General features: G+C 72.5%; 102 protein-coding genes and 2 pseudogenes (1 of these 104 cut by a window edge). 65 read left to right on the top strand and 39 right to left on the bottom strand.

Annotated features, from left to right (window positions below; all coding sequences use genetic code 11):
• From HAV39_RS27340 to HAV39_RS27305, 8 genes are all read right to left on the bottom strand, one after another.
• On the bottom strand, window positions 1-667 hold the 5' portion of the coding sequence (locus HAV39_RS27340; protein ID WP_191842060.1) for a copper resistance CopC family protein. The gene continues 2 nt to the left of window position 1, outside the view; the window shows 667 of its 669 coding nt (coding positions 1-667); its start codon is at window positions 665-667; only part of the stop codon is in view: it crosses the left edge, with 1 base visible at window position 1.
• 55 nt (window positions 668-722) lie between these two features.
• Entirely contained in the window at window positions 723-1955 is a 1233-nt protein-coding gene (locus HAV39_RS27335; protein WP_191842059.1) for a DUF1501 domain-containing protein, read from the bottom strand.
• A gap of 20 nt (window positions 1956-1975) precedes the next feature.
• Window positions 1976-3289 (bottom strand): DUF1800 domain-containing protein, encoded by a 1314-nt coding sequence (locus HAV39_RS27330; protein WP_191842058.1) that lies wholly within the window; start codon window positions 3287-3289, stop codon window positions 1976-1978.
• 90 nt (window positions 3290-3379) lie between these two features.
• Window positions 3380-4666, bottom strand: coding sequence for a hypothetical protein (locus tag HAV39_RS27325; RefSeq protein ID WP_239120756.1), 1287 nt, complete (start codon window positions 4664-4666; stop codon window positions 3380-3382).
• Between the two features lie 196 nt (window positions 4667-4862).
• Entirely contained in the window at window positions 4863-5648 is a 786-nt protein-coding gene (locus HAV39_RS27320) for an ABC transporter permease (protein ID WP_191842057.1), read from the bottom strand.
• Window positions 5645-6610 (bottom strand): ATP-binding cassette domain-containing protein, encoded by a 966-nt coding sequence (locus HAV39_RS27315; protein WP_191842056.1) that lies wholly within the window; start codon window positions 6608-6610, stop codon window positions 5645-5647. Before HAV39_RS27315 ends, HAV39_RS27320 begins: the two co-directional genes overlap by 4 nt.
• 12 nt (window positions 6611-6622) lie before the next feature.
• Window positions 6623-7513, bottom strand: coding sequence for a DUF4097 family beta strand repeat-containing protein (locus tag HAV39_RS27310; RefSeq protein ID WP_191842055.1), 891 nt, complete (start codon window positions 7511-7513; stop codon window positions 6623-6625).
• Window positions 7514-7585: 72 nt separating this feature from the next.
• Window positions 7586-8101 (bottom strand): ribbon-helix-helix protein, CopG family, encoded by a 516-nt coding sequence (locus HAV39_RS27305; protein ID WP_191842054.1) that lies wholly within the window; start codon window positions 8099-8101, stop codon window positions 7586-7588.
• A gap of 252 nt (window positions 8102-8353) precedes the next feature.
• Here HAV39_RS27305 and HAV39_RS27300 point away from each other — a divergent pair, with 252 nt between their 5' ends.
• The 3 genes and pseudogenes from HAV39_RS27300 to HAV39_RS43530 all read left to right on the top strand — a co-directional run.
• Complete coding sequence (locus HAV39_RS27300) at window positions 8354-9766, top strand: coiled-coil domain-containing protein (protein ID WP_191842053.1); 1413 nt, start codon at window positions 8354-8356, stop codon at window positions 9764-9766.
• A gap of 166 nt (window positions 9767-9932) precedes the next feature.
• Window positions 9933-10871: pseudogene (locus HAV39_RS43535) on the top strand (fibronectin type III domain-containing protein); the annotation flags it as partial.
• Window positions 10780-11861: pseudogene (locus tag HAV39_RS43530) on the top strand (chitinase); the annotation flags it as partial. The pseudogenes HAV39_RS43535 and HAV39_RS43530, both read left to right, overlap by 92 nt.
• 131 nt (window positions 11862-11992) lie before the next feature.
• Here the strand turns inward: HAV39_RS43530 and HAV39_RS27290 are convergent.
• The 3 genes from HAV39_RS27290 to HAV39_RS27280 form a co-directional block, all read right to left on the bottom strand.
• Window positions 11993-12976, bottom strand: coding sequence for an NAD(P)-dependent alcohol dehydrogenase (locus HAV39_RS27290; protein WP_191842051.1), 984 nt, complete (start codon window positions 12974-12976; stop codon window positions 11993-11995).
• A 150-nt stretch (window positions 12977-13126) separates the two neighbouring features.
• On the bottom strand, window positions 13127-14068 hold the full coding sequence (locus HAV39_RS27285; protein WP_191842050.1) for a permease prefix domain 1-containing protein: 942 nt from the start codon (window positions 14066-14068) through the stop codon (window positions 13127-13129).
• Window positions 14065-14400: a PadR family transcriptional regulator gene (locus HAV39_RS27280; protein ID WP_120319830.1), complete on the bottom strand. Its 336-nt coding sequence runs from the start codon at window positions 14398-14400 to the stop codon at window positions 14065-14067. The genes HAV39_RS27285 and HAV39_RS27280 overlap by 4 nt, the downstream gene beginning before the upstream one ends.
• Window positions 14401-14515: 115 nt before the next feature.
• Here HAV39_RS27280 and HAV39_RS27275 point away from each other — a divergent pair, with 115 nt between their 5' ends.
• Window positions 14516-15127, top strand: coding sequence for a hypothetical protein (locus HAV39_RS27275; RefSeq protein ID WP_191842049.1), 612 nt, complete (start codon window positions 14516-14518; stop codon window positions 15125-15127).
• A gap of 55 nt (window positions 15128-15182) precedes the next feature.
• On the opposite strand, the gene HAV39_RS27270 is transcribed toward HAV39_RS27275, so the two are convergent.
• The gene (locus HAV39_RS27270; protein ID WP_191842048.1) at window positions 15183-16226 is read right to left on the bottom strand and encodes a suppressor of fused domain protein; all 1044 of its coding nucleotides are present in this window, start codon (window positions 16224-16226) and stop codon (window positions 15183-15185) included.
• A 116-nt stretch (window positions 16227-16342) separates the two neighbouring features.
• Here HAV39_RS27270 and HAV39_RS27265 point away from each other — a divergent pair, with 116 nt between their 5' ends.
• A complete protein-coding gene (locus HAV39_RS27265) occupies window positions 16343-16681 on the top strand; it encodes an ArsR/SmtB family transcription factor (RefSeq protein WP_191842047.1) in 339 nt (112 codons plus the stop codon).
• A 1-nt stretch (window position 16682) separates the two neighbouring features.
• Entirely contained in the window at window positions 16683-17159 is a 477-nt protein-coding gene (locus HAV39_RS27260) for an SRPBCC family protein (protein WP_191842046.1), read from the top strand.
• A gap of 54 nt (window positions 17160-17213) precedes the next feature.
• Here HAV39_RS27260 and HAV39_RS27255 read toward each other — a convergent pair whose 3' ends face one another.
• Together HAV39_RS27255 and HAV39_RS27250 are read right to left on the bottom strand one after the other, a co-directional pair.
• Window positions 17214-18680: a hypothetical protein gene (locus HAV39_RS27255; protein WP_191842045.1), complete on the bottom strand. Its 1467-nt coding sequence runs from the start codon at window positions 18678-18680 to the stop codon at window positions 17214-17216.
• Between the two features lie 173 nt (window positions 18681-18853).
• Window positions 18854-19390, bottom strand: coding sequence for a P-loop nucleotide/nucleoside kinase family protein (locus HAV39_RS27250; protein WP_203736404.1), 537 nt, complete (start codon window positions 19388-19390; stop codon window positions 18854-18856).
• 67 nt (window positions 19391-19457) lie between these two features.
• On the opposite strand from HAV39_RS27250, the gene HAV39_RS27245 reads away from it, so the two are divergent.
• Together HAV39_RS27245 and HAV39_RS27240 are read left to right on the top strand one after the other, a co-directional pair.
• Window positions 19458-20111, top strand: coding sequence for a hypothetical protein (locus HAV39_RS27245; protein ID WP_191842044.1), 654 nt, complete (start codon window positions 19458-19460; stop codon window positions 20109-20111).
• A 65-nt stretch (window positions 20112-20176) separates the two neighbouring features.
• The gene (locus HAV39_RS27240) at window positions 20177-20647 is read left to right on the top strand and encodes a hypothetical protein (RefSeq protein ID WP_191842043.1); all 471 of its coding nucleotides are present in this window, start codon (window positions 20177-20179) and stop codon (window positions 20645-20647) included.
• A gap of 13 nt (window positions 20648-20660) precedes the next feature.
• On the opposite strand, the gene HAV39_RS27235 is transcribed toward HAV39_RS27240, so the two are convergent.
• Entirely contained in the window at window positions 20661-21941 is a 1281-nt protein-coding gene (locus HAV39_RS27235) for a sensor domain-containing phosphodiesterase (RefSeq protein WP_191842042.1), read from the bottom strand.
• 207 nt (window positions 21942-22148) lie between these two features.
• Between HAV39_RS27235 and HAV39_RS27230 the strand changes: the two genes are divergently transcribed.
• A complete protein-coding gene (locus tag HAV39_RS27230; protein ID WP_191842041.1) occupies window positions 22149-22841 on the top strand; it encodes a GNAT family N-acetyltransferase in 693 nt (230 codons plus the stop codon).
• Here the strand turns inward: HAV39_RS27230 and HAV39_RS27225 are convergent.
• Window positions 22816-23379 (bottom strand): P-loop NTPase family protein, encoded by a 564-nt coding sequence (locus HAV39_RS27225; RefSeq protein ID WP_191842040.1) that lies wholly within the window; start codon window positions 23377-23379, stop codon window positions 22816-22818. The genes HAV39_RS27230 and HAV39_RS27225 overlap by 26 nt on opposite strands.
• Before the next feature lie 94 nt (window positions 23380-23473).
• Between HAV39_RS27225 and HAV39_RS27220 the strand changes: the two genes are divergently transcribed.
• The 5 genes from HAV39_RS27220 to HAV39_RS27205 all read left to right on the top strand — a co-directional run bounded on the left by HAV39_RS27220 (window position 23474) and on the right by HAV39_RS27205 (window position 25817).
• Window positions 23474-23920: a helix-turn-helix domain-containing protein gene (locus HAV39_RS27220; RefSeq protein WP_191842039.1), complete on the top strand. Its 447-nt coding sequence runs from the start codon at window positions 23474-23476 to the stop codon at window positions 23918-23920.
• Window positions 23921-23945: 25 nt separating this feature from the next.
• On the top strand, window positions 23946-24347 hold the full coding sequence (locus HAV39_RS27215; protein ID WP_203736403.1) for a PIN domain-containing protein: 402 nt from the start codon (window positions 23946-23948) through the stop codon (window positions 24345-24347).
• Window positions 24347-24490: a VapC50 family PIN domain-containing toxin gene (locus tag HAV39_RS43775; RefSeq protein ID WP_203736402.1), complete on the top strand. Its 144-nt coding sequence runs from the start codon at window positions 24347-24349 to the stop codon at window positions 24488-24490. Before HAV39_RS27215 ends, HAV39_RS43775 begins: the two co-directional genes overlap by 1 nt.
• Before the next feature lie 108 nt (window positions 24491-24598).
• Window positions 24599-25186, top strand: coding sequence for a TetR/AcrR family transcriptional regulator (locus HAV39_RS27210; protein ID WP_191842038.1), 588 nt, complete (start codon window positions 24599-24601; stop codon window positions 25184-25186).
• The gene (locus HAV39_RS27205; protein ID WP_191842037.1) at window positions 25176-25817 is read left to right on the top strand and encodes a maleylpyruvate isomerase family mycothiol-dependent enzyme; all 642 of its coding nucleotides are present in this window, start codon (window positions 25176-25178) and stop codon (window positions 25815-25817) included. Before HAV39_RS27210 ends, HAV39_RS27205 begins: the two co-directional genes overlap by 11 nt.
• Window positions 25818-25842: 25 nt before the next feature.
• On the opposite strand, the gene HAV39_RS27200 is transcribed toward HAV39_RS27205, so the two are convergent.
• The gene (locus HAV39_RS27200) at window positions 25843-26514 is read right to left on the bottom strand and encodes a hypothetical protein (RefSeq protein ID WP_191842036.1); all 672 of its coding nucleotides are present in this window, start codon (window positions 26512-26514) and stop codon (window positions 25843-25845) included.
• 157 nt (window positions 26515-26671) lie between these two features.
• On the opposite strand from HAV39_RS27200, the gene HAV39_RS27195 reads away from it, so the two are divergent.
• The gene (locus tag HAV39_RS27195) at window positions 26672-26980 is read left to right on the top strand and encodes a hypothetical protein (RefSeq protein ID WP_191842035.1); all 309 of its coding nucleotides are present in this window, start codon (window positions 26672-26674) and stop codon (window positions 26978-26980) included.
• 66 nt (window positions 26981-27046) lie between these two features.
• Here the strand turns inward: HAV39_RS27195 and HAV39_RS27190 are convergent, their stop codons facing one another.
• The gene (locus HAV39_RS27190; RefSeq protein WP_191842034.1) at window positions 27047-28300 is read right to left on the bottom strand and encodes a glycoside hydrolase family 16 protein; all 1254 of its coding nucleotides are present in this window, start codon (window positions 28298-28300) and stop codon (window positions 27047-27049) included.
• A gap of 394 nt (window positions 28301-28694) precedes the next feature.
• Between HAV39_RS27190 and HAV39_RS27185 the strand changes: the two genes are divergently transcribed.
• Together HAV39_RS27185 and HAV39_RS27180 are read left to right on the top strand one after the other, a co-directional pair.
• Window positions 28695-29624 carry an NADP-dependent oxidoreductase gene (locus HAV39_RS27185; RefSeq protein WP_191842033.1) on the top strand — a complete coding sequence of 310 codons (930 nt, stop codon included), beginning with the start codon at window positions 28695-28697 and terminating at the stop codon, window positions 29622-29624.
• A gap of 18 nt (window positions 29625-29642) precedes the next feature.
• On the top strand, window positions 29643-29909 hold the full coding sequence (locus HAV39_RS27180; RefSeq protein ID WP_191842032.1) for a DUF4235 domain-containing protein: 267 nt from the start codon (window positions 29643-29645) through the stop codon (window positions 29907-29909).
• A gap of 202 nt (window positions 29910-30111) precedes the next feature.
• On the opposite strand, the gene HAV39_RS27175 is transcribed toward HAV39_RS27180, so the two are convergent.
• Complete coding sequence (locus HAV39_RS27175; RefSeq protein ID WP_191842031.1) at window positions 30112-30600, bottom strand: hypothetical protein; 489 nt, start codon at window positions 30598-30600, stop codon at window positions 30112-30114.
• A 14-nt stretch (window positions 30601-30614) separates the two neighbouring features.
• Complete coding sequence (locus HAV39_RS27170; RefSeq protein WP_191842030.1) at window positions 30615-31061, bottom strand: hypothetical protein; 447 nt, start codon at window positions 31059-31061, stop codon at window positions 30615-30617.
• A 592-nt stretch (window positions 31062-31653) separates the two neighbouring features.
• On the opposite strand from HAV39_RS27170, the gene HAV39_RS27165 reads away from it, so the two are divergent.
• The 4 genes from HAV39_RS27165 to HAV39_RS27150 all read left to right on the top strand — a co-directional run bounded on the left by HAV39_RS27165 (window position 31654) and on the right by HAV39_RS27150 (window position 35093).
• Window positions 31654-32712, top strand: coding sequence for a helix-turn-helix domain-containing protein (locus tag HAV39_RS27165; RefSeq protein ID WP_191842028.1), 1059 nt, complete (start codon window positions 31654-31656; stop codon window positions 32710-32712).
• Between the two features lie 13 nt (window positions 32713-32725).
• On the top strand, window positions 32726-33058 hold the full coding sequence (locus HAV39_RS27160) for a PCC domain-containing protein (protein WP_191842026.1): 333 nt from the start codon (window positions 32726-32728) through the stop codon (window positions 33056-33058).
• Between the two features lie 409 nt (window positions 33059-33467).
• The gene (locus HAV39_RS27155; protein ID WP_191842024.1) at window positions 33468-33863 is read left to right on the top strand and encodes a YciI family protein; all 396 of its coding nucleotides are present in this window, start codon (window positions 33468-33470) and stop codon (window positions 33861-33863) included.
• Between the two features lie 6 nt (window positions 33864-33869).
• The gene (locus HAV39_RS27150; protein WP_191842022.1) at window positions 33870-35093 is read left to right on the top strand and encodes an RNA polymerase sigma factor; all 1224 of its coding nucleotides are present in this window, start codon (window positions 33870-33872) and stop codon (window positions 35091-35093) included.
• Window positions 35094-35099: 6 nt separating this feature from the next.
• Here HAV39_RS27150 and HAV39_RS27145 read toward each other — a convergent pair whose 3' ends face one another.
• Window positions 35100-36125: a hypothetical protein gene (locus HAV39_RS27145; RefSeq protein ID WP_191842020.1), complete on the bottom strand. Its 1026-nt coding sequence runs from the start codon at window positions 36123-36125 to the stop codon at window positions 35100-35102.
• Between the two features lie 164 nt (window positions 36126-36289).
• Here HAV39_RS27145 and HAV39_RS27140 point away from each other — a divergent pair, with 164 nt between their 5' ends.
• Window positions 36290-36793 carry an RNA polymerase sigma factor gene (locus HAV39_RS27140; protein ID WP_191842018.1) on the top strand — a complete coding sequence of 168 codons (504 nt, stop codon included), beginning with the start codon at window positions 36290-36292 and terminating at the stop codon, window positions 36791-36793.
• The gene (locus HAV39_RS27135) at window positions 36790-37959 is read left to right on the top strand and encodes a hypothetical protein (RefSeq protein WP_191842016.1); all 1170 of its coding nucleotides are present in this window, start codon (window positions 36790-36792) and stop codon (window positions 37957-37959) included. The genes HAV39_RS27140 and HAV39_RS27135 overlap by 4 nt, the downstream gene beginning before the upstream one ends.
• Window positions 37960-38088: 129 nt before the next feature.
• On the opposite strand, the gene HAV39_RS27130 is transcribed toward HAV39_RS27135, so the two are convergent.
• Window positions 38089-38964: a sigma-70 family RNA polymerase sigma factor gene (locus HAV39_RS27130; RefSeq protein ID WP_191842123.1), complete on the bottom strand. Its 876-nt coding sequence runs from the start codon at window positions 38962-38964 to the stop codon at window positions 38089-38091.
• A 146-nt stretch (window positions 38965-39110) separates the two neighbouring features.
• Here HAV39_RS27130 and HAV39_RS27125 point away from each other — a divergent pair, with 146 nt between their 5' ends.
• Window positions 39111-39569, top strand: coding sequence for a carboxymuconolactone decarboxylase family protein (locus HAV39_RS27125; RefSeq protein ID WP_191842014.1), 459 nt, complete (start codon window positions 39111-39113; stop codon window positions 39567-39569).
• Here HAV39_RS27125 and HAV39_RS27120 read toward each other — a convergent pair.
• The 4 genes from HAV39_RS27120 to HAV39_RS27105 form a co-directional block, all read right to left on the bottom strand.
• A complete protein-coding gene (locus tag HAV39_RS27120) occupies window positions 39535-40569 on the bottom strand; it encodes an ADP-ribosylglycohydrolase family protein (RefSeq protein WP_239120814.1) in 1035 nt (344 codons plus the stop codon). The genes HAV39_RS27125 and HAV39_RS27120 overlap by 35 nt on opposite strands.
• A 72-nt stretch (window positions 40570-40641) precedes the next feature.
• Window positions 40642-42105 (bottom strand): trehalose-6-phosphate synthase, encoded by a 1464-nt coding sequence (locus HAV39_RS27115; RefSeq protein ID WP_191842010.1) that lies wholly within the window; start codon window positions 42103-42105, stop codon window positions 40642-40644.
• Window positions 42102-42452 carry an STAS domain-containing protein gene (locus HAV39_RS27110; RefSeq protein WP_239120815.1) on the bottom strand — a complete coding sequence of 117 codons (351 nt, stop codon included), beginning with the start codon at window positions 42450-42452 and terminating at the stop codon, window positions 42102-42104. The genes HAV39_RS27115 and HAV39_RS27110 overlap by 4 nt, the downstream gene beginning before the upstream one ends.
• 146 nt (window positions 42453-42598) lie before the next feature.
• Window positions 42599-43768, bottom strand: a complete 1170-nt coding sequence (locus HAV39_RS27105) for a ThuA domain-containing protein (protein WP_191842007.1) — start codon at window positions 43766-43768, stop codon at window positions 42599-42601.
• Window positions 43769-44189: 421 nt separating this feature from the next.
• Here HAV39_RS27105 and HAV39_RS27100 point away from each other — a divergent pair, with 421 nt between their 5' ends.
• The 16 genes from HAV39_RS27100 to HAV39_RS27025 all read left to right on the top strand — a co-directional run bounded on the left by HAV39_RS27100 (window position 44190) and on the right by HAV39_RS27025 (window position 70787).
• Window positions 44190-45458: an inositol-3-phosphate synthase gene (locus tag HAV39_RS27100; protein WP_191842005.1), complete on the top strand. Its 1269-nt coding sequence runs from the start codon at window positions 44190-44192 to the stop codon at window positions 45456-45458.
• Complete coding sequence (locus HAV39_RS27095; protein ID WP_191842003.1) at window positions 45445-46287, top strand: SCO3242 family prenyltransferase; 843 nt, start codon at window positions 45445-45447, stop codon at window positions 46285-46287. Before HAV39_RS27100 ends, HAV39_RS27095 begins: the two co-directional genes overlap by 14 nt.
• Window positions 46284-47588 (top strand): TIM barrel protein, encoded by a 1305-nt coding sequence (locus HAV39_RS27090; protein WP_191842001.1) that lies wholly within the window; start codon window positions 46284-46286, stop codon window positions 47586-47588. Before HAV39_RS27095 ends, HAV39_RS27090 begins: the two co-directional genes overlap by 4 nt.
• Complete coding sequence (locus tag HAV39_RS27085) at window positions 47588-48436, top strand: TatD family hydrolase (RefSeq protein WP_191842000.1); 849 nt, start codon at window positions 47588-47590, stop codon at window positions 48434-48436. Before HAV39_RS27090 ends, HAV39_RS27085 begins: the two co-directional genes overlap by 1 nt.
• Entirely contained in the window at window positions 48436-49554 is a 1119-nt protein-coding gene (gene eboE / locus HAV39_RS27080; RefSeq protein ID WP_191841998.1) for a metabolite traffic protein EboE, read from the top strand. The genes HAV39_RS27085 and eboE overlap by 1 nt, the downstream gene beginning before the upstream one ends.
• Window positions 49554-50927 (top strand): alkaline phosphatase family protein, encoded by a 1374-nt coding sequence (locus HAV39_RS27075; protein ID WP_191841996.1) that lies wholly within the window; start codon window positions 49554-49556, stop codon window positions 50925-50927. Before eboE ends, HAV39_RS27075 begins: the two co-directional genes overlap by 1 nt.
• A gap of 241 nt (window positions 50928-51168) precedes the next feature.
• Entirely contained in the window at window positions 51169-52251 is a 1083-nt protein-coding gene (locus HAV39_RS27070; protein ID WP_191841994.1) for a polyprenyl synthetase family protein, read from the top strand.
• A 230-nt stretch (window positions 52252-52481) separates the two neighbouring features.
• On the top strand, window positions 52482-55625 hold the full coding sequence (locus tag HAV39_RS27065) for a fascin domain-containing protein (protein ID WP_239120810.1): 3144 nt from the start codon (window positions 52482-52484) through the stop codon (window positions 55623-55625).
• 321 nt (window positions 55626-55946) lie between these two features.
• Window positions 55947-59222, top strand: coding sequence for a discoidin domain-containing protein (locus HAV39_RS27060; RefSeq protein ID WP_191841992.1), 3276 nt, complete (start codon window positions 55947-55949; stop codon window positions 59220-59222).
• Between the two features lie 58 nt (window positions 59223-59280).
• Window positions 59281-61395, top strand: coding sequence for a ThuA domain-containing protein (locus HAV39_RS27055; RefSeq protein ID WP_191841991.1), 2115 nt, complete (start codon window positions 59281-59283; stop codon window positions 61393-61395).
• Between the two features lie 77 nt (window positions 61396-61472).
• On the top strand, window positions 61473-64307 hold the full coding sequence (locus HAV39_RS27050; RefSeq protein ID WP_191841989.1) for a PQQ-dependent sugar dehydrogenase: 2835 nt from the start codon (window positions 61473-61475) through the stop codon (window positions 64305-64307).
• A gap of 28 nt (window positions 64308-64335) precedes the next feature.
• Window positions 64336-65835, top strand: a complete 1500-nt coding sequence (locus HAV39_RS27045) for a glycoside hydrolase family 99 protein (RefSeq protein ID WP_203736496.1) — start codon at window positions 64336-64338, stop codon at window positions 65833-65835.
• A 213-nt stretch (window positions 65836-66048) separates the two neighbouring features.
• Window positions 66049-67098, top strand: coding sequence for a sugar ABC transporter substrate-binding protein (locus tag HAV39_RS27040; protein WP_120319869.1), 1050 nt, complete (start codon window positions 66049-66051; stop codon window positions 67096-67098).
• Between the two features lie 121 nt (window positions 67099-67219).
• Window positions 67220-68269 (top strand): ABC transporter permease, encoded by a 1050-nt coding sequence (locus HAV39_RS27035; RefSeq protein WP_191841988.1) that lies wholly within the window; start codon window positions 67220-67222, stop codon window positions 68267-68269.
• On the top strand, window positions 68266-69282 hold the full coding sequence (locus HAV39_RS27030) for an ABC transporter permease (RefSeq protein ID WP_191841986.1): 1017 nt from the start codon (window positions 68266-68268) through the stop codon (window positions 69280-69282). The genes HAV39_RS27035 and HAV39_RS27030 overlap by 4 nt, the downstream gene beginning before the upstream one ends.
• Window positions 69279-70787 (top strand): sugar ABC transporter ATP-binding protein, encoded by a 1509-nt coding sequence (locus tag HAV39_RS27025; protein WP_191841985.1) that lies wholly within the window; start codon window positions 69279-69281, stop codon window positions 70785-70787. Before HAV39_RS27030 ends, HAV39_RS27025 begins: the two co-directional genes overlap by 4 nt.
• A 54-nt stretch (window positions 70788-70841) precedes the next feature.
• Here HAV39_RS27025 and HAV39_RS27020 read toward each other — a convergent pair whose 3' ends face one another.
• The gene (locus HAV39_RS27020) at window positions 70842-71216 is read right to left on the bottom strand and encodes a TraR/DksA family transcriptional regulator (protein WP_191841983.1); all 375 of its coding nucleotides are present in this window, start codon (window positions 71214-71216) and stop codon (window positions 70842-70844) included.
• Between the two features lie 692 nt (window positions 71217-71908).
• On the opposite strand from HAV39_RS27020, the gene HAV39_RS27015 reads away from it, so the two are divergent.
• Window positions 71909-72607 carry a M23 family metallopeptidase gene (locus HAV39_RS27015; protein WP_239120811.1) on the top strand — a complete coding sequence of 233 codons (699 nt, stop codon included), beginning with the start codon at window positions 71909-71911 and terminating at the stop codon, window positions 72605-72607.
• A 41-nt stretch (window positions 72608-72648) separates the two neighbouring features.
• A complete protein-coding gene (locus HAV39_RS27010; protein ID WP_191841981.1) occupies window positions 72649-76302 on the top strand; it encodes a serine/threonine-protein kinase in 3654 nt (1217 codons plus the stop codon).
• A 43-nt stretch (window positions 76303-76345) separates the two neighbouring features.
• On the opposite strand, the gene HAV39_RS27005 is transcribed toward HAV39_RS27010, so the two are convergent.
• A complete protein-coding gene (locus HAV39_RS27005) occupies window positions 76346-77200 on the bottom strand; it encodes an EAL domain-containing protein (RefSeq protein ID WP_191841979.1) in 855 nt (284 codons plus the stop codon).
• A 217-nt stretch (window positions 77201-77417) separates the two neighbouring features.
• Window positions 77418-80225 carry an ATP-binding protein gene (locus HAV39_RS27000; RefSeq protein WP_191841977.1) on the bottom strand — a complete coding sequence of 936 codons (2808 nt, stop codon included), beginning with the start codon at window positions 80223-80225 and terminating at the stop codon, window positions 77418-77420.
• A gap of 110 nt (window positions 80226-80335) precedes the next feature.
• Between HAV39_RS27000 and HAV39_RS42885 the strand changes: the two genes are divergently transcribed.
• The 7 genes from HAV39_RS42885 (at window position 80336) to HAV39_RS26965 (ending at window position 89269) form a co-directional block, all read left to right on the top strand.
• Entirely contained in the window at window positions 80336-81217 is an 882-nt protein-coding gene (locus HAV39_RS42885) for a hypothetical protein (RefSeq protein WP_239120812.1), read from the top strand.
• 181 nt (window positions 81218-81398) lie between these two features.
• The gene (locus HAV39_RS26990) at window positions 81399-82415 is read left to right on the top strand and encodes an endonuclease domain-containing protein (protein ID WP_191841976.1); all 1017 of its coding nucleotides are present in this window, start codon (window positions 81399-81401) and stop codon (window positions 82413-82415) included.
• Window positions 82412-83074, top strand: coding sequence for a hypothetical protein (locus HAV39_RS26985; protein ID WP_191841974.1), 663 nt, complete (start codon window positions 82412-82414; stop codon window positions 83072-83074). The genes HAV39_RS26990 and HAV39_RS26985 overlap by 4 nt, the downstream gene beginning before the upstream one ends.
• Complete coding sequence (locus HAV39_RS26980; RefSeq protein WP_191841972.1) at window positions 83071-86244, top strand: ATP-binding protein; 3174 nt, start codon at window positions 83071-83073, stop codon at window positions 86242-86244. The genes HAV39_RS26985 and HAV39_RS26980 overlap by 4 nt, the downstream gene beginning before the upstream one ends.
• Before the next feature lie 149 nt (window positions 86245-86393).
• Window positions 86394-87551 (top strand): tryptophan synthase subunit beta, encoded by a 1158-nt coding sequence (gene trpB, locus HAV39_RS26975; protein WP_191842119.1) that lies wholly within the window; start codon window positions 86394-86396, stop codon window positions 87549-87551.
• Window positions 87548-88351, top strand: coding sequence for a tryptophan synthase subunit alpha (gene trpA, locus HAV39_RS26970; RefSeq protein WP_308440905.1), 804 nt, complete (start codon window positions 87548-87550; stop codon window positions 88349-88351). Before trpB ends, trpA begins: the two co-directional genes overlap by 4 nt.
• 171 nt (window positions 88352-88522) lie before the next feature.
• A complete protein-coding gene (locus tag HAV39_RS26965) occupies window positions 88523-89269 on the top strand; it encodes a GntR family transcriptional regulator (protein ID WP_191841970.1) in 747 nt (248 codons plus the stop codon).
• A gap of 82 nt (window positions 89270-89351) precedes the next feature.
• On the opposite strand, the gene HAV39_RS26960 is transcribed toward HAV39_RS26965, so the two are convergent.
• Window positions 89352-89723 carry a MerR family transcriptional regulator gene (locus HAV39_RS26960; RefSeq protein ID WP_120319881.1) on the bottom strand — a complete coding sequence of 124 codons (372 nt, stop codon included), beginning with the start codon at window positions 89721-89723 and terminating at the stop codon, window positions 89352-89354.
• Window positions 89724-89775: 52 nt separating this feature from the next.
• On the opposite strand from HAV39_RS26960, the gene HAV39_RS26955 reads away from it, so the two are divergent.
• Both HAV39_RS26955 and HAV39_RS26950 read left to right on the top strand, forming a co-directional pair.
• On the top strand, window positions 89776-90774 hold the full coding sequence (locus HAV39_RS26955; RefSeq protein ID WP_191841969.1) for an aldo/keto reductase: 999 nt from the start codon (window positions 89776-89778) through the stop codon (window positions 90772-90774).
• 160 nt (window positions 90775-90934) lie between these two features.
• Window positions 90935-91735 carry a TIGR02452 family protein gene (locus HAV39_RS26950; protein ID WP_191841967.1) on the top strand — a complete coding sequence of 267 codons (801 nt, stop codon included), beginning with the start codon at window positions 90935-90937 and terminating at the stop codon, window positions 91733-91735.
• Between the two features lie 7 nt (window positions 91736-91742).
• On the opposite strand, the gene HAV39_RS26945 is transcribed toward HAV39_RS26950, so the two are convergent.
• The 3 genes from HAV39_RS26945 to HAV39_RS26935 form a co-directional block, all read right to left on the bottom strand.
• Window positions 91743-91979: a hypothetical protein gene (locus HAV39_RS26945; protein ID WP_191841966.1), complete on the bottom strand. Its 237-nt coding sequence runs from the start codon at window positions 91977-91979 to the stop codon at window positions 91743-91745.
• Window positions 91980-92167: 188 nt separating this feature from the next.
• A complete protein-coding gene (locus HAV39_RS26940) occupies window positions 92168-92794 on the bottom strand; it encodes an aspartate/glutamate racemase family protein (protein WP_191841965.1) in 627 nt (208 codons plus the stop codon).
• A 186-nt stretch (window positions 92795-92980) separates the two neighbouring features.
• Window positions 92981-94246 carry an alpha-L-fucosidase gene (locus HAV39_RS26935; protein WP_203736507.1) on the bottom strand — a complete coding sequence of 422 codons (1266 nt, stop codon included), beginning with the start codon at window positions 94244-94246 and terminating at the stop codon, window positions 92981-92983.
• A gap of 111 nt (window positions 94247-94357) precedes the next feature.
• Between HAV39_RS26935 and HAV39_RS26930 the strand changes: the two genes are divergently transcribed.
• The 5 genes from HAV39_RS26930 to HAV39_RS26910 all read left to right on the top strand — a co-directional run bounded on the left by HAV39_RS26930 (window position 94358) and on the right by HAV39_RS26910 (window position 97086).
• The gene (locus HAV39_RS26930) at window positions 94358-95158 is read left to right on the top strand and encodes a helix-turn-helix domain-containing protein (protein WP_191841962.1); all 801 of its coding nucleotides are present in this window, start codon (window positions 94358-94360) and stop codon (window positions 95156-95158) included.
• A gap of 93 nt (window positions 95159-95251) precedes the next feature.
• Complete coding sequence (locus tag HAV39_RS26925) at window positions 95252-95575, top strand: ArsR/SmtB family transcription factor (protein ID WP_275413954.1); 324 nt, start codon at window positions 95252-95254, stop codon at window positions 95573-95575.
• Window positions 95575-95796 (top strand): hypothetical protein, encoded by a 222-nt coding sequence (locus HAV39_RS26920; RefSeq protein ID WP_191841959.1) that lies wholly within the window; start codon window positions 95575-95577, stop codon window positions 95794-95796. Before HAV39_RS26925 ends, HAV39_RS26920 begins: the two co-directional genes overlap by 1 nt.
• An 83-nt stretch (window positions 95797-95879) precedes the next feature.
• On the top strand, window positions 95880-96548 hold the full coding sequence (locus HAV39_RS42325) for a LysM peptidoglycan-binding domain-containing protein (protein ID WP_203736499.1): 669 nt from the start codon (window positions 95880-95882) through the stop codon (window positions 96546-96548).
• A 22-nt stretch (window positions 96549-96570) separates the two neighbouring features.
• The gene (locus HAV39_RS26910; protein ID WP_191841958.1) at window positions 96571-97086 is read left to right on the top strand and encodes a DinB family protein; all 516 of its coding nucleotides are present in this window, start codon (window positions 96571-96573) and stop codon (window positions 97084-97086) included.
• Here HAV39_RS26910 and HAV39_RS26905 read toward each other — a convergent pair.
• The 3 genes from HAV39_RS26905 to HAV39_RS26895 all read right to left on the bottom strand — a co-directional run bounded on the left by HAV39_RS26905 (window position 97071) and on the right by HAV39_RS26895 (window position 99674).
• A complete protein-coding gene (locus tag HAV39_RS26905) occupies window positions 97071-97757 on the bottom strand; it encodes a nucleoside/nucleotide kinase family protein (protein WP_191841957.1) in 687 nt (228 codons plus the stop codon). The two genes, HAV39_RS26910 and HAV39_RS26905, sit on opposite strands and share 16 nt — an antisense overlap.
• 187 nt (window positions 97758-97944) lie before the next feature.
• Window positions 97945-99186, bottom strand: a complete 1242-nt coding sequence (locus HAV39_RS26900; protein ID WP_191841955.1) for a cation:proton antiporter — start codon at window positions 99184-99186, stop codon at window positions 97945-97947.
• A gap of 5 nt (window positions 99187-99191) precedes the next feature.
• Window positions 99192-99674 (bottom strand): cation:proton antiporter regulatory subunit, encoded by a 483-nt coding sequence (locus HAV39_RS26895; protein WP_120319891.1) that lies wholly within the window; start codon window positions 99672-99674, stop codon window positions 99192-99194.
• A 195-nt stretch (window positions 99675-99869) separates the two neighbouring features.
• On the opposite strand from HAV39_RS26895, the gene HAV39_RS26890 reads away from it, so the two are divergent.
• From HAV39_RS26890 to HAV39_RS26870, 5 genes are all read left to right on the top strand, one after another.
• Complete coding sequence (locus tag HAV39_RS26890) at window positions 99870-101108, top strand: M20 metallopeptidase family protein (RefSeq protein WP_191841954.1); 1239 nt, start codon at window positions 99870-99872, stop codon at window positions 101106-101108.
• A gap of 173 nt (window positions 101109-101281) precedes the next feature.
• Entirely contained in the window at window positions 101282-104176 is a 2895-nt protein-coding gene (locus HAV39_RS26885) for a sensor histidine kinase (protein WP_191841952.1), read from the top strand.
• Window positions 104177-104178: 2 nt separating this feature from the next.
• Complete coding sequence (locus tag HAV39_RS26880) at window positions 104179-104586, top strand: roadblock/LC7 domain-containing protein (protein WP_191842117.1); 408 nt, start codon at window positions 104179-104181, stop codon at window positions 104584-104586.
• Window positions 104583-104990 carry a DUF742 domain-containing protein gene (locus tag HAV39_RS26875; RefSeq protein WP_239120813.1) on the top strand — a complete coding sequence of 136 codons (408 nt, stop codon included), beginning with the start codon at window positions 104583-104585 and terminating at the stop codon, window positions 104988-104990. Before HAV39_RS26880 ends, HAV39_RS26875 begins: the two co-directional genes overlap by 4 nt.
• Window positions 104971-105555, top strand: a complete 585-nt coding sequence (locus HAV39_RS26870) for a GTP-binding protein (RefSeq protein WP_120319894.1) — start codon at window positions 104971-104973, stop codon at window positions 105553-105555. The genes HAV39_RS26875 and HAV39_RS26870 overlap by 20 nt, the downstream gene beginning before the upstream one ends.
• Before the next feature lie 177 nt (window positions 105556-105732).
• Here the strand turns inward: HAV39_RS26870 and HAV39_RS26865 are convergent, their stop codons facing one another.
• Entirely contained in the window at window positions 105733-107649 is a 1917-nt protein-coding gene (locus HAV39_RS26865) for a proprotein convertase P-domain-containing protein (RefSeq protein ID WP_191842115.1), read from the bottom strand.
• 175 nt (window positions 107650-107824) lie between these two features.
• On the opposite strand from HAV39_RS26865, the gene HAV39_RS26860 reads away from it, so the two are divergent.
• Together HAV39_RS26860 and HAV39_RS26855 are read left to right on the top strand one after the other, a co-directional pair.
• The gene (locus HAV39_RS26860) at window positions 107825-108424 is read left to right on the top strand and encodes a cadmium resistance transporter (RefSeq protein WP_203736501.1); all 600 of its coding nucleotides are present in this window, start codon (window positions 107825-107827) and stop codon (window positions 108422-108424) included.
• A 217-nt stretch (window positions 108425-108641) separates the two neighbouring features.
• On the top strand, window positions 108642-109178 hold the full coding sequence (locus HAV39_RS26855; RefSeq protein ID WP_191841951.1) for a pyridoxamine 5'-phosphate oxidase family protein: 537 nt from the start codon (window positions 108642-108644) through the stop codon (window positions 109176-109178).
• Here HAV39_RS26855 and HAV39_RS26850 read toward each other — a convergent pair.
• Window positions 109163-109726 (bottom strand): DUF4352 domain-containing protein, encoded by a 564-nt coding sequence (locus tag HAV39_RS26850; RefSeq protein ID WP_191841949.1) that lies wholly within the window; start codon window positions 109724-109726, stop codon window positions 109163-109165. The genes HAV39_RS26855 and HAV39_RS26850 overlap by 16 nt on opposite strands.
• Before the next feature lie 175 nt (window positions 109727-109901).
• Here HAV39_RS26850 and HAV39_RS26845 point away from each other — a divergent pair, with 175 nt between their 5' ends.
• Complete coding sequence (locus tag HAV39_RS26845; RefSeq protein WP_191841948.1) at window positions 109902-111167, top strand: MFS transporter; 1266 nt, start codon at window positions 109902-109904, stop codon at window positions 111165-111167.
• A gap of 67 nt (window positions 111168-111234) precedes the next feature.
• Entirely contained in the window at window positions 111235-111828 is a 594-nt protein-coding gene (locus tag HAV39_RS26840; protein ID WP_191841947.1) for a pentapeptide repeat-containing protein, read from the top strand.
• Between the two features lie 80 nt (window positions 111829-111908).
• On the opposite strand, the gene HAV39_RS26835 is transcribed toward HAV39_RS26840, so the two are convergent.
• Window positions 111909-112459, bottom strand: a 551-nt coding sequence (locus HAV39_RS26835; RefSeq protein WP_483398703.1) for a beta-xylosidase family glycoside hydrolase, incomplete at its 5' end; no start/stop codon positions are given.

The following is a 112459-nucleotide window of genomic DNA, read 5'->3' as shown; positions in this document are numbered from 1 at the left end:
AGCGCGCCGTACGCCGCCGGTGCGCCAGCACGCCGCCGACGGCCAGCGCCGCCACCAGCCCGGCGAGCGCCCAGTAGGGCCAGGTCGGCGAGCCGGGCTCGGCCGGTGCGGTCCCGGACACGGTGATCGAGTTTCCGGACGCGGCGGGCTGCTGCGGCGGTGCGGTCTGGCCGAGCAGCAGCGGGTCGGGCTGGTTGGTCGGCGGCTGCCACCCGGCGGGCGCGGCAGTGATCTTGCCCTGGTAGTCGAAGCGGATCTCGCCGCTGACCTTGTCGCTGTCGGAGGCCACCGACAGGTAGGTGATGGTGTAGACGCCGGTCTGCGGCCAGTGCGACACGGGGATCACCGCCGGGAAGCCGGTCTTGTAGAGCTGCGGCTCCCAGTTGCCGTCGCGCAGCGTCAGCTCCTGCACCGGGCTGGGCAGCGGCTTGGGCTCGCCACCGGACCAGCCGTGGTCGACGCGGGTGCCGTCGGGGGCCTTCACCGTGAAGTACGCGGCCGGGTTCGGCTTCTCGGTGAACACCAGCCGCACGCTCTCGCGGGGCTCGGTCAGCGTGCTGCGGTCCACCGGGTCGGAGAAGGCCAGCTGGCCGTGCGCCTGCGCGGGGGAGGGCAGCAGCACGGCCACGGCCACCGCGGCGAGGACGGCGACGATCTTTCGAGACATGCGCATGAAGCTAAGCCATCGGCGTCGCCCGCACCATCCCCCGCCGCCTCGCCGATCACCACCAGTCCAGGCGGCCCTTCCAGCCGTCGAGCGCGGCGGCCGGGTCGGCCTGCAGGACCCGGTCCAGCGCACTGGCGTACACGTCGCGGAAGTCGGTGGTGAACTTCAGATCCCCGTCGTCGAGATCGGTCAGGCTGGGCTGCTCGCCGTACAGTCCACCCGCGATCGACTCGCCGAGCACGAACACGTTGGACGCGGTGCCGTGGTCGGTGCCGTCGGAGGCGTTGGCCCGCACCCGCCGCCCGAACTCGGAGTAGACCAGCACCACCACGTCCTTGCCCGCCGGGTGGGCCGTGATCCGCCGGTAGAACGCGGTCAGTCCCCGGTCCAGGTAGGACAGCAGCGTCTCCTGCAGGTCGCGCTCGTCGGCGTGGGTGTCGAAGCCGCCCAGCGACACCGAGAACATCCGGGTCGACACCCCGGCCTCGATGCACTGCGCGACGAGGTCGAGCTGCGCCTGCAGCCCGGCCAGGCCGCCGGTGCCGGTCGCCGGGACCTTCTCCTCGTCACCGTCGTCGCTGTCGCTGTCGGCGTCCTTGACCTGCTGGGCCATCTCCCGCACCCGGGCCAGGTCGCCGAAGCAGGCCGCGGCCCGCGCCTGCAGCGGCGGCTCCCCGGCCGACGGCTTGGCGAACTCGGCCAGGGCCTGCGCGGTGACCGCCCTGGGCAGCTTCACGTCGGCCGCGCCGATCACCGCACCGGCGCTCTTCTCCCCGGCCAGCAGCGGCGGCAGCACCTTCTCGAACGACACGGCCAGCCGCGGGTCGCCGCCCGCGCCGTCGAGCCAGCGGCCGATCCAGCCGGTGTTGCCGGGCCGTTCCGGGTTGGCGGTCTGCCAGATGTCCATCGAGCGGAAGTGGCTGCGATCGGGCTTGGGGTAGCCGACGCCGCGTACGACGGCCAGCTTCTTGCTCCCGAACAGCTCGTGCAGGCCCTTCAGCGCCGGGTTCAGGCCGGTGCTGTCGTCCAGACGCAGCACTTCGCCGCCGTCGTAGGCCAGCTCGGGCCGGGCGTCCTGGTAGGCGCGGTCGGCGTACGGGATCACCGTGTTGAGGCCGTCGTTGCCGCCGTACAGCGTGATGACGACCAGCGTCCGCGCGCCCTCGGGGCGGTCGCCGGCGGTGTCGAGGAGGTCGGACAGGGCCAGCGTGGTCGCGCCCGCGGCCAGCGCCGCGCCGCCGACGACGCCGCTGGCGATCAGGAACCTGCGCCGGGTCGTGGTGTCCATCGGGCGTCCTCCTCGAAGTGTCAGTGCACCGCGTACTCGGGGCTGATCAGCCCCAGCACGGTCAGCTTCCGGGCGTCCTTGCCCGCGTCGGCGAGCACCGCCCGGGTCCGGTCGGTCCAGGCGTCCACGACCAGCAACCGGGCCAGCGCCTCGGGCCGTCCCGCCACCGGGGCGGCCGACAGCCGCTCCAGGAACGCCGGGCTCGCCGCGGCGGACAGGGCCTGGGCCAGCTGCACCCGGGTCTGGGTGGCGAACGTGTTGAGCCAGGCCGTGCCCGACGGCCAGCCGCCGACGCTCGGCGGCTTGAACGGCACCTGGTCGAGCCGGGTCAGGCCCTGGTAGAGCTGCTTGCGCTGCTTGTCCCCGGCGGCGTCGGCGCCGAGCTGGCGCACCGCGCCGACCAGCCACTCCACCGGCTGTTTGACCAGCTGCCCGCCGGTGGCGGTGAACTGCTCGTCCAGCAGCAGCGCCCGGACCAGCGCGGTGACATCGTGCCCGGCGAACGCGGCCGACAGCCGGTCGCGTACGGGGCCGGGCATGGGCTCGCCGGAGGCGAACCGGAACCACAGCCGCGCGGGCAGGAACGTCTTCGCGGCGGGCTGCGCCAGGATGACCTCGGCCAGCGAGTCCGCGTCCAGCGGGCCGGTGCGCCCGAGCACGGTCTTGGCTCCGCCGTCGTGGCGGGCCTGCTGGAAGGTGGCCGTGCCGTCGACCCGGTCCACAGTCCAACCGGTCAGCGCGCGGGCCGCGGCCTTCACGTCTGCCTCGGTGTACGCGCCGATGCCGAGCGTGAACAGCTCCATCAGCTCGCGGGCCAGGTTCTCGTTCGGAGCCTTGCGGGTGTTGCGCTGCCCGTCCAGCCAGTGGATCAGCGCGCCGTCGCGCAGCATCGCCCGCACCAGCACCCCGAAGTCGCCCCGGCCGTCGCGCCGGAAGGTCTGCTGCTGGGCGAGCATCAGCGCGGCCGACTTGACCTTCTGCACGCTGGTGGCCCAGTGGCCGTGCCAGAAGAAGACCAGCTTCTCGGCGAGCTGGTGGTCCGCGGCGACCATCCGGTCCACCCACCAGTGGGTGAGCTGCTGCACCTGCTCCTTGCGGGCCTGCTGGGCACGCTGGCGCTGCTCGCGGGTCGGCTTCTTGGGCAGGTCCTGGTACGGGTCCGCGCCGAGTTTCGGGGCGGGTGTGCGGGCCGCGCCCTGGTCGGCGCCGGCCGGCGCGAGCAGCTGCTCGACGGTCGCCTGGTACCCGGCCCGCTCGGCCCGGTCCACCTCGTCGGCGGTGGGCCCGAACGTTGCCCTCCGCAGCAGGTGCGCGACCTTCTCCCGTTCCGCCATGCGCCGATCCTAGGCAGGTATCGATCCGGGTCGCGCCCGCAGCATGTTCGGGAAACGTAAGGCCACGGCGGGTGAACGCGCGGTCACCGCTCAGCGGGAGGGCTTGCGGTGCATGCGGTAGTGCAGCACGAGGAACGGCAGGCCGAAGACCCGGAACGCGTGCTCGGCCCGCAACTGCCCGTCCTGCGTGTACACGTCGAGGTCCTCGGCGAAGCCGTGCACCGCGGCGGTGGTCAGCCGCCCGTCCCGCGGGTCGACGAGGCTCAGGTAGTGCCCGGGCTGGTCCAGCTTGCTGCGGCTGGTCAGGATCAGGCCACCGCCCGGCCGGGCCTGCGGCTCCAGGGTCGCCGTGAAGCTCGCCTGCGGCAACGGGAAGCCGACGCTGACGTAACCGCGCCCGTCGTGCCGGTAGGTCGTGTAGACGCCGACGTAGATGGGCTCGTCGGTGTCGGCGAACGAGCGGATCCAGCCCCGGACCGTGATCGTGCCGTCCCGGCTGACGGTGTCGATGCGGCTGCGTACGCCCCGCTGCGTCTCGCGCTGGTTCATCGGCACGTTGGCCTGCCCCAGGGGCCGGGCCACCAGGTTGCGGTAGAGCAGGTAACCGGGCCGGACCCAGGTGCGCCAGCGCGGCTCGATGTCCAGGGTGAACCGGGTGGTGTGCTCGTAGAACTCGCGCACCAGCGGGTCCACGCCGGCCGGGTCGAAGCCCGGTCCGGTCAGCTCGTCGAGCGAGGCGACGATGCCGACGTCGGGGGTGTCGGGTCGGTAGTCGCCGCGGAGTTCCGTCGCGAGATCGGCGACGTAGCCGGTGCCGACATAGCGGGTGCGGGCCGCCAGCGGCACCACGAACGGCAGCCGCGCCGGGTCGACCCGCTCGGCCAGCAGACTCACCTGGGGGTCGCGGAACAGCAGCGCGGACAGCACCCGGAACGCGGCCACGGCCACCGCCGCCACGATCGCCGCGGGCACGCCCGCCATGGCCCAGCCGAGCGCCGCCCCGACCAGCGGGCCGAGCACGACCTTGTGCGGGCGGATGCCCAGCAGCCCCGCGACGCCGCCGGTGATGACGCCGACGAGCAGGGAGTTCGCGCCCAGCGCGCCCAGCGCCCAGCCGCAGGGTGCGGCCACGGCGGCGCTCATGGCGATGCGGGACCACAGCGCCGGGATCTCATCCGGCCGCTGCTGCGCGCGGGCCAGCACGTCGACTGCCCCGAGCAGCAGCGCACCCGCGAGCGCGCCGACCGCCGTCGCGCAGGCGCCCCACGACGCGGCCACGGCCACGCCCGCGCCGGCACCGATCAGGGCCGCGAAGACGGCCGATCCCCGGCGCCGGGGCACGTCGGCGGTTTCGCTCGCCGCGGCAGCTTCGGTCACCCGGGCAGGGTAGCGCGGCCCCGGCCCGCCTCGCCCCGCCGATCCGCCCTGGCTTGCCGCACCGGGCTCGAGCGGCCGACACGGCGGTGGCCACCGGGACTGCCGCCGGTGGCCGCCGAGCATAGGGTGCCGGTGACTTTGCTCTGCACCCATTCGCTTGCTCTGCACCCACCGGCGCAACGGTGGGCGGTCGGGCTCAGCGCGCGCCGTCGCGGTTGTAGCGGGCGCGGGCCCAGTAGAAGCAGCCCACGGCGATGGCCACCGACCAGGCGACGGCCAGCCAGGCGCTGTTGCCGATGCCGGTGCCCAGCAGCAGGCCGCGCACGGTCTCCATGACGGGGGTGAACGGCTGGTACTCGGCGACCCAGCTGACGGCGCCGGGCATGGAGTCGGTGGGCACGAAGCCGCTGCCCAGGAACGGCAGCAGGATCAGCGGCATGGGCAGGTTGCTGGCCGACTCGACGGTGCGCGCGGTCAGCCCGCAGGCCACGCCGAACCACACGCAGGCGAACGAGACCAGGGTCAGCAGCCCGGCGGCGGCGGCCCACTCGACCGGCGTCGCGTCGGGCCGGAAGCCGACGGCGACCGCCACGCCGACCACTACGGCGAGGGCGACGACCAGCTGGATCAGGTTGCCCAGCACGTGCCCGGTCAGCACCGAGGGCCGGAAGATGGCCATGGTGCGGAACCGGGCGATGATGCCCTCGGTCATGTCCTGCGCGACCCCGATCGCGGTGAGCTGCGGCGCGCTGGCGATGGCCAGCAAGAGGATGCCCGGGGTGACGTAGTTGGCGTAGGCGGCCCGGCCGCCGCCCGCGGCGATGCCGTCGCCCAGGGTGCCGCCGAACACGTACACGAACAGCAGCAGCATGACGACCGGGATGCCGATGAGAAACATGATCATCGGGTAGCGGCGGGCGCGCAGCAGGTAGCGGCGCAGCATGGTGGTCGAGTCCCGCAGCGCGTAGGCGGTGGTGCTCATCGGTGGGTCGCTCCTTCGAGGGTGGCGGCGGTGTCCGGCCGGCCGGTCAGGGTGAGGAAGACGTCGTCGAGGTCGGGGGTGTGCACGGTCAGCTCGGCGATCTCCACGGCGGCGCCGTCGAGCCGGTCCAGCACCTCGCGCAGCGAGCGGACGCCGCCGTCGCTGGGCACCTGCAGGGTCAGCGCGTCGTCGTCGCGAGTGGACGCGCCGAACACGCGGGCGGCCGACTCCAGCTCGGCCGATCCGGCGAAGCGCAGCCGGATGTGGCCGCCGGGGATGAGCCGCTTCAGCTCGGCCGGGGTGCCCTCGGCGATGATCCGGCCGTGGTCGAGCAGCGCCACCCGGTCGGCGAGCTGGTCGGCCTCTTCCAGGTACTGCGTGGTCAGGAAGATGGTGACGCCGCTCGCGACCAGGCCGCGGATGCTGTCCCACATGGTGCGGCGGCTGCGCGGGTCCAGCCCGGTGGTCGGCTCGTCGAGGAAGACCACCCGCGGGTTGCCGACCAGGGTCATCGCCAGGTCGAGGCGGCGCTTCATGCCGCCGGAGTAGGTGGTCGCCGGCTTGGCGGCCGCCTCGGTCAGCTCGAAGCGCTCCAGCAGGTCGGCGATGCGGCGGCGGCCCTCGCGGCGGTCCAGGTGGTTGAGGTCGGCCATCAGGGCCAGGTTCTCCGCGCCGGTGAGGTAGTTGTCGACGGCGGAGAACTGGCCGGTGAGGCCGATCGCGGCGCGGACCGCGTCGGGGTCGGTCGCCGGATCGTGGCCCGCGATGCGGATGTCGCCGGCGTCCGGGCGCAGCAGGGTGGACATGATGTTGACGGCGGTGGTCTTGCCGGCGCCGTTGGGGCCGAGCAGGGAGAAGATCGTGCCGGCGGGCACGCGCAGGTCGATGCCGTCCAGGACGGTCTTGTCGCCGTACGCCTTGCGCAGGCCGGTGACCTCGATGGCGTTCGCGGGGGTGGGCATGGGCGCGTCCTTTCAGGAACGGTGGATGAGGATGTCGCCCCAGGAAGTCCGGGCGCGCACCTCGACGCGCTCGTCGGACTCCTCCGGGCCGGGAACGTGGTCGAGGGAGTTGCGCACCGTGCCGGTGGACCTCAGGTCCAGCCAGGCGGCGGTGCCGGTCGGGATGCCGACGTCGATGCGGCCGGCGGAGGTCTCCAGCACGTGCGTGCCGCGCACCGCGGCGCCGACCCGGATGTCGCCGTACGCGGTCTTCGCGGTGAGCCCGGCCTCGGCCCGCTCGACCGTGACGTCGCCGTTGGCGGTCTTCGCGCTGAGGTCGGCCACGGCCCGCCCGACGGTGATGGGGCCGTCCGCGCCGTTGATCCGGCCGGTGCCGGTTATCGTGCCGACCTCGCAGCCGCCGGTCGAGCTCTTGATGACGGCGTTGCCGGCGACGAGCCCGACGCGGGTGCGCCCTGCGCCGGTGGTGAGTTCGGCGTCGCCGAGCACCCGGTCGGCGCTGACCTCGCCCGCGCCGGTGTTCGCCCGCAGGTGCCCGGTCTGCCCGAAGTGAAGACGGCCGTAGCCGGTGGTGAACCGGCAGTCGCCCAGCGGCCCGTCGACGTGCAGGTCGCCCATGCCGGTGTCGCCGTCCAGCGCGGACCCGGCGGGCAGGTGGATCTCCACGTCGAGGGAGCCGGGCCGGCCCAGCAGCGTGTTGAGGTGCTTCGGTGTCTTCACCAGCAGGCGGCCGTCGGCGTACTCCACCCGGGTCTGCTCGGCGACCCGGACGGACTTGGGGCTGTTGTTGGCGGGGCGCACCTCGACCAGGGTGTCGGTGCGCTCGCTCGCCACGATCCGGATGTCGGCGGCGATGACGCTCAAGGACACGGTGATCGGCTCAGGTGTGTCGAATGTGGGCATGGTGGTTCCCTCGCATCGGTCTGGTCGGTGAATCCGCGGGAAGGCGTGGTGGGCGGCGGGTGGCCGCGGCGGTCAGCGGGCCCAGCCGGTGTAGCGCCGACCCAGGTCGGTGCCGCCGGGCCGGGCGGCCGGCCGCGGCGCGGCACCCGCGTCCAGTGCCGCCGCGGCGGCACGGACCAGCCAGGAGTTGGCGGACAGCCGCTCGCGGGCGGCCGCCTCGTCGATGCGCGCCTTCAGCTCGTCGGGCAGTCGCAGGTTGATCCGCGAGGTCGCGCCCTTCTCCCCGGCGGTGTCGTCCCAGGCCGGTGCGGTGGCGGGGGCGGCCAAGGGCTCGTCCGGCGGGCTCTGCCGGGTGTTCACCACGAAGGCGGGGTTGAGCCCGCGCAGGCGCACCTCGACCGAGCCGGGGGCGAGTTCCCGGGTGATCTCGTCGGCCGCTGCCGAGAGCGCCTCGAGCAGCGTGAGCCGGATCGCCGACTCGAGCGGCACGGCGAGGCGCTCGGCGAGGGCACGGGCCTCCTCGCCGGCGGTCTCGGCGGCGACGGCCAGCTCGGCTTGGAGCTTCTCCACGTACGGCGTCAGTTCCATGGCATCACTATGGCACCATCGTGGTGCCATAGGCAACCGGATTTGGCTCAATAGTGGTGCCAACGTGTCCCCTGAGGCCTGATCCGGCACAAACGTGAACGGTCGGTGGACTGGTGGCGGGGCGGGGTGACGGCGAACATAGGGACGCCGGTACCGTCTGCGGATGCGCAGGCGGGTATGCCGGCCGCACCGCATCCCCCGCGGCGCGGCTCCCGCCGGCCGACGCGTTCGTGATTTGTGGAAGGAAGACGTATGTCTCAGGGCGAGGACGTACTCGCACTACGCGACGACCTGGCGGCACGGCCCGACTTCGAGGTCACGCTGCGCGGCTACGACAAGCGGCAGGTCGAGCAGTACATCGCGCGCATCAACGCCGAGGTGTCGTCGCTGTCGGCCGAGCGCGAGCGTGCGCTCGGGCAGGTCCGCGACCTCACCGAGCGGCTGAAGCGCCAGCACACCGACCTGTCCGAGCTGGCCGAGCTGCGCCAGCGTCCGGCGCAGGTCGAGCGGGCCTCGTTCCGCCACCTGGGCCCGATGGTGGACCAGATCCTGGAGCTCGCCGAGAAGCAGGCCGAGGCGATCACCACCACCACCGCCCAGCAGATGGCGCACCACAAGGACGAGGCGGAGAAGATCCTCGCCGAGGCCCGGGACCAGGCCGACCGGCTGCGCGCCGAGAGCGAGGGCGCCCTGGAGCGCGCCGAGCAGGAGCTCAAGCGGGTGCACGACCAGAACGCCCAGCAGGCCGAGCACGCCCGCGCCGAGGCCGACGCCCTGGTCGAGGCCGCCCGGGTGCGGGTGCAGCAGGAGGTCGAGGCCGCCCGTGCGCAGACCCAGCAGGAGGTCTCGCAGTGGAAGGCCAACGTGGAGCGCGAGCTCGCCGAGATGCGCGCGGCCGCCGAGCGTGAACTGGCCGGCCAGCGCACCGCGGTGAACCAGAAGAACGCCGCGCTGCACGCCGAGGCCCAGCAGCACGCGGTCGACCTGCGTCGCCGCGCCGACGACCAGAACGCCGCGCACCAGCAGCAGCTCACCGTCGTGCAGCAGGAGATCCGGGCCCGCCGCCAGGCGCTGGCCCAGCTGCAGGCCGAGCTGGACATCGCCCAGCAGCGCCTGGTGCAGTCGCGCCAGGACGGCGCCACCGCCGAGCGTGACGTGGCCCAGCTGCAGCAGCGCCTGAGCGAGACCACCCAGGAGCTCAACCACGAGCTGCACCGGCTGGAGGAGGCGCGCCGCTCGGCCGAGTCCGCCGAGCGCCACGCGGTGGCGGTGCGGGCCCGGGTGCAGCGCGAGGCGGAGCGGGTGGCCAACCTGGCCGCCGCGGCCGTCATGGCCGCCGCCGTGGGCGGGGTCGAGACCGGCGAGTACCCGCGGGTGCAGATGCGCCCGAACCCCCGCCACTCGGCTGCCGAGCCGGAGCAGCCCGAGGTGGTCGCCGACCACGAGGGCATGTCCGAGGAGCCGCCGCACGCCGAGGTGCTGGAGCCGGAGCAGCCGCAGGGTGAGCAGGCCGCGGGTGAGCAGCCCGAGGACGAGCGGGAGCAGCAGCACCACGAGGGCGACCCGGAGCTCGCCGAGTACGCCAACGGCCGCCGCGACGGCGAGATCGCGGTTCCGGCGCAGCGGATGCCGCTGCCGGAGCGCGTCGGCGCGGACGCCGAGTAGTCGCGTTCACGCAGCACAGGCCCGCTCACCCGTGGTGAGCGGGCCTGTGTCGTCTGTGTACCGTCTCAATTGGTGGGAATTAATAGTAAGGCTTATTGACTGTTAATTATCGACCCGCGACGATCCCAGGAGAACGGCTCCCCCGTGTCCTGAGATCGGAGCTTGCATGAACAGACTGCGAACAGCCGCGGCGGCCCTGGCCACCGCACTGGTCACCACCTTCGCGGTGGCGGCGCTGCCCGCCCCCGCCACCGCCGCCGAAGTGCTCGTCAACGGCGGCTTCGAGTCCGGCGCGCTGTCGCCGTGGACCTGCACCGGTGGCCTGGGCAGCGTCGTGTCCACCCCCGTACGCACCGGCACGAAGGCCCTGCAGGGCGCGGCCAGCACCTCCGACAACGCCAAGTGCAGCCAGACCGTCTCCGTCGTCTCCGGCACCCAGTACACGCTGTCGGCCTGGGTCCGCGGCAGCTACGTCTACCTCGGCGTCAACGGCGGGGCGTCCACCTGGACCCCGAGCGCCACCAACTGGACGCAGCTCACCCTGACCTTCACCGCCGCCGGCAGCTCCGTCCAGGTCTACCTGCACGGCTGGTACGGCACCGGCACCTACTTCGCCGACGACGTGTCCCTGCAGGGCCAGGGCGGCACCGGGCCGACCGTGCCCGGCACGCCCGGCAACCCGTCCGCGGGCTCGATCACCAACACCTCGGTCGCGCTGTCCTGGGGCGCGTCGTCGGGCACCGTGACCGGCTACCGGGTGTACGAGGGCAGCACCGTCGTCGCCTCGCCGACCGGCACCTCGGCCACCGTCAGCGGGCTGGGCGCGTGCACCACGCACACCTACTCCGTCGCGGCGTACAACAGCGCCGGCGAGTCACCGCGCTCGGGCAACGTCACCGTCACCACGACCGGCTGCGGCACCGGCGTGCCCGGCACCCCCGGCAACGTCTCCGTCGGCGGCGCGACGAACACCTCGCTGAACGTCAGCTGGAGCGCCTCGTCGGGCACCGTGACCGGCTACCGGGTGTACGAGGGCAGCACCGTGCGCGCCACCGTCACCGGCACCAGCGCCACCATCTCCGGCCTGGCCACCTGCTCCAGCCACACGTACACGGTGCGCGCCTACAACGGCACCGGCGAGTCCCCGGCGTCGGCGTCCGCGTCCGGCACCACCACCGGCTGCACCACCGGCACCCTGCCCAAGCACCTGCTCACCGGGTACTGGCAGAACTTCGTCAACGGAGCCACGCCGCTGCGGCTGTCGTCGGTGCCGACGACGTACGACATCGTCGCGGTCGCCTTCGCCGACGCCGTGTCCGGCACCCCGGGCGCGGTCACCTTCAACGTGGACTCGGGCCTGTCGTCGGCGCTCGGCGGCTACACCAACGCCCAGTTCCGCACCGACGTGGCCACCCTGAAGGGCCGCAACCAGAAGGTCATCCTGTCCGTCGGCGGCGAGCTCGGCTCGGTGTCGGTCAACAGCTCGGCCGCGGCGACCAACTTCGCCAACAGCCTCTACACGCTGATCACCGACTTCGGCTTCAACGGCGTCGACATCGACCTGGAGAACGGCCTCAACGCGACCTACATGGAGCAGGCGCTGCGCAACCTGCGTTCCCGCGTGGGGTCGGGCCTGATCATCACGATGGCGCCGCAGACCATCGACATGCAGTCCACGGGGGCGGGCTACTTCTCGCTCGCGCTCAACATCCGCGACATCCTGACCATCGTGCACACCCAGTTCTACAACTCGGGCAGCATGCTCGGCTGTGACCAGCAGTTCGCCTACTCGCAGGCCACGGTCAACTTCCTCACCGCGCTGGCCTGCATCCAGCTGCAGTCGGCGCTGCGGCCCGACCAGATCGCGCTCGGCCTGCCCGCCACCACCCAGGCCGCGGGCGGCGGCTACGTCGCTCCGTCCGTGGTCAACAACGCGCTGAACTGCCTGGCCGCGGGCACCAACTGCGGCAGTTTCGTCCCGCCGGCGCGCTGGCCCACGATCCGCGGCGCGATGACGTGGTCGATCAACTGGGACGCGTCCAACGGCTACAACTTCGCCAACACCGTCCACAACCACCTGGTGTCCATGCCGTAACCCTCACCGTCGCACGCTGACGTGGGCGAGGTCGCCCCGCGATCACCGGTCGTCGGGCGGCCTCGCAGTTTCGGGGAAAGTGCACCTTCGGGGGCGCGAGTTCGTGCACTTTCCCCGAAACTGCAAGCGCGTCAGGGCTGGACGGGCTCGGGGACGATGAGGACGATCTTGCCGCGGGCGTGGTCGGTCTCCAGGGCGCGCAGCGCGTCGGCGGTCTCCGACAGGGGGCGGACGCGTTCGATGACCGGGGACAGGCGGCCGGCGGCGATCAGGCCGGCGAGGTGGTCGAGGTCGGCGGTGTCGCGGCGGGTGGCCACCACGCGCAGCCGCTGCCGGGTCACCGCGCCCAGCGCGGTCACCTTGAGCAGGTGCGGCAGCGGGCCGAGCACCCGGCCGCCCGCGCCGCTGGAGGACAGGTACACCCCGCCCGGCGCGAGCACCCGGCGCAGCGCCGCGAGCCCGTGGCCGCCGGCCAGGTCGAAGATGACGTCGTAGCTGCGATCGCCCCGGGTGAAGTCCTCCCGGGTGTAGTCGACGACGACGTCCGCGCCCAGTGAGCGCACCAGGTCGGCGTTGCGGGTGCTGCACACCCCGGTGACCTGCGCGCCGAGATCGGCGGCCAGCTGCACGGCGAACGTGCCGACGCCGCCCGAGGCCCCGTTGACCAGCACCCGGCTGCCCGCCGTGACACCGCCCAGGCGCAGCGCCTGCAGGGCCGTCGACCCGGCCACGGGCAGCGTCGCCGCCTGCTCGAAGCTCACCCCGGCGGGCACACGGGCCAGGTGGTCGGCGGGCGCGGCGACGTACTCGGCGAAGCCGCGCTGGTCCACCTCGCCGAACACCTCGTCGCCGGGCTGCCAGCGGCTCACCTTCGCGCCGGCCTCGACGACGGTGCCGGCGATGTCGCGGCCCAGCACCGTCACCCGCGGCCGGCGCAGGCCCCAGGCCAGGCGGATCACGGTGGGCTCGCCGCGCAGCGCGACCCGGTCGCCGAAGTTGAGCGAGCAGGCGCGCACCCGCACCAGCACCTGCTCCGGCCCGACGGCGGGCCGGGGCACGTCGGCGTAGCGCAGCAGGTCGGCGGAGCCGTACCTGTCACGAACGATCGCTTTCACGGTGTTCTCCTTCTCTGGGCACGCCACCGGCACCCGGCGGCCGCGCTCTTGGGGGCTACGCAAGGTCTCAGGGCAGGCGGCGAACGGTCTTCAGCGGCGGCCGGGCGCGGGGCGAGCGACGTGGCGGCGGACGGCGGGACGGGCGGGTGGTCAGCGGTGGCGGGCCTGGCCGAGCCCGTCGGTGACGGTGTGCAGCAGGCTGAACGAGGACGCGGCGATCAGGCCGATCCCGATCCACCGGGTCGTGTCCGGTCCCCAACCGGCCGCGGCGACGAAGGCCGGGTTGAGCACCCGATCGGTCGCGACGAGCCAGATCAGCGTCAGCGGGGCAGCGACCTCGACCAGCGCGGCGGCCAGCGCCAGCGGCACGCTCCAGCGGGCGTAGTGCCGGGCGAAGGCGAACCCGAGCCCGGCCAGGCCCGCGGCGAGGTAGGCGTACACCACGCCGGTCTCCCACAGCCACGGTGACAGCAGGCCGATCGGCTCACCCGCCGCGTCGGCGCGCGTGCTCACCACCGGCGTCAGCAGCACGAACGTGCAGAAGAGCGCGGTCACCACGGTCAGCGTGGCCAGCTCCGCGTATCTGGCCCGCCGGCTCGGCCGCGCCGGCAGCGCGTCGACGCTCCACGGCCGGGCGGCCCCGGGGCGCAGGCGGGGCAGGCGGTCGAGGGCCGCGAAGGCCAGGGTGGTCCAGCAGACGATGTGGACGGCCGCGGTGAACGCGGCCGACAGCGCGTCACCGGCCAGAGTCAGCGCCTGCTCGCCGCGCAGTGCGCGGACCAGGCCGACTCCGGCGGCTGCCGCGGGGACCACGGTGGCGAGCAGCACGGCGAGCAGGCGCGTGTAGTCGTGGTAGAGCGCGGGGCCGATCAGGTGCAGCGGCCGGTCGGCATACCCGGCGGCGAGCCGGGACGGGTCGCCCAGGCCGGTCAGCACCTCGATCTCGGCGGCGGCCGGGTCGCCGCCGGCCTCGACGCGGTCGTCGACGGCGTCGGCGATCGCGGTGCGCAGCTCCTTCTCGATGTCGGCGCGCTGGCGGCCCGGCAGGCGGCGCAGCGTGGCGTCCACGTAGCGGTCGGTGAGGGTGGTCATGGCCGGCCTTTCAGTGCGCGGAATGCGGCGTCGAGGGCGTCCCAGTCGCGGCCCAGCGTCTCGGCGAGCTGCTCGCCCTCGGCGCTGGTGCGGTAGAACTTGCGCGGCCGGGCTTCGTCGGTGTTCCAGTCGCTGGTCAGCAGCCCCTGCTTCTCCAGTCGGCGCAGCAGGGGGTAGAGGGTGTTCGCGTCGACCGCGAAGCCGCGCTGCTCCAGGAGGTCGAGCAGCGCGTATCCGTAGTTGGCCTGCCTCAGCACGAGCAGGCAGGCCAGCACGACGGTGCCTCGGCGCAGTTCCTGCAGATGCGTCGAGAGCTGCTCGTCATTGACCATGCGTCACACGATAGTGTGTGCGACACAGTATGGCAACGGACGCCGCGGCCCCTCCGCTGACGGTTTCCCGTCAGTGGCAGGAACGGAGTGGATCGAGTCGGCCATCATGTGCGCCATGAAGTCATCAGGCCCGCTCGCCGCACTCTTCCTCGCCACCGTCCTTGCCACCGCCGCCTGCACCGCCGACACCCCGGGAACCACACCCACGTCCAGTGGCGCGCCGGGCGCCGCCGCGTCCGCCAGTGCCGCCGCCCCCTCGGCGGCCACCGCCGCAGGCGGTCAGGACAGCTGCCTGACCGGCAAGTGGAAGGCCGACGTGGACGCCATGGCCAAGGCGGCCGCCAGGCTGGGCGGCGGTGAGGGTGCGGGCTCCGGCAGCATCACCATGGAGTTCGCCGACCAGATGACCATCGCGTACGACAACGCGATCATCACGATCAAGTCGACCGTGTCCGGCTCGAACGTCGAGGCCAAGATGACCATCAGCGGCACGGCGACCAGCACCACCTACACGGCCAAGGACGGGAAGATCGGCGGCGTGATGCCGGGCGGCAAGATCACCACCAAGTCGGTCATGACCATGAACGGCGTCGAGACGCCCATGCCCGCCGGCGCCTTCGACGGCAACATCGACCTGTCCAAGAACACGTTGTCCTACACCTGTTCCGGCAACCGGGCCGAGCTGAACAACGGCTACGTCAGCTGGCCGCTGACCAAGGTCTCCTGACCTGACGGCGTGCGGGCGGTCGGCAGCCGCCGGTCGCCCGCACGCGTTCCGGGGGTCAGCCGACCTCGGCCACGACCGCCCCGCTCTGGTCACGGATCTGCGACCGGACGATCCGGACGGTCAGCTCCGGCGCGGCGGCCAGCCGGTGCACCCCGGCCACGGGCCGCAGCAGGCCGGCCAGTTCCGCCAGCACCTCGGGCGTGATCTGCAGGTCCAGCAGGCCGTCGGCCTCCTGGGCCAGCGCGAGCCGGGTGCCTGGCCGGATGCGCACCCCGCTCTCCGGGCCGGCGAGGTACAGCTCGCGGTCGAACGGGAGCCGGGCCGCCAGCACCCGCCCGATCCGGGTGGCGGCGTTCGCCCCGACGGTCAACGTGGTGACGCCGTCCTCCCGCTGCCAGCTCGCCTCCGCCACGAACAGGGCGCCGGTCGACGACCCGTCCTGGCGCACGCCGCGGGAGATCGCCGCGGCGACCTCGGCGTCGCTGGTGAGGTCGCCGCGGTCGAGGTCGGTGACCAGCAGCGGCAGCCGCGGTCGCAACGCGTCCAGCAGGCGCTGTGCGTCCCACTGCTCGACGACCGCGTACTCCTCCAGGGTCAGGCCGACGACCTGGAGGAACCGCACCCGTCCGTGCGGGGTGTCGATGACGCCTAGTTCGGGGTCGTCGGTGAAGGCGGCGGCGCGGATGGCGGTGTCCGCCCTCTCGGCGCACACGGGCCCGTTGAGGTCGAGGTGGTGTCCGGGCCCGAAGCCGTTGCCCGAGCCGAACACGTACCGGGCCAGGGCCTGCAGGAAGTTCGCCGCCCACAGCGGCGGCTCCTCCTCGCCCGCCGGGCGGGCCACCCGGAAGGTGAACTCGAAGCCCCAGCCTGACTGCTCCGGGTCGTCCCATTCCTTGCGGTACAGCTCGGACATGCCGTAGCCGACCAGGTGCCAGTGGTCGTCGCGGCGGTAGAAGCTGACGCCGTCGAGCGGGTCGGGGCCGCCCAGCATGAACTTGATCAGCGTGCCGTAGTGCTGCGGCTCGACCCCCGGGTAGAGCCGTTCCAGCGCGGCGTCAACGGCTTCCCAGCCCGGGTACTCGTCGGTGTCCTCGGTCATGGCCGGGACTCTACAAACGGGGTCCGCCTTTCGGGGTATGGGTTGCGGAGGGGTGCCATGAGATGCATACTCAACTTGTCAGTTGATTAACCGGATGGTTTAATAGAGAGGCGGACATGGACCGACTGAGCCGGGTCTTCGCGGCGCTGGCCGACCCGACCCGACGGGCGATCCTCGCCCGCCTGGCCGACGGCGAAGCCACCGTGAACCAGCTCGCCGAGCCGTTTCCGATCAGCCTCCAGGCGGTCTCCAAGCACCTGAAGGTGCTGGAGCAGGCGGGCCTGATCACCCGCGGCAGGGACGCCCAGTGGCGGCCCTGCCGGCTGGAGGCGGCCCCGCTGCGCGACATCTCCGCCTGGGCGGACCAGTACCGCCGCTTCTGGGACGAGCGCTACGACCGGCTGGACGACTACCTGCGGACCCTGCAGACGGGTCCCACAGCAGAGGAGAAGTGAGATGGGCGAGACCAAGACCCTGGACGTCAAGCTGCAGGGCGACCTCGAGATCGTGATGACGCGCAGCTTCGACGCGCCCCTGGCGCTGGTCTGGGAGGTGCACACCAAGGCCGAGCACCTGAAGAAGTGGTGGGCCCGCGGCCACGAGGCCGACGTCACCGCGTTCGACTTCCGGCCCGGCGGCAAGTGGCGCATCGTCGAGCACGGCGACAACGGCGAGGAATGGGCCTTCCGCGGCGAGGTCCGCGAGATCGTGCCGATGGAGCTGATCGTGCAGACGTTCGAGTGGGAGGGCCTGCCCGGCCACATCTCCGTCGAGCGCCTCGTCTTCGAGCACAAGGACGGCAAGACCACGCTCACCGGCACGTCGACGTTCGCCAGCAAGGAGGACCGCGACGGCATGGTCGCCTCCGGCATGGAGGGCGGCGCCAACGAGTCCTACCAGGCCCTCGACGCGTACCTCAAGACGCTGGCCTGACCGGCGCGGCGGCCCCGCGCCGACGGACGTCCGCCGGTGCGGGGCCGCGCCGGGTCAGTTGCGCGCGCCGCCCAGGCCGAGCAGCGCCGCCAGCCCGAGCGCGCTGCGCGGGGCGTACGGCATCCGCCACAGCCCGCCGTGCGCCGCCCCGTGCGCCTCCTCCTGCCACACGTGCTCGCGCACCGGCGGGGGATTGCGCAGGTCGTGCACCAGCAGCGCCGCCATCAGCGTGTTGGACGCCGCCGGCTCGAACACCTCCACGCCGAACGCCGGCGCGCCCGCGTACGCCGCGGCCAGCACCCGGTTCTTCACCACCGAACGAGTCCGCGTCGGCGGCGCCACCTTGAAGCTGACCGTCGCGCCCTCGTGCCGGGCCACCGCCGCCCGCCACCGCTGCAGCCGCTTGGCCAGCGCGTAGTTCGGACCCTGCTGTGCCACCAGGCTGTCGCAGATGCCCGGGTCCGCCTCGGGCGGATAGTTGCGCCGCAGCAGCCGCCCCGCCGACAGCATCCGCAGCGGCCCGCGCAGCGTACGCAGCGTCGACGGCTGCCGGTACTTCTCCTCGGCCTGGGCGACCGCCTCCCCGGGCGCGGCGAACACGTCCGTCGGGGTGGCCAGGAACGCCAGCGCCGTGTCCGGGCGCTGCCCGCGCAGGTGCTCGGTCAGCGCGTCCACCGCCGCGCATACCCGCAGATTGGTCGCCCCGTCCGCATAGACGTAGTTGCCGACCACCAGCCGGCCCTCCACGCCGAGCAGCCAGTCCGCGACCGTGGGCAGCTGGTGCAGCAGGTCCGCGCCGGCGACCTCGGCCAGGTCCGCGTGGTCGCGGCGCGCGGCGGCGACCGGGATCCGCAGCCGGCCGCCGTACCGCCGGGCGGTCTCCAGCAGACCCCGCCACAGCTGCGGCCGCGGCAGGTCGACCGCGACGACCTCGCCGCCCCAGCGCAGCAGCGAATGCGTCGGACCCATCTCGGCGCCCGCGCCCAGCGCCACCACCCGCACGTCGGACAGGTCCAGCCAGTCCGGGTTCGCCATCACCGCCCGCACCGCGTCGGCGCAGCTCGGCTCCACGACCCCGGCGGCCACCCATGCGTCCAGCTGCCGGGCCAGCGCGTCGCCGCGCAGCCGCTCGCCCCGGTACGGCAGGGACAGCTCGCGGTCGGTGTCACCATCGCCGCCGACCGTCACCGTGCTCAGCTCCGCGGACGGGTCGGGCTTTCGTGCGAACGCCTCCCGCAGGCCGGTCTCGCCGTCCGCGGTCACCACCCGCATCCGCCCGTGCAGCGAGGCCAGGCCCGCCGCCGCGCTGCCGCGCGCGGCAGCGCCGGAGGTCAGCCCCGCCTCCACCAGCCGCCTGAAGTGCACCAGGTAGTCGGCGCGCCAGTTGGTCTCGTGCTCGGCGGCCCGCGCCCCGACCGGGTCGACCGGACGCAGCGCGTCGGCGACCACGGCCCGTCCCAGCGCGGACGTGCTGCGCTCGGTGCCACTGCTGACGGGGAAGACCACCCCGGACGATGCCATCGTGCCGCTCCTTCGCCTGGCCGCGGCGGGTGCGGGCCGCGTCGAGCGCGGACACTATCGCCTGAGCCGGGCAGGGGGCAACGACTCCCCTCGTAAGACCGCCGTGGCGCGCCGGCCCGGCAGGCTGTCGCCGGTCAGCCCGCCGACGCCAGGCGCCAGGTCGCCCTGCGGACTCAGCCTGCCCGGGCACCGGTGATCCGGCCGGCGAGCGCCGCCACGTCGACCGGGCCGGTGGTGTCGACCCGGTGCAGGGTGCCCACGCCGAGCGGGACCGCGGCGGCCGCCCAGGCCGCGAATCGCGCCCCGCTGTCGACGACCGTGTCGCGGTGCACCGGGTGCCGGCCAGGCGCGCGGAACTCGTAGCGCCGCAGGGCGATCTCGACGGGCACGTCGCACCAGACCTCGTGGACGGTCGCCGGATCGATCGCGGCGCGGGCCAGGCCCGCGAGCACGACTTCGCGCAGATGCGCCAGCCACGGCGACTCGAGCACCGCGCCGCCCGGCGCATACGCGAGCAGTGTCCAGAGCGTCTCACCAGCGGCGACGCCCAGCGAGCGGCTCCATTCGGGGCCCTGCCCCGGCAGGTGATCGGCGAGGGTCTCCTTCACCGCGTCCTTGGCGAAGACCGGCAGCCGCAGCGCGTGGCCCAGCTCCCGCGCCAGGGTTGTCTTCCCCGCACCGGGAAGGCCGTTGACCAGCACCACGAGCACGGGCGGATGCTACCGGCCGGATGCGGCCCCGGCTGCCCGCCACGCGTGTGCGTCTCCGGCCGACCGGATGCCCGCCTTGCCCGGCACGCCGGACGGCGGGAGACTTGCTGTCGGCAGTGGACAGACCGCAGGGGAGGGGATCGCGCTGGTACGGCGGGAGCGCAAAGCCGTGGCGGGTGTGCCGGTCTGGCTGCTGGACATCGACGGGGTGATCAACGCGGTCACCGATCTGCCGGACCGCCGCGTCTGGCCGGATCAGGAGTGGGTCCGGACCAGCGCGCCCAGCAAGCACGACCTCGAATGGCCCATCCTCGCCGCGACGCCCGTCCTGGACTTCCTGCGCCGGGTCCACGAGCAGGGCCGTGCCGAGATCTGGTGGCACAGCACCTGGCAGCACCACTCCGTCAACGTCGGCACCGCCTTGGGCCTGCCGGTCTGGCCGGTGCGCGAGTGTCCCGAGTTCGGATCGCAGGACACCGCCCTGGCGACGCCGCTGGCCAGGACGAAGCAGACCTGGTGGAAGCTGCCCGCGGCGCTGCGGGTGCTCGACGAGGGCCGCCCGCTGCTGTGGACCGACGACGACGTGCGCCACCAGCTGCGCGCCGCCGACACCAGGCCGTGGGGTGACCGGGCACTGGTGTTGGCCCCGCCGGTCGAGGTCGGGCTGACGCCGCGCCAGTTGCGCCGCATCGACCGCTGGCTCACCAGGTGGGCGGCCTGACCCACCCTTACCTACCGTGTATCCCTACGGTACCCTCCGTATGTCTCATGTGGAGGGTGGTCGATGTGAGCGTTCCGGACAGGGCAGCGTTCGCCGGGCTCGGCGCCCCCGTGCAGCGCTACGGCACCAGACCGGTGGCACAGCTGCTCATCGCCCCGATCGTGGCCGCGACCACGCTGGTGCTCGGCTTCGGCGCGGACATCGTGCCCTACCAGATCGCCGGGATCGCGATCACCGTCGGACTGCTCGTCCAGGCCCTGCTGATCCACCGCAACCGGGCGATCCACGTGTACGAGCGAGGAATGATCACGGTCGGCGCGCTCGGCCGGGTGCAGCACGTGGTGACCTGGCACGAGGTGGCCTACGTCGAAGGCGTCACCGTCAACACCAGCAACGGCGCGTTCACCACCACCCGCCGCGACTTCACCGTGCACGTGCCGGGCGGCCGGGTCCGCTTCAACGACCTCCTGGTGGCCGACGGCGACCGGCTCGCCGCCCACATCGCCCTGCGGGCCGGGCAGCGCCGCCTCTTCTGACCGCCGGCGCGGGTCAGACGCGGGGGTGGCCGAAGCCGTGCGGCAGCGGCGGGATCCGGTCGATGAGGGTGCGGGCCGCTTCGATCACCAGCAGCCGGTCGTAGGTCAGCGCGATGTCGTAGGTGGGCTCGGCCGCGGCGACGGCCTCGGTCGCGCGGTGCGACCGGGCGACGAGCGCGGCGGCGAAGTAGCTTCCGATGACGATCACCACCCGCTCGGCGGTGAGCGGATCGCCGGCGGGAACCGACACCGCCTGGATGCCGGTCCCGGGTTCGACCAGCTCCGGGCCGTACGCGGTGACCGTGACGCCGCGGCGGGCGATGTGGTTGAAGGTCAGCCGGGTCTCCCCGTCGATCTGCCGTTCCGGCACGGTGGCGAAGAACATCGTGGCGTCGTCGGTGCGCAGCGCCATCTGCTCCAGCAGACGGCCGATGGGGACGAGCATCTGGTCGGTCACCTCGGCGATCGGCACTCTGTCCTCCACCACGCCGAACGGAGTGACCGAACCCGACGGCAGCTCGGCCACGCGGGGCAGCGCGAAAGCCGAGCGGACGACGGTCGCCGGCAGCGGGCCGGGCCTGCCGAACAACCAGCCCTGCCCCAACCGTGCGCCCATGCCGCGGGCGGTGCCGAGGTGCTCGCTGGTCTCGATCCCCTCGGCGAGCACGGCCGCCCCGGTGCGGCCGGCCTCGGTGAGCACGGCGTTGACCACGAACGCCTGCGCCCACTCCGCGCTGCGGCCCTGGACCAGGGAGCGGTCGAGCTTGATGACATCGGGGCGGACCAGCGCCATCATGCCCAGGCTCGCCGGGTCGACGCCGACGTCGTCGAGGGCAATGCGGCTGCGCCCGCGACGTGCGCCGACCACGGAGCGGATCAACGAGGCCGGATCCCTGACCACCCGCTCGGTCACCTCGATCACCAGATCGAGCCGGTCAGCCGCCTGCGCGAACGCGTCGGCGAGCTCGGGTGGTGGCGAGGACCCGAACGTCTCCGGCTCCACATTGAGGAACAGCGGGACGTCGAGACCGGCGTCCAGGGCCGCGGCGCAGGCCGCGCTGCCGCAGATCCAGTCGAGTTCGACGACCGCTCCGCGCCGCTCCGCCTCGGCGAAGAGCGCGTCCGGAGTCGCGAACCGGCTGCCCTCAGGCCCTCGGATCAGTGCCTCGAAACCGACCGTCAACCCGTCGTCGAGCGAGACGATCGGTTGGAAGACCGGCGTGACCGCGCGCTCGGCCAGTATTCGGGAGAATTCGTCGTCCTGGACGGCAGGCACCGCAGCGGGAACTGGCATCCGCGCCCCTTGGAAGCCGGTCGGACATCAGATGATCTTCATCGTATCCATCGTAGCCGCCACCTGCGCACCCGGCGGCGATGTCGGCCGACTACGGCCCTGCGGGAGCGTACGACGAGCCCGGGGTTGGCCGAGGTCGCGCCCGGGCACGGCGACTACCATGGGCGCTGCTAGCTGAGGGTCTCGTTCGCGGGGGAGTGGTATGTGATGGGCGCGCACGCGATCGACACCGGCGTGCTCGACGACCCGGCCGGAGCGGCCCTGTCCGGCCCGCATGCCGGGTTCGCCCGGCGGCACGGGCGGGCGGCCTGCTACGACCCGGCCGTCACGCCGTTCGCGGCGCTGCCGGCGGGCGCCGGCGCCCAGGCTTGGGATGACTTGGCGGCGCTGGTGGGTCCCGGCGGCACCGCCGCCGTCATCGGCGACCATCCGGTGCCGGCGGGTTGGCGGATCACCTGGCAGGACGAGGTCGTCCAGCTGGGCGACGCCGCGATCGCGGTCGCGGACGAGCCCGCGGCGGTGCCGCTGGGCGTGGCCGACGTGCCCGAGATGCTCGACCTGGTCCAGCGCACCAAGCCGGGGCCGTTCCTCGCCCGCACCGTCGAGATGGGTTCCTACCTCGGCATCAGGCAGGACGGCAAGCTCGTGGCGATGGCCGGGGAGCGGATGCACCCGCCCGGCTTCACCGAGATCAGCGCCGTGTGCACCGACCCCGCATACCGCGGGCAGGGGCTGGCCACCCGCCTGATCAGCGCGGTCGCCGCGGGCGTACGCCGGCGTGGCGAGACGCCGTTCCTGCACGCCGCCAGCGACAACACCGCCGCGATCCGGCTCTACGAGGCGATGGGCTTCGCCGTGCGCCGCAGCCTCACCTTCACGGTCGTGGTCGCGCCGGACTGACCGGGCTCAGCTCCTCCAGCCAGCGGTCCAGCTCGGCCGGGGTGCGGAACAGCCGCACCTGAGGACCGGGGGAGTCCGCCGCCCAGCGGCGCATCCGGCGGCGCTTGCGCCCGAACGACGCGAAGTGCCACAGCATGATCGACTCGGCGGACAGCACGCTGCCCAGCGTCTCGCGGTTGCCGTTGCAGATGACCTCGCCGGTGGAGATCAGCCGCGCGGTGCGCCGCAGCAGCCGCCGCAGCGTCAGCCCGCGCGAGAAGTCCAGCCCGATGATCAGGTCGGCGGCGGCGAGCGGAACGTCCAGCCAGTCCTTGTACGCGCCGTCGAGGATCCAGGACGTCCGCCGGCAGACGGCCGCGATCCGGTCCCGCTGCACCGGCATGGGGACCTCTTTCCAGCCGGGCTCCCACGTCAGCTCGTCGACCGGCTGCCAGGGCAGGTTCAGCCGCCGGGAGAGCTCCAGGGCGAGCGTGGACTTGCCCGCCCCGTACACCCCGTAGATCAGGATCCTCTGCGGGAAGGGGCGGCGCGCGGTCACCGGCCGAGCGTAGCGGGATCCCGCAATTTCGTTTATTGCGGATAGTATGGTTGTTGCGAATGATCGGGGAGGTGGAGCGGTGAGCGTAGGCGCCATGAGCACGGAACCGCCCAGCGCGCACGTGGTGCAGCTCGCTGCCCATGCGCTGGAGCGGATCCGCTCCTATCTGCGGGATCATCCCGAAGGCCCGGCGGACGTGCGCGTACAGGTGAGCGATGAGCCCGGTGCCGAACTGACGGTGCCTCGCGAGGCGGTGGTCCTGCTTGCCCGAGCCCTGTCGCATCTGGCCGACGGCCATGCGGTCACGGTGTTGCCGGCTGACGCCGAGCTGACCACACAGCAGGCAGCGGACCTGTTGCACGTCTCGCGGCCGTTCCTGATCAGACTGCTGGAGTCGGGCGAGATCCGTTATCGCAAGGTGGGCAGCCATCGGCGGGTCGACCTGCAGTCGCTGCTGGACTACCGGCGTGTCGACGATGCGCGCACGTTGCGTGCAGCCAACGAACTCAGCGCACTTGACGAGGAACTCGGCCTTATCTGACCAGCCGGGGCGAAGCCGGATGCCGATGACCGTCATTTACGACGCCAATGTGCTCTACCCGAACACCCTGCGGGACCTGCTCATCCGTCTCGCCCGTGCCGGCACGGTGCAGGCGCGGTGGACCGACCAGATCCTCGACGAGATGACCGAGGCCCTGCATCGCAACAGGCCGGACATCGATCCCGCCAAGACCAGGCGGCTTCGTGAACTCATGAACGCCGCCGTACGGGACTGTCTCGTCACGGACTACCAGGATCTGACGGACACGATCGATCTGCCGGACAAGGACGACCGGCATGTCGTCGCCGCAGCCATCTCGGCCGGGGCTCACTCGATCATCACCTGGAATCTGCGCGACTTCCCCGTGGACCGTCTAGCTGCCTACGGCCTGCAAGCACAGACTCCGACGACTTCGTCTGCAGCCTGATGGAGGAGTCTCGTCCGGTGGTGTGGAGCTGCATCCAGCAGATCGCCGATGCCCGCACGATGCGACCGCAGGCGGCCCAGGACGTGCTTGCGCAGCTGGAGCGGGACGGTCTCATCAGGGCGGTAGCTCGCATCGGCGCCTGAGCGCCGTCGACGCCATGAGTCCGCAGGCTTGCACCCGTGGCTGACGTGGACATACTTGAGAGGTACAACGTCTGTTGTTCTTTGAACAACCATCGTAGTATCCGGGGTATGTCGAATCGGCGTGAGCTGCTGCTGGATACCGCGATCTCCCTGCTGGGCGAGCGTGGCGTGCACGGGCTCACCCATCGCGCCGTCGACGCCGAGGCCGGGCTGCCGACCGGCTCGGCGGCGAACTACTTCAGCACCCGCGATGCCCTGCTCGACGCGGTGGTGGAGCGTGTCGCCGACCGCGAACGCGACATCGGGGAGCAGCTGTGGGCCACCCGCTGCCCGACCACCCCCGCGGAACTGGCCGAGGTGCTGGCCGAGTTGGCCCACCAGGCGACCGGTCCGCAGCGGACGCTGACGCTGGCCCGCTACGCCGTGCTCGTCGAAGCCGCCCACCGGCCGCAGCTGCAGGCGCAGCTCGCCGCCGTGGGCGGCCGGGTGCGGGCGTACTTCCTGACCTGGATGCGTGTCGCGGGTTCCACCGACCTGGCACGGGACGCGCCGATCATCATGAACTGCTGGACGGGCCTTGTCCTGCACCAGTTGTCCTACCCGAACCCTCGGTTCGACCCGCTCGCGCAGCTCGGCCCGCTCGTGGCCGCCCTGCTCCCCCCGCCGGATGGAAAGCGAGGCAGTCATGGACCATGACCAGGTGTGGCAGGCGATCGACGCGCAGCGGCAGGCCGTCGCCGACCTGCTGGCGCAGCTGTCCGAGGACGACTGGCGGCAGCCGTCGCTGTGCGCGGGCTGGACGGTGCGCGACGTCGCGGCGCACCTGACCCTGCAGCAGTTCGGCCCGCGCGACATGCTGCGCGAGCTGCCGCACCTGCGGCTGCGCGGCATGAACCGGCAGATCCTCGACATGGCCCGCCGCCACGCGGAACTGCCCACGGCGGAGCTGGTCGCGCGTATTCGCGCCATGATCGGCTCGCGGCGGCACAACCTCGGCGTCACGCCGCTGGAGACCCTGATCGACATCCTGGTGCACAGTCAGGACATCGCCGTTCCGGTGGGCCGCCGCCTGGCCCTGGACCCCGCGGCCGCGGCCGTCGCGGCGACCCGGGTGTGGGCATTGAACTGGCCGTTCCGGGCACGCCGACGGATGGCCGGATTCCGGCTGTCCGCGACCGACACGGACTGGGCGATGGGCTCCGGCGCCGAGGTCGGCGGCCCGATCGAGGCGATCCTGCTGGTGCTCACCGGCAGGCTGGCCGCCCTGCCCGCGTTGTCGGGCGTCGGCGCCACGGCGCTCGCCGCAAAGCTGTCGGCTACGAGCTGACCCGTCGTCGGGCGCGTCACACCCTTCAGTCGATGCCGAGGCGCAGGCGTTCGGTGAGGTCGTCGATGCCGAGGTAGAGGTACGCCGTCTGGTACTGGAGGTTGCCGAACAGCTGGGCCTCGCCGCGATAGATCGCCAGTAGGCTGTCCTTGCCCCGCCACCAGCCGTCGGCGACGCCGGCGACCTCGGGCACCGGGCGCAGCCCGTATCGCTCGGGCAGGCCGTCGATCCTGGCCCCGGTGGCTATGCGGACCTCGGCGGGCAGGCCGTCGGCGAGGTGCCGCAGCGCGGCGGCCTCCACCCAGCCCTCGACCGAGCCGTGCAGCGGCACCCAGTTGTCTTCGGCGACGATGCCGAAGCGGCCCGCGCCGTCGACCATGAACCCGTACGCCATGGAGCAGCGCGTGTTTCCTGCCTCGAAGCACGGCCCGAGCCGGTCGGCGACGGAAGGCTCGTCGGCATCGAGGACTTGCGGACCTCCTTCGTACTCGGGGGTCGGTGGCAGTTCCAGTCCACCCCACCGGGCGTGGTACGCGGCCAGGTGTTCGACGGCGTCCGCGGGTCGGTCGTATCGGTGCCAGTGCCGCCGGTGCTGCTCGACCGACCACGTCTCGTGCCGGATCGCGTGCGCGGTCAGGTAGGCCCGAGCGCGCCGGGTCAGGCCGCTCGGGAGTCTGAGCGCGACGTCGCGGGTCATCGCGTCAGGTTAACCAGGAGCGGCGACCTTTTCGACCGTCGCGGGCCGGGACTTTCCATTGACTGTCACCACTTGGGTTGGCCATGCTGACCGAGGTATCGGTTGAATCGTCAACTTCGATGCCGTCCTCATTCCTCCGCCCGGAAGGAGAAACCCCGTGCCCCGTTCCCTGATCAAGCGCCGTGCCGTCGCGGCGGTCGGTGTGGCGGTTGCCGCATCGGCCCTGCTAATGGCCGCCGCCGCGCCGGCGATGGCATACACCGCCAAGGAGTTCACCGGCGGCGGCCGCGGCCTGACGGCTGCGTCGGCGATCCAGGCCGCCGCCTGGGACGCCGAGGCGTCGGCGAGCGCCGAGCAGCTCAACACGTGCGTCCGGACCGGAGAGCCGGGGGTCTGGGAGGTCTTCGACCACCCCTACTTCGGGCACGTCTTCTTCGCCGAGGTCACGGTGTCCTGCACCCCGTGATCGGCTGACGTGCCTCGTCTCCCGGATTCGGCGCATCCGGGAGACGAGGCGTTCAGGGGGTGGCGGTCAGCCCTTGCGCCACTTCTGGGCACCGGTGCCGTTGCAGGTGTAGAGCTGGAGCTTGACGCCGTTGGCGGTGCCGTTGGCGGTGACGTCGACGCACTTGTTGGCCTGGGTGTTCACCAGGTCGCCGGCGCCGCTGAGCACGAACTTCTGCGCTCCGGTGCCGTTGCAGTCGTAGAGCTGGATGGCCGCGCCGTCGGCCGATGAGCCGGCCGCGACGTCCATGCACTTGCCCAGTGCCCGCAGGCTGCCGTCGGCCTCGAAGGACCAGCGCTGCACGCCGCTGCCGTTGCAGTCCCAGATCTGCAGCCGGGTGGCGTTGGCCGTGTTGGAGTTGGGGATGTCGATGCAGCGGTTGCTGCTCTGGCCGATGAGCGGGGTGGCCCCGGTCGGCGGGGTGGTGCCGTCAGGTGCGAAGACCCGGACGTAGTCGATGACCATCGACTGCGGGAAGACGGTGCTGCCGTCGGGGTTGCCGGGCCAGTTGCCGCCGACCGCAACGTTCAGCAGCATGAAGAACGGGTGGTCGAAGACCCAGCGGTTGGCGCCCGCGTCGGCGCGGGTCTTGCGGGAGTACTGGATGCCGTCGATGTACCAGGTAACCGAGTCGGGCGCCCAGTCCACGGTGTAGGTGTGGAAGGCGTCGGCCAGGCGGGCTCCGCCGGGCAGGGTGTACTGGCCGGTCAGCGAGCAGCAACCGGAGTAGCCGGGGCCGTGCAGGCTGCCGTGGACGGTGCCGGGCTCCTTGCCGATGTTCTCCATGATGTCGATCTCGCCGCTGTTGGGCCACGGGTTGGTGCCGATGTCGCTGCCCAGCATCCAGAACGCGGGCCAGATGCCCTGCCCGCGCGGGATCTTGATGCGGGCCTCGAACCTGCCGTAGGTCTGGGTGAACCGGTCGGCGGTGAGCAGGCGGGCGGAGGTGTACTGGCAGCTGCCGTACCAGCAGCCGTAGCCGGCGGGGTTCTCGCGGCGGGCGGTGATGACGAGGTTGCCCGCGCCGTCGTGCACGGCGTTGCTGGTGCTGTTGGTGTAGTACTGCAGCTCGTTGTTGCCCCAGCCGCCGCCGCCGATGTCGAACTTCCACTTGCTGCCGTTGACGGGCGTGCCGGCGGCCGCGTTGAACTCGTCGGACCACGTCTGCGGGCCGACGGCGAGGGCGGGGGTGGCGGTGATGACGGTGGCGGGCACGGTGAGGCCGGCGGCGGCGAGCGCGGCCACGGTCAGTCGGGCCAGCAGTCGGGTCGTTCTGCGCATGGGACTACCTCCCAGGAGCGTGTGGGGCGTGCTACCAGGAGTTCCGGGCAGAACACTTTTGGTAAGCACTGTTAATAAATTGACAACCGTCACGTTAGGACGGTGTGGTGCATCCGTCAAGAGAGCGCTCTCTATGAGATCGACCGGGCTCCGATGTGGATCTGCGATAGCAGGCCGCCGCGGCGCTGTCGTCGCCGCTTCCGACGGTGCCCGGGGGCTGATCGGCGTCCGCGGTCACCGAACGTGACGGCCGGGCGGAGGGTGACGACGGCCGTCAGGTCGGCCGAGGTGGCCGGAGGGCGCGTGGCGCCGTCGTCACGGACGGTATCGAGAGACCGGTGTGCTGACCTAACGTCGCGCGTATTCCATCGTGGACACCGGATGAGGAGTGCATATGCGCGCGGTCATCAGCGCGGAACTGGGCGCGGCGGCGAAACTGGCCGAGGTGCCGACGCCGTCGGCCGGGCCGGGCGAGGTGCGGGTGAAGGTCGCCGCGTCCTCGCTCAACGGCTTCGACGCCGCGGTGATCAGCGGATACCTGGCGGCGCTCATCGAGCACCGCTTCCCGGTGGTGCTCGGCCGCGACTTCGCCGGCGCCGTCGACCAGCTCGGCGAGGGGGTCGACGGGTTCGCCGTCGGCGACGCCGTGTTCGGGGTCGTGCTGACCTTCCCGCTGCAGGCGGGCGGCTTCGGCGAGTACGTCGTGGTGCCCGCGGCGAGCCTCGCCCGGGTGCCCGACGGCCTGGACCTCACCACCGCCGGAGCGCTCGGCCTCGCGGGCGCGGCCGCCGCCACGGTCGTCGGCGCCATCGCCCCGCAGCCCGGCGAGACCGTGCTGATCGCGGGCGCGACCGGCGGCGTCGGCAGCATCGCGGTGCAGCTGGCCGCCGCCCGCGGGGCCGTCGTGCTGGCGACCGCCGAGCCCGGCGAGGGCACCCAGCTGGTACGCCGTCTCGGCGCGCACTACGTCGTCGACCGCACCGGCGACGTCATCGGGCAGGTCGCCGCGATCGCACCGGGTGGCGTGAAGGCCGCGGTGCACCTGGCCGGCGACCCGTTCGCGCTGGCCGAGCTGATCGCGCCGGGCGGCCGGTTCACCACGCTGCTCGGCATCGGCCAGGACCAGATGGGTGTGCACGACGTGGTCGCGCTGCCGGTAAACGCCGACCTCGCCCCGGCCGGCCTGGAGCATCTGGCCGCCGAGGTGGTCGCCGGCCGGTTGGAGGTGCCAGTGCGACGCGTCTACGACCTGGAGGAGGTGCCGCAGGCCTTCACCGACTTCGCCGCCGGCAGCGTCGGCAAGCTGGCGGTTCGCGTCGGCTGAAGCGGGTATGCGGCAGTCATGAACACGCAGAAGGTGGTGTACCGGCCGATCGGGATGGTGAGCGGCGCCGTGGCCGGCGCCGTCGCCGGGGTGGCGTTCAAGCAGGTCTGGCGCATCGTGTCCGGCAAGCGCGAGGCGCCGCACGCCACCGACCCGACGAAGGGCTGGACCGAGATCCTGCTCGCCGCGGCGTTGCAGGGTGCGGTCTTCGGGCTGGTCAAGGCCGCCGTCGACCGCGGCGGCGCACATGGCGTCAAGGCGCTCACCGGCAGCTGGCCGGACTGAGCGGCCGTCCGTGCCGAAGGGCTCCGTTCGGTGAACGGAGCCCTTCGCCATGCCCCGGACCAGGCTGCCCGCCCTCGCGTAAAGAATCCTGAGAAAAGTGCGGCGCGGCATCCCTCGCAGTCCGCGCCGGACACGGCCATACACGAAGCGGCCCCCGACTGCCGGGCGGTCCGACGGCCGGGGGCCTGCTTGGTACGGTTGATCAGGCGTTGACGGCCTCAGCGGCTGCCGTCTGCCATGTGTCGGCGGCTGCCGTCACGAGCGCCGGTATCGGCACGCCGAGCGCGGCGACGGCCACGCAGGCGGACGGGTCGTTGGAAGCCTCGACCGTGAGCCCGCCCGTGAACTCGAACCGGGTAGCTGGCACGGGCTGGCCGTCGACAATGAGCGTTGAGGATCGGGCCTCCCGATGCAGGGCGCCACTCACGACCTCGCGCGTGACATCGCGCAACTCGCCGCCCTGCAGCCGGGACAGGGGCTCGGCTAGTGCGAGAGCGACATCCGCCGCCATGTCGCGCGGCGAGGCCGGAGGGCGGAAGGACGTCGTGTGCACGGCGCGGCCGGTCTGGTCGCACCGCCAGATGCTCACGGAGACCAACTCGGGTCGCCCCTCGTCTTCGCCCTGCACGCCACATCTTGCCGGGGCATTTACCGGAAGAGATGTGCGCGCGTCCCACACGGGAAAGTCCATGACCAGCTCCTTAGTTAGAGGCCGGGCGGGATGTACTCCCAGTCACTTGCCCAGACCTTTCCTCCGTTGTTCTTGCTGCCCCAGACGCGCAGTTCCACCCAGCCAGCCCAACATCCGCAGTCCAGCGTAGAAGTGGGAGTGCTACACGAGTTCGTGGAGTAGCACGTCCGGGTGCCCGAGGTCCACACGGCGACGCCGTCAAAGTAAAGCGTGGCGTTTACGCGGATGGTGCCTAGGGACCATCCGTTCGTCCAGCCCTTCACGAGCAGATCGCCTCCGCCTACGTACGTGGCGTCGGCGTAGGCGAGGGGTGCTTCGTCACAGGCCAGGGTGCCAACGGACGCCAGCCCGTTGGCGGGCGGCGCGGGGCACGGCTCGGCGTTTGCGGCCGAGGGGGAGAGCGTGACCAGCGAGACCGCCAGTAAGGCGAGCGCGGCCAGTCTTGCGAGGGATGTGCGCACGTGCGTCCTTTCGTCGTGCGGGTTATGTGGATGTGCGGTGGTGCCGTTAGATGGGGCGGCGGGGTGCGATGCCGCCGCCCCTGCTACAACTCGCGCAAGCCGGTGAGGACTACGCGATGGAAGCCGGTCGGGTAGAGCAGCCATGCGGGAGTTTCGGTGGGCACGTATACGGGTTCGCAGTCGTCCCGGATGCGCTGCGGGAGCGTGTGCTCCGCGGTCGGCTCGTCCCACGCTGGACGGTCGGGGGCGGTCACTGTGTGGCCTCAGCGACGCGCTCGGCCCAGCGGTAGGCGGTGCAGGGGTAGGGCGTCCATACGCCCAACTCGGTCCAGCACCACGAACAGCGGCCGTCAGCGGTCGGGATGTGAAGCTCTGTCACAACAGCGGCCCGCTTGACGGCAGGTGCAAGGTCGATCGTGCTAGTGAGCATCGTTGATCCCTCCCCATGGGCGGCGTACCGTCTGGTTAGGGCAGCGAGGCGGGCGGATCGCCATCACGACCGCCCCGCGCCTTGGATAGCGTCACTCGTTGTAGAAGTGAGTGTCATTAGAGCCGCCTGCCGCACAGAATTTGCCGCAAACGGGATTCATTGATGATCACGGGTACAGACCTGCGGGCCGCACGCAGGTCGGCCGATCTCACGCTGGAAGATGTGGCGCGCGTGGGCGGCGTCTCAGCAGGCCATTTGTCGCGCATCGAGAGTCGGGCGCGACCCGTTACCCCGGCGACGATCGCGCTGTACGAGCGCGTGACGGGCGGTCTCATTGAGGCTTCCGGTGAAGATCTCCCGGCGCCTAGTGTTGATCCCATGCACAGGAAGGAAGCACTCAGGCTCGCAGGCGCGACGCTGGCAGCGAGTTTCGGCATGACACAAACGGCCCGTGACAGCGATGACGCGGCCGCATGCGCGCAATGGCTCGCATGGGAGTTGTGGCACCGCGGACTGCCCTGGGTGCACGAGTCCGAGGTTCCGGCCGAACTTGCTGCCGGGGCTGGTCGGCTCGTGCAGACCCTTCAGGTGATCAGGTCGGCTGACGGTGGCTTGCGGTTTCCGCACCCCGGCCTCGTCGACTTCCATATTGCCTGTCGCGTGTACGGGGGTATCGCGACGGGCTCTCGTAACCTGCTCGCCACGGCGCAGACGAGTCATGCGACCGATCAGGTCATACGCCAGTTCGTGGAGCAGGACCCCCAGAGCACCCGGTCTCTTGCCGCGTGGATGGCCAGCGGCGACAACGCAGTTCTTCGCGTCAACGCGGCTGGCATCCTGGCGAAGGTGCCCTCAGCCGCGATCGCCGACAGCGTGATACGCGCGCTGCGGGCCGATAGCGCCTCCCGGCACCTCTACCTAACCGCTGTCGCTCATCGCGTCCTTGGCGTGCCGTGGGCGCAAGCGCTCGCGCTCACGAGCGGCTCGGAAAGTGTGGCCGCCGGGCCGCACGCCTTCACGGCGCAACTCGCCGACGAGCTACGCAACCCGCGCGACGCTGCCGCGCGTTGGTGTAGTGCCGTGCTCTTGCACGATCTCGGCTTGACGGACCACCAGTCAGTCAAAGCCGCTGTTGCCCATGCGCTGCACACCGAGAGCGCGCGGGAGAACCTTCGCACGATGGCCGCACTCCTGGCTGGCGTCAACCCTGTCACCACCTAGCAAGGAATCCCGAATGATCCTCTTCTCGGTCCAGCCCGGCCAGGAAGTCATGTCAACACTCACGGCAGCTATCGCCGAGCGCGGCGTGAGAGACGGCGCGGTGGTCTCCCTAATCGGGGCCGTCGATGCCTGCTGTATCTCGAACATGGCAGCCGACGACGCCTCGAAAGACATCCTGACTGAGTACGCCCAGCCGCTAGAGCTGACCGGTACGGGCGAGGTCAAAGACGGCAAGGTGCATCTTCATGTCGTGCTCGGCCGGGAGGGCGACGCGGCGCTAGCGGGTCACCTTCACTGGGCGAACGTCGAAACCTTCTTCGTGAACGCCTACGTGATCAGCCTCTAACGCCCGCCAGGTACGCAAGAAGGCCGCCCAGGGATCGCCCCTGACGGCCTTCTTGCGTGCTGCGCGGCTGCGTTCGACATGTCGTTCTTCAAAGCTGGGGCGGCAGCGTCGTCGGCCTCGGCGGCGTAGGCCAGCGCGGCGCGGGTGCGGCGTAGCGCGTCGGCCAGGTCGGCGAGGTGGGCAGTGTCGGGGCGGTCCTCGGTAACGACGTACTCAGAGATTCGGAGGTCACCGGCCAGGGCCAGGAACCGCCCGGACCTGGCCGTCCGCCCTCGGGTAAAGAATCTTGAGAAAAGTGCGGCGCGGATGTCGAAGGCGCGCGGCCGGTGGTGTCTACCCGGTGAGAGGGTGGCGGGACGGGCCCGACGGGCGGCCGCCGCCACCACGGATCGCCAGGAGGAGTACGGACATGAAGTACATGATCATGATGCACACGGGCCAGGACGCCGGCGAGGGCATCATGAACTGGTCGCAGCAGGACGTGAAGCGGCACATCGAGTTCCAGCACGACTTCGACCGCGAGCTGCGCGAGGGCGGGGAGATGGTCTTCAACGAGGGGCTGACCTTCCCCGACCAGGCCCGCATCGTCCGCCACGACGGCAAGGGCGCGCCCGCGGTCACCGACGGGCCGTTCCCCGAGGCCAAGGAGTTCCTGATCGGCTTCTGGATCGTCGACTGCGCGAGCCCGGAGCGGGCGTACGAGATCGCGGCGAAGGCGTCGTCCGCGCCCGGCAAGGACGGCGCGCCGCTCGGCATCCCGATCGAGGTGCGGCCGATCGTGGGCCCGCCGCAGGCCGACGCCTGACCCGCGGTGGCCGACCGGTCGATCGAGGACCTGCTGCGCGAACTCGCGCCGCGGGTCCTCGCGGTGGTCGCGCGCAAGTACCGCGACTTCGACACCGCCGAGGACGCCGTGCAGGAGGCGCTGCTCGCGGCGCACCTGCACTGGCCGTCCGACGGGCTGCCGGACAGCCCCGAGGCCTGGCTGATCGCCACCGCCTCCCGGCGGCTGATCAACATGTGGCGGGGTGACGACGCCCGTCGCCGCCGGGAGGAGCAGGACTGGGAGCCGGTCGCGGCGAGCGCGGCCGACGAGGCCGACCCGGGCCGCGACGACACCCTGCAGCTGCTGTTCATGTGCGCCCATCCGGCGCTGACGCCGCCGTCGGCGATCGCGCTGACGCTGCGCGCGGTCGGCGGCCTGACCACCGCCGAGATCGCCGCCGCGTTCCTGGTGCCCGAAGCCACCATGGGCCAGCGGATCAGCCGCGCCAAGCAGCGCATCCACGCCTCCGGCGAGCCGTTCCGGCTGCCGTCGGGCGCGGACTGGCGGCCGCGGCTCGATGCCGTGCTGCATGTGCTCTACCTGATCTTCAGTGAGGGGTACGCCAGTAGCGGTGGCGGCGAGCTGGTGCGCACCGACCTGTCCAAGGAGGCGATCCGGCTCGCCCGCGAGGTGCACCGGCTGCTGCCGCACGAGCCCGAGGTCGCCGGGCTGCTCGCGCTGATGCTGCTCAACGACGCCCGCCGCGACGCGCGCACCGGCCCGCACGGACAGCTGATCCCGCTGCCCGAGCAGGACCGTGCCCGCTGGGACCGGTCGGCCGTCACCGAGGGGGTCGACCTGGTCAGTGCCGCGCTGCGGCAGCGCGCCGTGGGGCCGTACCAGTTGCAGGCGGCGATCGCGGCGGTGCACGACGAGGCCGCCACGGCCGCCGAGACCGACTGGCCGCAGATCCTCGCCCTGTACGGCGTGCTGGAGCGCATCCAGCCCAACCCGATGGTCACCCTCAACCGCGCCGTGGCCCTGGCCATGGTGGACGGTCCGCGGGCGGGCCTGCAGGTGCTCGACACCCTCGACGGGCCGCTGGCCGGCCACCACCGCCTGGCCGCCGTGCGCGGTCACCTGCTGGAGATGGCCGGCGACCGGCCCGCCGCGATCGAGCAGCTGCGCGCCGCCGCGGCCGGCACGCCCAGCGCTCCCGAGATGCGCTACCTCCTGACCGAGATCGGCCGCCTGCGCGACGAAACCTGACCGGCCCTACTGCATGGCGGTTCCGTGCGGATGGTCGAAGGAGACCGGACAGTAGAAGATCCACAGCGAGTAGCTGCGGCCGATCGAGACCGCCGTCGGGCTGTTGTCGCTGTGCAGCGACGAGAACTCGCCGGGCGCGGCGTCCTCGATCGGCCGCCAGCTGCCCGAGCCGCCGTCCCACTCGTAGCTGGCGATCCTCAGTAGCAGCCGCATCGGCTCGCCGCACTCGCCGCAGTCCACCGGATGGGGGTCGGTGAGGTGCCAGGAGGCGAAGCCGCCCAGCTTCCACCCCGGGGCAATGGACAGGTCGAACTGATAGGAGTGCGCAGGCTCGTCGCCGGAGCAGCGTTCCTCCTGGTCTTCCTCCCACTCCTGGATGCGCTCGTCCAGTTCCTGCGGCAGCAGGCCGCCGTACTGGTACTCGCGCACCTGCTCGGGGTGCAGGAGACAGGGTTCGGGCAGGTATGACTCCGAGACGATGAGCGGTTCGGGCGGCGCGGCCAGCACCTCGCCGACGTCGGTCGCGCGCCGCCACACCGGCAGTACCCGGGGGTTGTAGCCGAGCTCGCCGTGGTCCAGCGGACACCACAGCACCTGGAACAGGTCTGCGGCGTCCGGGCCGAGGAAACCCGGTGCGTCCCGCCGATACAGCTGCAGCACCGGGACCATCGCGATCGGCTGCTCGGCGAGTTCGGCGGGGGCGCAGTCGTCCAGGTCGGGTAGCTCGGCATGCTCCAGCTCGGTGAGCTGCAGCTGCTCGCCGCGCCGGGTACGGCCCCAGGCCGCACCCAGTATCCGCCGCCATCGCCGTATGGTCTCCGGCCGGTGCGGCTCGAACAGGTAGTCGTGGCCGTCCTCACAGTGTGGCCAGGGCTCGTCGGCCGGCCAGAGCAGCGGGCCGCCGGCGGAGCTGTCGTGCGCGGTCGGCCTGCCGGGGCGCGGGTGCAGGCGGGTCGTGGTGCCCGCGTGGGTTCGCAGCTCCGGGAAGATCGCAGCGATGTCGACCGGCCGGGGCGGGGTGGTCCGAGCCATGATGATCCTCCTGTGGGCCGCCACTGGGTGCGGAGCTTAGTGGGGTGGCCGCGGCTGCCGTGGTCGGGGAGCAGGCGTTCGTTACCGGCTCGTTATACGGCTCCGTAAAGGTGGCAGGTTCGCTCAGGCGTATAGCGGTCGCCAGTGAGCCCGCACTAACGATCATGAAAGAGACCGTGGACGACTTCGCCGACTTCTTCCGGGCGCGACGTGACCTCGCGTACCGCACCGTGTTCGTGGCCATCGGTGACCGCGCCGGGGCCGAGGACGCGGTCGCCGAGGCCTTTGCCCGGGCGTACCAGCACTGGGCGTCGGTGCGGGCGCACCCCCACCCGACGGCCTGGGTCATCCGGACCGCGCTGAACGTGTCGCGGTCCTGGTGGCGGCGGCGCAGGAAGGAGTTCCTGACCGCCGAGGGACCCGAGCCGGGCGCCGCACCGGACGTGGACGTGCTGGACGACGCGCTGGCGGCCGCCGTCATGACGCTGTCGCGGCGGCAGCGTGAGGTGGTGGCGCTGCGCATCCTCGCGGACATGGACGCCGACGAGACCGGGCGGCTGCTCGGCATCACGCCCGCGACGGTCCACGTCCACCTGCACCGCGCCCTGGCGGCGCTGCGCGGGGCACTCGGTGAGCAGGCCGCGATCAGCATGGAGGCGCGACGATGACGATGACCGACGAGGAGCTGACCGGCCTGATCGCGGTGCGGTTCGGCGACGGAGCGCTGCCCGCGGGGCTGGAGCAGGTGCAACGGCGTGGCCGCCAGCGCCGGAGCCGGACCCGGATCGCCGCGGCGGCCGCTGTCGTGCTCGGCCTGGCCGGTGCGGCGGGCCTGACGGCGTACGGGCTCGACCGGCACGAGCAGGCCGAGCGGGTGGCGGCCTTCAACCGGAGCTGCCAGGCGGCGTACGCGGCCGAGGCGGCCAAGACGGGCCGAGCCGCGCAACTGCCCACCGCGCTCGCCGAGCCGCTGCTCGAACTGCGGCGCGGGGACGCACGTTTGCGGCTCTACACCAGTGCCCCCGGACCGCTGCGGTCCATGACCTTCGACTGCGCGCGCTCCGCCGAGGGGACGGTCTCGGGCCGCCTCTCGTACGGCGCGACCACCACGCCGGAGCTCGGGCAGCCCCTCGTCGCGTACCGCGCTCAGCTGCCGGACGGCACGGTGGCGGTCGTGGCGCAGCTGCGCGACCCGGCCGACGTGCTCGTCGTGACACCCGCGGGCGGCGGGGTGCAGACGGCGCAGCGCGACGGCATGGCCGTGGTGTGGGGTCCTCGGGAGGCCTTGGACGAGGCGACGCTGAGCGTGCGTGACGGTTCGCTGGCCCTGGCCCGCGACGTGCTCGCGATCACCGCGACGTTCCAGGAGGAGGAGTTCGACCGGTACTGCCGGCGCACGGTCGACCAGCGGCCGGAGCTGCGCGGGGCGACGCGGGCCCTGACCGCGCGGTACGGGGACACCTGGGCGCTGCAGGTCTTCCGGGCCGAGAAGGCCGTCGCCACGTGCCACTGGGCCAACATGGCCGACGACCCGGACCGCGGTGTGTCGTACAACGGCCCGACCCTGGGGGTCGGCTCCGCGACGAACATCGGACCGGGCGGAATCCTGGGGAGCTCCGACCGGCACCAGACGTGGCTGGCCGGGCTGACGGTGCCCGGCACGGAACGGGTGGAGGTCGTCGGGGTGGACGGCACGCGGGTGCAGGCCCAGCTCGGCGACGGGGTGTACCTGGCACGGGTGGAGTTCGACGAGAGGAGGGCCGTGGTCATCATGACGACCGCGACCACGGTGCACACGTTCGCGGGCGGCAAGGTGACGCAGCACCCGCGCTGATCGTGGCGGCGCCGGGCCGCGCCGACGGGCGGGCGAGCCCGGTCGCCGCGGCCGGGATGTCGCCGTGGGGCTCGTGCATCTCGGGGCGGGCTCAGGTCCCGAGATGCATGAGCCCCACCGGTCGTCTGCTCAGAGGATCGCGACGTCGAGGTCGGCGAGGCGGTCCTTGTCGGCGGTGATGTCGATGGCGGCGATGCGGCCGTCGACGATGGTGAACGCCAGTGCGACGCGCACCTTGCCCTTCGGCGCCCAGACCGCGTTGACGACACCGTCGAGCAGCGCGGTGCGCGCCTCGGCGGCCATGCCGTTCCAGTACCCGGCGACGGTCGCCGCGCCGTGCTTGGCGCTGGTGGAGCCGTAGGAGACGGCGGTCGCGTCGGCGCGCATCACCACGTCGGGGTCGAGCATGGTGACCAGCGCCTCGAAGCGGCCCTCGCGCGCGGCGGACAGGAACGCCTCGACGATCTCGCGCCTGCGGGCCTGGTCGACGTCGCCGGTGGGGGACTGGCCCTGCACCCGGCGGCGGGCGCGGCTGGCCAGCTGCCGGGCCGCGTCGGGCGACTTGCCGATGACCGGGGCGAGCTCGTCGAACGGCACCGCGAACATGTCGTGCAGCACGAACGCCAGCCGCTCGGCGGGGGAGAGGGTGTCGAGCACGACCAGCAGGGCGAGCCCGACCGAGTCGGCCAGCACCGCCTCCTGCTCGGGGTCGGGCCCGGCGGTGGCCCCGACCGGCGGCAGGTCGGTGTCGGCGGCGTCGTCGAGCAGGTCCTCGCGCCGGGTGCTGCGCGAGCGCAGCAGGTCCAGGCAGATCCGGCCGACCACGGTGGTCAGCCAGCCGCTGAGGTTGCCGACCTCGGTGACGTCGCTGCGGCTCAGTCGCAGCCAGGCCTCCTGCACGGCGTCGTCGGCCTCGGCCGAGGAGCCGAGCATCCGCAGCGCCACCGTCCGCAGCCGTCCGCGGTCCTGCTCGAAGCGTTCGGCCAGCCAGTCCTGGTCGTGCATGTCGTACATACCTCCCCGAATCGCTACTAACTGTGATCCAGGCCACATCTGTCACATCTTTGGAAAGCGGCCCGTCATACCGATGACGAACGAGATCGGGCCGATGTGACAGGCCCGGCGAGCAAGATCCTATTGGAGGAGCGACCATGCAGTCCCGGATGACCAACCCCGCCGCCCTGCTGCCCGACGCCGTCAAGGGCATCAACCTGATCTACAAGGCCGCCCACTCCGCGGGCCTGGCGAAGTCCACGCTGGACCTGGTGCACCTGCGGGCCAGCCAGATCAACGGCTGCAGCGCGTGCGTCGACTCCGGCGCGCGCGGCATGCGAGCAGCAGGCGAGACCGACGAGCGGCTGTTCTCGGTCGCGGCCTGGCGCGAGACCGACTACTTCACCGAGGCCGAGCGCGCCGCGCTGGACCTCGCCGAGCACGCCACCCGGCTGGCCGACAAGGGCGACGCGGTGCCGGACCAGGTCTGGGAGGCGGCCGCCAAGCACTTCGGCGAGGCCGAACTCGCCTCGCTGGTGCTGTGGATCGCGACGACCAACTTCTTCAACCGGATCAACGCGGTCACCCGCCAGCCCGCCGGCCAGAACTGGGGCTGAGCTGCGGTGCGGGGCCGCCCTCGGGGCGGCCCCGCCGCAGCCCGCCCGCCCGGCGGCCGGTCGCCAACCGGGCCAGCGCCGCGGCGGCGGCGTGGATGCGCAGCCCGCGGGTGACGTCGGGCCGGGCCGCCACGGCAAGGCTGTGCTCCGGGTGCCGGGCCCCGCTGACCGCGCCGACGATCGTCGCCACGGTGCGGGCCTGTCCGCCCATCATCATCGCGTACCGGATGGCGGCGACCGGATCGTCCGGGTGGCGCAGGAACGCGGTCAGCGCGGCGGGCACGCAGCGCAGCGCGGTGCGTCCGGAACCGACCGTCGCGGCCGCGTCGGCCGGGGCGCTGCGATGGCGGACCAGCGTCTGCACCTCCCCGAGCGCGGCCCGGAACTCGCTGGTCCGCAGCTGCGCGGTGACCAGGTCGAGAAAGTGGTACTTGTCGGCGGGCGCCAGCGGCTGCCCGCGCGCGGCCAGCGCCACCGCGGTCGCCGTGGCGGCGGCCGCGTCCCGGGCCAGCGGATGCGCGTGCGTGATCCCGGCGGTGCGGCGGGCCAGCGCGGCGACCGTGCCGATGCCGGCGTCGGGCAGCAGGCCCACGGCGCCCGCCCGCACGGCGGCGACGCTGCCGAAGCTGCCCTGCCCGTCGTGGACCGTCGGGGCCACCTGCGACCAGCGCACGCCGCGGCGCACCGCCGACAGCACCTGCGCCGTGCCGGTGCCGGCCAGCTCGGGCCGGTCCGCCGGCCACTCCCGGGCCAGCTCCAGGGCGAGCGCGTCGTCGTGCACCCGGCCCGCGTGCCGGCCCAGGTGCTCGGCGAGGATCAGCAGCTGGGTCGCGGCCGCGCTGGGCTGCGTCTGCCGGGCCCGCCGGCCGCGCAGCACGGCCTCCACCCGGGCCGGATCCGGCATGGTGGCGTCGTGCAGCGGCGCCGCCAGCAGGTCGGCCCGAGCTGCCATGAGCATGCAGCCGTGCGCCCGGCGGAGCAGTTGCGACTGGTCGAGCATCGTTGTCACGGCGGTTCCGTCTTCCCTTCCCCGTTCCTGCCCGCCGTCCAGGTCCCACCCGGACGGCGGAGCTCACGGCCGACCCGGCCGGGAGGCCGTGCGGCCCGGCGTGCCGCCGGGTGTCGGGCCCAGATGCTCGACGCGGTCCGGGACCGTCGGGCGGGTGTGCCCCGGCGTGGCGGGCAGCCGCCTCGGCCGGACACCCGGCTGCGCGGGGACCACCGCCGCGCGGGCGCGCACCACGGCGAGCACGTGCCGGGCCCAGCTGTCCAGGCCCGGCTCCGCGGGCGCCGGACCGGCCTGCGGCGCGGGACCGCACAGGCCCACGGCCGTCGCGACGGCCTCGGCGTAGGCGGCCGTGTCGTGCGGGTTGACCACGATCGCCCCGGGCACGTCCGCGGCGTCACTGGTCAGCTCGCTGAGCACGACGGTCGCGCCGCGCTCGCCGCGCGCCGCGACGAACTCGTGCGCCGGGTTCACCGCGCCGTGGTGCACGGGGGTGGCCAGCAGCCCGTCGCAGGCCAGGTACAGCGCGGCCAGCTCGCGCCGGTCGGGGTTGTCGCGTACGTAGTGCACGACGGCCTGGCCGACGCTGGCGTGCGTACCGTTGATCTTCGCGATCAGGCGGTCCACCCGCTCGCGCTGGTCCAGCTCGTCCGGGGTGTGCGGGTCACCGCACGCCACGTGCAGCAGCGCCACCGTGCCGGGCTCGGGCCGGTGCTCGGACAGGAAACGATCGAAGGCGTGCAGGCGCTGCTCGACGGCGTCGGCGGGATCCCAGCCGGCGATCGACAGCAGCACCGGCCCGCCGACCCGCATCGCGTCGCGGATCTGTCCGGCCCGCTCGCGCACCTGCGGCAGCCGGGCCAGCCGCCGCATGCCGCCCGTGTCGGCGGGCAGCGCGCAGGCCAGCACCCGCACCCGGTGGTTGCCGACCGCGATCTGGTTGTCGCGCACGGGCAGCCCGTGCACGCGTCCGGCCAGGTCGAGCAGGTTGTCCACGGCGCGGTCGTGGGGCAGCGCGACGACGTCCGCACCGAGCAGGCCGGCCAGCAGCTCGCGTTGTTCCGGCAGCCGGGCGAACGACTCCGCGGGCGGGAAGGCGGTGTGCAGGTGCACGGCGGTGGCGAGGTCGGGCCGCCGCCGGCGCAGCAGCCGCGGCAGCAGCTGGAGCTGGTGGCCGTGCACCCAGACGGTGCCGCCGAGCGCCGCGGATCCGGCCACGGCGTCGGCGATGGCGGTGTTGGCCTGCTCGTACGGCGCGAACCAGCCGGGCGGGAAGTCGGCCTGCTGGTGGTGGTACAGCGCGCGCAGCAGCCCCGCGCCCATACGCGCGTCGTCGGCGCCGGCGTCGACGTGCAGCGCGTCGGCGTCCGGCGGGTTCACGCCGCCGGGCACGGCGGCCCAGGCCCCGCCGTGCGCGGCCACGAACGGGCGCAGCGACGCCAGGGCGACGTCCACGTGGTCGCTGCTGTCGTCGGGGTCGGCGGCGGGCACCCGGTCGCCGGCCACGATCAGGTCGTAGCGCGCGGTCACAGGACGACCTGCCCGGCCGGGGTCAGCGCCACGTTCGGATACGGCAGCAGCTGCATGATCCGGTCGACCTTGGCCAGCCGCAGGGCCCGCCGGGCCCGCTCGGACGGGGAGCGCAGGGCGACCGCGCCGCCGTCGCGCACGGCACGCCGGTGGGCGTCCATCAGCAGCAGGATGCCCGCCGCGTCGATCGTGTCGCAGTCGGCCAGGTCGACGACGATCTGCTGGGGACGCAGTGCCAGCGCCTCCTCGAGAAGGCGGTTCACCTCCGGTGCGGCCTGCGCATCCAGATCCCCCTTGACCTGCACTTCCACCAGCGGCACTGCCTGTGCCGCGGTCGCCGGGACCATGTCTTCCACCTGGGTACCTCCTTGCCGGTGAGTGCAGCCATTCCCCACCCGGCGCGCAGATAACCCTGGAAACGATGACAGTTGTGTGACAAATCCCCAAGCGGGGGCGGGCCACCCGGTGTCACCGGGCGGCCGGCCCCCCAGAACTACGGGCTGACCAGGTCGAACTGCTCCCATGGGCCGATCGAGGTGCGGTTGGCGATCAGTGCCGCCGCGCCGCCGTTCTCTGCGACGACGTACTTCCCGTTGGCCTGGGCCCGCAAACTCACCGAGCCGTTGGAGTTTCGGATCAACGCGAAGGTCTCCCAGCCGCCGATCGCGGTCCGGTTGGCGATCAGCGGGTTCGCACCCGCGTTGTCCGCGCACACGTAACGCGCGTTGACCAGGGCGCGCAGCGCGATGTTGCCGCTGCCCCGGTCGACCATCTCGAACCGCTCGGCGGTGCCGGCGGCGGTGGCGCTGGCGATCAGCGCGCCCGCCCCACCGCTGGGGGCGGTGACGAACTTGTTGTTGGCCCGTGCGCGCAGGCTGATCCCGGCGGGCGGGGGCGTGCCGGGGGAGCAGTCGGCGGCGACCGCCCCGGCGGCGATCTGGATGCCGCCGAGCAGCATGCGGGTGAAGTTGCTGTCGGTGTAGCTGGCCTCGGTGTGGCCGAGGCCGGTGTACCAGGCCCGGCCGCCGCCGTAGTTGGCGCACCAGGTGATCGGGTGGTCGCCCATGTTGCCGCCGGTGTAGCTGCCCTCGTTGAGGTTCATCAGCACGCGTACGGCCGAGCGCGGGTTGGTGCGGTAGTTGTACCACTCGTCGCTGCGCGTCCAGGTCGTCGGCAGGTGTGCCGTGGAGGCGTTGACCGGGGCTTCGACCCGCACCTGGGCGTTCTGGATGGCCGGGTGGGAGTGGAAGTACGCCCCGACCAGCCCGCCGTACCAGGGCCAGTCGTACTCGGTGTCGGCGGCGGCGTGCACGCCGACGTAGCCGCCGCCGGCCGCGATGTAGTTCTGGAACGCGGTCTGCTGGGTCGCGTTGAGCACGTCACCGGTCGTCGACAGCCAGATCACGGCCTGGAACTGGGCCAGGTTGGCCGCGGTGAACTGGCCCGCGTCCTCGGTGGCGGTCACCGTGAAGCCGTTGGCGCTGCCCAGCGCCTGGATCGCGGCGATGCCGTTGGGGATGGACGAGTGGCGGAAGCCGGCGGTCTTCGAGAAGACCAGCACTTTGGTCAGCGGGGCGGCCGACGCGGCGGTCGCCGGCGCGAACAGCGTCGTCGCCAGGACCGTGACCAGGCCGGCGACCAGGGACAGTACGCGTTTTCGCATGGGGCTCGCTCCTTCGATGAGGGTAGCGCGGTGGGCGGGGTCGGACCGGCGGACGCCGTGCGGCGCGCTGGTCTGACCGGCCGTACACGCGGGCGAGGGCCAGCGGGGGTTCGGCGACCAGACATGACACGTCCTCGGGTCGGGGGCGCGGGCACGCCCCTGCTGACGGCATTCCCGGGTTCTCACCCGCGAACCGGAGCCGGTCGCCGAAACACGGATCCGATATCTATCGACGTCGAATCCTATAGGAATCGCTCCGGCAGCGGAAGGCTGCCGCGACAACTTTCCTCGACAGGGACCCTCCGATTTGCTCATGAGGCCAGAACTTTTGCTAGATCTAGAAAAAGTAAGGGTTTCTATCTAGAAACTTTTGCAGATCTAGATTTAATATGGCCGCCACGAACGCGTTACAGGAGGTCCTGTGCGTACTGGTATCTGGCTCGTCGGCGCCCGCGGCTCGGTCGCGGTCACCAGCATCGTCGGCGCGCTGGCGGTGCGGGCCTCGCTCGCCGACCCGGTCGGCTGCGTCACCGAACTGCCCCCGCTGCGCCATCCGGCGCTGCCGGCCCTCTCCGAACTGGTCTTCGGCGGCCACGACGTGTCCTGTGTGGGCCTGGTCAAGAAGGCCCACGCACTCGTCGCCGCCGGCGTGCTGCCCGCGGCGGTGGTCGCCGCCGTCGCCGACGAGCTGGCCGCCGTCGAACCCGACGTGCGCCACGCGCCCGACGGGACCACCCAGCACGACACCATCACCCGCATCGCCGCCGACCTCGTCGACTTCCGCGAACGCCACGGGCTCGCCCGCGTCGTCGTGGTGAACGTGTCCTCGACCGAAGCCATACCCCCCGACCACCCCGCGTTCGCCGACGCCGCCGCGCTCGCCGCGGCGCTGCACCACGAGCACGTGCTGCCGCCCAGCGCCCGCTACGCCTACGCCGCGATCACCGCGGGCTGCTCCTACGTCGACTTCACCCCGTCCACCGGAGCCCGGCTGCCCGCGCTCGACCAGCTCGCCGCACGGCACGGCGTGCCGTACGCGGGCAGCGACGGCAAGACCGGCGAGACCCTGCTCAAGTCGGTGCTCGCGCCGATGTTCGCGATGCGCAACCTGCAGGTGCGGTCCTGGTCGGGCACCAACCTGCTCGGCGGCGGCGACGGCGCCACGCTGGCCCGGCCCGAGGCCAACGCGGCCAAGGTCGCCAGCAAGCAGCGGGTGCTGCGGGAGACGCTGGGCTACGAGCCGGAGGGGCAGACCCGCATCGACTACGTGCCCGACATCGGCGACCTGAAGACCGCCTGGGACCTCATCACCTTCAGCGGCTTCCTCGGCAGCCGCATGCGCCTGGAGTTCACCTGGCACGGCTGCGACTCGGCATTGGCCGCGCCGCTGGTGCTGGACCTGGCCCGGCTCACCGCCGCCGCGCACGCCCAGGGCCTGTCCGGCCCGCTGCCGCAGCTGGCCTTTTTCTTCAAGGACCCGATCGGCCAGGTGCCGCACGGCCTGGCCGAGCAGTGGCGTGACCTGTGCGAGTGGGTGCAGGGCTGGGACGGCCGTGCCGATCCGCGCCCGGGCGTGGAGGGCTCCGGCGCGGGCGGCGGATCCGGCTCAGCCGGGCACCAGGACCTGGGCGACCAGCCTGGCGCGCGGGCGCAGGCCGAGCCGGGCGAGGGCCGTCATGAAGCTGCGTGACCTGGCGCAACTCGTGCGAGCCCCGGCCGCGCTGTCGGTGCCCGGGGACGCGGTCGCGGGCGCGACCGCGGCGGGCACGCTGGACGCGCGCACCGCCGGCATCGCGGCCGCGTCCGTGTGCCTGTACTGGGGCGGCATGGCCGCCAACGACTGGGCCGACCGGGAACTCGACGCCGTCGAGAGGCCCGAGCGGCCGATCCCGTCCGGGCGGATCAGCCCCGATACGGCGCTGGCCATCGCGGGCGGCCTGACCGTGGCCGGGCTGGCCCTGGCCGCGGCCAGCGGCGGAAAGCGCACCCTGGCCACGGCGGGGCTGCTCGCGGGCGCGGTGTGGGCGTACGACATCAGGTGGAAGAACTCCCCGGCCGGGCCCGCCGGCATGGCGCTGTGCCGGGGACTGGACGTGCTGCTCGGCGCGAGCACCGGCGACCTGCGCAAGGCCGCCCGCCCGGCGCTGGCCGTCGCCGCGCACACCTACGCCGTCACCGCGCTGTCGCGGCGGGAGGTCAGCGGCACCGACCGGGTGCTGCCCGCGCTGACCATGACCGCGACCGCGGCGGTGGCCACGCATGCCGCGGGCCGCAGTGGCGGCTGGCTGCCCGCGGTGCTGGCGGGCTGGTACGCCACCCGCTTCGGCAAGGCCCAGCGCGAGGTGCTGCGGCACCCCGACGCGGGCCGGGTGCGCGCCGCGGTCGGGGCGGGGATCACCTCGCTGCCCGCGCTGCAGGGAGCACTCATCGCACGGGACGGGAAACCGCTGGTCGGAGCCGTGGTCGCGACCGCCGCCCCGGCCGCGGCCAAGCTCGCGAGGAAGGTGTCAGCGACATGAGCCTGCGCTTCGGCTACGGCACCAACGGATTCGCCAACCACCGGCTGGCCGACGCGCTCGACGTGATCGCCGAACTGGGCTACGCGGGCGTCGCGCTGACGCTGGACCACGCGCACCTGGACCCGTACGCCCCCGACGTGAAAGATCAGGTCGCCCGGACCGCGCGGCTGCTCGCCGAGCGCGAGCTGGCCGTGGTCGTGGAGACCGGGGCGCGCTACCTGCTCGACCCGCGGCGCAAGCACGCGCCGACCTTCCTGCACGACGACGCCCACCGGCGGGTCGACTTCCTGAAGCGGGCGATCGACATCGCGGCGGGGTTGAACGCCGAAGCGGTGTCGTTCTGGGCCGGGGTGCGCCCGGCGCACGTGTCGACCGAGGTCGCCTGGCAGCTGCTGGCCGAGGGCTGCACCGAGGTCGTCGGCCACGCGGCCGAGCGCGGTGTCGCCGCGGGCTTCGAGCCCGAGCCGGGCATGCTGGTCGAGACGCTGGCCGACTGGGCCCGGCTGCGCGAGCTGGTCGGCGCGGACCTCAAGCTGACCCTCGACATCGGGCACTGCCGCGCCAACGAGCCCGAAGACGTCGCCGAGTGCGTGCGTATCGCCGGGCCGCACCTGGTCAACGTGCAGATCGACGACATGCGCCGGGGCGTGCACGAGCACCTGGAATTCGGCGCGGGCGAGATCGACTTCCCGCCGGTGCTGCGGGCGCTGGCCGAGACCGGCTACCGCGGCCTGGTCGCCGTCGAGCTGCCCCGGCACTCGCACGCCGCACCCGACGTCGCCGCCCGCTCGCTGACCTTCCTGCGCGCCGCGCAGTGGCTCGGCGACGCGCTCGACCAGCTCGAACGCGACCCGGCCGCGATCGCGACGCTGCTGCCCGCGGCCCGCCGCAAGGTGGGGCGCGCCGCCGCCGAGGACGTCCGGGTCCGGCTGCTCGGCGCGGTCGCGCTCACCTCCGACGAGGCCGCGGAGCTGTACCGCTACGGCGACAACGACGAGAAGCGGGCGGTGCTGCTTGCCTGCCCGCAGCCGGACCTGGTCCGCGACGCGTTGCGCAGCAACGACACCCGGCTGGTGGCCGCCGCGCTCGGCCCCGCCGCCCGGGACCTGCCCGACGCCGAATGGCGCCAGGGCGTGCTCAAGAGCGTGTTCATGGGCCTGCCGCTGTCCGGCGTCGACGGACTGGCGCAGCGGGCCGACGCCGAGCTGGGCCGGATGCTCGCGGCGCTGCGCCGCGAGCGCGAGGCGGCCGGCCGCACCATGCCCGACGACGCCGTCGACCTCCTGGAGAGGCTGCATTGATGCGCATCTTCGATCCGCACATCCACATGACCTCGCGCACCACCGACGACTATGAGCGGATGGCGGCGGCCGGTGTGCGAGCGCTGGTCGAGCCGGCTTTCTGGCTCGGCCAGCCCCGCACCAACACCGGCTCGTTCACCGACTACTTCGACGCGCTCATCGGGTGGGAGCCGTTCCGGGCGAGCCAGTACGGCATCCGGCACCACTGCACCATCGCGCTGAACCCGAAGGAGGCCAACGACCCGCGCTGCCGCGAGGTGCTGGCCCTGCTGCCGCGCTACCTGGCGAAGGACCGGGTGGTCGCGGTCGGCGAGACCGGGTACGACTCGATGACGCCGGAGGAGGACGAGGTGTTCGCGGCACAGCTGGAGCTGGCCCGCGCGCACGAGCTGCCCGCGCTCGTGCACACCCCGCACCGGGACAAGGTCGTCGGCACCCGGCGCAGCCTCGACGTGGTCAAGGAGTCCGGCATCGACCCGGGGCTGGTCGTGCTCGACCACCTGAACGAGCCGACCGTCGGCGAGGTCGCCGGCAGCGGGTGCTGGATGGGCTTCTCCATCTACCCCGACACCAAGATGTCGCCCGACCGCATGGTCGCGATCCTGCGCGAGTACGGCCTGGAGCGGATGCTGGTCAACTCCGCCGCCGACTGGGGCAAGAGCGATCCGCTGCTCACCCTGCGTACGGGCGAGGCGATGCTGGCGGCCGGGTTCAGCGACGACGACGTGGACCGGGTGCTGTGGCGCAACCCGGTCGAGTTCTACGGCCAGTCCGGTCGGCTCGACCTCGACGACGTGGCCACCGAGGGCGCCTTCGCGGGCAACTCGATCCTGCGCGGGGGTTCGTGATGCGGCTGCGCGACGCCGACGGTGCGACGGTGCACCTGGCGTACTGCACGAACGTGCACGCCGCGGAGGACTTCGCCGGGGTGCTGTCCCAGCTCGACCGGTTTGCGGTGCCGGTGCGCGAGCGCCTGGGCGTCGACCTGCTCGGGCTCGGCCTGTGGCTGGCCGCCCCGGTCGCCCGGGCGCTGGCCGAGCAGCCGCAGCTGCGGGCGCGGCTGCGGCGTGAGCTGACCGCGCGCGGGTTGGAGACGGTGACCCTCAACGGTTTCCCGTACCAGGCCTTCCAGGCGCCGGTGGTCAAGCACGACGTGTACCTGCCGGACTGGACCGACCCGCGGCGGCTGCGCTACACCCTGGACCTGGCCCTGGTGCTGGCCGAGCTGCTGCCCGACGACGCGGCCCGCGGCTCCATCTCGACGCTACCGCTGGCCTGGCGCGAGCCGTGGGACCGCCGGCGCTTCCGGGCCGCCAAGGCGCAGCTCGACGAGCTGGCCGCGGGCCTGGCCCGGGGCGAGCGCCCGATCCGGGTCGCGCTGGAGCCCGAGCCCGGCTGCGTGGTCGAGTCCACCGACCAGGCTGTCGCGGCGCTGTCCGCGGTGGCCAGCGAGCACCTGGGCGTCTGCGTCGACCTGGCGCACCTGGCCTGCGGCTGGGAGGACCCGGTCGACGCGGTCGCCAAGCTGAAGGCGGCCGGGGTCGCCGTGGTCAAGGTGCAGGTGTCGCAGGCCCTGGAGGTCGAGGACCCGGCGGCGGCCCGGCAGGTGCTCTCGGCGTACGCCGAACCGCGTTTCCTGCACCAGACCCGCAGCTCGGCCGGCGAGCGCTTCGACGACCTGCCGCAGGCGCTGGCCTCCGACGCCCCAGGGCCGTGGCGCATCCACTTCCACGCGCCGCTGCACGCCGCCGCGCTCGACCCGCTGCGCACCAGCTCCACGGTGCTGCGCGAGGGCCTGGCGGCGCTGCTGACCAGCAGCGACTGCGACCACTTCGAGGTCGAGACGTACACCTGGGACGTGCTGCCGCCATCGGCCCGTCCCGCCGACGACGCCGGGCTGGCCGAGGGCATCGCCGCCGAGCTCGCCTTCGCCCGCGACCAGTTCGCCGCCCTGGGGGTCTCCTGATGAGCAAGCCACTCGTCGTGCTGAACGCGGTCGGGCTGACGCCCCGGCTGCTCGCGCACATGCCGCGGCTGCGGGCCGCGTTCGCGAACGGGTTCACCGCCCGGCTCGACCCGGTCGTGCCCGCGGTGACCTGCTCGGTGCAGGCCACCTTCCTCACCGGCGAGACGCCGGCCGGGCACGGCGTCGTCGGCAACGGCTGGTACTTCCGCGACCTCGGCGAGGTGCTGCTGTGGCGGCAGAGCCACGCGCTGGTCGGCGGGGAACGGGTCTGGGACGCGATCCGCCGCGACCGGCCCGGCTACACCGTGGCCAACATCTGCTGGTGGTATGCCATGGGCGCGGACGTGAACTGGACGATCACGCCCCGGCCCATCTACCGGGCCGACGGCCGCAAGGACCCCGACTGCTACACCATTCCGGCCGAGCTGCACGACGAGCTGCCGACGTTCCCGCTGTTCAGCTACTGGGGGCCGGGCGCGGGCATCGCCTCGACGGCCTGGATCGCCGCGGCCGCCGTGCACGTGATGGCGACCCGCAACCCCGACCTGACCCTGGTGTACGTCCCGCATCTCGACTACGACCTGCAGCGCTTCGGCCCGTCCGCGCCGCAGGCCGCCGCCGCTGCCGCCGAGCTGGACGAGACCCTCGGCCCGCTGCTCGACGCGGCCGCCGCCCGCGGTGCGGCCGTCGTCGCGCTGTCGGAGTACGGCATCACCGACGTCAGCCGCCCCGTGCACGTCAACCGGGCGCTGCGCGCCGCCGGGCTACTGCACGTGCACACCCAGGACGGCATGGAATACCTGGACCCGTGGACCTCGCGGGCCTTCGCGGTCGCCGACCACCAGGTCGCCCACGTGTACGTGCGCGACCCCGCCGACGTCGCCGCGGTCGCGAAGCTGTGCGCCGAGCTGCCCGGCGTCGGGCAGGTGCTCGACGAGTCCGGCAAGGCCGGGCAGGGTCTGGACCACGAGCGCAGCGGTGAGCTGGTGCTGCTGGCCGAGCCGGACTCCTGGTTCACCTACTACTACTGGCTCGACGACGCCCGCGCGCCGGACTTCGCCACCCACGTGGAGATCCACCGCAAGCCCGGCTACGACCCGGCGGAGCTGCTGTTCGACCCGGCCGGGCCGGGTGCGGCGAAGGGCCGCGCGGCCAAGGCGCTGGTGCGCAAGAAGCTCGGCATGCGATACCGGATGAACGTGGTCGGCCTGGACGCGGGCGCGGAGGCGATCCGCGGCTCGCACGGACTGCTCCCGCCGGGTGCCGACGACGCGCCCGTGCTCCTGTGCACCGACCCCGCGCCCGCGGTCGACCGCATCGCCGCCACCGACGTGAAGTCCCTGCTCCTGCGTTTGGCGGGCGGCCCGTCATGATGGGCCGCGCTCGACGCGCGGTGCCGCGCTTCTGCAGTTTCGGGGAAGGTGCGCGAATGCGCCCGGTCGATAGTGCAGTTTCCCCGAAACTGCAGTTCATCACTCGTGGAGCGCGGTGGTGGGAGGGGCGGGTGGAGTTCCCCTGTGGTGACTTTGCTCTGCACCCATTCGCTTGCTCTGCACCCACCGGCGCAACACGTGGCCGCCGGGTGAGTGGGCGGGTGCGGGCGGGAGGTGCGCCGTGACGCTCGCGCCTGCGCCCACGCCGTTGGCGGCGCGGATCGATGCGGTGCTGGCCGGGTTCGTGGACGGGCAGCGGTTGCTGTGGCCGGACGACGACCTGCGGCCGATGCTGGACACGGTGCGGCGGTTCATCCTGACCGGCGGCAAGCGGCTGCGTCCGGCGTTCTGCTACTGGGCCTGGCGCGGGGTGGCCGCGCCCGAGGAGCGGGGCGAGGACCAGGCGGCGGTGACCGCGGGCGCGGCGCTGGAGCTGTTCCACTGCTTCGCGCTGATCCACGACGACATCATCGACGCGGGCAGCCGCCGCCGCGGGCAGCCGTCCATGCACGAGGAGTTCGCGGCGGCGCACGCCCGGCAGGGCTGGCGCGGGGATGCGCGGTCGTTCGGGCGCAACACCGCGCTGCTCTGCGGGGACCTGTGCGCGATGTGGGCCGAGGAGCTGCTGGTGGGCTGCCCGGCCGCGCCGGGGCGGCTGGCGCAGGCGCAGCGGCTGTTCTCGGTGATGCGGGCCGAGGCGGTGGCGGGGGAGTACCTGGAGGTCGTGGCGCAGGCCAGGGGCGACTTCGGGTCCGGCGCGCGGGCGCGGGCGGCGCGCGTGGTGCAGCTGAAGACGGCGCGGTACTCGGTGGTGCGGCCGCTGCAGATCGGGGCCGTGCTGGCGGGGGCGAGCGACGCGGTGCTCGACGGGCTGGCCGCCTTCGGCGAGCCGCTGGGCGAGGCGTTCCAGCTGCGCGACGACGTGCTCGGAGTGTTCGGCGACCCGGCGCGCACCGGCAAGTCGGTGCTGGACGACCTGCGCCAGGCCAAGCCGACGACCCTGCTGGCAGAGGGCTTCGCGCGGGCGGATGCGCCGTCGCGTGCGGTGCTGTCGGCACATGTGGGGGATGAGCGACTCGGCGAGGCGGGCGCGGCGCGCGTGCGGGCGGTGCTGGCGGAGTCGGGGGCGCTGGCCGCGGTGGAGGAGCGGATCGCGGCGGCTCGGGCCGAGGCGCTGCGGGCGCTGGAGTATCTGGAGGTGGCGGGGGAGTCGCGGCAGGCGCTGGGGGCGCTGGCCGACTTCGTCGCGAGCCGGTCGGAGTGAGGTGACGCGGGCGCGGTCAGGTGACGGAACGCTGTGGTGACCAGCACGCAGAGGTGGGCGTGAACCGCGCGGAGGCAACAGGATCGCTCACATTTCCACTGAGGTCACCAATTTCGATATAAGCAGCGACATGTCTTAACCTGATCTTCATCTATCCTATAGGATATTTCATACACGGTCCGGTAACAGGCCGGAAACTCTGCCCCCACATTTCGCGGAGGTTTTCCCCCATGAACCTCAGCAAGTCGTTACGCCTGGCCCTGGCGGCGGTCCTCGCCGCAGGCCTGGGCGCGGCCGTCCCCGCCGCGCCCGCCCTGGCATCCCCGACCGATGCCGCGTTCAACTCCTCCACCGGCGCCCTCAACGTCAACTACGCCGGGTACCTGTCCAAGCACGACCTCGTCTACAACCGCCAGAACACCAACCCGCTGCACGGCCTGACCGTCGGCAACGGCCGCACAGGTGCCATGGTCTGGTCCCAGAACGGGATCACCGCGCAGGTGTCGGGCGTGGACCTGTCGCAGCAGTCGGCGTTCGCGGCCGGCATGCTCAACTTCAACACCAGCCCGGCCATCGACGCCGGGTCGAGCACCTTCCAGCAGCGGCTGTCGCTCTACGACGGCACGCTGACCACGAAGTACGACAGCAACCGCACCGTCACGATCATGGGCTCGCCCAACTCCGAGGTGATGGGCATCCACGTCGACGACACCCGTGGCGGGGTGTCCAGCGCGACCCTGGAGCTGAGCCTGTGGGACCCGAACGGGGTCTCCAACAGCGCCGACGTGCCCAACCTGACCACCTGGCGCACGGTGTCCACCGGCAGCGACAGCTCGGCCGCCTGGTTCAGCCGGGGCCAGGCCGACCCGAACAACTTCGGCTACACCTTCGCCGCCACCGTCGAGGGCGCGTCCTACAGCGCCTCGGTGGTCAACGGCACCCGGGTGCGGCTGAGCATCACCCCGACGTCGAGCTACACCATCTGGTTCACCGCGGCCAGCCGGATCAACTCGCCGAACCTCGACTCCGTCGCGCAGGCGAAGAACCAGCTCGCCTCGGCCAAGTCGACCGGGTACAACACCACGTTCACCAACTACAAGAACTGGTGGCACAACTTCTGGGGCAAGTCGTTCGTGCAGTACTCGAACTCCGCCGGCGACGCCGACTACCTGGAGAACGTGTACTACCTGTCCACGTACATGATCGCGGCGGGCGGGTACGGCAACTACCCGGTGCACTTCATCAACGGCGTGTTCCGGGCCACCGGCGACCAGACCAAGTGGAGCAACGGCTACTGGTACTGGAACCAGCGCGACGTCTACAACTCGTTCCTGGCCAGCAACCACACCGACATGATGGCGGTGTTCAACCGGCTCTACAGCCGCAACTACACGGCGCTGAAGGCGTACACGCAGACCAGGTACGGCACCGACTCGCTGTGGGTGCCCGAGACGATGGGCTGGGACGGCAACGCCCGTGGCACCGTCAACAGCGACTACGTCAACGACATCTACTCCACCGGCACCGAGGCCGCGTACAACATGTACCTGCAGTACCGGTACACCAACGACACCGCGTACCTGCAGAACACCGTGTACCCGTACATGAAGGACGCGCTGCGGTTCTACCAGAACCGGTTCCAGCTGATCAACGGCAAGTACCAGATGGTCAACAGCAACGCCCACGAGACCTACTGGGACGTGCGCAACGCGATCACCGACCTGGCCGCGGTCCGGCTGCTGGCCCCGCTGACCATCCAGGTCAGCACGCAGCTCGGCCTCGACAGCGGGCTGCGCGCGGGCTGGCAGAACCTGGTCGACAACCTCTGGGCGTACCAGGTGAGCAACAACGCCTGGCTGCCGCACGACCCGCCGACCTCGCCCACGCGCAACGGTGAGAACGTCTCGGCCGAGCTGATCTGGCCGTACGACCGCACCGGCATCGGCTACGCCGACTACAACACGGCGCTGAACACGTGGAACGTGCGGCCCAACCCGTACAGCAACGTGTGGGCCAACGACCACGCCCAGGCGGCCCGCCTCGGCCTGGGCGACCAGGCGTTCAACGGCATGCGGACCATGCTGCAGCGCTACCAGAACTACCCCAACGGCATGACCAACAACACCAACGGGGTGTTCGAGTACCTCGGCATCCACCTGGTCGCCATGAACGAGTCGCTGCTGCAGAGCTACAACGACAAGATCAGGGTGTTCCCCGCGCCGCCCAGCGCCTCCTCCTTCGTCGGCAAGTTCACCCTGCTGGCCAAGGACGGCTTCCTGGTCAGCTCGGAGCGCGAGGCCGGTGAGATCAAGTACGTCGGGCTGCGCAGCCAGTTCGGCAAGAACGCCACCGTGGTCAACCCGTGGGGCACCCAGCAGGTCCAGGTGCGCCGCACGTCCGACAACGCGATCATCACCACCTCCTCGGCGGCCGAGGTCGGCTTCGCCACCGCCGCGAACACGGTGTACGTGGTCGAGCGCACCGCCAAGCCGCTGAGCAACTACACGGCGACCACGCTGACCGGCACCGCCAACGACGGCCAGAAGTCGCTGCTCAACACGGCGTCGACGCTCGGGCTCGGCACGCCCGGCGGCGGCGGTGGCGGCGGGATGGTCAACGACACCGACCTGACCTACGACGCCGGCTGGTACCACACCACGGCCCGGGGCTACGGCGACTACAACGACGACACCCACCACACCAACACCGTCAACGCGGCGGCCTCGTACACCTTCACCGGCACCGGGATCGAGTACCTGTCCGAGCGCAACGGCGACATGGGCAACGTCGACGTCTACCTGGACAACGTGTTCCAGGCCAACGTCAACCTGTATGTCTCCGGCGCCCGGCAGGCGCAGGCGGTCGTCTGGTCCAAGACCGGGCTGAGCAACGGGCAGCACACCATCCGGATCGTCAACAAGGCCACGGCCGTGGCGATCGTGGACGCGCTGCGCATCACCACCGGCGGCACGCCCCCGGCCACCGGCTACGTCGCGCTGAAGGCGCAGGCCAACGGGCAGTACGTCACCGCGGCCAACGCCACCACGGCACTGATCGCCAACTCGACCACGGTCGGCACGGCGCAGCAGTTCCAGGTGAGCGACCTCGGCAACGGCAACATCGCGCTGCGCGCCCGGTCGAACAGCCAGTTCGTCTGCGCGGAGAACGCCGGCGCGAACCCGCTGCTGGCCAACCGGGCCTCGGCGGGCTCCTGGGAGACCTTCGCCCTGGTCCGCAACTCCGACAACACGGTGAGCCTGCGGGCCACCGTCAACAGCCAGTACGTGACGGCCGAGAACGGCGGAGCGGCCGCGCTCATCGCCAACCGCGCGTCCATCGGCCCCTGGGAGAAGTTCGAAATGATCACACTCTGACCGTCGCGGAGGGCCGGACCAGGTCCGGCCCTCCGCCTACGCCACTTCGGAGCCGAGCATTCGGCGACCCGGCTCCGAGCCGACCGTCCGGGTTCCCGCGCCTCGTGGGAGCCCGGTGGCCCGGACGGCACCGGGCGTTCCGCCTCCACGGGCGGCACGCGCGGACCGCCCGGACGCCCGACCCCGAGGGAACGCGTCATGGCACCCGTCGCCGAGATCCACCGTGCTCCGCGCCTGATCAGTGGCCGGTCGCCGGGACGGTCGTGCGCCCCTTCGGCCCCCGTCCCGCACCAGCCGACCCCCACTGATCCGGAGCGACCCATGCCTCGAAGTACCCGCCCGCGTCTTGCCGCGGGCCTGGCCCTGATGATGCTCGCGAGCGTGGCGGCAGCCGCCGTCACCGTCGTCGCCGACCCCACCCCGGCGGCCGCCGCGCCGCCGCCGACGTCCAGCTTCGAGAAGGTGAAGCTGGACGGCGGGCTGTCCATGGGCGAGCCGATCGAGCTGTCCGTGCTGCCCGACGGCAAGGTCCTCTACATCAACCGCGGCACCAGCTCCGGCGGCGGGCAGGTCCGGCTCTACAACCCGGCCACCAGCTCCACCACCGTGGCGCTGACGCTGCAGCTCGACGCCCGGTTCGAGGACGGCCTGATCGGCATCACGCTGCACCCGCAGTTCGCGACAAACCGGTGGGTGTACCTGTTCTACTCCCCAGTGGCCACGCCGCTGGTCAACCGGATCTCCCGGTTCACCTTCAACACGTCCACCAACGTGCTGGACGCGGCCAGCGAGACCAAGCTCATCGAGTGGCCCACCGAACGGCGGCTGTGCTGCCACTCCGCGGGCTCGATGACCTGGGACGGCAACAACAACCTCTACTTCGCGGTGGGCGACAACACCAACTCCGGCGGCGACTCCGCGGGCATGGCCCCCATCGACGAGCGCACCTCGCGCGACGCGCAGTACGACGCGCAGCGCACCTCGGGCAACACCAACGACCTGCGCGGGAAGATTAACCGCATCCACCCGGAGAACAACGGGACCTACACCATTCCGTCGGGCAACCTGTTCCCGGTGGGCACGGCCAACACCCGGCCCGAGATCTACACCATGGGCAACCGCAACCCGTACCGCATCTGGGTCGACAAGCAGGCCGGCAACACCCTGTACTGGGGCGAGGTCGGACCGGACGCCGGGGCGACCATCGCCAACCGGGGCCCGGCCGCCTACGACGAGTACAACCGCGCCACCGGTCCCGGCAACTACGGCTGGCCCTACTGCGGCGGCCCGAACGTCGCGTACAACGACTGGGACTTCGCGGCCAACGCCCCGCGCGGCTGGTTCCCGTGCGGCGGCAGCGCCGGCCCGGTCAACAACTCCCCCCGCAACACCGGCCTGCAGCAGCTCCCGCCGACCAAGGGGGCGCTGGTGTGGGAGCAGCACGGCGGCAGCCGCGAGTGGCCCGCGCTGGACAACCCGGGCGGCTGCGGCTCGCCCAACCACGCCGAGGTCTACCACTACAACCCGAACCTGAACTCCACGGTGAAGTGGCCGGCCTACTACGACAACAAGCTGATCATCACCGAGTACTGCCGCAACTGGATCAAGGAGGTCCAGTTCGACAACGGCAACCCGGTCACCGGCAACCCGACGATCATCGAGCCGGTGGTGTCCGGCATGCAGCTGGTGCACCCGATCGACATGGAGTTCGGCCCGGACGGGTCGCTCTACCTGCTCGAATACGGCAACGGCTACTTCTCCGGCGACGCCGCGGCGGGCCTGTACAAAATCAACTACGTGGCGGGCGGGCGCTCGCCGACCGCGGTCGCCACGGCCAACCGCGACAACGGGCTCGCCCCGCTCGCGGTCACGTTCTCCAGCGCGGGCAGCAGCGACCCCGACGGCGACCCGCTGACCTACGCCTGGGACTTCGACAGCAACGGCACCACCGACTCGACCGCGGCCAACCCGAGCTACACCTACACGACGGTCGGTGACAAGCGGGCCCGGCTGACGGTCAACGACGGCACCGGCCGGTCGGGCAGCGTCCAGATTCCCATCGTGGTCGGCAACAACCGGCCGGTGACGACGGTCGGCTCGATCCCCAACGGCGGCATCTACGGCTGGGGCGACGACGTCACCGCGACCGCGGCGTCCACGGACGCCCAGGACGGCACCATCGCCTGCGGCAACGTCGTCGTCCGGGTGGCCCTCGGGCACCAGGAGCACGCGCACGAGGAGGGCCAGGGCACCGGCTGCGGCTTCACCTTCAACACCGGCCCGATCCACGCCGGGCTCGACGCGGTGCAGTTCTTCGTGGTCCGCGGCAGCTACACCGACCGCGGCGCGACCGGCACCGTGCCGCTGACCGGCGAGCAGCAGCTCACCCTGTGGCCCAAGCAGTGGCAGGCCGAGCACTACGTGACCCTCAACGGGCCCAAGGTCGTCGACCAGGCCGCGGCCGAGGGCGGCAAGCGCCTCGGCGACATCCAGAACGGCGAGAGCGTACGCCACCACGGCGTCAGCCTGAAGGGCATCACCAGCGTCAAGGCGCGGGTCTCCTCGGCGGGGGCGGGCGGCGTGCTGTCCTTCCGGTACGACTCCACCACCGGCCCCGAGGTCGCCCGGATCACCGTGCCCGGCACCGGCGGCTGGGACAACTACACCGAGGTCACCGCCCCGGTCACCAGGCCCGACGACGGCACGCACGACCTGTACCTGGTGTTCGCCGGGACCGGCACCGGCGCGCTGTACGACGTGGACAGCTACACGTTCGTCGGCAGCGGCGTGGGCAGCACCCCGCCCGGCGGCGGCCAGGACCTGGCGCAGGGCCGCCCGGTGACCGCGTCCAGCACCGAGGCCGGGGCCAATGTGGCCGGCAACGCGGTCGACGGCAACGCCGCCACCCGCTGGAGCAGCCTGTACGCCGACCCACAGTGGATCACCGTGGACCTCGGCGCCTCGTACAACCTCAACCGGGTCCGGATCAACTGGGAGGCCGCGTTCGGCCGGGCGTACCGGGTCGAGGTGTCGCCGGACAACAGCGCGTGGACGTCGATCTTCTCAACCACGACCGGCGACGGCGGGGTCGACGACCTCAACGTCACCGGCACGGGTCGCTACGTACGCGTCTACGGCACCCAGCGCGGCCTGACCCAGTACGGCTACTCGCTGTGGGACCTGAACGTCTACGGGTCCCCGGCGAGCGGCGGGAGCCTGCTGTCGCGCAACCGCCCGGTGACGGCGTCCAGCACCGAGGCCGGGGCCAACGTCCCCGCGAACGTGGTCGACGGCAGCACCACCACCCGGTGGAGCAGCCTGTACGCCGATCCGCAGTGGATCACCGTGGACCTGGGCCAGACCCGCAGCGTCAGCCGGGTCGTCCTGAACTGGGAGACCGCGTACGCCACGGCCTACCAGGTGCAGGTCTCCAACGACAACAGCAGCTGGACCACGGTCTCGTCCACCACCACCGGCAACGGCGGCGTGGACGACCTGGCCGTGTCCGGCTCCGGCCGCTACGTGCGGATCAACGGCACGGCGCGGGCCACCCAGTGGGGCTACTCGCTCTGGGAGTTCGACGTCTACGGGTCCTGACCCTCTCGCGCCGGAGGCGGCCGTCCGTCGCCTCCGGCGCCACTTCGAAGGAGCAACGATGCGCAGAAGGTTTCTGTCCCTGCTCACCGGCCTGGCCCTGGCGGTCGGGTCGGCGGCGCTGGCGCTGCCTGCCACGGCGCAGGCGGCGCCGCTGACCAAGGTGCTGGTCTTCTCCAAGACGGCCGGCTTCCGCCACTCCGCCATCCCCAACGGCATCGCCGCGATCCAGGCGCTGGGCACCGCCAACGGCTTCACGGTCACCGCGACCGAGGACGCCGCCCAGTTCACCACCGCCAACCTCGCCCAGTACCAGGCGGTCATCTGGCTGTCGACGACCGGCGACGTGCTCAACGCGACGCAGGAGGCCGCGTTCCAGAGCTACATCGCCTCCGGTGGCGGCTACGTCGGCGTGCATGCCGCGGCCGACACCGAGTACGACTGGGCCTGGTACGGCGGCCTGGTCGGGGCGTACTTCTCCTCGCACCCGGCGACCCAGCAGGCGACCATCCGGGTCGAGGACCGGTCCAACATCTCCACCTCGCACCTGCCGCCGACCTGGACCCGCACCGACGAGTGGTACAACTACCGCGCCAACCCGCGGGCCAACGTCAAGGTGCTGGCCAGCCTGGTCGAGTCGTCGTACACCGGCGGCACCATGGGCGACCACCCGATCACCTGGTGCCAGAACTACGGCGGCGGGCGCTCCTGGTACACCGGCCTCGGCCACACCGAGGAGACGTACGCCGACGCGAACTTCCGCACCATGCTGCTCGGCGGCATCCAGATCGCGGCCGGGTCCAAGCCCGCCGACTGCCGCCCGGAGACCGGCTACACCGCCATCTTCGACGGCACCCAGAACAGCCTCAACCAGTGGCGGATGGCCGGACCCGGCGGGTTCACCCTGGCCAACGAGACGCTGACCTCGTTCGGCGGCATGGGCCTGCTGTGGTTCCCGGTCCGCACCTACAGCAACTACTCGCTCAAGGTCGACTGGATGATGCCGGGCGACGACAACGGCGGCGTGTTCATCGGCTTCCCGGACCCCCTCAACGACCCGTGGGGCCCGGTCAACGCCGGGCACGAGATCCAGATCGACGCCACCGACGCCGATCCGAGCCGCACCACCGGCAGCGTGTACAGCTTCCAGGCGCCCAACACCACCGCCCGCGCGGCGGCGCTCAACCCGCCGGGGCAGTGGAACACCTACGAGATCGGGCTGCACGGCCAGCGGGTCGAGATCTGGCTCAACGGCGTGAAGATCAACGACTACAACAGCACCCGGGCCATCGCCACGGGCTACATCGGCGTGCAGAACGACGGCACCGGCGCGGACATCAACTACCGCAACATCCGGATCAAGACCGACGGCACCCAGCCGCCGGCCACCGACATCGCCCAGGGCAAGCCCGTCACCGCCTCCAGCACCGAGGCGGGCGGCAACGTCGCGGCCAACGCCGTGGACGGCAACGCCGCCTCCCGCTGGAGCAGCCTCTACACCGACCCGCAGTCGATCACCGTGGACCTCGGCCAGTCGTACAACCTGACCCGGGTGCGGCTGAACTGGGAGACCGCCTACGGCCGGGCGTACCAGCTCCAGACCTCGCCGGACAACAGCACCTGGACCACCGTCTACTCCACCACCACCGGCGACGGCGGCGTGGACGACGTGACAATGACCGGCACCGGCCGCTACGTGCGCATGAACGGCACGGCGCGGGCCACCCAGTGGGGCTACTCGCTGTGGGACTTCAACGTCTACGGCACCCCCGCCGGGACCGGGCCGGTCCTGCTGTCGCGCAACCGTCCGGTGACGGTGTCCAGCGTGGAGCCCGGCAGCGCGCACAACGGCGCCAACGCCGTCGACGGCAACACCGGCACGCGCTGGGGCAGCGCCTACGCCGACCCGCAGTGGATCTCGGTCGACCTCGGCGCGAGCAAGAGCATCAGCCGGGTCCGGATCAGCTGGGAGGCCGCCTACGGCCGGGCGTACCAGATCCAGACGTCCCCGGACAACGCCACCTGGACCACCGTCCACTCCACCACCACGAGCGACGGCGGCGTCGACGACGTCAACGTGACCGGCACCGGCCGCTACGTGCGCGTCAACGGCACCCAACGCGCCCTCACCCAGTACGGCTACTCGATCTGGGAGCTGGACGTCTACGGCAGCTGAGTAGACCCCTTCCCCGTCCCACCCCCGGCGCGCACGCCCCCGCGCGCCGGGGCACCCCACCCCTCGGAAGGAACCCCATGAGAAAGATTCCACGGTGGCGGCTGTGGTTCACCGCCGCCGCCACCCTCGCCGCGAGCGTCGCGGTGTCCGTCACGGCGGGCGCGCCCGCCGCCCAGGCCGCGCCGATCCCGGCCGCCGACTACCAGCAGGTGTCGCTGGCCACCGGCTCGGCCGAGCTGGGCGAGCCGATGTCGCTGGCGGTGCTGCCCAACCGCTCGGTGATCCACACCGCCCGGGACGGCACGATCCGGGTCACCGACGTCAGCGGCAACACGAAGCAGGCCGCCAAGCTGTCGGTGTACACCCATGACGAGGAGGGTCTGCAGGGCATCGCGGTCGACCCGAACTTCGCCACCAACCGCTACATCTGGGTGTACTACTCGCCGCCGCTGAGCACCCCCGGCGGCGACGCCCCGGTCACCGGCACCGCCGCGGACTTCGCGCCGTGGAAGGGCCACCTGCGGCTGTCCCGGTTCACGCTCAACGCCGACGACACCGTCAACGTCGGCAGCGAGCGCATCACGCTGCAGGTCGACAACGACCGCGGCCAGTGCTGCCACGTGGGCGGTGACATCGACTTCGACTCCGCCGGCAACCTGTACCTGACCACCGGCGACGACACGAACCCGTTCGAGTCGGCCGGCTACAGCCCGATCGACGAGCGCACCAACCGCAACCCGCAGTTCGACGCGCAGCGGTCCTCGGGCAACACCAACGACCTGCGCGGCAAGCTGCTGCGCATCAAGCCGCAGGCCGACGGCAGCTACACCATCCCGTCGGGCAACCTGTTCGCGCCGGGCACCGCCAACACCCGGCCCGAGATCTACGCGATGGGCTTCCGCAACCCGTTCCGGATGAGCGTGGACAAGGCCACCGGCGTCGTCTACCTCGGCGACTACGGCCCGGACGCGGGCACCACGGACGCCAACCGCGGCCCCAACGGGCAGGTCGAGTTCAACCGGATCACCTCGGCGGGCAACTACGGCTGGCCGTACTGCACCGGCACCAACACCACCAGCGAGACGTACAACGAGTGGAACTTCTCCACCAACACCACCGGCGCGAAGTACAACTGCGCCGGCGGCCCGGCCAACAACTCGTTCCGCAACACCGGCCAGGCCACGCTGCCCGCGGCCCGTGCCAGCTGGATCCGCTACGGCGGCGACGCGGGCACCCCGCCGGAGTTCGGCGGCGGCTCCGAGTCGCCGATGGGCGGCCCGGTGTACCGGTTCAACGCGTCGTCGACCTCGACGGTGAAGTTCCCGCAGTCCATGGACGGGCGCTACTTCGCCGGTGAGTACGGCCGCCGCTGGATCAAGGCGATCGCGGTCAACGGCGACGGCACGCCCGGGGAGATCTCGGCGTTCCCGTGGACCGGCACCCAGGTCATGGACATGGCGTTCGGCCCCGACGGGGCGCTGTACGTGCTCGACTACGGCACCGGCTCCAACAACCAGGGGCTGTTCCGGGTCGAGTACATCGGCGGCGGCAACCGCAGCCCGGTCGCGGTGGCCTCGGCCAACAAGACCTCCGGCCCGAGCCCGCTGACCATCAACTTCTCCTCGGCGGGCAGTTCCGACCCCGAGGGCGGGGCGCTGACCTACCTGTGGACGTTCGGCGACGGCACCACGTCGACGGCGGCCAACCCGACCAAGACGTACAACACCAACGGGACGTACACCCCGACCCTGAAGGTCACCGACCCGGGCGGCCTGTCCGGCACGGCGAGCCTGGTCGTCACGGTCGGCAACGCCGCCCCGACGATCAACCTGACCGCGCCCGGCAACGGCCAGCTGTTCACCTTCGGTGACACGGTGTCGTTCAACGTCAGCGTCAGCGACCCGGAGGACGGCGCGATCAACTGTGCCCGGGTGACGGTGACGTACTCGCTCGGCCACGACAGCCACGCCCACCAGATCACCTCGAAGACGGGCTGCACGGGCACCATCACCATCCCGGTCGACGGCGAGCACGACGCCGCGGCGAACATCTTCGGCGTCATCGACGCCAGCTACACCGACAACGGCGGGCTGACCTCGCGCAGCACCCGCACCCTGCAGCCGAAGAAGCGCCAGGGTGAGCACTACGCCACGACCTCGGGCGTGCAGCCGGCCGACCACGCGGCGGCCGAGGGCGGGCGCACCGCCGGCTACATCGAGAACAACGACTGGATCGCGTACACGCCGTACATCGTGGGCAACGCGACCCAGATCAGCGTGCGGGCCTCCTCGGCGGGCGCGGGCGGCACCATCGAGGTGCGCACCGGCTCGGCCACGGGCACCCTGCTCGGCACCGTCACCGTGCCGGTGACCGGCAGCTGGGAGACGTTCACCAACGTCACCGCCAACCTGACCGGCGCGCCGTCCGGCTCGACCACGCTCTACCTGGTGTTCAAGGGCGGCGCGGGCAACCTGTTCGACGTGGACTCGTTCACCTTCACCACCGGCTCGGCACCGAGCAACCCGGTGGTCGCGTGGCGGGCCCGAGCCAACACCCGGTACGTGACCGCGGCCAACGCCACCACGGCGCTGATCGCCAACTCCGCCACCATCGGCACCACGCAGCTGTACGACCTGGTCAGCCTGGGCGGCGGCAACTACGCCCTGCGGTCGAAGGCGAACAACATGTTCGTCTGCGCGGAGAACGGCGGCGCGAACGCGCTGCTGGCCAACCGGGCCACGGCCGGGTCGTGGGAGACGTTCACGCTGGTCAACAACTCCGACGGCAGCGTCAGCCTGCGGGCGACGGTCAACGGGATGTACGTCGTCGCCGAGAACAACGGGGCCGAGCCGCTCATCGCCAACCGGACTGCCATCGGCCCGTGGGAGAAGTTCGACCTCGTCACGCAGTGAACCTGATCGACCCGGAAGGGAAAAGATCATGAAACGCATCAGGCGGACCTGGTCCGTCCTGCTGCCGGCCGTCGGGCTGGCGCTGGCGCTCGCGGGGTCACCCGCGGCGTCGGCGCCCCCGCCGGTGGCGGCACCCGTCACCGCGGCGGCCCAGGCGGCCGCCGCGCCCCTGGCGTCCAACGTGCACATCTTCTACTACTCCTGGTACGGCAGCCCGGCCGTGAACGGCTCCTACCGGCACTGGCAGCAGGGCGGCTTCACCCCGCCGAACGCGATCGGGGCGAACCTGTACCCGAAGCTCGGCGCGTACGACTCCGGCGACCACGCCGGGGCCGTCAACCAGCACATGGCCTGGATCGCCCAGGCCGGGGTCGGCGTGATCGTCTACAGCTGGTGGGGACAGAACTCCTACGAGGACCGCCTGGTCCCCGGGGTGCTCAACGCCGCCGCCCAGTACGGCATCAAGGTCGCCTGGCACCTGGAGCCCTACGCCGGGCGCACCGCGGCCTCCACCGTCGCCGACGTCAACTACCTCAACAGCCGCTACGGCTCGCACGCGGCCTACTACCGCGACGCCGCGCACGGCAACCGGCCCGCGTTCTACGTGTTCGAGAGCCTGCGCATCACCGACTGGGCCCCGATCGCGCCGCTGCGCAGCGGCAACATCATCCTCGCGCAGACCACCGACACCTCGAAGGTGGCCGGCTTCGGCGGGATGTACACCTACGACGCGATCGCCGGCGCGAGCGCGCCGGGGTGGTCCAACGCGAGTGCCTTCTGCAAGGCCAACGGGCTGGTCTGGGCCCCGTCCGTGGGACCCGGCTACCTCGACGACCGGGCGGTGCCCGGCAACACCACCCCGACGCTCGGGCGCGACAACGGGGCGACGTACGACCGCGAGTGGGGCAACGCCCTGGCCGCGGCCAACGGCGGCCCGCCGACCTGGGTGTCGATCACCTCGTTCAACGAGTGGCACGAGGGCTCGGTCATCGAACCGGCGAGCGCCAATCCGCCGGCGGGTAACGGTTACCAGACCTTCTCGGGCGCGTACGGCCTCACCGGGGCCGCGGCCGAGACGGCCTACCTGACCCGCACGAAATACTGGGTGGACCGCTACAACCCGCCACCGCCCACGACCTCGACGGTGGTGAGCCTGCGCGCCCGGGTCAACAACCGGTACGTGGCGGCGGAGAACGCGGGCGCGGCCCCGCTCATCGCCAACCGCACCGCGGTCGGCCCGTGGGAGCAGTTCGACCGGGTGGACCTCGGCGGCGGCCTCGTCGCGCTGCGCGCCCGGGTGAACAGCCGGTTCGTGCACGCCGACAACACCGCCCCGCTGATCGCGAACGCGACGGCGTCCGGGGCGTGGGAGACGTTCCGGGTGGTGGCCAACAGCGACGGCAGCGTCAGCCTGCTGGCCACCGCGAACAACCGGTACGTCTCGGCCGAGAACGCGGGCGCGGCGGCGCTGGTCGCCAACCGCACCGCCATCGGCGGATGGGAGAGGTTCGACATCATCCCGAGTTGATCCGGTTCGACCACCATCATGGACTTCGCCGTCGCCGCGGATGTTACGCGGCGGCGGCGAAGCCTTGCCTAGAAAGCGTTTCCGGATTTCCATGTTCGATCAGTGTCGTTACGGATCAGGGGTTGACTGCGGCAACGTGACCGAGTAAACATCTAGGAAATATCCTATAGGATTTCGACAGCTCGAAGTGCCTGACTAGGGAAGGAACTCGGCATGAGGCCGTTTGTTCGACTGGGCTCCACCGTCGGCGTGCTCGCTTTGGTGATCGCGGCGGCGGCCTGCACCAAGAAGGAAGAGACCCCCGAGGGCGGCGCGACCGCGCTCACCGCGGCGCAGGTCAAGGTGGCGCTGGTGCCCGGCGGCGCGCACCCGTACTTCCAGCCGTGGAAGGACGCGGGCGGCAAGGCCAAGACCGACTTCGCCTTCGGCGACGTCACCTTCAACGAGACCGCCGGCTGGGACCAGACCAAGCAGAACGACGTGCTCACCTCGCTGGCCGCCCAGGGCTACAACGCCTTCGGCATCTTCGGCGTCGCGCCGGAGAGCATCAACTCCACCTTCGAGAACCTCAAGAAGCAGGGCTTCCACGTCGGCTCGCTGGCGTCCTGCCCCGCGGGCGACAAGAACCTGGCCGACTTCTGCCTGTCCACCGACGTGCAGGAGGCGGCGTACAAGGCGGCGAAGGCGGCCGTCGACGCCATGGGCGGGCAGGGCAACCTGGTCCACCTGACCGGCAACAAGGTCGACTCCAACACCCAGCGCCGCATCGCGGGCGTGCAGAAGGCCGTCGACGAGACCGGCGGCAAGGTCAAGCTGCTGGACACCATCACGGACATCGACAAGGACCTGCAGACCGCGCAGAAGGCCGTCGCCGACCTGCTGGCCGCCAAGGGCAGCCAGGTCAACGCGATCGTCACCACCGCCTACAACCCGGCCGTGGCCGCGGCGGGCGGCGTCAAGCAGGCCAAGCTGCCGATCAAGGTGATCGCCATCGACGACGACCCGACCATCATCGCGGGCATCAAGGCCGGCGAGGTCGCCGCGACCGTGCTGCAGAACCCGGTGGGCCAGGCCTACGTCGGTTCGTACGCACTGGTCAAGCTGTCCGAGGGCTGCACCATGGCCACCCCCGGTGTCATCATCGACTCCGGTTCGTTCGTGGTCACCACGGCCAACGTCGCCACCTACGACAACGACCGCGCGGCCAAGACCACCTCGCTCAAGTCCGACTTCGACAGCAAGTACCTCACCTGCGCCAAGTAAGCCGCCGACGGCCGGAGCGAGCGGTATCCGCTCCGGCCACCGGCGACGCGCCCCGGCCCACCCCCACGCGGCCGGGGCGCGTTCGCGCCGATCGCGACGCGCCACACCCCCGGAGAGTGCAGTGAAGCAAGAGGACACCACCACCCCCGAGCAGCCGCGGCCGCCCGCGCGGCTGCCGCTGTGGGCCAACCCCCGCATCGGGCTCGTCGTGCTGCTGATCGCGCTGATCGCGCTGTTCACCACGCTGCGCCCCGCCTTCCTCAACACCCAGCTGACGCTGGTGCCCATGCAGGCCGACATCAGCGTGTACGCGGTGGTCGGGCTCTCCCAGCTCGCCGTGCTCTCCCTGGGCCACATGAACATGGCCGTGGGCCGCATGGCCGCGATGAGCGCCTTCGCCTCCGGCCTGCTGCACGACCGCCTCGACGCGCCGCTGATCCTGGCCCTGGCCGGGGGCCTGGCCATGGGCGCGCTGCTCGGCGCGCTGGCCGGGCTCATCATCTCGCGCACCGGCGTGAACTCGTTCGTGGTCACCCTGGCCCTGGACTTCGCCCTGATCGGCCTGGTCTCGCTGCTCTACGCCAGCTTCACCGACGGCGTGGCCTTCAACGGCCTGCCCGCGGGCATGTCCGCGCTGCGCACGGACACGTTCGCCGACTACTGCGCCGGTGACGTGTGCGGGCCGGAGATCCCGCTGCTCGCCCCGATCGCGCTCGTCGCGGTCCTCGTGGTGGGACTGCTGTTCCGGTGGTCCCGGACCGGACGCGAGGTGCTGATGGCCGGCTCCAACGCCAAGGCCGCCGAGCTGTCCGGCATCCCGGTGCGGCTGCGCACGGTCCAGGCGCACGCGCTGTCCGGCCTGCTCGCCGGGCTCGCCGGGTTCCTGCTGTCGGCCAACAACGGCGCCTTCTCCGCGGGCGTCGGCGACGGCTTCCTGCTGCCGTCCTTCCTCGCCCCGGTGCTCGGCGGCACGCTGCTGGTCGGCGGCGCGGTGAGCGTGCTCGGCACGGTGCTCGGCACCGCCATCACCCAGGTCATCTACAAGGGCCTCAACCTGCTGCAGTTCCAGGTCGACGAGCTGAAGCTCTACATCGGGCTGGTGCTGCTGGCCGCGCTGTCGCTGGACCGGCTGCGCCACGTGCTCGCCGAGCGGCGGGGGGTGCCGGCATGACCAGCACCGTCGAGTCCACCGCGACGCGGGCCGCCGCCACGCCCGCCCCGGCCCCGGGCCGGCTGCGGCGCACCGTGCGCACCTCGGAGTTCACCCTGGTCGCGCTCGCGGTCATCGGCTTCGTCGCGCTGACGCTGACCACCGACGGCAACATGCTGTCGTCGGGCACCCTGGCGGCGTTCTTCCGCTTCCTCGCGGTGCCGATGATCATCGGGTTGGCGCAGATGGTCGTGCTGGCCATCGGTCAGATGAACCTGTCGGTCGGCGTGCTCACCGGCTTCTGCGCCATGGTCGCCGCCTGGGCCATGCTGGAGGCCGGGCTGCCCGCGCCGCTCGCGGTGGCCGGGGCGATGTTGCTCGGCGCGGCCGTGGGCCTGGGCAACGGGCTGCTGGTCGTGTTCACCAGGATCAACGCGTTCATCGTGACGCTGGCGACCATGACGATCATCGACGGGCTCCGGTACGGCGTCAACGGCCCCGGCACCTACCAGGACTACTCCGCCGGGCTGGCGGAGCTGGGCCAGGCCTCGCTGCTCGGCCTGCCCGTGGTGTTCCTCATCGCCTGCGCGGTCGCCGTCATGGTCTGGTTCTTCTTCGCCCGCACGGTGCCCGGCCGGCACCTGCTGGCCAGCGGCGGCAGCCCGTTTGCGGCCCGGCTGTCGGGCGTGTCCAACGACCGCTCCATCGTGCTCGCGCACGCGCTGTCCGGGCTGCTGGCCGGGGTGGCCGCAGTGCTCACCCTGGCCCAGTCCGGCTCGGTGAACGCCACCATCGGCGACGACCTGCTGCTGCCCAGCTTCGCCGCGCCGATCATCGGCGGCGTCGCGCTGGCCGGCGGCGTGGTCAGCGTGCTGGGCACCAGCCTGGCCGCGTTCATCGTGCGGCTGGTCGACGTGGCCCAGGCCCAGTTCGCCATCAACCGGCGCTGGGTCGATCTCATCGTCGGCGCGGTGGTGCTCGGCGTGGTGCTGTCCGGCGCGATCCGGACCAAGCTCTCCCGGAGGTCGTCGTGATACTGCTGGCCGAGGGCCTGACCAAGTCGTTCCCGGGCGTACGCGCACTGGACGGCGCGACGCTGCAGCTCGCCGCGGGCAGCGTGCACGCGCTGCTCGGGGAGAACGGCGCGGGCAAGAGCACCCTGGTGAAGATCCTGACGGGGGTGTACCGCCCCGACGCCGGCCGGGTCGTGCTCGACGGCGGCGACGTCCACTTCGGCAGCCCGCTCGAAGCGCTGCACGCCGGCATCGGGGTGGTGCACCAGGAACGCAACCTGGTGCCCGAGTTCTCCATCGCGGAGAACATCGCCCTGCAGCACCTGCCGAACCGCCTCGGCATGGTGGACCGGGCCCGGATGCGCGCCGAGGCGCGGCGCTGCCTGGACCTGCTCGACCTCGACCTGGACCCGGACACCCGGGTCGCGGAGCTGTCGGTGGCCCAGGCGCAGCTGGTCGAGATCGCCAAGGCGCTGTCCGTGGACACCCGGGTGCTGCTGCTCGACGAGCCGACCGCGTCGCTCACCGGCGACGAGGCCGACCGGCTCTACGCCATCGTGCGCAAGCTGACCGCCACCGGGCACGCCGTGGTGCTGGTCAGCCACAAGCTCGAAGAGGTGTTCGCGGTCGCCGACACGGTCACCGTGCTGCGCGACGGGCGCAGCGTGGCGCAGGCGCAGCCCCTGTCCGGGTACACCCGCGACGAGATCGTGGACCTGATGGTCGGCCGGGCCTACGCCTCGGTCGAGCTCACCGCCCGCACCGTGGACCGGGACGCGACCCCGGCGCTGGAGCTGGCCGGGCTCAGCACCCGCCACGGCCACCGCGACGTCTCGCTCACCGTCGCCCGCGGCGAGATCCTCGGCCTGTACGGCCTGGTCGGCGCCGGGCGCACCGAGCTGGCCAAAGCGCTGCTGGGCCTCGACGAGATCACCGGCGGCGAGGTCCGCGTGCACGGCACGCCGGTGCGCATCCGGGACGTGGGCGAGGCGCTGCGCCGGCACCGGATCGGCTACGTGCCCGAGGACCGCAAGGGCGAGGGCCTGTTCCTGGAGCAGCCGATCACCCGCAACGTCGGGGTGACCGTATGGCGGCGGCTGGCCCGCTTCGGCCTCATCCCCGACCGGGCCGAACGCGACGTGGTCGCCGAGTACACCGAGCTGCTCGGCATCCGGGCCGCCTCGCCGAACCAGCTCGCCGGCCAGCTGTCCGGCGGCAACCAGCAGAAGGTCAGCCTCGCCAAGTGGCTCGCCGCCGACTGCGACATCCTCATCGTGGACGAGCCGACGGTCGGCATCGACGTGCGCACCAAGGCCGCGTTCCACGAGCTGATCGCCAGGCTGGCCGGGCAGGGCATGGCCATCCTGCTGATCTCGTCGGACCTGCCGGAGATCGTCACGCTGGCCGACCGGATCGCCGTGATGGGCGACGCGCAGGTGCGCGGCGAGCTGGTCAACGACCACGACTACGACGCGGTGAGCCAGCGCGTCATCCGCCTCATCCACGCCGCGCCCGCGCCGGTCTGACCGATGGCGAAGGGCCCGTCCCGGCGGGGACGGGCCCTTCATGTCAGGAACCGGTCAGTACCGGCGCTCGGCGGCCGCCTGGCACTTCACGCAGTGGGTCGACCAGGGCATGATCTCCATGCGCGCGGGCGGGATCTGCTGCCCGCAGCCGTCGCAGGTGCCCAGCGTGCCGCCCTCGAACCGGGCCAGCGCGTCGGACAGCTTGCGCATGTGGTCGTCGAGCGCCGCGGTCAGCAGGTCCTGCTGCTCGGTGTCGGAGACCATGGTGCCCGCGTCGGCGACGTCGCCGGGGCCCTGGTCGCCGGAGCGCCGCAGCTGCCGGACCGACTCGCTCTGCACCCGCAGCTGCTCGGCGGCCTCTTCGTAGCGGGCCTTCAACAGCACGCCGAGCTGTGCCTGGTCGAGCGTGCCTTCCAGCGTTGTCATCATGCCTCCACTGTCTCGGTGCATCGTTGCTTCCCGATACGCCGCGGGCCAAACCTCCGTTGCTAAGCGAGACAACGGATGTGGGGGCCCGCGGTTTCGGGTGAAGCGTGGCCATCGTGCGTCGCATGTCTGAGCTTTCGCTGAACGCCGAACCCGGGGACTGGCGCGGTCGCGTTATCCTGCCCGCCGCGCGGACGGCGGAGGCGGCGCACGCGGGGCGGGGCAAGCCGAAATGCCCGATGGATCCCGAGAAGTCGTGGCAGATCGCGGGTGCGGAGAGTGTGCCCGCCACCTGTTCCGGTGAGGGTGGGCTGTCCGGTCCGGTGATACAGCCCACTTACCGGTTCCCGCCGGACCGCGCCCGGAGCCGGGTGCCGCCCGCTCGCCCGAACCCGGTCACGTTCGGCCGATCGGCGGCGAGCCTGTCCCGACCGTCTACATCGGGCGTACGGCACGCCGATGGCGACGCGGCCGACCCGCCCGCGGCCAGGCTCGCCGGGACGTGCGACGCCCGATCCGCGAAACACGAACGTGAGGAACTTTGAGGATTTAGAGCGGTTTTTGGCATGTCTTATGACTTGTGTCTAGTGCCCGATTTGGTTACGTTGTCCTGCAGTGCCATCCCTGGCGAGGGCGACTCGCCTGAGAAGGGGCTCCGGACGGTCCGGCGCCCGACGTGACCGAAGGGTGTGGTCGTGCGCTATCGGCCAGAGCTGGTCAGGGAGGCGGACCGCTACTGCGGGCGGCGCCGCGCGGGCACACCGTCGCGCAGCAGGTACGCCACGGTGCTGGCCACCGCCGCCGCGGGCGCGGGCATCGTGGCCTTCGGCGCCGCGGCCGTCGTGCCCGACGCCAAGGCCGGCGCCCCCGGCGACCACATGGCGGCGTTCAGCGACGCGGCCCGCGTCGACATCGCCGCCCGCCCCAACCGCGGTGATCGCCAGCTCAGCACCTCCATCAGCCAGGAGGCCCCCGACGCGTGGGTGCTGCCGCTGCACGACTACACGCTCAGCTCCCGCTACGGCATGCGCTGGGGGCGGCCGCACCGCGGACTCGACCTGGCCGGGCTGCCCGAGGGCACGCCGTACATGGCGGTGCGCGGCGGGGTGGTGGTGCAGGCGGGCTGGAACGGCGGCTACGGCAACTCGATCATCGTCGACCACGGGCACGGCCTGCAGACGCTGTACGGGCACTCCAGTCGGGTGCTGGTCAAGCCCGGCGACCGAGTCCAGGCCGGTGACGTCATCGGCATGACGGGCAACACCGGCTACTCGTTCGGCACCCACCTGCACCTGGAGATCCACGTCGACGGCGTCGCCCACGACCCGATCACCTGGTTCAAGAAGCACGGCGTCGACTTCGAACTCGAACTCGAAGAGGTCTACGGCACCTGACGACCGCGCCGGCCCTGGCGCGTGATCGTTACACTGCCGCGATGGCGGGGGAGTGGGAAGACGTCGACCGGTTGATCGCCGAACGGGCGGGCACGCCCTACCCCGGGGCCCCCGTGCCCGGCTCCGACGACCTGGCCCACCTGCTGCTGGAACTCGACCCCGGGCAGTTCGACCGCTGGCTGCGGCACACCGTCGCCGAGCTGCACCCGGCCGCCGAACGCGCCGACCGGCTCCGCCTGGGCACCGCGCTCGCCCCGGACCACCCGCTGCGGGTCGCCGCCGCCGCGCTGCGCACCTGGTACACGGGCGCCGGCCCGGCCGAACCGATCATCCTGCGGGCCGCCGGACCGCCCGGCCGGGAGACGATCGCCCTGCTGCGCCTGCGCGGATCCGCGCTGCGGCTGGCCGCGTCGGCGAGCAGGGTGCGCGCACACGCCGACACGGCGGGATGGACCGTCGCGCAGCGCCGGCTCGCCCTGCAGCACCGCCTCGGCGCCGCCGCGAAGGGCCTGCAGGAGCAGGTCATCGACCGGTACACGACCGGCGTCGGCTGGCGGGAGGTCACCGCTGAGCTGTACGCGGCCGCCGGCTGCGACCCCGCCCTGCACCGGCGGCTCACCAACGCCAGGGCCTGGCCGCTGGCCGTGATCCGCGCACTGCGCCGCGGCGGGCAGCCGCCCGTGCTCGCCGTCGACACCGGACCGCCGCCTGCGGACGTCCGGCCCGCCGAACCCACGCCCGCGGCCGAGCCCGGCTGGGACCAGGAGCTGGCCCAGACGGTCGCGGCGCTCACTCCGGTGCAGCGCGCCGGCCGCTGCGCCGCCCTCGTCGCCCGCGCGGACGCGCTCTGGGGCCGCATGCAGGAGCTGCGCGGCCTGGCCGACCCGGCCGCCCGGACCGCGGCGGAGGGCGCGGCCCCGCCCGGGACGGAACCGCCGGTCATCCGGCGCGGCCGCCCCACCGACAGCCGGCCCGCACTGGACTGGGCGCACGTGGCGCTGGCACGGTGCCGGGCCGTCACGGACGCCGCGCACGCGACCGACGCCGAGACCGACGCCGGGCTGCTCACGACCGCGCGGCTGCTGATCGACGCGCAGTGGGCGGGCGGGGTGGCACTGGGCTACCTCTTCCCGGGCGTCGACGACGACACCGTGCTGGACGTCGCCGCGCGACATCTGCGGCACGACCGGGCCGCGCTGCTGACGGACCTGGGCGGCCCGCCGACGCCCCGTGCCGGCGGTCACCGCGGCCTCGGCGCGACCGGTGTGCTCGCCCCGCGGCAGCCGACCGCGCCGCCGTCCGACGACCTGCTCGGCCGTCTCTACCCGGCGTCGGCCGAACAGCTGGCCCGCTACCTGTCGCAGGTGCTGACCACCGCCGCGGACAGGGCTGACCCGTACCGCACCCACCGCGGCAGGCTCGCCCGGGAGGTCGTGGCAGCCCTGCCGGAGCCGGCCGAGCCGGACCGGATCGAGCCTGCGTGCCACGTGTACCCGCAGGAGGACGACGGCGACCTGCTGGCGTACGCGGCGGTGCTGTGCGGTCGCGCCGCGAGCCGGGCCGCCGCCGCGGTGCGCGAGGTCAACGGGCGGCTGCTGGGCAACCCGTGGGAGGGCGCGTTCGCCGCCGAGCCGGACCTCGCTGAAGGGCTGCGGGCGCTCGGGCTGCTCGGCGCGCGGCACGGCCTGCCCGCCGACTGGCTCGACGCCGCCTGGCAGGCCATGGCCGACAGCCCTTGCCGGTGGCCGATCGGCGCGACCGTACGCCGGCCGGCCGGCGATGCCGACCTCACCCCGATCAGCGGCGTGCCGGTGCTGCGCTGGCAGGTCGCGCACACCGAGCCCGGCAACACCGGCGACGCCCCACCCGGCATCATCGTCAACGGGCACGGGCTGCTCGTCTGGCGCGACGGACAGCGCGGCTACCAGCCCTACGACCCGGACAGCGGCCGCACCCGCCGCCGCGGCCACGGCCGCCTGCTCGGGTACGCCGACCGCACCGTGCACGCCGAGTCGTCCGACCTGCCGTGCCAGGTCGACGTCATCACCGACGCCGAGGTCTCCGGCCGTCCGCTGCCCGGCCCCGTTCCCGGGCCGCCGCTGCTGCGCTCGCACGACGGGCTCGTCGTGCAGGCCGAGTGCCGGGCCGGCGCGCTGACCTACCACGCCGCCGGCACCGCCGTGCGGGCCGTGGCAGCCGACGGCGCGCTGTGCTGGGAGGTGCGGCTGGAGGAGCTGCTCGGCGACGGCGGCGCCCGCCCGGACCGTTACCCCGCGGACCTCGGCGACGAGGGATTCGGCATCCGCGCGATGACCGCCGCCGACCGCCGGCTCTACCTGCTGACCACCGGGCGGCACCTGCTCTGCCTGGAGCAGGTGGCCCCCGGCGAGCAGCCGCCTCCGCACCGCACCACCCCGCCGCAGCGGTCGCCGGGCACACGGCTCAGCGAGCGGGTCGAGCGGCTCACCGGCTACCGGTACGTGGCGCGGGTGTGGTTCGACGACGAGATCGCGCTGGTGTTCGACACCGAGCCGTTCACCGCCGAACGTGTCTACGCACAGCTCACCGAGCGCGGCTACCAGCTGGTCAGCGTGACCGCGAGCGGCCGCGGCTGGCGCGCGACGGCGGCCCGGCTCGCGCCCGAACGGATCCGGGTGTACGCCGCGGCCGACGACGACGCCAAGTGGTACACCATGGTCGACTGGCCGACCCGGTCGGCGCTCGACCACGCCCACCGGCGCTGGTTCCGCCTGTACAAACCGGACAGCATCTACGACGACGACCGCTACCTCTACGTCAGCGAGGAGATCGCCCGGCGGGTCGCCCGGGCCATGGACGCGGTGCTGCCCGACACCGCCGACTTCGAGACCATCCGCCGGCACACCGACGAGCGCCGGAACCGTTCCGAACGGCGGCCGAAGGATCTGTACGAGACCCGGCGGCAGCAGTTCGCGCCCACGCTGCGGGAGCTGCGCGCGCGGGCAGCGGAGCTGGCCGAACGGCTGCCCGCCCGCGAGGAGGCCGTCGGCTCCTACCGGCCCGAACCCCGCCGCGCCGCCCAGCACCCGGTCACCGCGGTGGCGCTCGGCGAGCCCTTCCCGCTGGTGCGCTACCAGTACGGCTTCTTCGGCAAGGGCACCCGCTACCTGTCGCAGCGGGTCGCCGCCGCCACCGCCGAGGGGCCGGTGACCGTGGACGTCGAGATCGACGTCTTCACGCGGGTACAGGAATACCTGGCGGTGACGCCGTTCTGCCCCGGCGAGGGCTATGTGATCGACGCCCACGACCTCGACCCCATCGCCCGCTCCGCCAAGGTCGACCGCTACCACCTGGGCGTCTTCGGCAGCGGGCAGTTCTTCCCGGTCTCGCCGTACCGGCTGCGGGTGCACCTCGTCCACGACGCGCCCGCCGGGTCCGCGGCGGCCCGGTTCGCCGAAGGGCTGTGGCTGGAGCTGTCCTTCCCGGACGGCAGCGCCTACCGGTCGGCCGCCTACCGCAGCAAGAAAGCCGGCCGGGTGTACGAGCAGTGGGTGCCCGCCGCGCACGGGCTGCTGCCGGTCGTCGCCGGGCTGGCCCCGGAGTGGGTGTCGATCCAGGTGCCCGAGCAGCTCGAACTGCTCGCCGGAGCGACGGCCGTGCTGCGGCACCTGCCGGACGCGCCGCGGCCGTCGGCCGTGCACTACTTCGAGCAGTGAGGCAGGTGGCGGGCGGTCCGCCCGCCTGCGGCGGCAGCGCCGTTCACGCGGCGAGCAGCATGCCGGTCAGCGCGGCGAGGGTGAGCGGCATGGCCAGGTGGTAGCCCTGCGCATAGGACACGCCCAGCCGGGCCAGGGCGGCGAACTGGTCGCCGGTCTCGACGCCTTCGGCGGTGACGTGCAGGCCGAGGCTCCGGGCCAGGTCCGCGAGCATCCGGACGATGGCGTGGTCACGCGGGTTGTGCAGCATGCCCGCCACGAACTCCTTGTCGATCTTGATGCCCTGGATGGCCAGGCGGGACAGGTAGCGCAGGTCGGTCGCGCCGGCGCCCATGTCGTCGAGGGCCACCCCGATGCCGCGCTCGATCAGTCTCTCCAGGCGCGGCCGGGCGTCGCTGAGCGTCTTGAGGTCGGCGCCCTCGGACAGTTCCAGCCGCAGCCGCCGCGCGGCCAGCCCGGTGCGGCGCAGGGCGGTGGTGACGAGTTCGGTGAAGTCGGTCGCCAGGGTCGGCACGGACAGGTTGACGTTGACGTGGGCGGGCACCGCCTCACCCAGCGCGGCGTCGAGTTCGACCATGTCGCGGCAGGCGCGATCCAGCACCCAGCGGTCGAGCAGCGGCAGGTGACCGCCGTGCTCGGCGGCGGGGAGGAACCGGTCGGGGCTGATCAGGCCCAGCGTCGGGTGCTGCCAGCGCACCAGGGCCTCGACCGCGACCACGGCGCGATCGGCGACCCGCACGATGGGCTGGTAGAGCAGCCGCAACTCGCCGTGGGCGACGGCCTGGGCGACGGTGCGGCCGGCCACGCGGGCCGGGTCGGCCGGTCCATCGCCGGCGGGCGGTCCCAGGGTGTAGGCATCGGCGGTGCTGGGGAAGGAGGTCATCGGGTCGTAGGTCATCACGTGCAGGCTCCTGTCGGGCAAACCCGGCGGGTTCCGCCGGACGTCCTCCTCGGCGAGGACATGCCCAACTATCGCGTCCCGGGCAGTGCGGTCGAGCCTGTGCCCAACCCCGGTCGGCAGGCACTGGTCGGTTTCCCGGGTACCCGGGCCCGCCCTGGTCGGAGGCGAGATTCAGGCCCTGGTGTCCGATTCCAGGGGCGACCAGTGACCCCGATCAGCCGGGTGGGCTGCCTTGAGAAGGCACCCACACCGTGTCGAGACCGGCGTCGATCGTCGCGTCGCGCAGCTCCCGGCGCGAGTTGATGGCCAGCTTGGTGTACACCTTGCGCAGGTGCCACTCGACCGTGCGAGGGCTGATGAACAGCTCGGCCCCGATCTCGGTGTTGGTGCGCCCGTCCCGGGCCAGTGACGCGATCAGCGCCTCCTGCGGCGTCAGGTCGAGCCCCGAATCCGCGGTCCGCTTGCGCACCGTCTCGCCCGTCGCCAGCAGTTCGTTGCGGGCGCGCTCGCCGAACGCCTCGGCGCCCATGAGGGTGAACATGTCGTGGGCGCGGCGCAGATGCTCACGGGCGTCCGCCCGGCGGTTCTCCCGGCGCAGCCATTCGCCGTACAGCAGATGCGCCCTGGCCAGGTGCGCGTTCATGTGGCAGTCCGTCAGCCGCTCGATCGCCTCCTGGTAGAGCTGCTCGGCCGCCTCGCCCTCGCTCAGCAGCGCTCGCGAACGGGCCTCGATGCCCAGCGCCCACTGCGTGCCGCTGGCCTGCGTCCGCTCGGTGAGCTCCGCCAGCGCCTGCGCCGCGATGCCCGGCTGCTCCGCCCGCGCGGCGGCCTCGACCAGTTCCGACAGCGTCCACGACCGGGCGACCAGATTGTCCCCGGCGGTCGCCCGCTGTGCGCTGGCCAGCGCGGAGGAGTAGCGGGCCAGCCCGTTGTCCAGCACCGCACCGGCGTACTCCGTCAGCACGACAGCGCTGCCCTCTCCCCGGGGGAACGCGTCCTGGATGCCGTCCTGGGTCAGTTTCGCGGTGCGGGCCTGGTCGCCCTGCCAAGCGGCCAGGATGGTCGGCGTGTAGGGCGGGGGCGCCACCCGGACGGCGGCGTCGAGCGAGGCGGCCTCCTCGACCAGCGCCGCCGCGGCCGCGAAGTCGCCCGCCTGGATGTAGTAGCTGCCGAGATAGTCCAGCGCCAGCGGCAGCAGGTTCAGCGTCCCCGCCGTACGGGCCGCCTTGACCTGGGTGTCGAGCAGGTTCAGGAAAGCCTCGTTCTCCCACATCTCCGCCGCGACCAGTGATGCGGTCAGGCAGACCCAGGTGAGGCCCCCGGTGCTGGCCCGGTAGGCCTCCAGCGCCCGCCGCAGGGTGGGCGCCGCCGCGGCGAATCCCTCGGTGAACTGTGCCGACAGCCCGTCGAGCAGGAGGTCTGCGGAACTCAGGGAGCCGGATCCGGCGGCCGCCGCGCGCGCGGCCTCGGCCACCGTACGCGCCCCGAACTCGGGTTCCAGCTGCCCGGCACCGGCGAAGATCGCCGCCATCAGGGCCTCCAGATAGGTCTCCCGGGCCAGCGGGAGGCTGAGCGGGGTCAGCCGCTCGGCGGCGTGCAGCAGCAGACCCGGCGCGTCACTGCCCCGGCTGAGGGCGAACGCCAACTGCGCGCGCAGGCGTTCCAGCCGCGCCTGCTGCATCCCGTCCAGGGGACTCATCTGTGCCGTCGAGAGCAGCTCGTAGGCCATGTCGAACGATCCGGCCGTGAACGCCGCCTGGGCGGCGGTCACCGCCCGCTCGCCCCGCAGGGTGAGGTCGGGCGTGAGCTCGGCGGCCCGCTGCAGGAACGCCGCGGCGGCGGCGGCGCCGCCACGGGCCTGCGCACGCACGGCTGAGCGCGCCAGGTCCTCGGCCACCGACTCGTCCGGGGCCGCCGTCGCGGCCGCGCGGTGCCAGGCGTGCCGGTCCGGGTCGACTTGCCGATCGGTGGCCTCGGCCAGCGCGAGGTGCACCCGTTGCCGCTCGTCCTGCGTCGCGGACCGGTAGACGGTGGAGCGCACGAGCGGGTGGGCGAAACGCACCCGGGTGCCCACCGTGAGCAACCCGGCCGCCTCCGCCGGCGCCGCCGCATCGGCGGTGAGGCCCAGGCCGGCTGCGGCACGCCAGAGCAGGGCCGGATCGCCCACCGGGTCGGCGGCGGCCACCAGCAGCAACTGCCTGGCCTGCGGGGGCAGTGCGCCGAGGCGGCGCAGGTAGCACCGCTCGATCCGGCTGGTCCGGCTGGTCGGCGACCGGCTCGTGGGCAAGCCGAATCCGCCGGCCAGTTCCGGCAGGGTGAGGTCGGTGGGCAGCACCAGCAGGGCCAGCGGGTTACCGCGGGACTCCTCGAGGATCCGCTCGCGGACGCGCTCGTCCAGCGGTCCGGGGATCGCCGACGCCAGCAGCGTGCGCGCGTCGCGGTCGTCGAGTCCCGTCAGCGTCAGTTCCGGCAGCCCGACCAGCTCACCGTCGTCGGGCTCGGGTTCGCCGCCGCTGGAACGCACCACGAACACCAGGGCGATCGGGTCGGCCACCAGCCGCCGCGCGACGAAGGCCAGGGCCTGCGCGGAGGCCCGGTCCAGCCACTGGAAGTCGTCGATGAGGCAGACGAGCGTCCGGGCGTCCGCCACTTCGGACAGCAGGGTCAGGGCCGCCAGCCCCACCAGGAAACGATCCGGGGCAGCCCCCTCGGCGAGCCCGAACGCGCTGCGCAGCGCGTCGCGCTGCGGTGGCGGCAAGTCGTCGATGTGGTCGAGCATCGACATGCAGAGCTGATGCAGGCCCGCGTAGGCGAGTTCCATCTCCGGCTGCACGCCTGATATCCGGATAACGCGACTGTTCGCGGCTTTATCGGCCATATAGTCCAGCAGCGCGGTCTTGCCCTCGCCGGGCTCACCGCGTAACACCAGGACCGCGTGCCTGCCCGCCTGGACATCTTCCAGCAGCCGGTCGAGCATGTCGCACTCGGCGCGCCGACCGTACAGCCCATGGACCGGTTTCATGCCGGACATCCCACCGTAGAATTTCGTCCGTTTTAAGGGTAATCCTCGCGAGTTCCGGCCGGGCCGAAACCGCGGTGCCGCGCGTGGCCCCCGCGCCTAGGATGGCCGCCGTGAACGCGCCGAACCTGCCCTTCCGCTGGGATGTGGTCACCCCTGACCAGATCGGCCGACTGCTCGACGGGGTCGAGCCGCCGCCGCTGTGGTATGCCGACGAGCTGCTCGCCTGCACGGGCCGGGTCATCGCCCGCGGCGGCGACGCCGACCTGGTCTTCGTCGGCCGGTCCCTGGACTCGATGTACGACCTGCTGGGCGGAGCGCTGGCGGGCACCTCGTGGCGGGACCGCACGCATCGGCTGCCGCTGTCGTTCAACGTCGGCGGCCGGTGGGACGGGCGCCGGTTCCGGTCGAGGAGGATCAGCGGACCGGAACTGGCGCAAGCCCGCCTGATCCTCGACCAGCTCGGCCTCAGCCCGTACGCGCTCGCCCGGCGTGCCCGCCCGGTGGCCTTCGTCGACGTCGTCCACGGCGGGGACACCTTCGGCAAGTTGTACGCGCTGCTGCGGTCGTGGATCGAGCGCGAGCGGGAACCGTGGGGGGTGATCCGGCAGAAGCTGCGGTTCGTCGGCGTCACCTCGCGCCGTGCCACCAGCCCGAAGACCTGGCGCTGGCAGCAGCACGCCGACTGGACCCGCGAGCTGCCCGCGCGATCGGTGCGCAACGTGTCGCTCGACGGGTGGGTGTGGTCCTACCTCGGCGACAGCCAGGTCAAGCTGACCCGGACGTTTCCGCCGCGGCACTGGTTGGCGGAGATGCCCGGCCCGCAGCGGGACGAGCAGACCCGCCTCGCCCTGGCCGAGGCGTTCGCGCTGGTCGCGCTAGGTCGTTCAGGGCCGGCGCGGCGGGCGCTGGTCCGTGCGATGTCCGGTGAGCCCGCGCTGGCTGAGCCGTGGTCGCGCGCTCTCATCGGACAACTGTCCGCCGGCTCGGGATAGGACGAACCGGCAGTCTTCGCGGCCCGACAGCGTTGTCTACGGCCGAATGTCGGGTTGCCGTCTACCCAGTGCAGCGACAGAATCACCAGGAGTCGCAGCTGGGAGATCTCTGGGCATGACACCACATTGGACGCATACACCGGCAGGTCGGGTCACCCGCCTGCGGGGCGCGTCCACCGAGGTGATCGAGCTCGCGCTGAGCCCGCTGCCCGCGGACGCGCCAGCGGTGGTGACCTTCCGCCCCCCGCTCGCGGCGACCTCCGCCGAGGTCGTCGCCTGCGCGCTGGACGAGCTGGAGGCGGCCGCGCTGCGGCTGTTCCCGGCCTGGCTGCCCGCGGCCGAGCACCTGGAAGGGCCGGGCGGGGCGGGCGTGCCCGCCGTGCGCGCCCTGGCGCTGGAGCTGTCCGCCGCCACCCGCCACTTCGGCCCGTTCCTCGCCGACCTCGCCGAGCAGGCACTGCGCGACCGGCAGCCGGTGGGTGGCGGAGCACGCCGGCGGCCGATCGCGGTTCGCTTCGCCCCCGAGGTGCGCGCGGCCGGGCTGGCCCGGGTCGTCGCCGAGAGCTACCGGCGGGCGGGCGTGGCGCTGCTGGTGGACGTGCCCCACAGGCTGGAGCCGGGGCGGCAGCGGGCGCTGGCCGCCGCGGGGGAGTGGCTGGCCGCGCATGGCGGCTTCACGGTGTGGCTGGCCGGAGCCGACCTGCCCGCGGCGGGACGCGTCACGGCGTACCAGGTGCGGCTGCCCGAGCATGTCGCGGCACTGGTCGCCACGTCGGGCGACGCCCCGGCAGGCGACGGCCCGGCCGCCGGGCCCGCCCCGGCGACGCTGACCTATCCACCGGTCGAGGGCCGCCCGCGTGCGGACAGCGCCGCCGAGACCGCGCTGGAGGCGGCGCTGGTGCAGGCGGCCTGGGCCGCGGGGCGAGTCTGGAACCGCCGGTACGCGGCCCGCCCGCACTACATCATCGACCTGGTCTGGTCCGACGAGCGGTGCGCGGTCGAGATCGACGGCGACGACCACCGCGGGCCCCACAAGTTCGCCCACGACCGCCGCCGCGACGTGCTCCTGCAGCTCGACGGCTTCGCCGTGCTGCGCTTCACCAACCACCAGGTCCTCACCGAACTCGGCCAGGTGCTGGCACACCTGGAGCAGTACCTCCGATCCCGACGCACCGACGCGCACAAGGAGAAGAAATGACCAAGCTCAAGCCCTCGGAGAAGGCGTGCCTGCTGCTGCTCATGTCGGAGGCCCGTGAGGTCTCCAACACCGAGCTGCGCGAGCGCTACGACGGCTTCTCCATCCAGGGTGCGGACAGCCGCGCCCTGGTCGACAACGGGTTCGCCACCAAGCGCAAGGGCGCCAAGGGCGCGCTGGTGCACGAGCTGACCGACGAGGGCTGGGCGCAGTGCAAGCGGGAGCTGGACGCGGAGTTCGTCAAGGGCGCGGGCCCGGCCTACCCGGCGCTGCACGCGCTGCTCGGCGCGATCGACCGCTACCTGCGCCGGGCCGAGCTGAGCCTGCCAGACCTGTTCACCGCGAGCACCCCACCGCCCGCCCCGCAGCCGGTGGTCAAGATCAAGCCGGTGGTCAAGCGCGGGCTGGAGAAGCGCGTGCGCACCGCGTACGACAAGCTCGCCGACACGCCGCAGGCCTGGGTCAGCCTCACCGACCTGCGCCGGGAGCTGACCGGGGCGTCGGCCGCGGAGGTCGACGCGGCGCTGATGAAGATGGCGGTGGCGCGCACCATCGTGCTGGTGCCCGAGGACAACCAGAAGACCCTGACCGACGAGGACCGCGCCGCCGCGATCCACATCGGTGGTGAGGACAAGCACCTGCTGTCGATCGAGGCCGAGTGAATCCCGACGAGCGCCGGGCGCTGTCGAACCTGCGCTTCGACGTCGCCCCGGTGCCCGACGACGTCTGGCGCGGCTCGCCCTTCCACGTCGAGGCCCTGCACGACGACGTGGTGCGGCACATCCTGCACGGCCTCGACGACGCCCGGCGCAGCCCCGACGGCAGCCCGATCGGCATCGCCATGCAGGGGCAGCCGGGGTCGGGCAAGACGCACCTGCTGGGCTGGGTCCGCGAGCAGACCCAGCGCGGCGGCGGCTACTTCTTCCTGGTCGGGCTGCTGGACGGGGCGGCGTTCTGGTCCAGCGCCACCCTGGCCGTGGTCAACGGCCTGCAGCGCGACCATCTGGGGCAGGGCAGCCAGCTGTCGGTGTTCCTGGACCGGCTGTGCGCCGCGGCCGAGGTGCCCGAGGCGGCCGCGGCGGCGGTCACCGGCCGTGCCCGGCTGACCCGGGCGCACCTCGACGAGTTCGCCGCCGCGCTGCGGCGCTTCGACGGCCCCGTCGGCATGGCCTGCCACCACACCGCGCGGGCGCTCGCACTGCTCGGAGCGGCCGACGACCCGGCCGCGCAGGACGTCGGCTACACGTACCTGCAGTCGATGCAGGAGATGGAGCCGGGGGAGCGGCAGCAGTGGGGCATCCACCCGGTGCAGAAGCCGCCGCAGCTGGTCATGCAGGAGATGTCGCAGCTGCTGGCGCTGACCGGTCCGACGGTGGTGGCCATCGACCAGATCGACACGCTGGTCGCCCAGCTGTGGAACACCACCGCGGGCAAGGAGACGGGCGAGGAGAGCGCCGAGCAGACGCAGCTGATCAACCAGATCGCGGACGGGCTGATGGCCCTGCGGCAGAGCACCCGGCGCACGCTGACCGTGCTGGCCTGCCTGCCGTCGACGTGGACGCTGATCCGGACCCGGGCCACCAAGTCGGTCGCCGACCGGTTCCGCGAGCCGGTCACGCTGAAAGGCATCGCCAGCGCCGACATCGCCCGCGACATCGTCGCCAAGCGTTTCGCCGTGCGCTTCGCCGAGCACGACTTCGTGCCGCCGTACGCGACGTGGCCGGTGCGGGAGGCGGCGTTCGCCGAGGCGACGGTGTTCACCCCGCGGCTGCTCATCAACCGGATCAACGACCACGTGCAGGCCTGCCTGCGCGAGGGCGCGGTGCGCGAGCTGGCCGGCTTCGCCGCTCCCGAGAATCAGGTCCCGGTGCCGGTCGTCGACGAGGTGCTGGACGACAAGCTGGACCGGCGCCTGGCGGAGCTGCGCGAGTCCGCCGACGTCGCCGCGGCGCTGGCCGGTGCCACCGAGGACGGCGAGATGCCCGCGCTGCTCACCGCCGGGCTGTCGGCGTGGATCGAGGAGCTGGGCGAGGCCGGGCGGGCATTCCGGGTCGACCCGCCGCAGGGCGGCAAGGTGCCGCTGCACGCCCGGCTGCGCCGCAGCCTGGACGAGGCCACCGAGGACGAGCAGCACTGGTCGTTCCGGGCGATCGCGCACACCAACGCGATCGCCGCGCTGTCGCGCCTGCATGCGGCCCGTACCAGCGCGGGCCTGAGCCGGGGCATCGGCAAGCGCAAGCTGTTCCTGCTGCGCAACGCCGACTGGAACAAGGGCGCCAAGACGCAGGAGGCGCTGAAGGCGTTCGCGCTGGACGGCGGCACCCGCCTCAGCATCGGCGAGGACGATCTGCGCACCTTCGCCGCACTGCGGCAGCTGCTGGCCGAGCGGGACTCCGGGCTGGCCGCCTGGCTGGCCGCCCGCCGCCCGGCTGGCCGCACGATGCTGCTGCGCACCGTGCTCGGCGAGATCGCGGCCGAGATCGCGGCTGCCGGGGAGACCACCGAACGCCGCCGGGAGCGTGCGGTCCACCTGACGCCTGTGCGCGAAGCTGACGACGTGCCGGTCGAGCGGGATGCCGCGGCGCGGCCGGGGGCTGCTGGTCCGGCGCACACGATCACCCTGGGCAGCGGGTTCGACGACGGGGAGCCGGTCCGGCTGGACCTGGAGTCGCTGCGCAAGCACACGGCGATCTTCGCCGGTTCCGGGTCCGGCAAGACCGTGCTGATCCGGCGGCTGATCGAGGAGTGCGCGCTGGCCGGCGTGTCCACGATCGTGCTGGATCCCAACAACGACCTGGCCCGGCTCGGCGACGGCTGGCCCGAGCCGCCCGCGGGCTGGTCGGACGGCGACGCGGCGCGTTCGGCGGAGTATCTGGCGCACACCGACGTGGTGGTGTGGACGCCGCGGCGGGAGTCGGGGCGGCCGCTGAGCTTCCAGCCGCTGCCGGAGTTCGCGACCATCCGCGACGACGCCGACGAGTTCGGCGCCGCCATCGACGCCGCGGTGGCCAGCCTCGCGCCGCGGGCGAAGGTGGACGGCGGCACGGCCAGGGCGCTGCGCGGGCAGGCGGTGCTCAACGAGGCGCTGCGGCACTTCGCCCGCAGCGGCGGCGAGGGCATCCGGGCCTTCGTCGGGGTGCTCAGCGCGCTGCCGGACGGGGTCAGCCAGCTGGAGGACGCCGAGAAGATCGCATTCGAGCTGTCGCAGAACCTGACCGCGGCGATGGTGACCGACGCGCTGTTCGGCGGCGGCGGCGCGCCGGCCGACCCGGGTCTGCTGCTGACGCCCGCGCCCGGCAAGCGCGCCCGGGTGTCGGTGATCAGCCTGGTCGGGCTGCCGTCGGAGCCGCAGCGGCAGAGTTTCGTCAACCAGCTCCAGCTGGCGCTGTTCGCCTGGATCAAGAAGAACCCGGCGGGCGACCGGCCGCTGGGCGGGCTGCTGGTGATGGACGAGGCGCAGACCTTCGCCCCGTCCGGGCCGCTGACCGCGTGTACGCAGAGCACGCTGGCGCTGGCGTCGCAGGCGCGCAAGTACGGCCTGGGCCTGGTCTTCGCCACGCAGGCGCCCAAGGGCCTGCACAACCGGATCTCAGGCAACGCCGCGACGCAGTTCTTCGGGCTGCTCAACGCCCCGGCGCAGATCGAGGCGGCGCGGGAGATGGCGCGGGCCAAGGGCGCGGACGTGCCGGACATCTCGCGGCTGGGCACCGGCGAGTTCTACGCCTCGGGGGAGGGTTTCGCCTTCCGCAAGATGCGCGGCTCGCTGTGCCTGAGCCACCACCCGAAGAGCCCGCTGACGACGGAGGAGGTCGTCGAGCGCGCCCGGCGATAGGCGATCGTCAGTGTGACGGGCCGTCCCGGCCGACTGGCGGGGCGGCCCTTCGCTGTGCCACTATGGGCAACAGTTCTAGAACAGTTGGAGGAACTGTGGGTGCCATCACCGCCGCGGGCCTGCCCGCGCTGCTGCCCGCCGCAGGGCTGATGCACGACCCGGGCGCCACCGGCCGGTTCGGCGACTACGGGGGGCGCTACGTGCCCGAAGCGCTCATCCCGGCCTGCGCCGAGGTCGAGGAGGCCTTCCGTGCCGCCTGGGCCGACGCCGCCTTCCGGCGCGACCTCGACCGCCTGCTGGCCGTGTACGCCGGGCGGCCGACCGCACTCACCCCGGCCCTGAACCTCTCCGCCGAGCTGGGGATCACCGTGCTGCTCAAGCGCGAGGACCTGGCGCACACGGGCAGCCACAAGATCAACAATGTGCTCGGCCAGGCGCTGCTGGCGCGCCGGATGGGCCGCACCCGGCTGCTCGCCGAGACCGGCGCGGGCCAGCACGGCGTGGCCACCGCCACCGCCGCCGCGCTGCTCGGCCTGTCGGCGACCGTGTTCATGGGGAGCAAGGACATGGCCCGCCAGGCGCTCAACGTGCATCGGATGCGCCTGCTCGGGGCGGAGGTGGTCGAGGTCAACAGCGGCAGCCGCACCCTCAAGGACGCCACCAGCGAGGCGATGCGGCACTGGGTGACCTGCGTCGACGAGGCCTACTACTGCCTCGGCTCGGTGATGGGCCCGCACCCCTACCCGTGGATGGTGCGCGAGTTCCAGCGGGTCATCGGCGAGGAGGCCCGCGCCCAGTGCGCCGCCGAGCTGCCCGCGGCGATCCCCGACTACGTCGTCGCCTGCATCGGCGGCGGCTCCAACGCCGCGGGCACCTTCGCCGGGTTCGCGGGCACCGCCGCGAAGCTGGTCGGCGTCGAGGCCGCGGGCGGCGCGGCCATCTCGGGCGGCAAGGTCGCGGTCATGCACGGACACCGGTCGTACGCGATCCAGGACGAGCACGGCCAGATCCTGGAGGCCGAGTCGGTCGCCGCGGGGCTGGACTACCCGGGCATCGGCCCCGAGCACGCCCACCTGCACGAGCTCGGCCGGGCCCGCTACGTCACCGTCACCGACGCCGAGGTGATCGACGCGGTGCGGCGGCTGGCCCGCAGCGAGGGCATCCTGCCCGCGCTGGAGTCGGCGCACGCGATCGCCTGGGTGGCGCGCGCCGCCCGCGACGGCGAACTGCCGCCGGGCGCGACCGTGCTGATCACCCTGTCCGGCCGCGGCGACAAGGACACGACGACCTTGATGGAGATCCCGTGAACGCCACCACCGCCACCGGCGTGGCCGTCGGCCCGCGCCTGCGCGAACGCCGCGACGCCGGCCGCAAACTGCTCGTGCCCTACGTGACCGGCGGCGTCAGCGCCGACTGGACCGACTACCTCCGGGCGTACGCCGATGCCGGCGCCGACGCCGTCGAGATCGGACTGCCGTTCTCCGAGCCGATGATCGACGGCCCGACCGTGCAGGAGGCCAGCGAGCGGGCACTGCACCGGGGTGTGACGGTCCGCGGCGTCCTCGCCGACCTGTGCGCGGCGCGGGTCGACGTGCCGCTCATCGTGATGACCTACTACCACCTGGTGGCGCGCGAGGGCCACGCCGAGTTCTGCGCGGCGTTGGCCGAGGCGGGCGTGCGTGGGCTCATCGTGCCCGACCTGCCCCTGGAGGAGCTGGCCGAGCTGGAGCAGGCCACCGCCGCGGCGGACGTCGACCTGATCCTGGTCGCCGCGCCCAGCGGCGCGCCCTCCCGGCTGCGGGAGATCGCGGCACGCAGCCGTGGCTTCGTCTACGCGATGACCGCCATGGTCACCACCGGGGAACGGGCCGAGCTGCCCGCGTCGGCCGCCGAGTTCGCCGCCCGGCTCAAGGCGCACGCGGATCTGCCGGTGCTGCTCGGTTTCGGCATCTCGACGCCCGAGCACGCGGTGGCCGGAGCGAGGGCGGCCGACGGTGTCGTGGTCGCCTCGGCGCTGATGCGCGGGCTGCTCGACGGCGCCACCCCGGCGGAGTCCGGTGCGCAGGTCCGCGCGCTGCGCGCGGCGTTGGACGAGGTCTACGGCTGACGCTTCCACGAATGGGCCCGCGCGTCGCGCTGGACCGGCCCGCAGGTGACGCTGCGGCGGACGGGCCCGCGCCGTCGCGCCGTCGCGACTGACCCGGCCCATGGGCAACCTGGCGGCGGCGGGATCGCCGATACTGGAGCGATCCCGCCGCCGACCGACAGGAGCCACCGCATGGCCGGGCCCCGCTACCGGGTCATCGCCGCCGACCTCGCCGAGCGCATCCGCACCGGGGAGTACCCGCCGGGCACCGCGCTGCCCGCGCAGCGCGAGCTGAGCGCCCGGTACGACGTGGCGCTGGCGACGGCCCGGCAGGCGCTGCAGGCCCTGGTCGACGACGGGCTGATCGTGGTCGAGGCGGGCCGGGGCACCTTCGTCGCGCCCGCGCGGCCCGCGTACCGGCTGGACACGCTGCGCAGCTTCGTCGACGACCTGCGCGACCAGGGGCACCAGGTGACCACCGAGGTCGTGTCGAGCTCGCTGCGGGCCATGCCCGCCTGGGTCGGGCAGCTGTGGGGCGAGCGCGACGGCACGGCCAAGGCGCTGCGGCTGGAACGCCTGCGGCTGCTCGACGGCGTGCCCGCGATCCACCAGGTGTCCTGGGTGGACCAGCCGTACGCGCAGCTGGTGCGCGGCGTCGACTTCACCGCCACGGCGCTGTACGCGGCGCTCGCCGACGCCGGCATGGACATCGCCTCGGCCTCCGAGCGCATCGCCGCCGCCACGCTCGGCGAGGCGGGCGCGGCCCTGCTGCACCAGAGCGCGGACAGCCCGGTGCTGGTCAGCGACCGGGTGACCCGCACCCGCGACGGCGCGGTCGGGGTGGTCGACCGGGCCGTGCTCGCAGGCGGGCTGATGCAGGTGAGGGCCGAACGCACCGTCAACCAGGTGTCGGTGCAGTGGGGCGCGCCGCCGCGCTGACGGCGCGCCGCAGAGTGGACGTCACGACGGCGCTCGGGGCTGCCGTGGCAGGGGGCGCGGCCGCAGCGCCGTGCGTCGGGCGCTACGACTGCGCGGCCAGCTCGCGCTCGTAGTAGCGGATCTTCTCGCGCAGGTGCCCGTACTGCCGTTCCAGCAGCGCCATCTGCTCCTCGACCGCCTCGGCGTGGGCCCGCAGCAGCTCGACGCGGTCGGCGACGGTCTGGTCCCCGGTGCGGGCCAGTTCCGCGAAGCGGCACATCTGGTTGATCGGCATGCCGGTGTCGCGCAGGCAGCGCAGCAGCCCGAGCCAGCCCAGGTCGTCATCGGAGAAGACCCGCTGCCCGCCGGGCGTGCGGTCGACCTCGCTGAGCAGGCCGATGCGCTCGTAATAACGCAGCGTGTCCAGGCTGAAGCCGCTGCGCCGGGACGTCTCGGAAGGGGTGTAGGCGCTCATTCGCCCACGATAGCTTGACCTGGAGCGCGCTCCAGGTGTCAGGCTGGCCCGCATGACGACGACACGGACACTGGGCCGCAGCGGGATCGAGGTCAGCGCGCTGGGCATGGGCTGCTGGGCGATCGGCGGCCCGCTCTGGGGCGACGACGGACAGCCTTACGGCTGGGGCGAGGTCGACGACGCGGAGTCGATCCGCACCGTGCACGCCGCCCTCGACCTGGGCATCACCCTGTTCGACACCTCCAGCAACTACGGCGCGGGCCACAGCGAGCGGGTGCTCGGCCAGGCCCTGCGCGGACGGCGGGACAGCGCGGTCATCGCCAGCAAGTTCGGCTACACCGTCGAGGAGCGGACCCGGCTGGCCACCGGCGAGGACGCGTCGGCGGCGTACGCGGTCAGCTGCCTCGACGGCATCCTCGACCGGCTCGGCACCGACCACCTCGACCTCTACCAGCTGCACCTGGGCGGCCTGCCCACCGGCCAGGCCCTCGACCTGGTGGAGACCCTCGAAGACCTGGTCGCGCAGGGCCGCATCCGGGCGTACGGCTGGAGCACCGATGACCCGGAGCGCGCCGCCGCGTTCGCGAAGGCCGGGGCGCACTGCGCGGCCGTGCAGTACGACACCTCGGTGCTGAACGACAACGCCGCCATGGTCGACGTGCTGGCCACCTGGAACCTCGCCGGGCTCAATCGGGGTCCGCTGGCCATGGGCCTGCTCACCGGCAAGTATCACGGCGCGGCCGGCGCCATCGGGCGCGACGACGTACGCGGCAAGAACCCGGAGTGGCTGCGCTGGTTCACCGACGGCGCGCCGACGCCGGAGTGGGCGCAGCGGGTCGACCGGGTCCGTGCGGCGCTCACCGCCGACGGCCGCACCCTCACCCAGGGCGCGCTGGGCTGGCTGCTCGCGCGCAGCCCGCACAACCTGCCCATTCCCGGCTGCCGCACCGTCGCCCAGGCCGAGGAGAACTTCGCCCCGCTCGCCCGCACCCCGCTGCCCGCCGACGCCTTCGCCGAGGTCGAGTCCCTGCTGGCCGACCTGCGCGGCTGACACCCGCCCGGTGTGCCGCGGCGGGTGCCACCGCCGCGGCACACCGCTCTCCGCCTTCCGCCGGTGGCCCGGTCCCGGTCCGCGCGGCGGCAATACGGTTGCCACGCCCGGGTGTGCCTGACACCGTTGCGGTCGTGTCGAAGACGGACGGGGCGGAGAGATGAGTGGGCGGCTGCGGGAGATCGCGCGGCAGACGGTGGAGATCGCGGAGCGCGGCGAGTACCGCAACGCGGCGGGCGGGCAGGTCGTGATCGGAGCGGCGGTGCGGGCGGCCGTCGCGGGCACCCGCCACCACGAACCGGACGAGCAGCTGGCCCCGGCCGGAGCGCGTAACCCGCAGCCGGTGATCGAGGTGACCCGCGAGTCGACGCTGGTCGCGGCCCGGCGCGCGGGTCCGGCGGCGGCCTGCCTGGTGTTCGCCTCGGCGAAGAATCCGGGCGGCGGCTTCCTCGGCGGCGCGAGGGCGCAGGAGGAGAGCATCGCCCGGTCGTCGGCCCTCTACCCGAGCCTGCTGGCCGCCCCGGACTTCTACGCCTATCACCGCGGGCAGCGCGACCTGCGCTACAGCGACCGGGTGATCTACTCCCCGGGCGTGCCGGTCTTCCGGAACGACAGGGGCGACCTGCTCGACGAGGCGTACCAGACGTCTTTTCTGACCGCGGCCGCGCCCAATCTGGGCGCGATCGCGCGCAACCAGGCGGCGGACCTGCCGGACGTGCCCGCGGTGCTGCTGCGGCGGGCGACCCGGGTGCTGGCGGTGGCCGCCGCGCACGGGCACCGCACGCTGGTGCTCGGCGCATGGGGCTGCGGTGTGTTCCGCAACGACCCGGCCGTGGTCGCGCAGGCCTTCGCCGACGCGCTGCGCACCGTGGACCGCTTCGACCGCGTCGTCTTCGCGATCTACGACAACCTGTCCGGCACCCCGGTGCACGCGGCGTTCGCGCGGGTGTTCGGCGGCTGAGCGGTGCTCAGTCCTGCTCCTGGGACTGGATCTTCTCACGGATCGAGGCGATCTCGAACCGGTCCGGCACCCGCACCGTGGGCATGCCCTCCATGCCCCAGGTGGAGAAGCACTCGCAACCGGGCACCGGGCACAGCATGATGCCGCCGTCGGCCGGATCGTCGGCCGTGGTGACCAGCGCATGCGGGTCGAACGGATGGCCGCACTGGGCACACGTCTCGGACTGCTCGTGCGGCTGCGTCATGGGCTCGCCCTCCCGTGAGCGTCGCCCGGCCGGTGCGGGCGGGCGCCCCTCCATTGTCGGCACGCCTGCGCCACCGGCGTAAGACACGCGGCCGCCCGGCGCGAAAGAACGGACGAGCAGCGCCGGAAGGCGGTGCGACGGGCCGCCGCGCGGGGCACGTCCGGGCAGCTTGTCCTGGTGGCCGAGGATCAGAGCGCCGCGGCGGCGCGCAGACCCAGGCGCGGTGAGGCCAGGACCGCGATGTCGGTCACGCCGCGCTCGGTGACGGGAGCCATCGAGGCCTGGGCGAGCACGACCACGTCGGCGTCGGTGACCCCGGCCAGCGCGGCGGCGACCCGGTCGAGGTAGCCGTCGAGGTCGCCGGCCTCCAGTCGGTCCCAGGCGCCGCAGATCATCTGCGCGGACACCGTGACGGGGCGTCCCGCGCGCGCGGCCTCTTCCTCGATCAGCGCCGTGGTGGGCGCGAGCGTGGTGGCGAGCGCGGCCAGCACGGTGATGCGCGGCCCGGCGGCCACGGCCGCGGCGGCCATCGGCCGGTCCACGCGGAGCACGGGGATGCCCGCGCGCGCGGCCGCCTGCTCGGCGAGCGCGCCGATGGTGGAGCAGGTGCACAGCACGGCCCGCGCGCCGGCCTCCGCGGCGAGGCCGACCTGCTGGGCGACCTGGTCGGCGACGGCCGGCACACCGCGGCGGCGCGCCTCGTCGAGCAGATGCTCGGCGACGATGTGGTACAGCGTCAGCGTCGGCGCCTCCTCGTTGCGGAGCCGGTCGAAGGTGAGCACGTGGGCCTGCGAGGTGTGCAGGAGAGCCAGCATCGTCGTTCGTTTCCGTGCGAGTCGGACATTCGAGGGCGGATCACCGTAGCACCGGGTGAGCCCTGCCCACCGCCTCGCGAGACGGCCGTCACAGCAGGATCGAGGCATGCGCGCCCGGGGCCGCGGTGGCCGCGCGGCGTGACGGCAGGGAGCCGGCCGCCCGGCCGTGGCCAGGGCGGCCGATGCTCAGTCGCGGCCCTTGCCGCGGTAGAGGTCCAGCTCGCCGTCCAGCTCGACGGCGACCACCGTGGCGTGCGGGTCCAGGTCCGCCGCTGCCGGGGCGTCGACCCAGGTGACGCCCGGCACCTCGCCCAGCCCGCCGGTGACCCGGTGACCGAGTTCGGCGCCGGAGCCCAGCACGTACGCCCGCCTGATCGGCGTGCGCAGGCCCTTGAGCGCGACGGTCTCGCCCGGCGCGCCGAAGCAGACCAGGTAGAGGGTGCGCCGGTCGGCCGACAGCGTGCTCGGGCCGTAGTGGTGGCCCGCGGGCAGCCCGGCGACGGTGCCGAACACCGCCGGCTCGTGCCGCGCGATCCACCCGCCCAGGCCCTCCAGCCGCTCGACCTGCTCGGCCGGGATCGTGCCGTCGGCCCTGGGGCCGACGTCGAGCAGCAGGTTGCCGCCCATGCCGATGGTCTCGGTGAAGTAGCGCACCAGCTGGCCCACGGACTTGTGGTTGGTGTCGCTGTGGCGGTAGCCCCACGAGTCGTTGACGGTCAGGCACAGCTCCCACGGCCCGTCCGGCGCCTGCATCGGGATGCCCTGCTCCGGGGTCGCGTAGTCGCCGTAGGACATCATCCGCGCGTTGAGGACGGTCTCCGGGTTGGCGGCCAGGATCTGCTCCGACAGCTCCCGCATGCGCCACTGCTGCTCGCTGCGCTCCCACTCGCCGTCGAACCAGAGCAGGTCCGGGCGGTAGCGGTCGATCAGCTCGCCGACCTGACCGTCGCGGTAGGACAGGTAGCGGGTCCAGGCCTGCGCGTCGTCGGGCCGGCCGTCCTGCGGCGCGACCCATACGCTGTCGTTGACGTGCTGGGCCTCGCCCTGGCTGCGCACCGACGGGTAGTCGGGGTGGTTCCAGTCCGAGTGCGAGTAGTAGAGGCCCACCTTGAGGCCGCGCTCGCGCAGCGCCTGCGCGTACGGGCCGATCAGGTCGCGCCCGGCCGGGGTGTGCTCGACGACGTTGCGGCCGCCCTGCGCGGAGTCCCACAGCGCGATGCCGTCGTGGTGGCGGGCGGTCAGCACCGCGTAGCGCGCGCCGACCCGGGCGAACAGGTCGGCCCAGGCCTTGGGGTCGTAGTTCTCGCCCGCGAATCCGTCCTGCTGGCGCATGTACTGCTCGTGCGGGACCTCGCCGGCGTAGAAGGCCCACGACTCCAGGGTGCCGTCGACGGCGTAGATCCCCCAGTGGAGGAAGATGCCGAGTTTGGCCTCGGCGAACCACGGCTGCATCGCCACGGTGGTGCTCCTTGACTGTCGTTTCCGGTCGACGGTGGGTAAGGCTATGACCCGATCGCCTGGAAGCGCGTGGGTCTTGCTCACCACTACTGGTACGTTTTCACCATGTCGGCGCTGCTGGAGTCCGGTGGCCGGAGCGTGCGCCTGCACCTGGACAGCCCGCCGCAGGTGGCCAACATCGGCGTCGGCGTGCATGGCACCACGGTGGTCCGGGAGTCGTTCCTGCTGCCCGAGCTGTGGCAGCTGCACCTGTACGGCTACCACGGCGAGCTCACCGCGGGCGGGGTCACCCACCCGATCCGCCCGGGACACGTCAGCCTGGTCCCGCCCGGGGTCGAGGTGCGCTTCGACTACCAGGGCCGCTCCGAGCACCTCTACGCGCACCTGCGCATCCCGCGTTCGGGCCCGCCGCTGTCCGTGCCGGTGATGCAGGACGCCGGACCGTCGGCCGCGGCCCTGTCGTCCATGCTGCGCCAGGCGGTGGCGGCCTCGCCGCGCCCGACGCGCCAGTCCGCGGCGGAGGTCTGGGCGGTGCTGTGGCGGGTGGCCCAGCTGCCGCGCGCCGAGCCGGGCACCCGCTCCGGCGAGCCGCACCGGGCGGTCGCGGCGGCGATGGCATACCTGGAGTCGCGGCTGGCCGAGCCGGTGTCGGTGCCGGACATCGCCCGGCACGCGGGGGTCTCGCACAACCACCTGACCCGGCTGTTCCGCGCCGAGACCGGGGACACCGTGGTGGGCTACCTGCGCCGCCGCCGGCTGGCGCGGGCCGAGCACCTGCTGCGCCGCTCGACGCTGTCGATCCCGGCCGTGGCCGCCTCGGTCGGCATCGCCGACCTGCAGGCGTTCAACAAAGCGTGCCGGCGCGAGTTCGGCCTGTCTCCGCGTGCCCTGCGCGTCGCTCGCTGAACGGACTTCGCTGTCGTTTATTGCACTCGACAGCGCATGCGGGCACATGCTAGTTTTTTCTTGCAGGTGAAAGTCGAAGCTAGGGGGGACCGATTGGAGACGTCGCACAGTGGCGACGAGCTGGCACGGATCCTGGCGACACTGGCCAACCCGCACCGCATGCGCGTCATCGCCGCCCTGGCGGGCGGACGCAACTACGTGAGCGCGCTGGCCCGCGAGCTGGGCATCAGCCGGCCGCTGCTGCAACTGCACCTGGCCAAGCTGGAGGCGGCGGGGCTGGTCACCGCCGCGTTCGAGCTGTCCACCGACGGCAAGGCCATGAAGTACTACGACACGGTGCCGTTCACCGTGACGCTCACCCCGCAGAGCATCGCGCAGGCCGCGCGGACGCTCACCACCGAGGAAGGAGACAGCTGATGGGCAACTCGTCATGGGCCATGAGCATGGGCACGATCTGGATCGTCGGCATGCTGGTCATCTCGATCACCGGCATGCTGCTGTGGCACCGCAGGCAGGACCAGAGGGCCAAGGCGGCGCTGTCGCCCGCCGCCGACCAGCTCACCGCGATCGCCGCGCAGCTGACCGACCTCCAGGCCCGCGTCGGCAAGATCGAGAAGGTGCTGGCCTCGGTCGACTGACGCCGCAGGCGCCGCCGTGCCGCCTACCATGGGACGTGCGGGACCGGCTCCGGCCGGTCCCCGGCACCGGGGGAGGTGTCGCGGTGGCGCTGCGGCGATGGTCGGCGGTCCGCACCGGACCGACCGGCGACGGCATCCTGGACCTCATCGAGCGGCACTACCCCAAGCGCGCCGAGGTCTACGTGACCTCCGGCATGGACGGCGACCACGGCAAGGTCAGCCACCACTACGGCCTGCACCATCGCGGCTCGCCGACCGCCGCGATCGACTTCGGTGTCGGCGCGAACGCGCGGATGGGCCGCGACCTGGCCAAGTGGATCGAGGACGAGTTCGGCGACCTGTGCGTCGAGCTGATCCACACCACGCCGTTCCCCGACGACGACGGCTTCTACGTCAAGAACGGCAAGAAGATCGCTTCGTACGGCGCGGCCACCGACGCCGCCCACGCCGACCACGTGCACCTGGCCATGTCCGCGGCCCAGGTGGCGAAGGCGCTGGCCCGGCTGGCGGCCAAGACCGGCGGTGCGGCGCCGGGCCCCGCCCGACAACGCGCGCCGCGCAAGGCGGCGAAGAAGGCGGCCACGCCGAAGAAGTCCCTGCCCGCGGCCGCGTACCACACGGTGCGGGCGGGGGACACCCTCACCGCGATCGCGGGGCGCTACAAGACGACCGTGCCCGCCCTCGTCAAGCTCAATCCGGTGATCACCAACCCGGACCTGATCCAGATCGATCAGCGGCTGCGGGTGAAATGAACGCCGCCTTACGCTGATGACCATGACGTTCCAGCTTCCTGACGCGATCGCCGCGCTGAGCCGTACGCCCGATGTGCTCGACGCCCTGCTCGGCGACCTCGGCGACGGGTGGACCAGGCACCGGCCCGCCGACGGCGAGTGGAGCGCGCACGACGTGCTCGGCCACTTCATCCACGGCGAGCGCACCGACTGGATCCCGCGCACCCGCATCATCCTCGACCACGGCACGTCGGTGCCGTTCGCGCCGTTCGACCGGGACGGCCACGTCGCGATCGCCGCCGACCGCAGCACCGCCGAGCTGCTCGACCTGTTCCGCACCCTGCGCGCGGAGAACGTCGCCGCGCTGCGCGGGTTCGAGCTGACCGACGGCGACCTGGACCGGGAGGGCGCGCACCCGGCCTTCGGCCCGGTCACCCTGGGCCAGCTGCTGGCGACCTGGACCACCCACGACCACGTCCACCTGGGACAGATCACCCAGGCCCTGGCCACCCGCTACACCGCCGAGGTCGGCCCCTGGCACGCCTACCTGTGGGAGTGAACCGGCGGCGCCTCCAGGCGCAGCAGCACCGGCGCGTCGGGCCGCTCGTTGTCGACGAGCACATCGGCGGCCGCCTCCGGATCCGCGTCGTCCCGGTAGAGCTGCTGGGCCGGCAGGTAGCGGGCCTCGTAGCGCCGCCGCACCGCCGCCTCGGAGCCGAACAGCGCCAGGTCGCGCACCAGCGCCCGGCGCAGCGTCTCCGCCGGGGAGACCCGCAGGTGCACCGTCAGCGTCCAGCGGGCGCGCAGCTGCTCCCGCAGCAGGAAGACCCCGTCGAAGATCAGTACCGCGCGAGCGGGCACGGCCGTCGACTCCGGCCGGTCGGCGGCCGAGCGGTGGTCGTAGCGCGCGGTGCCGATCGCGGACGTGCCCCGAGTGAACGGCAGCAGGCAGTGCTCCAGCAGGGCCGGGTAGTCGAAGGTGTCGTGGTAGCAGCCCTCCGCGGACAGCTCACCCCGGGCCGTCCGCTGCTCCTGCGGACGGTGGAAGCCGTCGATGCTCGCCCGCAGCACGCCGGTGCCGGCCGGCAGCGTGTCCCGCAGCCGCCGCGCCAGGCCGTCGGCCAGCGTCGTCTTGCCCGCGGCGTCCGGCCCGTCGATCCCGATCAGAACCCTCTCCCGGTACGCGCACAGCCCCGCCACGACCCCCGCGACCTGCCCCACGAGTCCCACCCCCGCAGCATGCCACCCGGCCCACCGGCCGCCCCCGGCGCGAGGCCGCACCGTCCGACCTGACAACGACGCTGGCCTATCTGATCGAGTTCGATCTCGATGCACTCGATCAGATAGGCCGGCGTCTATGAAAAACGTGGTCGGGACGGTGTGCCCGCCGAACCGGTCGCTTACTTGTCGGGTGGGGTCAGGCGTGGGCGGCGTCGGGGTCGGCGCCGCGTTGGCCGGGGAGGTGGGCGGGTTCGGGGTGGGCGGCGGCCGGGTCGGCGGTGCGGCGGCGGCGGCTGATCCGGTTGATCAGCGGTTCGACGCCGCGGGCGGTGAGCGGGCCGAGCACGGCCAGCATCAGCACGTACGCCGCCGCCAGGGGGCCCAGCTGCGGTTCGATGCCCGCCGCGACGGCCAGGCCGGCGATGACGATGTTGAACTCACCGCGCGGCAGCAGTGCCACCCCGGCGCGCAGCCGGCCGGCGACGCTGATGTGCGCCCGCTTGGCGGCCCACCAGCCGGTCGCCATCTTCGTCGCGATGCCCGCCAGCGCCAGCAGGATGGCGATGCCGGCGACCGGCGGCAGCGCCGTCGGGTCGGTCTGCAACCCGAAGAAGACGAAGAACACCGCCGCGAACACGTCGCGCAGGGGCGTGAGCAGCTCCCGGGCGGTGTGCGCCAGCGGCCCGGACAGCGCGATGCCGACCAGGAACGCGCCGACCGCGGCGGAGACCTGCAGCTGCTGGGCGATGCCGGCGACCAGCACGGTGAGGCCGAGCACCTTGAGCAGCAGCACCTCCGAGCTCGGCGAGGCGACGAACTTCTCCACGTACCGGCCGAACTTCAGCGCGACGACGAGGATGACGGTGATGGTCAGGCCCGCGATCCCCAGCGTGGTCAGGCCGGTGGCGAAGCTGGCGCCGGCCAGCATCGCGGTCAGGATCGGCAGGTACATCGCCATGGTCAGGTCTTCGAAGACCAGCAGCGACAGCACGATGGGCACCTCGCGGTTGCCCAGCCAGTTCAGGTCCGCGAGGACCTTCGCCGTGATGCCGGACGAGGTCACGTAGGTGATGCCGCCGAGCGCGACGGCCGCCACCGGGCCCCAGCCCAGGATCAGCGCCACGATGACGCCGGGTGCCGAGTTGAGGACCAGGTCGACCAGGCCGGCCGGGGCGTTGTGGCGCAGCGTGCTGACCAGTTCGGGCGCGGTGTACTCCAGGCCCATGGTGAACAGCAGCAGGATGACGCCGATCTCGGCGCCGGTGGCGGCGAAGTCGCCCGCCTCGTCGATGGGGAGCAGGCCGCCCTTGCCGAAGGCGAGACCGGCGAGCAGGTAGAGGGGGATGGGGGAGATGCCGACCCGCAGCGACACCGCGCCGAGCAGGCCCAGGGCGAGGATGACCGCGCCGATTTCGATCAGTACGACGGCTCCGTGCATACGCGTCAGCCGTTGTTGAGGATGTCGGTGACCGCGGCGGTGCCCTCGGCGGTGCCCACCGCGACGGCGAGGTCGCCGGGCTGGAACACGAAGTCGGGGCGGGGGCTGGCGAGGATCTCGCCGCCGCGGATGACCGCGACGATGGACGCGCCGGTCCGGGTGCGGGCCTGGGTGTCGCCCAGGCTCCGCCCGTCGAAGGGCGAACCGGCGATGACCGGCACCTGCACGGTCAGCAGCCCCACGACCTGGCGGCGCAGGTCGGCCAGGCGCTCCACGATGCGGGAGGTGCCCAGCAGTTCGGCTATGCCGTTGGCCTCGTCGGTGTTGAGCGACAACGTCGCGACGGCGGTATCCGGATCATCAGGGTGGTAGATCACGATGTCCCGCCGTCCTGAGACGTGCGACACCACGGCCGCGTGCTGTCCCCGTTTGGTCTGGAACTCGTGCCGCAACCCGATCCCCGGTAACGCGGTCTTCTCGACGTCCAAGGCTCAGACCTCCTGTGCGTGATCGACTGAGGTAACCCTACCCAACCGATAGGTAACTGGTCTACTGGCGGGTAGCCAGTTACCGAGTCGGAGCGGGCATAGCCGCAGGTCAGTTCGCGTCGACTTCAAGCCCGCTTGACGCGTGATCGGGTGTGAGGTCTGTCGCAGGCGGCCGGGTTCGGATAACGTGCCGCCATGTCGACCCTCGCCTCGCCCGCCACCGCCGACGCCGCGCCCGCCGACTCCGGATTCCGGGCCGCGGTGCGCGACCACACCGGGGACCTGATCGCGCTCCGCCGTGCCGTGCACCGCCGCCCCGAGATTGGGCTGCAGCTGCCGCAGACCCAGGCCGCCGTGCTCGCGGCGCTCGACGGGCTGCCGCTGGAGATCACCACCGGACGGTCGCTCAGCTCGGTCGTCGCGGTGCTGCGCGGCGGCCTGCCCGGGCCGGTGGTGCTGCTGCGCGGCGACATGGACGCGCTGCCGGTGACCGAGCTGACCGGGCTGGAGTACGCCTCCGAGGTGGCCGGTGTCATGCACGCCTGCGGGCACGACCTGCACGTGGCGATGCTGGTGGGCGCGGCCCGGCTGCTGAGCGGGGTGCGGGACCGGCTGCCCGGAAGCGTGATCTTCATGTTCCAGCCGGGGGAGGAGGGGCCCGGCGGCGCCGAGCCGATGATCGCCGAGGGCCTGCTGGCGGCCGCGGGCGAGCACCCGGTCGCGGCGTACTGCATCCACGTGCTGTCGGCGATCGAGCCGTTCGGGCGCTTCTCCACCCGGCGCGGGCCGATGCTGGCGGCCGCGGACACGCTGAAGGTGACCGTGCGCGGCGCGGGCGGCCACGGCAGCGCGCCGCAGTTCGCCAAGGACCCGATCCCGGCCGCGTGCGAGATGGTGACCGCCCTGCAGACGTTCGTCACCCGCAGCATCGACATCTTCGACCCCGCCGTCATCACGGTGGGCAGCTTCCACGCCGGCACGGCCGAGAACGTCATCCCGGCGCAGGCCGAGTTCGCCGCGACGCTGCGCTCCTTCTCGCCGGCCACCCGGGAACGGGTGCGCCGGGGCGTGCTGGACGTGGTGCACGGCATCGCCGCCGCGCACGGGCTCACCGCCGACGCCGACTACGTGCCCGGCTACCCGGTGACGATGAACGACGGCGGCGAGGCCGAGTTCGCCGCGAGCACCGCCGCGGAGCTGTTCGGCGCGGACCGCTTCGCCTGGATGGCCAACCCGGAGGCGGGCGCCGAGGACATGTCGTACGTGCTGGAGCGGGTGCCTGGGGCGTTCGTCAACCTGGGCGCCTGCCCGCCCGGCCTGGACCCGATGACGGCGCCGCTCAACCACGCGGCGCAGGCACGCTACGACGACGCGGTGGTGCCCGACGGCGCGGTGCTGCTGGCGGAGCTGGCCTGGCGGCGACTGTCGCGTTAGGACGTCTGTTTAGGAGTGTTCACCCCACTGATCTGACGTGTCGCACAGGGGGTGCGACGACCTGGCGGCCGCGTCGTGTTGAGTGCTGGTTGTCAGTCACCTTGCGTGGCGGTCATAGCACCGACAGGCGCGGACCGTCGCGGTCGGCACCCTCTAGCGTCGGTGGGAAAGTGATGAGCTCCCGGACCTCGAACCTGCGGGCGAAGATCGCCTTTCTGCTCGCCTCGCTCGCCGCGCTGTGGGCCTTCGCTGCGTTCGTGACCATGCGCGAAGGCCTCAACCTGTTCTGGATCAGCACCCTGGACCAGGAGGTCGGCCGGCCCACCGACTCGCTCGTCGCCGCGCTGCAGGCCGAGCGCCGCATCTCCGCCGTCGTGCTGGCCGCGGGCGACAGCGCCCACCGCGACGAGCTCGCCACGGCCCGAGCCACCACCGACGCCGCCGCCACCCGCTTCCGCGAGTCGGTCCGCGGCACCACCGCGGGCTGGGCCGCCACCCCGATCGCCGAGGCCAACATCGCCGAGCTGGGCCGGATGCTCGACGGGCTGGGCCCGGTGCGCACTGACGTCGACCAGCGCAGCGGCGAGCGGGCGGCCCCGATCGCGTACTACACGCAGACCATCGGGGTCGGATACCGCATCTTCGCGACCATCGCCAGCTTCGACGACCAGGCCATCAACGACCAGCTCAGCCATCTGCTGATCATGTCCAGAGGGCGGGAGCTGCTGTCGCAGGAGGACGCGCTGATGTCGGGCGTGCTCGCCGCGGGCCGTTTCTCCGCCACCGACGCCGCCGAGTTCGCCCAGCTGGTCGGCGCGCAGCGCAACATCCGCGCCACCGGCCTGGAAGGGCTGCCCGACGACAAGGCCGTCTACCAGCCGGTGCTGGAGGGTCCCGCGCTGACCCGCCTGACGCAGATCGAGGATCTGGTCGTCGCCCGGGCCAGGCCCGACGAGGCGCCGCCGGTCAGCGCCGCCGACTGGCGGGCCGCGTTCGACCCCGCCCTGAGCGCGCTGGCGCAGCTCGACATCGACCTCGCCGAGGCGACCATCGCCCGCGCGAAGGGCCCGACCATCCTGGTCATCGTGCGCCTGATCCTGGCCGCCGGCCTGGGCCTGATCGCCGTCATCGCCTCGATCGTGCTGTCGATCACCACCGCCCGCGCCATCGTGACCCAGCTGCGGCTCCTGCGTGACGCCGCCGACGAGCTGGCCACGGCGCGACTACCCGGCGTCGTACGGCGGCTGCGGGCCGGGGAGGAGGTCGACGTCGTCGCCGAGGCGCCGCCACTGGCGTTCGGCAACGACGAGATCGGCCAGGTCGGACAGGCGTTCAACGCCGTGCAGGAGACCGCGATCCGGGCCACCGTCGAGCAGGCCGAGCTGCGCCGCAGCGTGCGCGACCTGTTCCTGAGCCTGGCCCGGCGCAGCCAGACCCTGGTGCACCGCCAGCTCACCATGCTCGATGCCATGGAACGCCGGGCCACCGACGCCGCCGAGCTCGACGAGCTGTTCCGGGTCGACCACCTGGCCACCCGCATGCGCCGCAACGCCGAGAACCTGATCGTGCTGGCCGGCGCCGTGCCCGGCCGCGGCTGGCGGCGCACCATCCCGGTCGTCGACGTGATCCGCGCCGCGGTCGCCGAGGTGGAGGAGTACCCGCGGGTCAACGTGCTGCCGAGCGAGGCCGCCGGGCTGGCCGGGCACGCCGTCGGCGATGTGGTGCACCTGCTCGCCGAGCTGATGGAGAACGCGCTGGCCTTCTCGCCCCGGCACACCCTGGTCAACGTCGGGGGCTCCGCGGTCGGCGCCGGGTACGTGATCGAGGTCGAGGACCACGGCCTGGGGATGACCGCCGCCGACCTGGAACAGGCCAATGCCCAGCTGCACGAACCCGCCGAGTTCCTGCTCACCGGCACCCCGCGGCTCGGCCTGTACGTCGTCGGCCGGCTCGCCGAGCGCCACCACGTCAAGGTGCGGCTGCAACCCTCGGCCGGCGGCGGCACGACCGCGATCGTGTTGCTCCCGTCGAGCCTGGTCTCCGACGCCTGGACGCCCGTGTCCGGCAGCGACAGCGGCGAGCACCGGGTCGTCACCACGCCGCCGCCGGTCGCGGCCCTGCCCGTGCGAGCCGCCGTCGACGACGACTCCCGGGTCGGCACCGCCGCATCGCCCCGGCCCACATCGGATCTGCCCGTCCGGGTGCCCCGCCGGGTGCCCGCCGCCACGGCTGCGTCCCACGGCGAAGCCGCAGCCACCGATTTGCCTCACGCCCAACCCGAGGCGGCCCAGGCACCACCGGGTGCGACCCGGGCGGCGCGACTGCCCGACGGTGAGTCTTCGGTTAGCGAGGCATCCGAACCCGCACGGCGGGCGGGCGAGCTGTCCGAGGCCGGATTGCCGGTGGGCGAGGCGTCCGCGCCCGAGCACCGACCGACCACGTCGCCTGGCGACGGACCAGCAGCCGAGACCGCGCCGTCCCCGCCCGGCCCGCCCGCCGTACCCGCGCCCGCCGTCGCCGCGGCCCCAGCCGCCGCCGTCGCCGCCGCCACCACGGCCCCCGCCCGGGTCAACGGCTCCACCTCGGACGCCGGACTGACCGGAGGCACCACGGTGCCCGCACCGCGCGGGCCGGTCGAGGGCACCGTCTACACCCCGTCGGGCCTGCCCGTACGGGCCCGCCCGGCGGTGCCCGCGGTGCCCCTGGCGGACCATCGCGCCGAGGCGGTGCGCATCGAGGAGGATCCTTCGGACGCACTGCCGGGAGTGGAGCTACGGCTGACCACCGGGGCGACGCACCAGCCCGCGACGGTGACTCCGGAGCCCGGGGGCGTGCCCGGCGACGCCGCACCCGGACCCGCCGAGCGCCCGGCGTCACAGGTGTACAGCCTGATCGCGGCATACCAGCAGGGGAGCCGGCGGGGCCGGATCGCCGCCGAAGAGCTCGCCACCGAACCCCGCGGCCCGGGCGAGCCCGAGCCGGAGCCCGAGGACCGGCCCGCACTGCCGCGACGGCCGAGCCCGCGCACAGCGCCGCGGCACGAGGAAGGGCAAGGCGAAGGGGAATGACCGTGGAGCAGAAGACGAGAGCAGCCGCTGACCTGGCCTGGCTCGCCGACGATTTCGTCGAAAGGGTGGCGCAGGCTCAGAAGGCCATCGTGCTGTCCGCCGACGGCCTGCTCATGGCCGCGTCCGCGGAACTCAGCCGGGAGGACGCCGAGCACCTCGCCGCCGTCGCCGCCAGCCTGTTCGGGTTGGCACGCGGGGCGGGACGGCGCTTCGGCAAGGGCAAGGCCCGGCAGGCCATCATCGAGATGGACAGCGGCTTCCTGTTCGTCACGGCCGCGGGCAACGGCGCCTGCCTGGCCGTGGTGGCGGGCAAGGACGCCGATGCGGGCCTGGTGGCGTACGAGATGGCGATGCTCGTGGTGCGGGTGGGCCAGTATCTGACCGCACCGGCCCGCGGCAGCCACCCGTGAACGTGGCACAGCCGCTCGAACCGGACGGCCTGCCTGACGACGGGCTGCTGTGGGTCGACGACGAGGCCGGGCCGCTGATCCGCCCGTACGCGATGACCTCCGGCCGGACCCGGCCCCGCCACCACGACCTCGACCTGATCGCGGTCGTCGTGGCCACCCGGCCCACGCTGCCCTCCGACGGCGGTCTGGGCTCGGTGTACGCCGAGATCATGGCGGTGTGCCAGCGGCCGGTGTCGGTTGCCGAGATCGCCTCCTACCTCCGGCTGCCCGCCGGCACGGTCCGCGTGCTGCTCAGCGACCTGCTCGAACGCCGGCTGGTCCGGCGGCGCGCCCCCGTCAACGTCAACCAGCTACCCAGCGCGGACATTCTCAAGGCGGTCATCGATGGCATCCGAGCCCTATGACGACGAAGGCGGCATCCCCTCCGCCTTCAAGATCCTGGTCGCGGGCGGGTTCGGCGTCGGCAAGACCACGCTCGTCGGCGCGGTCAGCGAGATCTCGCCGCTGCTGACCGAGGAGCTGCTCACCGACGAGAGCATCGGCGTCGACGACACCGTCGGCGTGGAGACCAAGTCGACGACCACGGTCGCGCTCGACTTCGGCCGCATCACCATCAACGACGACCTGGTGCTCTACCTGTTCGGCACGCCCGGGCAGGAGCGCTTCATGTTCGTCTGGGACGAGCTGGCGTACGGGGCCATCGGCGCGGTGGTGCTGGCCGACACCCGCCGGCTGGAGGACGCGTTCGGCTCCATCGACTACTTCGAGCAGCGCGGCACCCCGTTCGTGGTGGCGGTGAACTGCTTCGACGGCGCGCGGGTGTATCAGGCGCAGGAGGTGGAGCAGGCGCTCAACCTGGATCCGCACGTGCCGGTGCGGCTGTGCGACGCCCGCCGCCGCGAGTCGGTCAAGGATGTCCTGGTCACCCTGCTGGAGCAGGTGATGGCACAGGGGGTGCACGCGGGCTAGGCGGCGGCCGACCGCCCGGCGCGCCGCAGGAGGGGCGGCGCGCCGGGTCGGTCGTCTGCCGCGCCCGTGGTGGCGGGACACGGCGGCGCCTGGGGGGTGGCGCCGTGTCCCGTCGGGGGCGCCGCTGCCCCGGGCGGTGCGGGCCCGGGGCAGCGGAATTCCCTCAGCGGCCCGCTGTCACAGGGTCAGCGTCCAGCTGTTGATGTAGCCGACGTCGTTGGACGCGGCGTCCTGGACCCGCAGGTTCCAGGTGCCGTTGCGCACCTCGGTCGACAGGTTGACGGTGTACGTCTGGTCGATGTTGTCGGTGCTGCCGCCGCTCCGGTTGTGCAGCACGTACGTGCTGCCGTCCGGCGCGACCAGGGTGACCACGAGATCGCCCTTGTACGTGTGCACGATGTGCACCTCGGCGGTGGAGGTCGCCGACGCGTTGCCGGTGCAGCCGGACACGGTGATCGGGCTGTTGACGGTGCCCAGGTCGACGATGGTCACGTCGGTGGCGTTGGTGCCACCGCAGCTCGGCGGCAGTGCCCCGCCGAGGTTCAGCGTCCAGCTGTTGATGTAGCCGACGTCCGACGGCCCCGCGTCCTGCACCCGCAGCTTCCAGGTGCCGTTGGCGACCTCGCTCGACAGGTTCACGGTGAACGTCTGGTCGATGTTGTCGGCGCTGCCGCCGGTCTTGTTGCGCAGCGTGTAGAGCGTGCCGTCGGGAGCGACGAGGCTGACGATCAGGTCACCGACGTACGTGTGCACGATGTGCACCTCGACGGTGCTGGCCGAGCCGGCGTTGCCGGTGCAGCCGGTGATCGCGATCGACGACTCCACGGTGCCCTGGTCGATGATGGTGACATCGGTCGGGTTGGTCGCCGAGCAGCCGGGCGGCCCGGCGACGGTCAGCGCGAACGTGGTGGTCCTGGTCGCGTCGCTGCCGGTGCCGGTGACGGTCACCGTGTACGTGCCGACCGGGGTGCTCGCGCTGGTCGCGACGGTCAGCGTCGACGAGCCGCCCGAGGTGATCGTGGCCGGGCTGAACGACGCGGTCGCCCCGCTGGGCAGGCCGGACGCGGACAGCGCGACCGACTGGGCGCTGCCGTTGGTGACCGTGGTGCCGATCGTGGACGTCACCGAACCACCGGCGGTGGTGCTGCCGGAGGCGGGGCTGGCGGCCATGGCGAAGTCGTTGCCCGCGGGCGTGCCTACGGCCAGGGTCCACACCGCGTACGCGGCCGCGTCGGCGGCCCGGTTCAGCACCGTGTCGTTGATGTTGCTCGGGAACGTGTCACACGAGGCGTGGTAGCAGGGGTCGTAGTCCCCGGTCGTGCCGCCCCACTTGGTCACCTGGGCCGAGGTCTTGTTGGCGCTGGCGCCGGCCGCGATGCCGCTGGTCTGGATGCCCGCGGCGTTGAACGAGGCGTCGTCGGACCGCCCGGCGCCCTCGACGTTCTCCTCCGGGTTCAGACCGGGGAAGTTCGCGTCGTAGTACGCCTTGATGGTCTGGCCGAGGCTGGACGTGATCCGGTTGATGAAGTAGCCGCCGTTGGTGGAGGCGACCATGTCGAAGTTCAGGTACCCGGTGATCTTCGCGCGGTCGGCCGAGGACAGCGAGTTGACGTAGAACTCGGACCCGTTGAGGCCCTGCTCCTCGTCGGTCCACCAGCCGAACCGCACATGCTTGACCATGGTCGGGTTCTGCTCGGCCAGCGTGAGAGCCAGCTCCAGCAGCATCGAGGAGCCCGAGCCGTTGTCGTTGATGCCCGGTCCGGCCGACACGCCGTCGAGGTGCGCGCCCAGCATGAGCACCTGGTTGGTGTCACCGCCCGGCCAGTCCGCGATCACGTTCGGGCCCGCGCCGCTGGTGCAGCCCGAGGTGCAGCTCTGCTTGACGACGTTGTATCCGGCCGCGGTCAGCGCGTTGAAGACGTAGTTCACCGAAGCGGTGTAGCCCGCCGTGGGGGAGCGGCGGTTGCCGCCGTTGCTGCTCGCGATCGTCTGGAACTGCTGCAGGTGGGTGCGGATGTCGGTCAGCGAGATGTCGGGCGGGGCCAGGGCCACCGCCGGGGCGGCCGGGATGGCCACGGCTCCGACGAGCGCCATGGACAGGACGAGAATGCCGCGGATGATGGGGTTTCTTCTCACGCCGTACTCCTCGGGATCGAGTGCGCCGGGGTTGCCGGTCCTGAGGAGGATAGAACGTGAAGTAGATAGATTTGAATAGGTGGAACTCGACACGCTGGGTGCCGGGTCGGCCGATGGCCGTAGGCTTCCGGGCGTGGATCACCTGGCAGGAACACTCGGCGCGGCCGTCGCGCTGTTCGCGGGCACCAACGTCGACGACCTGATCGTGCTCACGGTGCTGTTCCTGAGCAGCCGCACCACCGGCCGCCCACGCCGCTGGGAGATCTGGACCGGCCAGTACGCCGGCATCGCCGCCCTGGTCGGCGCGTCCGCGCTGGCCGCGGCCGGGCTCGCGGTGGTGCCCGACCGATGGGTGGGCCTGCTCGGGCTCGTCCCGCTCCTACTGGGCGTGCGCGCCCTGGTCCAGACGCTGCGGTCCCGGGGCGACGGCGGCCCACCGCCCGCCGTGGCGACCACGGCGCCGGCCGTGGCCGGGGTGACCGTCGCCAACGGCGCGGACAACATCGCCGTCTACACACCCGTGTTCCGCACTGTCGGCGTCACCGACAGCCTCGTCACCGTCGCGGTCTTCGCCGTCCTCGTCGCCGTCTGGTGTGCCACCGCCGCCTGGCTCGGCTCGCACCCCCGCGTCGTCGCCTTCATCGAGCGTTACGGCCACTGGCTCGTCCCGGCCGTCTTCATCGCCATCGGCCTGCTGATCATCCTGGAGTCGCCGCTGCTGGCCGGCAGCTGAGCCCTGCACTGACGCCGCGCGGTCCAGCGGCTCTGCCGCCGCGAAAGTAGATGCCCTCCGACGCATTTGCTCTGCACCCATTCCCTTGCTCTGCACCCATCCACGCAACATCTCCGCGGTGTTGCGCCGGCGGGTGCAGAGCAAGCTTTTGGGTGCAGAGCAAATGCGCCAGACACCCATCACCCCCGCCCGCTCCGCGGCTGTGCGAGACTCGATCATGGCTGTGACGAACCCCTGGCTGGCCGGACCCTCTCCCACCAAGCGACTGCCGCGCGAGCGGCTGGCCGAGCGCATCCTCAACCTGCTGTCCTCGCAGAACATGTGCGTGCTGGCGACCACCGGCCCGGACGGCCCGCTGGCCACCCCGGTGCGCTACTACCACCTGGACTTCGCGCTGCTGTTCACGGCCATGGCGGCCTCGCCGAAGATGCGCAACCTCGCGGCCGACCCGAGGGTCTCGATCGGCGTGTTCGCGCCGCTGGTCGGGCAGGCCAGCAGCCGTGGTGCGCAGGTGTTCGGGCAGGCCCGTTCGCTGGACCGCGGGGACGCGGAGTTCGACCACTACTGGGAGGCCTTCCGCTGGCAGAACGACCACGTCGAGCGGTCCCGCCCGCTGGACGAGCCGCCCGCCGGGCCGCTGGTGGTCGTCGAGGCCGAGCGCATCGTGTACACCGAGCACTGGCTGCGCCGCGACGGCTACGCCCCGCGCCAGTTCTGGCGCCGCGATCCGGCCGCCGGTCAGGCGGTCCAGTAGCCGCGCACGTCGTTGGTGATGTCGGGACGCAACTGCACGCGTACCCCGTCGGCGGCGTCCTTCGGCACGTCGAACACGACCACCCCGCCCGCCTTCTCGCCGGCGTTGAGGGTGACCGACTGCATGCCAGCGTCGAAGCCGAACGGCAGCACCGGCTCGAACAGCGTGCCGTCCGAGGCGACCAGTGCGAAGTCGCAGAAACAGGCGTACGTCTTGCCCGCGGTCACCTTCACCTCGACCGTGATGGCGACGAAGACCCCCTTCTTCGGGCGCACCAGGGCGCTGTCGGGCGCGACCGTGTGCCGGGTCAGCTTGCTGACCGTGTACGCGACGCGGTTGTCGCCGAGGCCGCCGCTGGTCTCGATGCTCTGGCCGAGTTTCGCGGTGGGTGCGGACTCGGGCGAGGCGGCCGGCGCGGAAACGGCCGGGGTGCCACCGGTGACGTTCGACTCCTGCGGCTTGACGCCGCAGGCCAGGCCGACGGCGCCCGCGAGCACCAGGGTGACGGTCAGCGCAGGGCGGCGCAGGCCAGGTCGACGGGACGACATCGTCGCATCGTAGACGGCATGCCCGCCCCGGTCGACGGCCCGCGAGCGGCGTGCAGGCCGCCCGTGACCGGGGGAAATACGTTGCCGAGCCGCCCGGTGCGCTCCTAGCCTGGGCTGTCACCAGCAGGAACGCGGCCGCATCCGCCCGTCCTCGAAAGCTGAGAAGAGGGTCGTCATGGGGTCGCTGATTCCGGCCGTGCTGCGCGAGGAACGCCAGTTCGCCCGCTACTTCTACGGCCAGGCGCTGTCCATGGTCGGCGACCGGATCAGCTTCGTCGTGGTCCCGTTCGCCGTGCTGGCCATCGACGGCGCGGGCGCGGCCGAGGTGGGCCTGGTCGGCGCGGCGACGCTGGTGCCGTTCCTGGTGTTCGCGCTCGCCGGTGGCGTATGGGCCGAACGGCTGCCGCGCCAGCGCGTGATGCTCGCCTCCGACCTGGTCCGCTTCGTGACCCAGGCGCTGGTCGCGGCACTGCTGCTGGGCGGCGTCGCGCAGGTCTGGCACCTGGTCGTGCTGATGGCGGTGTTCGGCACCGCCGACGCGTTCTTCGCGCCCGCGGCCGCCGGCCTGATGCCGCTGATCGTCGGACCCGAACGGCTGCAGGAGGCCAACGCGTTGCGCGGCCTGGTGATGTCGACCGGGCTGGTGGCCGGACCGGCCCTGGCCGGTGGCCTGATCTTCCTGGTCGGGCCGGGTGGGGCGATCGCCCTCGACGCGCTGAGCTTCGCGGTCAGCGCGGCGTTCCTGGCCCGGCTCACGCCGCGCGCCGCGGACCCCGCGGACGCGCCGCAGGGCGGCTTCTTCGCGCAGCTGCGCGAGGGCTTCACCGAGGTCGTGTCACGGACCTGGGTGTGGTCGACGCTCGGCGCGCTGTCGGTCTACCACGTGGTGGTGCTGCCGTCGGTGTTCGTGCTCGGGCCGGTGCTGTCCGCGCAGGAGTTCGGCGGCGCGGCGGCCTGGTCGGTGGTGGTGGCGGCGTTCGGCGTCGGTTCCGTCGTCGGCGACGTGGTGGCGCTGCGGGTGCGCATCAACCGGCCGCTGGTCGTCGCCGCGGCGGCGCTGGCCGTGGCGTCCTGCCAAGCGCTGATCATCGGGGCGGGGCCGACCATCCCGGTGATCGCCGCGCTGGAGGCGGTCACCGGCGTCGCGGTGGCGCTGGCGTTCACGCTGTGGGAGACGTCGCTGCAGGCACACGTGCCGCAGGCGGCGCTGTCGCGGGTCAGCTCCTACGACTACCTGCTGACCGCGGGCCTGATGCCGCTGGGCCTCGCCGTGGCCGGACCGGTCGCGCAGACGGTCGGGCTGCGCCCCACGTTGTACGCGATGACGCTGCTCGCCGTGCCCGTCGCGCTGGCCCTGCTCGCCGTCCCGGCGATCCGTCACCTGCGCGCGCCCGCCCCGGTGGCACCGCCCGTCGCGGCAGCCGCGCCCGCCGCGGCGTGACCTCCCGTGCCGCCGTCGATCCCGGCGGCGGCACGGCCGTCGCGGGGCGGGCGGTTAGGGTGACCGGGTGGCTGAGGTGACAGAGGACGCGAGCTTCTCCGGCGAGGACTGGTACGGCGACGAGCTGGCGGAGCGGCACTTCCTGCGGTGCACCTTCCGCGACGTCGACATGACCGAACTGTCCAGCCGGGGCGCGGTGTTCGAGGAGTGCGTGTTCGGCAACGTCAAGTTCAACGCCTCCCGGCACGCCGACAGCGCGTTCCTGCGCTGCTCCTTCCTGCGCTGCAACCTGTTCGAGGCCGAGTTCACCGGCTGCAAGCTCACCGGCAGCGTCTTCGAGCAGTGCACGCTGCGGCCGTTGCGGGTGACCGGCGGCGACTGGTCGTTCGTCAACCTGTCCGACGCCGACCTGCGCGGCGTCACCTTCTCCGGCGTACGCATGCGCGAGGCCGACCTGACCTCCGCGCTCTGCGACGGCGCGACGATCAGCGCCGTGGACCTGTCCGGCGCGCACCTGACCCGGGCCAAGTTCAACCGCTGCGACCTGCGCGGCAGCGACCTGACCGCCCTGCACCCGAACGAGGTCGAACTCCGCGACGCCCTCATCGACCCCACCCAGGCCCTCACCATCGCCCAGGCGCTCGGCCTGCGCATCGGCTGAGCCGAAGGAAGGGCACTTCATGACGGACGTCCGTGTAGAAGGTGCCCTTCCTTCGCTTTCGGCGAGGGCGGCGCGCGCGGTCAGTGCTCGCGGTAGGTGGCGTGGTCGTAGTCGGCGTACGCGCCGTCGGCGCCGAGGTCCTGCACCCACAGGCCGAGGAACGCGCCGGTGAAGCCCCACGCGGCGGGCTCGCCGTCGACCTCCCGCGCAGCGTGCTCGTCGGACAGGATCGTCGCGTCGAACACCGCCGGCAGCTCCTGCCAGCTGATCCCTGCGTGGTACGCGAAACGCAGCGCGGGGCCGTCGAACACCACCCGCAGGCCGACCCGGTCCACCCCGGTCACGTCGACGGCCAGCTCCGGGTGCGCCGTGCGCTTGCCGCTGTTCGAGCTGAGCACCTCCAGCGTGCGCCGCCCGTCGTCGGCCCGGGTGAGGTAGGCGTAGTACCAGTTCTGGGTGTTGTAGTAGCCGGTGATCCCGGCGAGCTGCCGGTGGTCGGCGGGATCGAACTCGACGGCGGTCTCCAGCGAGCACCGGGTCGCGCCGACGCGGCGGGCGACCAGGCTGGGGGTCTGCTTGCCGACCGGCGACTGCCCGCCGTAGATCCGCAGGTGCGAGGGCCGCGACCGCA

Origin of the sequence: Catellatospora chokoriensis (assembly GCF_011297315.1) — a bacterium.
Taxonomy (GTDB): Bacteria; Actinomycetota; Actinomycetes; order Mycobacteriales; family Micromonosporaceae; genus Catellatospora; species Catellatospora citrea.
The sequence above is the reverse complement of the archived record's forward strand: the minus strand, read 5'-3'. Positions and strand labels throughout refer to the sequence as shown.

What these genes read in the sequence shown, in the direction of transcription:
- trpB (WP_191842119.1), top strand. Translation starts at nt 86,394, where the DNA reads ATGCACGACCCGGGCGCCACCGGCCGGTTCGGCGACTACGGGGGGCGC.
- HAV39_RS27245 (WP_191842044.1), top strand. Translation starts at nt 19,458, where the DNA reads ATGCCCGCCTTGCCCGGCACGCCGGACGGCGGGAGACTTGCTGTCGGC.
- HAV39_RS26855 (WP_191841951.1), top strand. Translation starts at nt 108,642, where the DNA reads ATGGCTGTGACGAACCCCTGGCTGGCCGGACCCTCTCCCACCAAGCGA.
- HAV39_RS27235 (WP_191842042.1), bottom strand. Translation starts at nt 21,941, where the DNA reads ATGCCAGTTCCCGCTGCGGTGCCTGCCGTCCAGGACGACGAATTCTCC.
- HAV39_RS27130 (WP_191842123.1), bottom strand. Translation starts at nt 38,964, where the DNA reads ATGCACGACCAGGACTGGCTGGCCGAACGCTTCGAGCAGGACCGCGGA.
- HAV39_RS27255 (WP_191842045.1), bottom strand. Translation starts at nt 18,680, where the DNA reads ATGGCATCGTCCGGGGTGGTCTTCCCCGTCAGCAGTGGCACCGAGCGC.
- HAV39_RS27270 (WP_191842048.1), bottom strand. Translation starts at nt 16,226, where the DNA reads ATGACCGAGGACACCGACGAGTACCCGGGCTGGGAAGCCGTTGACGCC.
- HAV39_RS26955 (WP_191841969.1), top strand. Translation starts at nt 89,776, where the DNA reads ATGACGACGACACGGACACTGGGCCGCAGCGGGATCGAGGTCAGCGCG.
- HAV39_RS26865 (WP_191842115.1), bottom strand. Translation starts at nt 107,649, where the DNA reads ATGGCGCTCGTCGGAGCCGTGGCCATCCCGGCCGCCCCGGCGGTGGCC.
- HAV39_RS27140 (WP_191842018.1), top strand. Translation starts at nt 36,290, where the DNA reads ATGAAAGAGACCGTGGACGACTTCGCCGACTTCTTCCGGGCGCGACGT.
- HAV39_RS26850 (WP_191841949.1), bottom strand. Translation starts at nt 109,726, where the DNA reads ATGTCGTCCCGTCGACCTGGCCTGCGCCGCCCTGCGCTGACCGTCACC.
- HAV39_RS27230 (WP_191842041.1), top strand. Translation starts at nt 22,149, where the DNA reads ATGGGCGCGCACGCGATCGACACCGGCGTGCTCGACGACCCGGCCGGA.
- HAV39_RS27315 (WP_191842056.1), bottom strand. Translation starts at nt 6,610, where the DNA reads ATGCCCACCCCCGCGAACGCCATCGAGGTCACCGGCCTGCGCAAGGCG.
- HAV39_RS26985 (WP_191841974.1), top strand. Translation starts at nt 82,412, where the DNA reads ATGACCAAGCTCAAGCCCTCGGAGAAGGCGTGCCTGCTGCTGCTCATG.
- HAV39_RS27145 (WP_191842020.1), bottom strand. Translation starts at nt 36,125, where the DNA reads ATGGCTCGGACCACCCCGCCCCGGCCGGTCGACATCGCTGCGATCTTC.
- HAV39_RS27155 (WP_191842024.1), top strand. Translation starts at nt 33,468, where the DNA reads ATGAAGTACATGATCATGATGCACACGGGCCAGGACGCCGGCGAGGGC.
- HAV39_RS27075 (WP_191841996.1), top strand. Translation starts at nt 49,554, where the DNA reads ATGAGCAAGCCACTCGTCGTGCTGAACGCGGTCGGGCTGACGCCCCGG.
- HAV39_RS27320 (WP_191842057.1), bottom strand. Translation starts at nt 5,648, where the DNA reads ATGAGCACCACCGCCTACGCGCTGCGGGACTCGACCACCATGCTGCGC.
- HAV39_RS27125 (WP_191842014.1), top strand. Translation starts at nt 39,111, where the DNA reads ATGCAGTCCCGGATGACCAACCCCGCCGCCCTGCTGCCCGACGCCGTC.
- HAV39_RS27200 (WP_191842036.1), bottom strand. Translation starts at nt 26,514, where the DNA reads ATGACCCGCGACGTCGCGCTCAGACTCCCGAGCGGCCTGACCCGGCGC.
- HAV39_RS27285 (WP_191842050.1), bottom strand. Translation starts at nt 14,068, where the DNA reads ATGACCACCCTCACCGACCGCTACGTGGACGCCACGCTGCGCCGCCTG.
- HAV39_RS27165 (WP_191842028.1), top strand. Translation starts at nt 31,654, where the DNA reads ATGATCACGGGTACAGACCTGCGGGCCGCACGCAGGTCGGCCGATCTC.
- HAV39_RS27215 (WP_203736403.1), top strand. Translation starts at nt 23,946, where the DNA reads ATGACCGTCATTTACGACGCCAATGTGCTCTACCCGAACACCCTGCGG.
- HAV39_RS27335 (WP_191842059.1), bottom strand. Translation starts at nt 1,955, where the DNA reads ATGGACACCACGACCCGGCGCAGGTTCCTGATCGCCAGCGGCGTCGTC.
- HAV39_RS27005 (WP_191841979.1), bottom strand. Translation starts at nt 77,200, where the DNA reads ATGACCTACGACCCGATGACCTCCTTCCCCAGCACCGCCGATGCCTAC.
- HAV39_RS26885 (WP_191841952.1), top strand. Translation starts at nt 101,282, where the DNA reads ATGAGCTCCCGGACCTCGAACCTGCGGGCGAAGATCGCCTTTCTGCTC.
- HAV39_RS27175 (WP_191842031.1), bottom strand. Translation starts at nt 30,600, where the DNA reads ATGGACTTTCCCGTGTGGGACGCGCGCACATCTCTTCCGGTAAATGCC.
- HAV39_RS27040 (WP_120319869.1), top strand. Translation starts at nt 66,049, where the DNA reads ATGAGGCCGTTTGTTCGACTGGGCTCCACCGTCGGCGTGCTCGCTTTG.
- eboE (WP_191841998.1), top strand. Translation starts at nt 48,436, where the DNA reads ATGCGGCTGCGCGACGCCGACGGTGCGACGGTGCACCTGGCGTACTGC.
- HAV39_RS27300 (WP_191842053.1), top strand. Translation starts at nt 8,354, where the DNA reads ATGTCTCAGGGCGAGGACGTACTCGCACTACGCGACGACCTGGCGGCA.
- HAV39_RS26935 (WP_203736507.1), bottom strand. Translation starts at nt 94,246, where the DNA reads ATGCAGCCGTGGTTCGCCGAGGCCAAACTCGGCATCTTCCTCCACTGG.
- HAV39_RS26910 (WP_191841958.1), top strand. Translation starts at nt 96,571, where the DNA reads ATGACGTTCCAGCTTCCTGACGCGATCGCCGCGCTGAGCCGTACGCCC.
- HAV39_RS27090 (WP_191842001.1), top strand. Translation starts at nt 46,284, where the DNA reads ATGAGCCTGCGCTTCGGCTACGGCACCAACGGATTCGCCAACCACCGG.
- HAV39_RS27030 (WP_191841986.1), top strand. Translation starts at nt 68,266, where the DNA reads ATGACCAGCACCGTCGAGTCCACCGCGACGCGGGCCGCCGCCACGCCC.
- HAV39_RS27280 (WP_120319830.1), bottom strand. Translation starts at nt 14,400, where the DNA reads ATGGTCAATGACGAGCAGCTCTCGACGCATCTGCAGGAACTGCGCCGA.
- HAV39_RS27305 (WP_191842054.1), bottom strand. Translation starts at nt 8,101, where the DNA reads ATGGAACTGACGCCGTACGTGGAGAAGCTCCAAGCCGAGCTGGCCGTC.
- HAV39_RS26900 (WP_191841955.1), bottom strand. Translation starts at nt 99,186, where the DNA reads ATGCACGGAGCCGTCGTACTGATCGAAATCGGCGCGGTCATCCTCGCC.
- HAV39_RS27210 (WP_191842038.1), top strand. Translation starts at nt 24,599, where the DNA reads ATGTCGAATCGGCGTGAGCTGCTGCTGGATACCGCGATCTCCCTGCTG.
- HAV39_RS27050 (WP_191841989.1), top strand. Translation starts at nt 61,473, where the DNA reads ATGAGAAAGATTCCACGGTGGCGGCTGTGGTTCACCGCCGCCGCCACC.
- HAV39_RS27275 (WP_191842049.1), top strand. Translation starts at nt 14,516, where the DNA reads ATGAAGTCATCAGGCCCGCTCGCCGCACTCTTCCTCGCCACCGTCCTT.
- HAV39_RS27065 (WP_239120810.1), top strand. Translation starts at nt 52,482, where the DNA reads ATGAACCTCAGCAAGTCGTTACGCCTGGCCCTGGCGGCGGTCCTCGCC.
- HAV39_RS27310 (WP_191842055.1), bottom strand. Translation starts at nt 7,513, where the DNA reads ATGCCCACATTCGACACACCTGAGCCGATCACCGTGTCCTTGAGCGTC.
- HAV39_RS27045 (WP_203736496.1), top strand. Translation starts at nt 64,336, where the DNA reads ATGAAACGCATCAGGCGGACCTGGTCCGTCCTGCTGCCGGCCGTCGGG.
- HAV39_RS27190 (WP_191842034.1), bottom strand. Translation starts at nt 28,300, where the DNA reads ATGCGCAGAACGACCCGACTGCTGGCCCGACTGACCGTGGCCGCGCTC.
- HAV39_RS27105 (WP_191842007.1), bottom strand. Translation starts at nt 43,768, where the DNA reads ATGCGAAAACGCGTACTGTCCCTGGTCGCCGGCCTGGTCACGGTCCTG.
- HAV39_RS27330 (WP_191842058.1), bottom strand. Translation starts at nt 3,289, where the DNA reads ATGGCGGAACGGGAGAAGGTCGCGCACCTGCTGCGGAGGGCAACGTTC.
- HAV39_RS26920 (WP_191841959.1), top strand. Translation starts at nt 95,575, where the DNA reads ATGGGCAACTCGTCATGGGCCATGAGCATGGGCACGATCTGGATCGTC.
- HAV39_RS27000 (WP_191841977.1), bottom strand. Translation starts at nt 80,225, where the DNA reads ATGAAACCGGTCCATGGGCTGTACGGTCGGCGCGCCGAGTGCGACATG.
- HAV39_RS26870 (WP_120319894.1), top strand. Translation starts at nt 104,971, where the DNA reads ATGGCATCCGAGCCCTATGACGACGAAGGCGGCATCCCCTCCGCCTTC.
- HAV39_RS27185 (WP_191842033.1), top strand. Translation starts at nt 28,695, where the DNA reads ATGCGCGCGGTCATCAGCGCGGAACTGGGCGCGGCGGCGAAACTGGCC.
- HAV39_RS26845 (WP_191841948.1), top strand. Translation starts at nt 109,902, where the DNA reads ATGGGGTCGCTGATTCCGGCCGTGCTGCGCGAGGAACGCCAGTTCGCC.
- HAV39_RS26890 (WP_191841954.1), top strand. Translation starts at nt 99,870, where the DNA reads ATGTCGACCCTCGCCTCGCCCGCCACCGCCGACGCCGCGCCCGCCGAC.
- HAV39_RS26945 (WP_191841966.1), bottom strand. Translation starts at nt 91,979, where the DNA reads ATGACGCAGCCGCACGAGCAGTCCGAGACGTGTGCCCAGTGCGGCCAT.
- HAV39_RS27260 (WP_191842046.1), top strand. Translation starts at nt 16,683, where the DNA reads ATGGGCGAGACCAAGACCCTGGACGTCAAGCTGCAGGGCGACCTCGAG.
- HAV39_RS27180 (WP_191842032.1), top strand. Translation starts at nt 29,643, where the DNA reads ATGAACACGCAGAAGGTGGTGTACCGGCCGATCGGGATGGTGAGCGGC.
- HAV39_RS27020 (WP_191841983.1), bottom strand. Translation starts at nt 71,216, where the DNA reads ATGATGACAACGCTGGAAGGCACGCTCGACCAGGCACAGCTCGGCGTG.
- HAV39_RS27220 (WP_191842039.1), top strand. Translation starts at nt 23,474, where the DNA reads ATGAGCACGGAACCGCCCAGCGCGCACGTGGTGCAGCTCGCTGCCCAT.
- HAV39_RS27110 (WP_239120815.1), bottom strand. Translation starts at nt 42,452, where the DNA reads ATGGTCCCGGCGACCGCGGCACAGGCAGTGCCGCTGGTGGAAGTGCAG.
- HAV39_RS27085 (WP_191842000.1), top strand. Translation starts at nt 47,588, where the DNA reads ATGCGCATCTTCGATCCGCACATCCACATGACCTCGCGCACCACCGAC.
- HAV39_RS27055 (WP_191841991.1), top strand. Translation starts at nt 59,281, where the DNA reads ATGCGCAGAAGGTTTCTGTCCCTGCTCACCGGCCTGGCCCTGGCGGTC.
- HAV39_RS26950 (WP_191841967.1), top strand. Translation starts at nt 90,935, where the DNA reads ATGAGTGGGCGGCTGCGGGAGATCGCGCGGCAGACGGTGGAGATCGCG.
- HAV39_RS27010 (WP_191841981.1), top strand. Translation starts at nt 72,649, where the DNA reads ATGGCGGGGGAGTGGGAAGACGTCGACCGGTTGATCGCCGAACGGGCG.
- HAV39_RS27095 (WP_191842003.1), top strand. Translation starts at nt 45,445, where the DNA reads ATGAAGCTGCGTGACCTGGCGCAACTCGTGCGAGCCCCGGCCGCGCTG.
- HAV39_RS27160 (WP_191842026.1), top strand. Translation starts at nt 32,726, where the DNA reads ATGATCCTCTTCTCGGTCCAGCCCGGCCAGGAAGTCATGTCAACACTC.
- HAV39_RS27205 (WP_191842037.1), top strand. Translation starts at nt 25,176, where the DNA reads ATGGACCATGACCAGGTGTGGCAGGCGATCGACGCGCAGCGGCAGGCC.
- HAV39_RS27120 (WP_239120814.1), bottom strand. Translation starts at nt 40,569, where the DNA reads ATGCTCGACCAGTCGCAACTGCTCCGCCGGGCGCACGGCTGCATGCTC.
- HAV39_RS43775 (WP_203736402.1), top strand. Translation starts at nt 24,347, where the DNA reads ATGGAGGAGTCTCGTCCGGTGGTGTGGAGCTGCATCCAGCAGATCGCC.
- HAV39_RS26960 (WP_120319881.1), bottom strand. Translation starts at nt 89,723, where the DNA reads ATGAGCGCCTACACCCCTTCCGAGACGTCCCGGCGCAGCGGCTTCAGC.
- HAV39_RS26930 (WP_191841962.1), top strand. Translation starts at nt 94,358, where the DNA reads ATGTCGGCGCTGCTGGAGTCCGGTGGCCGGAGCGTGCGCCTGCACCTG.
- HAV39_RS27265 (WP_191842047.1), top strand. Translation starts at nt 16,343, where the DNA reads ATGGACCGACTGAGCCGGGTCTTCGCGGCGCTGGCCGACCCGACCCGA.
- HAV39_RS26940 (WP_191841965.1), bottom strand. Translation starts at nt 92,794, where the DNA reads ATGCTGGCTCTCCTGCACACCTCGCAGGCCCACGTGCTCACCTTCGAC.
- HAV39_RS27060 (WP_191841992.1), top strand. Translation starts at nt 55,947, where the DNA reads ATGCCTCGAAGTACCCGCCCGCGTCTTGCCGCGGGCCTGGCCCTGATG.
- HAV39_RS27135 (WP_191842016.1), top strand. Translation starts at nt 36,790, where the DNA reads ATGACGATGACCGACGAGGAGCTGACCGGCCTGATCGCGGTGCGGTTC.
- HAV39_RS26965 (WP_191841970.1), top strand. Translation starts at nt 88,523, where the DNA reads ATGGCCGGGCCCCGCTACCGGGTCATCGCCGCCGACCTCGCCGAGCGC.